Origin of the sequence: Salinicola aestuarinus (assembly GCF_003206645.1) — a bacterium.
Classification (GTDB): Bacteria; Pseudomonadota; Gammaproteobacteria; order Pseudomonadales; family Halomonadaceae; genus Salinicola; species Salinicola aestuarinus.
The window spans coordinates 286960-398934 of record NZ_PZJP01000001.1; the positions used below are offsets into that span (position 1 = coordinate 286960).

Annotated in this window: 121 protein-coding genes and 1 tRNA gene (2 of these 122 cut by a window edge); 43 read left to right on the top strand and 79 right to left on the bottom strand. The window is 63.7% G+C overall.

The window, feature by feature from the left end:
- Together DOM41_RS01255 and DOM41_RS01260 are read right to left on the bottom strand one after the other, a co-directional pair.
- A protein-coding gene (locus tag DOM41_RS01255) for an FAD-binding oxidoreductase (protein WP_110685026.1) crosses the window boundary here: on the bottom strand, nt 1-172 show its 5' portion. The gene continues 1244 nt to the left of window position 1, outside the view; the window shows 172 of its 1416 coding nt (coding positions 1-172); its start codon is at nt 170-172; its stop codon lies off the left edge, out of view.
- Nucleotides 173-472: 300 nt separating this feature from the next.
- Nucleotides 473-1582, bottom strand: coding sequence for a Gfo/Idh/MocA family protein (locus DOM41_RS01260; RefSeq protein WP_110685027.1), 1110 nt, complete (start codon nt 1580-1582; stop codon nt 473-475).
- A gap of 336 nt (nt 1583-1918) precedes the next feature.
- On the opposite strand from DOM41_RS01260, the gene DOM41_RS01265 reads away from it, so the two are divergent.
- From DOM41_RS01265 to DOM41_RS01280, 4 genes are read left to right on the top strand one after another with little or no spacing between them, the layout of a single operon-like run.
- Entirely contained in the window at nt 1919-3046 is a 1128-nt protein-coding gene (locus tag DOM41_RS01265) for an acyl-CoA/acyl-ACP dehydrogenase (RefSeq protein WP_110685028.1), read from the top strand.
- Nucleotides 3043-3801: a PIG-L deacetylase family protein gene (locus DOM41_RS01270; protein WP_110685029.1), complete on the top strand. Its 759-nt coding sequence runs from the start codon at nt 3043-3045 to the stop codon at nt 3799-3801. Before DOM41_RS01265 ends, DOM41_RS01270 begins: the two co-directional genes overlap by 4 nt.
- Nucleotides 3798-4433, top strand: a complete 636-nt coding sequence (locus DOM41_RS01275) for an SAM-dependent methyltransferase (RefSeq protein WP_110685030.1) — start codon at nt 3798-3800, stop codon at nt 4431-4433. Before DOM41_RS01270 ends, DOM41_RS01275 begins: the two co-directional genes overlap by 4 nt.
- Nucleotides 4403-5155, top strand: a complete 753-nt coding sequence (locus DOM41_RS01280) for a glycosyltransferase family 2 protein (protein ID WP_223160898.1) — start codon at nt 4403-4405, stop codon at nt 5153-5155. The genes DOM41_RS01275 and DOM41_RS01280 overlap by 31 nt, the downstream gene beginning before the upstream one ends.
- 39 nt (nt 5156-5194) lie before the next feature.
- On the opposite strand, the gene DOM41_RS01285 is transcribed toward DOM41_RS01280, so the two are convergent.
- Together DOM41_RS01285 and DOM41_RS01290 are read right to left on the bottom strand one after the other, a co-directional pair.
- The gene (locus DOM41_RS01285; RefSeq protein ID WP_110685031.1) at nt 5195-7018 is read right to left on the bottom strand and encodes a glycoside hydrolase family 15 protein; all 1824 of its coding nucleotides are present in this window, start codon (nt 7016-7018) and stop codon (nt 5195-5197) included.
- A 58-nt stretch (nt 7019-7076) separates the two neighbouring features.
- Complete coding sequence (locus DOM41_RS01290) at nt 7077-8900, bottom strand: glycoside hydrolase family 15 protein (protein ID WP_110685032.1); 1824 nt, start codon at nt 8898-8900, stop codon at nt 7077-7079.
- Between the two features lie 238 nt (nt 8901-9138).
- Between DOM41_RS01290 and DOM41_RS01295 the strand changes: the two genes are divergently transcribed.
- The 7 genes from DOM41_RS01295 (at nt 9139) to DOM41_RS01325 (ending at nt 24404) form a co-directional block, all read left to right on the top strand.
- On the top strand, nt 9139-10251 hold the full coding sequence (locus DOM41_RS01295) for a LacI family DNA-binding transcriptional regulator (RefSeq protein WP_110685033.1): 1113 nt from the start codon (nt 9139-9141) through the stop codon (nt 10249-10251).
- Nucleotides 10245-11300 (top strand): ABC transporter substrate-binding protein, encoded by a 1056-nt coding sequence (locus tag DOM41_RS01300; RefSeq protein WP_110685034.1) that lies wholly within the window; start codon nt 10245-10247, stop codon nt 11298-11300. Before DOM41_RS01295 ends, DOM41_RS01300 begins: the two co-directional genes overlap by 7 nt.
- A gap of 76 nt (nt 11301-11376) precedes the next feature.
- Nucleotides 11377-12240 (top strand): ABC transporter permease, encoded by an 864-nt coding sequence (locus DOM41_RS01305; RefSeq protein ID WP_245391692.1) that lies wholly within the window; start codon nt 11377-11379, stop codon nt 12238-12240.
- 21 nt (nt 12241-12261) lie between these two features.
- On the top strand, nt 12262-13077 hold the full coding sequence (locus DOM41_RS01310; RefSeq protein WP_110685035.1) for an ABC transporter permease: 816 nt from the start codon (nt 12262-12264) through the stop codon (nt 13075-13077).
- Nucleotides 13074-14096 carry an ABC transporter ATP-binding protein gene (locus tag DOM41_RS01315; RefSeq protein ID WP_110685036.1) on the top strand — a complete coding sequence of 341 codons (1023 nt, stop codon included), beginning with the start codon at nt 13074-13076 and terminating at the stop codon, nt 14094-14096. The genes DOM41_RS01310 and DOM41_RS01315 overlap by 4 nt, the downstream gene beginning before the upstream one ends.
- A complete protein-coding gene (locus tag DOM41_RS01320; RefSeq protein WP_110685037.1) occupies nt 14090-14905 on the top strand; it encodes a phosphodiesterase in 816 nt (271 codons plus the stop codon). Before DOM41_RS01315 ends, DOM41_RS01320 begins: the two co-directional genes overlap by 7 nt.
- A gap of 457 nt (nt 14906-15362) precedes the next feature.
- Complete coding sequence (locus tag DOM41_RS01325; protein ID WP_157956808.1) at nt 15363-24404, top strand: GH36-type glycosyl hydrolase domain-containing protein; 9042 nt, start codon at nt 15363-15365, stop codon at nt 24402-24404.
- A gap of 52 nt (nt 24405-24456) precedes the next feature.
- Here the strand turns inward: DOM41_RS01325 and DOM41_RS01330 are convergent, their stop codons facing one another.
- The 3 genes from DOM41_RS01330 to DOM41_RS01340 form a co-directional block, all read right to left on the bottom strand.
- Nucleotides 24457-25353 (bottom strand): DMT family transporter, encoded by an 897-nt coding sequence (locus DOM41_RS01330; protein WP_110685039.1) that lies wholly within the window; start codon nt 25351-25353, stop codon nt 24457-24459.
- 43 nt (nt 25354-25396) lie between these two features.
- The gene (locus DOM41_RS01335) at nt 25397-25936 is read right to left on the bottom strand and encodes a GNAT family N-acetyltransferase (protein WP_245391693.1); all 540 of its coding nucleotides are present in this window, start codon (nt 25934-25936) and stop codon (nt 25397-25399) included.
- A gap of 111 nt (nt 25937-26047) precedes the next feature.
- Nucleotides 26048-27214, bottom strand: coding sequence for a diguanylate cyclase (locus tag DOM41_RS01340; protein ID WP_110685041.1), 1167 nt, complete (start codon nt 27212-27214; stop codon nt 26048-26050).
- 301 nt (nt 27215-27515) lie between these two features.
- Between DOM41_RS01340 and bioB the strand changes: the two genes are divergently transcribed.
- Both bioB and DOM41_RS01350 read left to right on the top strand, forming a co-directional pair.
- On the top strand, nt 27516-28589 hold the full coding sequence (bioB, locus tag DOM41_RS01345; protein ID WP_110685042.1) for a biotin synthase BioB: 1074 nt from the start codon (nt 27516-27518) through the stop codon (nt 28587-28589).
- Between the two features lie 481 nt (nt 28590-29070).
- Entirely contained in the window at nt 29071-31206 is a 2136-nt protein-coding gene (locus DOM41_RS01350) for a TonB-dependent siderophore receptor (protein ID WP_110685043.1), read from the top strand.
- Nucleotides 31207-31312: 106 nt separating this feature from the next.
- Here DOM41_RS01350 and DOM41_RS01355 read toward each other — a convergent pair whose 3' ends face one another.
- Nucleotides 31313-32074 (bottom strand): IclR family transcriptional regulator, encoded by a 762-nt coding sequence (locus tag DOM41_RS01355; RefSeq protein WP_110685044.1) that lies wholly within the window; start codon nt 32072-32074, stop codon nt 31313-31315.
- Nucleotides 32075-32187: 113 nt separating this feature from the next.
- On the opposite strand from DOM41_RS01355, the gene DOM41_RS01360 reads away from it, so the two are divergent.
- A complete protein-coding gene (locus tag DOM41_RS01360) occupies nt 32188-33360 on the top strand; it encodes an MFS transporter (RefSeq protein ID WP_110685045.1) in 1173 nt (390 codons plus the stop codon).
- Nucleotides 33361-33415: 55 nt separating this feature from the next.
- Here the strand turns inward: DOM41_RS01360 and DOM41_RS01365 are convergent, their stop codons facing one another.
- From DOM41_RS01365 to DOM41_RS01375, 3 genes are all read right to left on the bottom strand, one after another.
- Nucleotides 33416-34432, bottom strand: coding sequence for an SIS domain-containing protein (locus DOM41_RS01365; protein WP_110685046.1), 1017 nt, complete (start codon nt 34430-34432; stop codon nt 33416-33418).
- Between the two features lie 85 nt (nt 34433-34517).
- Entirely contained in the window at nt 34518-35498 is a 981-nt protein-coding gene (locus DOM41_RS01370; RefSeq protein ID WP_110685047.1) for an ROK family protein, read from the bottom strand.
- Nucleotides 35499-35507: 9 nt separating this feature from the next.
- Entirely contained in the window at nt 35508-36935 is a 1428-nt protein-coding gene (locus tag DOM41_RS01375; RefSeq protein WP_110685048.1) for an APC family permease, read from the bottom strand.
- Nucleotides 36936-37139: 204 nt separating this feature from the next.
- On the opposite strand from DOM41_RS01375, the gene DOM41_RS01380 reads away from it, so the two are divergent.
- Nucleotides 37140-38315 carry an ROK family transcriptional regulator gene (locus DOM41_RS01380; RefSeq protein WP_110685049.1) on the top strand — a complete coding sequence of 392 codons (1176 nt, stop codon included), beginning with the start codon at nt 37140-37142 and terminating at the stop codon, nt 38313-38315.
- Nucleotides 38316-38406: 91 nt separating this feature from the next.
- On the opposite strand, the gene DOM41_RS01385 is transcribed toward DOM41_RS01380, so the two are convergent.
- From DOM41_RS01385 to DOM41_RS01395, 3 genes are all read right to left on the bottom strand, one after another.
- Entirely contained in the window at nt 38407-39669 is a 1263-nt protein-coding gene (locus tag DOM41_RS01385; protein ID WP_110685050.1) for a D-mannose isomerase, read from the bottom strand.
- A 137-nt stretch (nt 39670-39806) separates the two neighbouring features.
- On the bottom strand, nt 39807-40670 hold the full coding sequence (locus DOM41_RS01390) for an SDR family oxidoreductase (RefSeq protein WP_110685051.1): 864 nt from the start codon (nt 40668-40670) through the stop codon (nt 39807-39809).
- 206 nt (nt 40671-40876) lie between these two features.
- Nucleotides 40877-41560 carry a CvfB family protein gene (locus DOM41_RS01395; RefSeq protein ID WP_110685052.1) on the bottom strand — a complete coding sequence of 228 codons (684 nt, stop codon included), beginning with the start codon at nt 41558-41560 and terminating at the stop codon, nt 40877-40879.
- A 378-nt stretch (nt 41561-41938) separates the two neighbouring features.
- Here DOM41_RS01395 and DOM41_RS01400 point away from each other — a divergent pair, with 378 nt between their 5' ends.
- The 3 genes from DOM41_RS01400 to DOM41_RS01410 all read left to right on the top strand — a co-directional run bounded on the left by DOM41_RS01400 (nt 41939) and on the right by DOM41_RS01410 (nt 45098).
- Nucleotides 41939-42298 (top strand): hypothetical protein, encoded by a 360-nt coding sequence (locus DOM41_RS01400; RefSeq protein ID WP_110685053.1) that lies wholly within the window; start codon nt 41939-41941, stop codon nt 42296-42298.
- 1240 nt (nt 42299-43538) lie between these two features.
- Nucleotides 43539-44354 carry a glutamate racemase gene (locus DOM41_RS01405; RefSeq protein ID WP_110685054.1) on the top strand — a complete coding sequence of 272 codons (816 nt, stop codon included), beginning with the start codon at nt 43539-43541 and terminating at the stop codon, nt 44352-44354.
- Nucleotides 44355-44453: 99 nt separating this feature from the next.
- Nucleotides 44454-45098 (top strand): hypothetical protein, encoded by a 645-nt coding sequence (locus tag DOM41_RS01410; protein WP_110685055.1) that lies wholly within the window; start codon nt 44454-44456, stop codon nt 45096-45098.
- A gap of 44 nt (nt 45099-45142) precedes the next feature.
- Here the strand turns inward: DOM41_RS01410 and DOM41_RS01415 are convergent, their stop codons facing one another.
- Both DOM41_RS01415 and DOM41_RS01420 read right to left on the bottom strand, forming a co-directional pair.
- On the bottom strand, nt 45143-46420 hold the full coding sequence (locus DOM41_RS01415; protein WP_110685056.1) for a Y-family DNA polymerase: 1278 nt from the start codon (nt 46418-46420) through the stop codon (nt 45143-45145).
- Entirely contained in the window at nt 46417-46860 is a 444-nt protein-coding gene (locus DOM41_RS01420) for a LexA family protein (RefSeq protein WP_110685057.1), read from the bottom strand. Before DOM41_RS01420 ends, DOM41_RS01415 begins: the two co-directional genes overlap by 4 nt.
- Before the next feature lie 1173 nt (nt 46861-48033).
- On the opposite strand from DOM41_RS01420, the gene DOM41_RS01425 reads away from it, so the two are divergent.
- Nucleotides 48034-48324: a hypothetical protein gene (locus DOM41_RS01425; protein ID WP_110685058.1), complete on the top strand. Its 291-nt coding sequence runs from the start codon at nt 48034-48036 to the stop codon at nt 48322-48324.
- Between the two features lie 228 nt (nt 48325-48552).
- Here DOM41_RS01425 and DOM41_RS01430 read toward each other — a convergent pair whose 3' ends face one another.
- Nucleotides 48553-49044, bottom strand: coding sequence for a 2-thiouracil desulfurase family protein (locus DOM41_RS01430; RefSeq protein ID WP_425353261.1), 492 nt, complete (start codon nt 49042-49044; stop codon nt 48553-48555).
- Between the two features lie 495 nt (nt 49045-49539).
- Here DOM41_RS01430 and DOM41_RS01440 point away from each other — a divergent pair, with 495 nt between their 5' ends.
- The 3 genes from DOM41_RS01440 to DOM41_RS01450 are packed head-to-tail and all read left to right on the top strand — an operon-like array spanning nt 49540 to nt 50271.
- A complete protein-coding gene (locus DOM41_RS01440) occupies nt 49540-49785 on the top strand; it encodes a DUF1654 domain-containing protein (protein WP_110685059.1) in 246 nt (81 codons plus the stop codon).
- Nucleotides 49782-49973, top strand: a complete 192-nt coding sequence (locus DOM41_RS01445; RefSeq protein ID WP_110685060.1) for a hypothetical protein — start codon at nt 49782-49784, stop codon at nt 49971-49973. The genes DOM41_RS01440 and DOM41_RS01445 overlap by 4 nt, the downstream gene beginning before the upstream one ends.
- Complete coding sequence (locus DOM41_RS01450) at nt 49957-50271, top strand: hypothetical protein (RefSeq protein ID WP_110685061.1); 315 nt, start codon at nt 49957-49959, stop codon at nt 50269-50271. Before DOM41_RS01445 ends, DOM41_RS01450 begins: the two co-directional genes overlap by 17 nt.
- A 127-nt stretch (nt 50272-50398) precedes the next feature.
- Here the strand turns inward: DOM41_RS01450 and DOM41_RS01455 are convergent, their stop codons facing one another.
- The 45 genes from DOM41_RS01455 to DOM41_RS17930 all read right to left on the bottom strand — a co-directional run bounded on the left by DOM41_RS01455 (nt 50399) and on the right by DOM41_RS17930 (nt 80512).
- Nucleotides 50399-51172: a DNA adenine methylase gene (locus DOM41_RS01455; protein ID WP_110685062.1), complete on the bottom strand. Its 774-nt coding sequence runs from the start codon at nt 51170-51172 to the stop codon at nt 50399-50401.
- Nucleotides 51123-51317, bottom strand: coding sequence for a Com family DNA-binding transcriptional regulator (locus tag DOM41_RS17920; protein WP_223160900.1), 195 nt, complete (start codon nt 51315-51317; stop codon nt 51123-51125). Before DOM41_RS17920 ends, DOM41_RS01455 begins: the two co-directional genes overlap by 50 nt.
- A 151-nt stretch (nt 51318-51468) precedes the next feature.
- Complete coding sequence (locus DOM41_RS01465; RefSeq protein ID WP_110685063.1) at nt 51469-51915, bottom strand: hypothetical protein; 447 nt, start codon at nt 51913-51915, stop codon at nt 51469-51471.
- Nucleotides 51915-52247, bottom strand: a complete 333-nt coding sequence (locus DOM41_RS01470) for a hypothetical protein (RefSeq protein WP_110685064.1) — start codon at nt 52245-52247, stop codon at nt 51915-51917. The genes DOM41_RS01465 and DOM41_RS01470 overlap by 1 nt, the downstream gene beginning before the upstream one ends.
- Nucleotides 52247-53095 (bottom strand): hypothetical protein, encoded by an 849-nt coding sequence (locus DOM41_RS01475; protein ID WP_110685065.1) that lies wholly within the window; start codon nt 53093-53095, stop codon nt 52247-52249. The genes DOM41_RS01470 and DOM41_RS01475 overlap by 1 nt, the downstream gene beginning before the upstream one ends.
- Before the next feature lie 56 nt (nt 53096-53151).
- The gene (locus tag DOM41_RS01480) at nt 53152-56415 is read right to left on the bottom strand and encodes a phage tail tip protein J-related protein (RefSeq protein WP_110685066.1); all 3264 of its coding nucleotides are present in this window, start codon (nt 56413-56415) and stop codon (nt 53152-53154) included.
- Between the two features lie 3 nt (nt 56416-56418).
- Complete coding sequence (locus DOM41_RS01485; protein WP_110685067.1) at nt 56419-56844, bottom strand: DUF6950 family protein; 426 nt, start codon at nt 56842-56844, stop codon at nt 56419-56421.
- A gap of 7 nt (nt 56845-56851) precedes the next feature.
- Entirely contained in the window at nt 56852-57139 is a 288-nt protein-coding gene (locus DOM41_RS01490) for a hypothetical protein (RefSeq protein ID WP_110685068.1), read from the bottom strand.
- Between the two features lie 23 nt (nt 57140-57162).
- A complete protein-coding gene (locus DOM41_RS01495) occupies nt 57163-57774 on the bottom strand; it encodes a hypothetical protein (RefSeq protein WP_223160901.1) in 612 nt (203 codons plus the stop codon).
- A complete protein-coding gene (locus DOM41_RS01500; protein ID WP_110685069.1) occupies nt 57774-58355 on the bottom strand; it encodes a hypothetical protein in 582 nt (193 codons plus the stop codon). Before DOM41_RS01500 ends, DOM41_RS01495 begins: the two co-directional genes overlap by 1 nt.
- Before the next feature lie 10 nt (nt 58356-58365).
- Nucleotides 58366-58560, bottom strand: a complete 195-nt coding sequence (locus DOM41_RS01505) for a hypothetical protein (protein WP_110685070.1) — start codon at nt 58558-58560, stop codon at nt 58366-58368.
- Between the two features lie 2 nt (nt 58561-58562).
- Nucleotides 58563-61106, bottom strand: coding sequence for a coiled-coil domain-containing protein (locus DOM41_RS01510; RefSeq protein ID WP_157956809.1), 2544 nt, complete (start codon nt 61104-61106; stop codon nt 58563-58565).
- Nucleotides 61107-61169: 63 nt separating this feature from the next.
- A complete protein-coding gene (locus tag DOM41_RS17340; protein WP_157956810.1) occupies nt 61170-61754 on the bottom strand; it encodes a hypothetical protein in 585 nt (194 codons plus the stop codon).
- A 62-nt stretch (nt 61755-61816) separates the two neighbouring features.
- Nucleotides 61817-62302 (bottom strand): HIRAN domain-containing protein, encoded by a 486-nt coding sequence (locus DOM41_RS01515; RefSeq protein WP_110685072.1) that lies wholly within the window; start codon nt 62300-62302, stop codon nt 61817-61819.
- Nucleotides 62303-62366: 64 nt separating this feature from the next.
- On the bottom strand, nt 62367-62657 hold the full coding sequence (locus DOM41_RS01520) for a hypothetical protein (protein WP_110685073.1): 291 nt from the start codon (nt 62655-62657) through the stop codon (nt 62367-62369).
- An 11-nt stretch (nt 62658-62668) separates the two neighbouring features.
- Nucleotides 62669-63757 (bottom strand): antA/AntB antirepressor family protein, encoded by a 1089-nt coding sequence (locus DOM41_RS01525; protein WP_110685074.1) that lies wholly within the window; start codon nt 63755-63757, stop codon nt 62669-62671.
- A 327-nt stretch (nt 63758-64084) separates the two neighbouring features.
- Nucleotides 64085-64324, bottom strand: a complete 240-nt coding sequence (locus tag DOM41_RS17925; RefSeq protein ID WP_425353264.1) for a phage tail assembly protein T — start codon at nt 64322-64324, stop codon at nt 64085-64087.
- Entirely contained in the window at nt 64228-64734 is a 507-nt protein-coding gene (locus tag DOM41_RS01530; protein WP_110685075.1) for a phage tail assembly chaperone family protein, TAC, read from the bottom strand. The genes DOM41_RS17925 and DOM41_RS01530 overlap by 97 nt, the downstream gene beginning before the upstream one ends.
- A gap of 6 nt (nt 64735-64740) precedes the next feature.
- Nucleotides 64741-65250 (bottom strand): phage tail tube protein, encoded by a 510-nt coding sequence (locus DOM41_RS01535; RefSeq protein WP_110685076.1) that lies wholly within the window; start codon nt 65248-65250, stop codon nt 64741-64743.
- Nucleotides 65251-65328: 78 nt separating this feature from the next.
- A complete protein-coding gene (locus tag DOM41_RS01540; protein ID WP_110685077.1) occupies nt 65329-65697 on the bottom strand; it encodes a DUF3168 domain-containing protein in 369 nt (122 codons plus the stop codon).
- Nucleotides 65697-66167, bottom strand: coding sequence for an HK97-gp10 family putative phage morphogenesis protein (locus DOM41_RS01545; RefSeq protein ID WP_223160902.1), 471 nt, complete (start codon nt 66165-66167; stop codon nt 65697-65699). The genes DOM41_RS01540 and DOM41_RS01545 overlap by 1 nt, the downstream gene beginning before the upstream one ends.
- 4 nt (nt 66168-66171) lie before the next feature.
- Nucleotides 66172-66504: a phage head closure protein gene (locus DOM41_RS01550; protein WP_110685079.1), complete on the bottom strand. Its 333-nt coding sequence runs from the start codon at nt 66502-66504 to the stop codon at nt 66172-66174.
- Nucleotides 66505-66513: 9 nt separating this feature from the next.
- Complete coding sequence (locus tag DOM41_RS01555) at nt 66514-66702, bottom strand: hypothetical protein (protein ID WP_110685080.1); 189 nt, start codon at nt 66700-66702, stop codon at nt 66514-66516.
- 7 nt (nt 66703-66709) lie between these two features.
- Nucleotides 66710-67036 (bottom strand): head-tail connector protein, encoded by a 327-nt coding sequence (locus DOM41_RS01560; RefSeq protein ID WP_110685081.1) that lies wholly within the window; start codon nt 67034-67036, stop codon nt 66710-66712.
- A 75-nt stretch (nt 67037-67111) separates the two neighbouring features.
- Nucleotides 67112-68350: a phage major capsid protein gene (locus tag DOM41_RS01565; RefSeq protein WP_110685082.1), complete on the bottom strand. Its 1239-nt coding sequence runs from the start codon at nt 68348-68350 to the stop codon at nt 67112-67114.
- A 1-nt stretch (nt 68351) separates the two neighbouring features.
- Nucleotides 68352-68957 (bottom strand): HK97 family phage prohead protease, encoded by a 606-nt coding sequence (locus tag DOM41_RS01570; RefSeq protein WP_110685083.1) that lies wholly within the window; start codon nt 68955-68957, stop codon nt 68352-68354.
- A complete protein-coding gene (locus DOM41_RS01575; RefSeq protein ID WP_110685084.1) occupies nt 68954-70174 on the bottom strand; it encodes a phage portal protein in 1221 nt (406 codons plus the stop codon). Before DOM41_RS01575 ends, DOM41_RS01570 begins: the two co-directional genes overlap by 4 nt.
- Nucleotides 70171-70341, bottom strand: a complete 171-nt coding sequence (locus DOM41_RS17625) for a hypothetical protein (RefSeq protein ID WP_188112344.1) — start codon at nt 70339-70341, stop codon at nt 70171-70173. The genes DOM41_RS01575 and DOM41_RS17625 overlap by 4 nt, the downstream gene beginning before the upstream one ends.
- On the bottom strand, nt 70342-72060 hold the full coding sequence (locus DOM41_RS01580; RefSeq protein ID WP_110685085.1) for a terminase large subunit: 1719 nt from the start codon (nt 72058-72060) through the stop codon (nt 70342-70344).
- A gap of 2 nt (nt 72061-72062) precedes the next feature.
- Entirely contained in the window at nt 72063-72509 is a 447-nt protein-coding gene (locus DOM41_RS01585; protein ID WP_110685086.1) for a phage terminase small subunit P27 family, read from the bottom strand.
- Between the two features lie 124 nt (nt 72510-72633).
- Nucleotides 72634-73005: an HNH endonuclease gene (locus DOM41_RS01590; RefSeq protein ID WP_110685087.1), complete on the bottom strand. Its 372-nt coding sequence runs from the start codon at nt 73003-73005 to the stop codon at nt 72634-72636.
- Entirely contained in the window at nt 72995-73456 is a 462-nt protein-coding gene (locus DOM41_RS01595) for a 3TM-type holin (protein ID WP_110685088.1), read from the bottom strand. Before DOM41_RS01595 ends, DOM41_RS01590 begins: the two co-directional genes overlap by 11 nt.
- Complete coding sequence (locus tag DOM41_RS01600) at nt 73453-73815, bottom strand: hypothetical protein (protein ID WP_110685089.1); 363 nt, start codon at nt 73813-73815, stop codon at nt 73453-73455. Before DOM41_RS01600 ends, DOM41_RS01595 begins: the two co-directional genes overlap by 4 nt.
- A complete protein-coding gene (locus DOM41_RS01605) occupies nt 73812-74144 on the bottom strand; it encodes a phage holin family protein (protein WP_110685090.1) in 333 nt (110 codons plus the stop codon). Before DOM41_RS01605 ends, DOM41_RS01600 begins: the two co-directional genes overlap by 4 nt.
- A 25-nt stretch (nt 74145-74169) precedes the next feature.
- Complete coding sequence (locus tag DOM41_RS01610) at nt 74170-74445, bottom strand: hypothetical protein (RefSeq protein ID WP_110685091.1); 276 nt, start codon at nt 74443-74445, stop codon at nt 74170-74172.
- Nucleotides 74442-75038 carry a lytic transglycosylase gene (locus tag DOM41_RS01615; RefSeq protein WP_110685092.1) on the bottom strand — a complete coding sequence of 199 codons (597 nt, stop codon included), beginning with the start codon at nt 75036-75038 and terminating at the stop codon, nt 74442-74444. Before DOM41_RS01615 ends, DOM41_RS01610 begins: the two co-directional genes overlap by 4 nt.
- A 240-nt stretch (nt 75039-75278) precedes the next feature.
- Nucleotides 75279-75884 carry a hypothetical protein gene (locus tag DOM41_RS01620; RefSeq protein WP_157956811.1) on the bottom strand — a complete coding sequence of 202 codons (606 nt, stop codon included), beginning with the start codon at nt 75882-75884 and terminating at the stop codon, nt 75279-75281.
- 123 nt (nt 75885-76007) lie between these two features.
- A complete protein-coding gene (locus DOM41_RS01625) occupies nt 76008-76487 on the bottom strand; it encodes a VRR-NUC domain-containing protein (RefSeq protein WP_110685094.1) in 480 nt (159 codons plus the stop codon).
- 133 nt (nt 76488-76620) lie between these two features.
- Nucleotides 76621-76956 (bottom strand): DNA N-6-adenine-methyltransferase, encoded by a 336-nt coding sequence (locus tag DOM41_RS01630; protein ID WP_223160903.1) that lies wholly within the window; start codon nt 76954-76956, stop codon nt 76621-76623.
- Between the two features lie 32 nt (nt 76957-76988).
- Complete coding sequence (locus DOM41_RS01635) at nt 76989-77264, bottom strand: hypothetical protein (RefSeq protein WP_110685095.1); 276 nt, start codon at nt 77262-77264, stop codon at nt 76989-76991.
- A 318-nt stretch (nt 77265-77582) separates the two neighbouring features.
- Nucleotides 77583-78365: a Rha family transcriptional regulator gene (locus tag DOM41_RS01640; RefSeq protein ID WP_110685096.1), complete on the bottom strand. Its 783-nt coding sequence runs from the start codon at nt 78363-78365 to the stop codon at nt 77583-77585.
- 1 nt (nt 78366) lies between these two features.
- Nucleotides 78367-79002: a replication protein P gene (locus DOM41_RS01645; RefSeq protein ID WP_110685097.1), complete on the bottom strand. Its 636-nt coding sequence runs from the start codon at nt 79000-79002 to the stop codon at nt 78367-78369.
- Nucleotides 79003-79009: 7 nt separating this feature from the next.
- Nucleotides 79010-79903 (bottom strand): helix-turn-helix domain-containing protein, encoded by an 894-nt coding sequence (locus DOM41_RS01650; RefSeq protein WP_110685098.1) that lies wholly within the window; start codon nt 79901-79903, stop codon nt 79010-79012.
- Nucleotides 79900-80229, bottom strand: coding sequence for a hypothetical protein (locus tag DOM41_RS01655; RefSeq protein ID WP_110685099.1), 330 nt, complete (start codon nt 80227-80229; stop codon nt 79900-79902). The genes DOM41_RS01650 and DOM41_RS01655 overlap by 4 nt, the downstream gene beginning before the upstream one ends.
- A gap of 37 nt (nt 80230-80266) precedes the next feature.
- Nucleotides 80267-80512, bottom strand: coding sequence for a transcriptional regulator (locus DOM41_RS17930; RefSeq protein WP_110685100.1), 246 nt, complete (start codon nt 80510-80512; stop codon nt 80267-80269).
- Between the two features lie 106 nt (nt 80513-80618).
- Here DOM41_RS17930 and DOM41_RS01665 point away from each other — a divergent pair, with 106 nt between their 5' ends.
- The 13 genes from DOM41_RS01665 (at nt 80619) to DOM41_RS01720 (ending at nt 89871) form a co-directional block, all read left to right on the top strand.
- The gene (locus DOM41_RS01665; RefSeq protein WP_223160904.1) at nt 80619-81386 is read left to right on the top strand and encodes an XRE family transcriptional regulator; all 768 of its coding nucleotides are present in this window, start codon (nt 80619-80621) and stop codon (nt 81384-81386) included.
- Between the two features lie 40 nt (nt 81387-81426).
- Nucleotides 81427-82287 (top strand): DUF7946 domain-containing protein, encoded by an 861-nt coding sequence (locus tag DOM41_RS01670; RefSeq protein WP_157956812.1) that lies wholly within the window; start codon nt 81427-81429, stop codon nt 82285-82287.
- Between the two features lie 123 nt (nt 82288-82410).
- Nucleotides 82411-82836, top strand: coding sequence for a helix-turn-helix domain-containing protein (locus DOM41_RS01675; protein ID WP_157956813.1), 426 nt, complete (start codon nt 82411-82413; stop codon nt 82834-82836).
- Nucleotides 82833-83150, top strand: a complete 318-nt coding sequence (locus DOM41_RS01680) for a hypothetical protein (RefSeq protein WP_110685104.1) — start codon at nt 82833-82835, stop codon at nt 83148-83150. The genes DOM41_RS01675 and DOM41_RS01680 overlap by 4 nt, the downstream gene beginning before the upstream one ends.
- Nucleotides 83141-83422, top strand: a complete 282-nt coding sequence (locus DOM41_RS01685; protein WP_110685105.1) for a hypothetical protein — start codon at nt 83141-83143, stop codon at nt 83420-83422. Before DOM41_RS01680 ends, DOM41_RS01685 begins: the two co-directional genes overlap by 10 nt.
- A 433-nt stretch (nt 83423-83855) precedes the next feature.
- Nucleotides 83856-84605 carry a DUF2786 domain-containing protein gene (locus DOM41_RS01690; RefSeq protein WP_110685106.1) on the top strand — a complete coding sequence of 250 codons (750 nt, stop codon included), beginning with the start codon at nt 83856-83858 and terminating at the stop codon, nt 84603-84605.
- A 2-nt stretch (nt 84606-84607) separates the two neighbouring features.
- Nucleotides 84608-85534 carry a recombination-associated protein RdgC gene (locus DOM41_RS01695; protein ID WP_110685107.1) on the top strand — a complete coding sequence of 309 codons (927 nt, stop codon included), beginning with the start codon at nt 84608-84610 and terminating at the stop codon, nt 85532-85534.
- Nucleotides 85535-85813: 279 nt separating this feature from the next.
- Nucleotides 85814-86083, top strand: a complete 270-nt coding sequence (locus tag DOM41_RS01700) for a hypothetical protein (protein WP_110685108.1) — start codon at nt 85814-85816, stop codon at nt 86081-86083.
- 299 nt (nt 86084-86382) lie between these two features.
- Nucleotides 86383-87207: a DNA cytosine methyltransferase gene (locus DOM41_RS17710; protein WP_245391694.1), complete on the top strand. Its 825-nt coding sequence runs from the start codon at nt 86383-86385 to the stop codon at nt 87205-87207.
- Between the two features lie 85 nt (nt 87208-87292).
- Nucleotides 87293-87799, top strand: a complete 507-nt coding sequence (locus tag DOM41_RS17715; protein WP_245391695.1) for a DNA cytosine methyltransferase — start codon at nt 87293-87295, stop codon at nt 87797-87799.
- A gap of 10 nt (nt 87800-87809) precedes the next feature.
- Complete coding sequence (locus DOM41_RS01710; RefSeq protein ID WP_110685109.1) at nt 87810-88154, top strand: hypothetical protein; 345 nt, start codon at nt 87810-87812, stop codon at nt 88152-88154.
- Nucleotides 88147-88497, top strand: a complete 351-nt coding sequence (locus tag DOM41_RS01715) for a hypothetical protein (protein WP_110685110.1) — start codon at nt 88147-88149, stop codon at nt 88495-88497. Before DOM41_RS01710 ends, DOM41_RS01715 begins: the two co-directional genes overlap by 8 nt.
- 231 nt (nt 88498-88728) lie before the next feature.
- Nucleotides 88729-89871, top strand: coding sequence for a tyrosine-type recombinase/integrase (locus DOM41_RS01720; RefSeq protein ID WP_110685111.1), 1143 nt, complete (start codon nt 88729-88731; stop codon nt 89869-89871).
- A gap of 5 nt (nt 89872-89876) precedes the next feature.
- Here DOM41_RS01720 and DOM41_RS01725 read toward each other — a convergent pair.
- The 3 genes from DOM41_RS01725 to rep form a co-directional block, all read right to left on the bottom strand.
- Nucleotides 89877-89953, bottom strand: a tRNA-Arg gene (locus tag DOM41_RS01725).
- Between the two features lie 129 nt (nt 89954-90082).
- Nucleotides 90083-90952, bottom strand: coding sequence for a serine O-acetyltransferase (cysE, locus tag DOM41_RS01730; protein WP_110685112.1), 870 nt, complete (start codon nt 90950-90952; stop codon nt 90083-90085).
- A gap of 66 nt (nt 90953-91018) precedes the next feature.
- Nucleotides 91019-93082 (bottom strand): DNA helicase Rep, encoded by a 2064-nt coding sequence (rep, locus tag DOM41_RS01735; protein WP_110685113.1) that lies wholly within the window; start codon nt 93080-93082, stop codon nt 91019-91021.
- A 207-nt stretch (nt 93083-93289) separates the two neighbouring features.
- Here rep and DOM41_RS01740 point away from each other — a divergent pair, with 207 nt between their 5' ends.
- Nucleotides 93290-93745, top strand: coding sequence for a GNAT family N-acetyltransferase (locus DOM41_RS01740; protein WP_110685114.1), 456 nt, complete (start codon nt 93290-93292; stop codon nt 93743-93745).
- Between the two features lie 3 nt (nt 93746-93748).
- On the opposite strand, the gene trmL is transcribed toward DOM41_RS01740, so the two are convergent.
- The 3 genes from trmL to pyrE all read right to left on the bottom strand — a co-directional run bounded on the left by trmL (nt 93749) and on the right by pyrE (nt 95742).
- Complete coding sequence (trmL, locus tag DOM41_RS01745) at nt 93749-94219, bottom strand: tRNA (uridine(34)/cytosine(34)/5-carboxymethylaminomethyluridine(34)-2'-O)-methyltransferase TrmL (RefSeq protein WP_110685115.1); 471 nt, start codon at nt 94217-94219, stop codon at nt 93749-93751.
- Between the two features lie 152 nt (nt 94220-94371).
- Nucleotides 94372-94926: a YfaZ family outer membrane protein gene (locus tag DOM41_RS01750; protein WP_110685116.1), complete on the bottom strand. Its 555-nt coding sequence runs from the start codon at nt 94924-94926 to the stop codon at nt 94372-94374.
- Nucleotides 94927-95040: 114 nt separating this feature from the next.
- The gene (pyrE, locus tag DOM41_RS01755; protein ID WP_110685117.1) at nt 95041-95742 is read right to left on the bottom strand and encodes an orotate phosphoribosyltransferase; all 702 of its coding nucleotides are present in this window, start codon (nt 95740-95742) and stop codon (nt 95041-95043) included.
- Between the two features lie 139 nt (nt 95743-95881).
- Between pyrE and DOM41_RS01760 the strand changes: the two genes are divergently transcribed.
- Complete coding sequence (locus DOM41_RS01760) at nt 95882-96649, top strand: exodeoxyribonuclease III (protein WP_110685118.1); 768 nt, start codon at nt 95882-95884, stop codon at nt 96647-96649.
- A gap of 91 nt (nt 96650-96740) precedes the next feature.
- On the opposite strand, the gene rph is transcribed toward DOM41_RS01760, so the two are convergent.
- Nucleotides 96741-97463 carry a ribonuclease PH gene (gene rph, locus DOM41_RS01765; RefSeq protein WP_110685119.1) on the bottom strand — a complete coding sequence of 241 codons (723 nt, stop codon included), beginning with the start codon at nt 97461-97463 and terminating at the stop codon, nt 96741-96743.
- Between the two features lie 145 nt (nt 97464-97608).
- Between rph and DOM41_RS01770 the strand changes: the two genes are divergently transcribed.
- The gene (locus DOM41_RS01770; RefSeq protein WP_245391696.1) at nt 97609-98472 is read left to right on the top strand and encodes a YicC/YloC family endoribonuclease; all 864 of its coding nucleotides are present in this window, start codon (nt 97609-97611) and stop codon (nt 98470-98472) included.
- A gap of 269 nt (nt 98473-98741) precedes the next feature.
- On the opposite strand, the gene DOM41_RS01775 is transcribed toward DOM41_RS01770, so the two are convergent.
- From DOM41_RS01775 to DOM41_RS01790, 4 genes are all read right to left on the bottom strand, one after another.
- Nucleotides 98742-99944, bottom strand: coding sequence for a hypothetical protein (locus DOM41_RS01775; protein ID WP_223160905.1), 1203 nt, complete (start codon nt 99942-99944; stop codon nt 98742-98744).
- A gap of 350 nt (nt 99945-100294) precedes the next feature.
- Complete coding sequence (locus tag DOM41_RS01780; RefSeq protein ID WP_110685121.1) at nt 100295-101959, bottom strand: methyl-accepting chemotaxis protein; 1665 nt, start codon at nt 101957-101959, stop codon at nt 100295-100297.
- A 146-nt stretch (nt 101960-102105) separates the two neighbouring features.
- A complete protein-coding gene (locus DOM41_RS01785; RefSeq protein ID WP_110685122.1) occupies nt 102106-102294 on the bottom strand; it encodes a hypothetical protein in 189 nt (62 codons plus the stop codon).
- 582 nt (nt 102295-102876) lie between these two features.
- Nucleotides 102877-103554: an SOS response-associated peptidase gene (locus DOM41_RS01790; protein ID WP_245391697.1), complete on the bottom strand. Its 678-nt coding sequence runs from the start codon at nt 103552-103554 to the stop codon at nt 102877-102879.
- A gap of 314 nt (nt 103555-103868) precedes the next feature.
- On the opposite strand from DOM41_RS01790, the gene DOM41_RS01795 reads away from it, so the two are divergent.
- Complete coding sequence (locus DOM41_RS01795) at nt 103869-104264, top strand: hypothetical protein (protein WP_157956814.1); 396 nt, start codon at nt 103869-103871, stop codon at nt 104262-104264.
- Here DOM41_RS01795 and DOM41_RS01800 read toward each other — a convergent pair.
- From DOM41_RS01800 to DOM41_RS01820, 6 genes are all read right to left on the bottom strand, one after another.
- Entirely contained in the window at nt 104261-104545 is a 285-nt protein-coding gene (locus DOM41_RS01800) for an SOS response-associated peptidase family protein (protein WP_110685125.1), read from the bottom strand. The two genes, DOM41_RS01795 and DOM41_RS01800, sit on opposite strands and share 4 nt — an antisense overlap.
- A 13-nt stretch (nt 104546-104558) precedes the next feature.
- On the bottom strand, nt 104559-105410 hold the full coding sequence (locus tag DOM41_RS17345; protein ID WP_157956815.1) for a hypothetical protein: 852 nt from the start codon (nt 105408-105410) through the stop codon (nt 104559-104561).
- 98 nt (nt 105411-105508) lie between these two features.
- Entirely contained in the window at nt 105509-106474 is a 966-nt protein-coding gene (locus DOM41_RS01805) for a DGQHR domain-containing protein (protein WP_223160906.1), read from the bottom strand.
- A 119-nt stretch (nt 106475-106593) separates the two neighbouring features.
- Nucleotides 106594-106752 carry a S24/S26 family peptidase gene (locus DOM41_RS01810; protein ID WP_157956816.1) on the bottom strand — a complete coding sequence of 53 codons (159 nt, stop codon included), beginning with the start codon at nt 106750-106752 and terminating at the stop codon, nt 106594-106596.
- A 151-nt stretch (nt 106753-106903) separates the two neighbouring features.
- Complete coding sequence (locus DOM41_RS01815) at nt 106904-107797, bottom strand: MBL fold metallo-hydrolase (protein ID WP_110685128.1); 894 nt, start codon at nt 107795-107797, stop codon at nt 106904-106906.
- A gap of 107 nt (nt 107798-107904) precedes the next feature.
- Nucleotides 107905-108225, bottom strand: a complete 321-nt coding sequence (locus DOM41_RS01820; protein ID WP_110685129.1) for a hypothetical protein — start codon at nt 108223-108225, stop codon at nt 107905-107907.
- Nucleotides 108226-108513: 288 nt separating this feature from the next.
- Between DOM41_RS01820 and DOM41_RS01825 the strand changes: the two genes are divergently transcribed.
- From DOM41_RS01825 to DOM41_RS01840, 4 genes are all read left to right on the top strand, one after another.
- The gene (locus DOM41_RS01825) at nt 108514-109431 is read left to right on the top strand and encodes an aldo/keto reductase (RefSeq protein ID WP_110685130.1); all 918 of its coding nucleotides are present in this window, start codon (nt 108514-108516) and stop codon (nt 109429-109431) included.
- Nucleotides 109432-109440: 9 nt separating this feature from the next.
- Nucleotides 109441-110088 (top strand): hypothetical protein, encoded by a 648-nt coding sequence (locus DOM41_RS01830; RefSeq protein ID WP_110685131.1) that lies wholly within the window; start codon nt 109441-109443, stop codon nt 110086-110088.
- Nucleotides 110089-110168: 80 nt separating this feature from the next.
- Nucleotides 110169-110603, top strand: a complete 435-nt coding sequence (locus tag DOM41_RS01835; protein WP_110685132.1) for a MarR family winged helix-turn-helix transcriptional regulator — start codon at nt 110169-110171, stop codon at nt 110601-110603.
- 151 nt (nt 110604-110754) lie between these two features.
- Nucleotides 110755-111975 carry the 5' portion of an MFS transporter gene (locus DOM41_RS01840; protein ID WP_110685133.1) on the top strand. Its footprint extends 324 nt past the window's final position, so the window shows 1221 of its 1545 coding nt (coding positions 1-1221); its start codon is at nt 110755-110757; its stop codon lies beyond the right edge, outside the window.

Here is a 111975-nt window from a genome sequence, read left to right on the forward strand (position 1 = left end):
CCGGCGCAGCCGGGTGGTGCCAGGACTCATCGTGGCCGTGTGCCTCGCGGATGCCCGTCGCTGTGGTGATGCGCTCGCCGAGTACCGGCTCGAGTGCCGCGATCAGCGCCTCGATGGTGGCGGGGGATGGACGCGGCAAGAGATCGGCGGGACACGCGGCAGCGGATGACATGACAACACCTCGGGAAAGCGAAATGAAAGAACGACAGCGTATTCAATGAGCACGCTATCGATCCGCCAGCATACGCGTCTCGAGGCGACAGAGAACAGGAAATAGGGAACCTTGCATGGCGTGACGGGCATTCGCGCGTGGCCCGCACGCCCTCTGCAAGAGGTCTCGAGTCTCACGAGCGAGGTACGAGGATCGAAAGGATCGAAAGGATCGAAAGGAGAGTGAAGCGAATGAGAGGCGCGAGAGACAGCAGACAGCGACCGACACCCTCGCCGCCGTCGGCGTGGGTGTCATTCGGGATCAGGCCGATTGCGTGATGACACCCACCAGCTGATCTTCCGAAGGCATCGCAGCCGGCGTGAGTGTCTGCGTCTGCTCGGACGTGACGTAGCGGTCGCGGCTTCTAGGTTCGAGCTCGATGGTTCGGCCGGTATCGAGCGCCTGCTCGATGGCAGCCAGTACGCGCACGTCCATCAACCCCTCCTCGCCATCGGGCTCGGGCTGGCGATCGTTTAAGATGCAGTCGGAGAAGTACTGAACTTCGCCGCCGAACTGATCGACCGGCTCGAAACGGTACGTCTGACGCGCCTCACCCGTGTCGACGACGTAGGTCAGTTCGAGCTCGGGGCCAAAACCGAAACACGGCGAGGCGTGCACGGTGGCCTGCGTCCCAATGAGCGAAAAGGTCTCGATCGCGGCCGTTGCATAACTCACGGTGAATTGCGCGGTGCGGTTTTCCGGGAACAGCAGCGTGACGGCGACGGTGTCGTGAAAGTCGAATCCACGCGTCGGATCCTGGGTACCGATGGCCTGGACGGCAATGGGCTCGGCGGCGAAGAGCTGACGCGCTTCGTTGAGCGGGTAGGCGCCCATGTCCGGCACCGGGCCACCCCAGTAGCCGTTGTGCCCGCGCGAATTTCGCTCGTCGACGTTCTGGGAAAAGCTCGCGCTGAAGGCGCGCAGCGTGCCGAAATCCCCGCGGCGCGCCCGCGTGAAGAGATCGACGGAGCCCGGTTCGCAATGCAAGCGATAGGCCGTCATCAACTTGGCGTTACTGCTGCGCTGCGCCTCGATCATCTTCTCGCACTCTTCCACCGAGGTGGCGAGCGGCTTCTCGCACAGCACGTGGATGCCCGCGTCGAGCGCCGCCATGACGAAGGAGGTGTGCCGAAAGTTCGGCGTTGCCACGTAAACGGCGTCGATGTCGCCGGACCGCAGGAGCGTCTCGTAATCGTCGTAGGTATGCGCCTGAATACCGCACTGGTCAGCCAGCGCGTCGGCCTTCTTGGCATCGCCCGTTATCAGGGCGACGAGTTCGGCATTGTCGGCCTGGCCGATGCCCGGCATGAAAGCCTGCTGCGAAATCTGACCGCCACCGATGACGGCGTAGCGGATTTTTTGACGACTCATGTCCATTCCTTTAGCCATGACGATAAAACGTTAGGAGGGAAATCATCCCGCGATCAGCATGGCACTCCACGCGTGAATTTCCACGATCCGAGGGATTTTTGATTGATCGATCATGGAGTTGCCTACCACACCCTCGTTTGATCGCCGCGTGACGCCCCCCTGTCTGCCGCCGTCGTTGGTCTCGGATCGCCGCACGAGCGGCTACCAGGACATGACGTTCCTCGCGACTATCGACGGGCCTGGATTACCGATTGCCGCCAATCGGCGTATTGTCGCGCTTACAGTGGCGTTCGCCACGGTGCCAGGGCCGGCGCGCGGCGTCGCAAGGAAGCGTGGATGCGTTGTCCGGAGAGCGACGACCCCGTCGCCAGGCTCTGTGCCGAGTGGAAGACCCCGGCAGCAGAGGCCGAGACACTCGCCGCGCGGTTTGGCGAACTCTGTCATCGGGGGTGCGATCGGCTGCCGCTGCCGGGCGGGGGTGACACGCTTTCGCGCTGGCACGCACTGGCCAGCGTGGCGGGATCCGACCTCGCCCTGGTCAAACTCTTCGAGAGCCATACCGACGCCCTGGCGATTCTCGCCGAGATCAGCGACCTCTCACGTCACCCGTCGGCGGCAACCTGGGCCGTGTGGGCCTCGGAGCCGCCGTTCGCGCGACTCGAGGTCCTGCCCGCCCGAGACCCGACGTCGCTCACTCTCGATTCGAAACCGCTAGCGGGTCATCAGCGCATTCGGCTGCGCGGCACCAAGGCGTGGTGCTCGGGGGCGGCGACCGTCACCCACGCGCTCGTCACTGCCTGGCACGACGACACGCCCTACCTTGCCGCCGTCGCCCTCGACACCCCCGGTATCCAGATTACCCGGAGCGGCTGGCACGCCGTGGGCATGGCCGTTACCCAGAGCGTCGATGTCGTCTTCCGGGACGTCGAAGCGACGATTGTCGGCACCGCCGCAAGCTATCTCGAGCGGCCCGGCTTCTGGTACGGCGGCATCGGCGTGGCGGCGTGCTGGTGGGGCGCGGCGGTACGGCTCGGCGACACGCTTCGTGCTAGCGCCGGCCGGCACGGCGAGCCCCACGCCCTCGCGCATCTCGGTGCGGTCGACGTTGCACTCCACCATGGCCGATTGCGTCTCAAGGATGCCGCGGCGGAGATCGATCAGTCTGCGCGTTCGGACACCGACTCGCGGCCGCGTGACGAATCGCTACAAGCGGCGCGCTACCTCGCGTTGTCGGTGCGTGCCGCCATCGATCACGTCGTCGCCGAAGTACTCCATCACGTCGGGCGCGGCGCCGGTGCCGGCCCCTACTGCCGTGACCCGGCGTTCGCGCGATTGATCGCGGATCTACCGGTATTCGTCCGCCAGTGTCACGCCGAGCGGGACCTGGAAGCGATCGGCGCCTATCGCGCCGAGCAGGACACCACCGCCTGGACGTTACGCCACCACGGGAAACGACAGCCATGAACGAGGAACGCCCCCACTTCGGTGGCAGCGGCACGCCGCTCGAACGCTGGCGCGATGACCCGGAGCTGGCTGACCTGCCCTCGCTGAATCTCGCGGCCATCTTCGAAGAGAGCCGGCGGGTGGTGGTGATCGCCCCGCACCCGGACGACGAGATCCTGGGCTGCGGGGGGCTGCTGATGCAGCTTCACGCCCTCGGCCGGGAACTGCTGCTGGTCTCGGTGACCGATGGCACCGGCAGTCATCCTGGCTCCTCCCTGTGGCCCGCCGCCCGGCTGGCCGCCACACGCCCGCAAGAGAGCCGACGCGCCCTCGCTCGTCTCGGGCTCGCGTCCCTGGAGACGATGAGGCTTAGGCTGACGGACACCCAGGTCGCCGGCGAGGCGAGGACGCTGGCCTATCGTCTGCACCGTCTGCTGCACGATGACGACATCCTGCTCACCACCTGGCGCGGCGACGGCCACGCCGATCACGAGGCGACCGGTGAGGTCTGCGCCGCGCTGGTCGACGGCAGCAGTCGCACGGTGGTCGAAATGCCGATCTGGATGTGGCACTGGGCCGAGCCGGGTGACGCCCGCGTGCCCTGGCACCGCGCGCACCGGCTTCCTCTCGACGAGTCGGCGCGTGCCGCCAAGCGCCACGCGATGGTCGAACACGGCAGCCAGTGTCAGCCAGACCGTTCCACCGGTGCGCCGCCGATACTGTCAGCGCTGGCACTGGAGCGACTGACGCAGCCCCACGAGGTGTTCCTGCTATGAGCGATGCGTCATCACTGCGAGCCGAATCCGCCGCAAGACACGCTCTCCACGCCCACTTCGAGACGCTGCACGCCGGCTCCCCGGACCCGTGGCGCTACGCCGACGCCTGGTACGAGGTACGAAAGCGTGCGCTGACGCTCGCGATGCTGAGCCAGCCGCGTTATCGACGCGTCTTCGAGCCGGGCTGTTCCATCGGCGTTTTCAGCGCGGCACTGGCCGAACGCTGCGACTCCCTGCTCTGCTGGGACGTCAGCGACAGTGCCCTGGAACACGCCCGCCGACGGCTCACCGAGCATCGCCACGTCACGCTGGAAGCTCGCGAACTCGGCAGCGACCTGCCGCCGAGCGGCGTCGATCTGATCGTGTTTAGCGAACTCGGCTACTACCTCAGCCCCGCCACGCTCGCCGCGACAGTCCGCGGCCTCGAGGCGGCGCTGAGCGACGATGGCGAGTTGGTCGCCTGTCACTGGCGTCATCCGATTCCCGATGCACCCGGTCACGGCGACAACGTTCACGACACCCTGCGGGCGACACTGACACGGCCCCACGTGAGCAGCCTGATCGAAGCGGACTTTCGGCTGGACCTGTGGTCGGCGGCACCGTGCGCGCCCACGCTGGCGACGCGCGGGTGATCGGCGTGGTGGTGCCGGCCCATAACGAGGAGGGGCTGCTCGGTGCCTGCCTGGCGTCGATACTCGCCGCCGCCGGCCACCCCGGCCTTGCCGGTGAAGGGGTGAGCGTGGTGGTGGTGCTGGATGCCTGCAGCGACGGGTCGGCGGCCATCGTCGAGCGGTTGGCGAACGAGCGCCTCACGACCGGGGAGACGCCGACGAGGCTCATGGGCGTGAGCGTGGGATTCAGCAATGTCGGCATGGCCCGCCATGCCGGCGCACTTCACATGCTGGGCGAGGGGGCGCGCTGGCTCGCCTTCACCGACGCCGATACCGTCGTTCGCCCGGACTGGCTGGTACGCCAATGTGCCAGTCGCGCCGATGTGGTCTGCGGCGGTGTACGTCTCGCCGACTGGCACACCCTGCCACAGCGGCTGCGTCACCAGTATCTGGCGCTGCGGCGAGAGTGTCCGGACGGCCGCCACGTTCACGGCGCCAATCTAGGTGTCGATGCCGACGCCTACCGCGCCGTCGGCGGCTTTCCGCCACTGCCCGCCCACGAGGATGTCCAGCTCGTCGCCAGTCTCCAGCACCACGGCTTTCGCGTCGCCTGGCTCGACGAGTTGCGGGTGATCACCAGTGGGCGCTGCAACGCCCGCGCGCCCGAAGGGCTGGGCGCAAGATTGAGCGTACTGCAGGAGACCACCTTGCCGGAGCGCCTCGAGTCGCGGCCGATGGGTTGATCGCCTGACGTCCGGCTCGTCGACACGCGCGGTCGCGTCTCAGTCGTTACCGCTCTCCCACGGCCGGCTGGAAAGCGCCTTGGCGGCGCCGATCTGCGCCAGATGGCTCAGGCCCTGCGGCGCGTTGCCGAGGAAGGCACCCGTGGCCGGGTCGAGCATCTCGGTCATCAGGCCCAGGTTGATGTCGGTCAGCTCCAGCATCTGATCCATCAGTTGTTCGGCCGCCTCGCCTTCGCCGAGCGCGACGAGCGCCTCCACCAGCCAGTAGCTGCAGGCGATGAACGTCCCCTCCGTCTCGGCGGCGCCGGAGAACCGATAGAGCTGCGGGCCGCGCCCCAGCTCTTCGCGGATGACGCGATAGGTCGAGCGCATGCGCTCACGATCGACCTCGTTGCCGTAGCGATGCATCAGCGCTATCGAGGCGTCCAGATCCTCGGCCTCGGTGTGCATCAGGTAGGCGCCACGGGCCTCGGACCAGCCGTGGGTCTCGATCCACTCGCTGATGCGCGCGCGCTCTCGCTGCCAGCGCGCCTTCCAGGTCGCCTCGAGATAGCCGGCCTCGGCGAGCTGGACCGCGTGGGTCAGCGCCTGCCAGCACGCCATCTTCGACTGCACGTAGTGGCGCTGGGCGGCGCGTTCCCAGATGCCGGCGTCGCGCAGCCGCCAGCGATCCGCGCACTGATTGGCGAGATCGCAGAGCAGCCGCGCGGTTTCCCTGTCGATCACGTGGCCGGCCTCGATGAACTGCGACGCGGTCGAGAGCATGTCACCGTACATCCCGAGCTGGCGCTGATAACGGACGTCGTTACCGATACGCACCGGGCGCGAATCCCGATAGCCGGGGAGATCGGGGTGGGTCTCGGGAGCAATCATCTCGCCATCGAGCCGATAGCAGACGTGGGGATCGGGGCCGTGACGGCGGATGACGCCTGCCAGCCAGGAAAACGCGGCCTGCGACTCTTCCAGCGCGCCGACCTGAAGGAACGACTTGATGGTCAGACAGGCGTCGCGCACCCAGGCAAAGCGGTAGTCGTAGTTATCGGTGCCGCCAATCCCCTCGGGTAGCGAGGTGGTAGCGGCGGCGGCGATCGCGCCGCTGGGCGAATACCACAGGAACTTTAGCGCCAGCGCCGAGCGCATCACGGTGTCGTGGTAGCGACCGGTATAGGTCAGCTTGTCGACCCAGTCGCGCCAGGCAAAGTCGCTCACCTCGATGCGCTCGTCGAGCTTGTCGATCGCCGGCACGGTCAGCGGCTGGCTCTCCGACGCCAGCAGCGCGACCATCGAGCGGGAGTCGGCTCGCGTCGTCAGCCGGGCCTCGACGCCACGGTCCTCGCAGCGCTCGATCGTCACGTCGTCGGAGCTGCGAAACATCGCCATCACGCCGTCGATATTGTGGACACTGCCCTGCGCCGTGCGCTGTATCCAAGGGCTGAAACGGCCATTCTGCGTGCCGGGGCGAAAGCGGATGGCGAATTCGACCTCTCCTTCCAGCCCCTCGACGCGCCGGGCGAGTTCGCACCAGGGTTGGCGCCCCGCCGTCGAACTGTTGATCGATTCGGTCACGCGCGCCCGCCCGCTGGCGGTAACGAACTCGGTCTCCAGCACGTTGCTGTCGTCGCGGTATCGCCGCGCGACGCGAAACGCATCACTGGGGGTCAGGGCGAAATGGCTGCCCGCTTCGGGGTCGAGCAGGCGGTCGAACAGCGGCGGTGAATCCATCGACGGCACGCACCACCAGTCGATCGAGCCATCCAGCGCCACCATCGCTACCGAGCGGCCCTCGCCGATGGCCGCGTAGTCCTCCAGCGGCGCGTTGCCGTCCACGCGCGTCGGGTTGGTTTTCTGTCTACACCGAGTCATCGCTTGCCTTGAGTTTGTGAGTTTTCGCTACCCCGGGGCTCGAGCCCCGTCGCCGGGCTCAGTAGTCCTCGCTCTCCAGCGGCCGGCCGGAGAGGGCATTGGCGGCACAGATCTGTGCCAGATGGCTCAGCCCCTGCGGGACGTTGCCGAGGTAGTCACCGCTGCCGGGATCGACCATTTCGGTCATCAGGCCGAGGTTGCCATCCGTCGCCTCCAGCGCCTCGTTCATCAGCGCTTCCGCCTCGTCGCATTCACCCAGGGCGGCCAGCGCCTCCACCATCCAGTAGGAGCAGGCAACGAAGGCGCCCTCCTCTTCGCTGGCCCCGGAGTAGCGATAGAACAGCGCGCCGCGGCCAAGCTCTTCACGGATGGCACGGTAGGTGGCCAGCATGCGCTCGGGGTTGACCTCAGCGCCGTAGCGGTGGGTCAGACACATGGCCGCGTCGAGCCCCTCGGTGCCCTCGTGAAAGACATATGCACCGCGGGCCGCCGACCAGCCGTGCGTCTCGATCCATTCGCTGATCCGTTCGCGCTCACGGGCCCAGCGTTGCTTCCAGGTCGGTTCGATGTGCCCCGCCTCGGCCAGCTTCACCGCATGGGTCAGCGCCAGCCAGCAGGCCATCTTGGAGTGGATGTAGTGGTTCTGCTCCGGTAGCTCCCAGATGCCGGCATCGCGGATACGCCAGCGGTCGGCGCACTGATTGGCGAGATCGCCCAACAGCCGGGCGGTGTCGATGTCGATCACGTGGCCCGCCTCAATGAACAGCGTCGCCGTCGCCAGCATGTCGCCGTACATGCTCAGCTGCACCTGATCGCGAGCGTTATTGCCCACCCGCACCGGCTGCGAGTGCCGGTAGCCGGTCACCGGCGGGTAGCTCTCCGCCGGGATCAGATCGCCCTGCAGCCGGTAGCAGGCGCGCATGTCCGGGCCGTGACGGCGAATGGTGTGGGTGATCCAGGAAAACGCCGCCTGCGACTCCTCGACGGCGCCCGCCTGAATCAACGACTTGATGATCAGGCAGGCGTCACGCACCCAGGCGTAGCGGTAGTCGTAATTCTTCTCGCCGCCGATGCGCTCCGGCAGCGAGGTGGTAGCCGCGGCGGCGATCGCCCCGCTGGGGGAGTAGAGCAGAAACTTGAGCGACAGCGCCGAGCGCGTCACCCACTCGGCGTAGCGGCCGTCGAAGTCGAGCTTGTCGACCCAGTCCTGCCAGGCGAAGTGGCTGACATCGATACGCTCGTCGATCTTGTCGATCGGCGGCACCGCCAGCGGCACGCCCTCGACCGCCAGCAGCGCGATCAGCGAGCGTGAGCCGGCGTACGTCTCGAGGTGCGCGAACACCCCGCGGTCGCCGTACTCGTCGATGACGACGTCGTCGGAGCCGCGGAACATCGCCATGACGTTGCCAATGTTGTGAACGTTGCCCTGCGGTGTCTCCTGCAGCCACGGACTGACGTTCTCGTTCTGGGTACCGGCCCGAAAGCCGATATCGAACGTCACCTCGCCCTCGATCCCTTCGATCCGCCGAGCCAGTTCGCACCAGGGTTGGCGCCCGGCGGTGGTGCTGTTGATCGACTCGGTCACCCGTGCCCGCCCGGTCTCGGTGATGAAGTCGGTCTGCAGCACATTGCTGTTCTCCCGATAGCGCCGTTCCACCCGGTAGTCGCCACGCGGGGTGAGCGCGAAGTAACCGCCCACATCGGGCTCCAGCAGGCGGTCGAACAGCGGCGGGGAGTCCATCGACGGGACGCACCACCAGTCGATCGAACCATCCAGCGCCACCATCGCCACCGAGCGCCCCTCGCCGATTGCCGCATAGTCCTTGAGCGGCGCAAAGCCGTCGATCCGCTCGGGGTTTTCCTTCGTTCTCAGACTGGCCATTCGTCGTCCCTGTTCTGTTCCGTTCCGTCGGTTGGTGCGGCCGTGACCTCAAGGGGCGTCTACACCCAAAGTCCTATGTTCTCTCCCTCCAGCGTAGTCGCTTCGCGCTAGACGCAAGCGCCGGCCTCGACGCGCGCGGCGATGACGAATTCATCTACATGACACGACACCGTCACGGGATCGTCATGCGGCGGCGGCAGGATGCCCTGCAAACGTTTTCATCACCGCAGGCGCTGCCTTGACCCTCTCGTCACGTCCCTCTCTGATTCAGATCGCCGAGCAGGCCGGTGTCTCGCCGGCCACGGTCTCGCGGGCGTTCAACCGCCCGGAACTGCTCAGCGAGGCGACCCGCACGCGCATTCTGGAGACCGCCAACCGGCTCGGCTTTCGGCCCAACCGGGTCGGCGCCAGCCTGCGCTCCGGCAGCACCAAGACGTTGGGCTTGCTGCTGCCGACGCTGGCCAACCCGGTGTTCGCGGCGTGCTTCGAGGGGGCGGAAGCGGCAGCGCGCGGGGCCGGCTACAGCGTGATGCTGGCGACCACCGGCTACGACCGCCAGCGCGAGCAGGCGGCGGCCCGCCACCTGCTGGAGCATCAGGTCGAGGGACTGATGCTCACCGTCGCCGACCCGGCGGCGAACGCCACTTTGAATGAACTCGAGGCGGACGGCGTGCCCTTCGTGCTGGCCTACAACGAGTCCACGACTCACCCCTTCGTCAGCGTCGACAACCACGCCGCCGCCGGGGACATGCTCGAGCAGCTGGTCGGGCTCGGTCACCGCCGCGTCGCCTTCGTCAGCGGCCCCCTCGCCGACTCCGACCGCGCGGCGCGCCGGCTCGAGGGCGTACTCACGCGCGCCGCCGATCTAAGAATCCCCACGCCGGTGCACCTGTCGCTGGCAACGCACACTGCGGCCGAGCGCACGCGGCTGCAGAGTCTGCTGTCGATGCCGCACCCGCCGAGCGTGCTGTTCTGCTCCAACGATCTGCTCGCCGCCGCCGTCATCGCCGAACTCGCCACCGTGGGGATTCGCGTACCGCGGGACCTCGCCGTCTGCGGCTTCGATGGCGTGGCCTTCGGCGCGCTGATGGTGCCGTCGCTCGCCAGCGTCTATCAGCCAAGCGGGGAGATCGGTCACGCCGCCTGCCGCCTGCTGCTCGACGCGCTGGCCGGCCAGCCCGGCACGTCACGCCAGTTGCCCCACCGGCTATGGCTCGGCGGCTCCGTCACCGCGCCGCACGACTCGCTGACCGAGCCCGCCTTGACGCCCGACACAACCACCACCCACCCGACCACCGCCCCGCTGCCGGCCCCCGAGCCAGCGCTCATCAGGAGATTCACCCCATGCTGAAACGCACGTTACGCCACGCCACCCAGGCCCTCGGTGTCACCGCCACGCTGGGCCTCGCCGCCACGGCCGGCGCCGGCCTCACGGCATTGACCAGCACCACCGCTCAGGCCGCCGACACCGCCATCTGCTACAACTGCCCGCCGGAGTGGGCGGACTGGGGTACCCAGCTCGAGGCGATCGAGGCCGATACCGGCATTCGCGTACCGCAGGACAACAAGAACTCCGGTCAGTCGCTGGCCTCGATCACCGCCGAGCAGAACAACCCGGTCGCCGATGTCGTCTACTACGGCGTGACCTTCGGCATCCAGGCCGCCGAGCAGGGCCTGGTGCAGCCCTACAAGCCGGCGCACTTCGATGACATTCCCGACGGCCTGAAAGACCCCGACGGCAAGTGGTTCGCCATCCACTCCGGCACGCTCGGCTTCATGGTCAACGTCGACGCCCTGGGTGACACGCCGGTGCCGCAGTCGTGGGCGGATCTGCAAAAGCCCGAGTATCGCGGTCTGATCGGCTACCTCGACCCCTCGTCTGCCTTCGTCGGCTACGTCGGTGCGGTCGCCGTCAACGGGGCGCTCGGCGGTTCGCTCGACGACTTCACGCCGGCGATCGACTTCTTCGAACAGCTCGCCGATAACGACCCCATCGTCCCCAAGCAGACCGCCTATGCCCGAGTGCTCTCCGGCGAGATTCCGATCCTGCTCGACTACGACTTCAACGCCTACCGCGCCCGCTATGACGACGGCGCCAATGTGGAGTTCGTGATTCCCGAGGAGGGCAGCGTGACCGTGCCCTACGTGATGAGCCTGGTCGCCAACGACCCCAACCCGGAAGCCGGCAAGCGCGTGCTCGACTACGTGCTCTCCGACAAGGGTCAGTCGATCTGGGCCGACGCCTACCTGCGTCCGGTGCGCCCCGATGCCGCCTCCGAAGAAGCCCAGGCGAAGTTCCTGCCGGCCAGCGACTACGCCCGCGCCGAGCCGGTCGACTATGCCCGCATGGCGGCGGCGCAGCGCGACTTCGCCAACCGCTACGCCCGTGAAGTGAACTGACCACCAACGCGCCTCGCGCCGGGCGCTGCGTCGCCCGGCATTCACGCCTTTAGAGACACGATCTGGAGTTCGGCGAATGTCACTCTCACACGCCACCCCGATGCTAGCCCGGGGCGGCCGGCACACAGCGCTCTCCGGTCGACGTGCCTGGCTGATCATCGCCGCGCCGGCGGTCGCGCTGTTTCTCGCCTTCTGGCTGCTGCCGATGGTCAAACTCGCCGGGCTTGGCGCCACGGCGCCGACCGGCGAGACCGCCAACGCCTACTGGCTGGTGGTAAGCGAGCCCCGCTACTGGAAGAGTCTGTTCAATACCGTGGGTCTGTCGCTGGCGGCCACCCTGGCGACACTGATCATCGCCCTACCGGTGGGGCGCTTTCTCGCCCGCCACCCGAGCTTTCCGGGGCGACGCGTGCTGATGTCGCTGCTGATCTTTCCGCTCGCCTTTCCCGGCGTGGTGGTGGGTTTTCTGGTGATTCTCACCACCGGCCGTCAGGGCGTGCTCAATACGCTCTCGCAGCTGCTCACCGGTGAGCCGACGGTTCTCGCCTACGCCATGCCGGGGCTGTTCATCGGCTACGTCTACTTTCTGCTGCCGCGCACCATCGGCCTGCTCACGGCAGCGGTGGAAGGCATCGACAAGCAGTGGCTGGAGGCGGCGCAGACGCTCGGCGCCAGCACCTGGCGGCGTTTCGTCGATATCGAGCTGCCGGCCCTCACCGGCGCTCTCACCGCCGCCGGCGCGATGTGCTTCGCCACCGCCATGGGCGCCTTCGGCACCGTCTTCACCCTGGGCACGCGGATCGACGTGCTGCCGATCACGATCTACGACGAATTCACCAACTACGCCAACCTCCCGGTCGCCGCCGCCCTCTCCGTGGTGCTGGGCCTTTCGACCTGGGCGGTGCTCTACGCCGCCAACTCGCTCGCCGCGTCGCGCTGAGCCAAACGCCGAGACAGACTCATGACACACTCTCGCTTCGATACCCGCCTGGGGCTCGGCATCACCCTGGCGGTCACCGCCTTCCTCATCGGCCCGGTACTGCTATCGGTCACCGCCGGGCTGACCCAGAACTACTTCGTCGGCCTCAAGAGCGGGCTGACCTTTCAGTGGGTGGTTCAGGTGTGGGATCTCTACGCCGACACTATCTGGCGTTCCTATGGCGTGGCACTGGCGACGCTGGCCGTTACCACCGTCATCGGCGTCCCGGCGGCGTGGGTACTCACGCTCTTTCCGGGCCGGCTGTCGCGGCTGCTGGAGGAGCTGCTGACACTGCCGGTCGCCGTGCCGGGACTCGCCACCGCGCTGGCGCTGATCGTCTCCTGGGGCAGCACGGGCTGGCTGCGCAGCAGCGTGGCGTTCATTGTCGTCGGTCACGTGCTCTTCACCTTGCCCTTCATGATCCGTGCGGTGCGCGCCAGCATGCAGGGTGCCGAACTGGTGGTCCTCGACGAGGCCGCCGCCACCCTCGGCGCCAGCCGCCGCCAGCGCTTTTTCGACATCATCGTGCCCGCCGCGAAGAGCGGTATCGTCACCGGGGCGCTCACCGTGGTCACGCTCTCCATCGGCGAATTCAACCTCACCTGGCTGCTGCACACGCCGCTGACCAAGACCCTGCCGGTGGGGCTCGCCAACAGCTACGCCTCGATGCGACTCGAAGTCGCCTCCGCCTACACCCTCGTCTTTCTGCTGATGCTGCTGCCGCTGATGGTGGGCCTGCAGTGGCTCGCCACGCGCACCCATCGCACGGGCTCGCTCGCCCTCGGAGCTTCCTCATGACTGCACCTCTCGCTACCGATCCGCTCTCGATCACCCTGACCCACTGCGCCAAGACCTGGCCGGATGGCACCCGCGCACTGGCGCCACTCGACCTCGAGGTGCGCCCCGGTGAGACACTGGCCCTGCTCGGCCCCTCCGGCTGCGGCAAGACCACTCTGCTGCGCCTGATCTGCGGGCTGGAGCGCGCCGACGCCGGCGCCACGATCCACTTCGGCGAGCAGGCGGTCACCGACGTCGCCCCGGAATCCCGCGGGGTCGGTGTGGTCTTTCAGGGCTACGCCCTCTTTCCCAACATGAGCGTTGCCGAGAACGTCGGCTACGGCCTGAAGATCCGTGGCGTGGCGGCTGCCGCCCGGCGCGACCGGGTGCGCGAGATGCTCGCGCTGGTGGAGCTCGAGGCGCTGGCGGACCGACGTATCGATCAGCTCTCCGGTGGCCAGCGTCAGCGGGTGGCGCTGGCCCGTGCCATCGCCATCCAGCCGCGGGTGCTGCTGCTCGACGAGCCGCTCACGGCGCTGGATGCCCGCCTGCGCCAGCAGCTACGGGTCGATCTTGCCAAACTGCTGCGGCGTCTCGGCATCACCTGCGTGATCGTCACCCACGACCAGGAGGAGGCGATGATGCTGGGCGACCGCGTCGCGGTGATGTCCGCCGGCCGGCTCGAACAGCTCGGGGAGCCGGAGACGCTCTACCGCGCGCCGGCATCGCCGTTCGTCGCCGACTTCCTGGGCACCCTCTGTCGGCTCGAGGGGGCCGTGGTTCGGCGCCACCTGGGCGTCGACACGCTGGCCTTCCGGCCGCACGAGATCGCCATCGTCGCGCCCGGCGAGGGTCTACCGGCCACCGTGCAGGCGCGCTTCTTCCTCGGCAGTCAGGTCCGCCTGGAGCTCGCGCTGGAGGATGGCCAGCGCTTTACCGCGCTGGTCGCCTCAAACGCGCCCTGGCAGCCCGACGCCCGCGTTGGCGTGCGAATGGCCGATGCCGCGCCCGCCGCGCTCGAGGAGGTCGCCTCATGCTGATCGCCCAACTCACCGACCCGCACCTCCGCCAGCCGGGACAGAAGGCATACCGCGTGGTCGAGACCGACCGTTATCTGACGCCGGCGGTGGCCGCGCTCAACGCCCTCGAACCGCGCCCCGACGTGGTTCTGATCACCGGCGATGTCACCGACTTCGGCCGCCCGGCGGAGTACGCCGCCCTGGCCGAGCGGCTGGCCCCGCTGGAGATCCCCTGGTACCTGATCCCCGGCAACCATGACGACCGCGCCGCCATGCGCGAGGCGTTCAGCGATCACACCTATCTCGGCGAGACGGGCTTTCTGCACTACGTCATCGAGCGCTTTCCGCTTCGCCTGATCGGACTCGACACGCTGGTACCCGGCGAGGGGCGCGGCGAACTCTGCCAGGCGCGCCTCGATTGGCTCGCCGCCCGGCTTGCCGAGCAGCCCGAACGACCGACACTGATCTTCATGCACCACCCGCCATTCGCCACCGGTATCGCGCACATGGACGCCCAGGGGCTCACCGGCGCCCAGGCGCTGGAGACGCTGATACGCGGCTACCCCAACGTCGAACGCATCCTCTGCGGCCACGTTCACCGCACGATCTTTCGCCGCTTCGGCGGCACCATCGCCAGCTGCTGTCCCAGCAACGCCCACCAGGTCGCTCTCGACCTGCGCGAAGGCGGCCCCTCCGCCTTCGTCATGGAGCCCCCCGGCTACCAGCTGCATCTCTGGCGGGACGGCGAGCTCATCACCCATCACGCCGTCATCGGCGACTACCCCGGACCGTATCCGTTTCATGAAGCGGGCGGGCTGATCGACGAGTGACGACAGCCGCCAGGGGCTTTGCCCACGCCGGCAAGCGACGGATCTCGCACAAGCCACCTCGCCAAGCGTCGCGGGGCGATCCATACTGCAGTCGACGACCTGCCCGGTGCCCCGTCAGTCGCGTGTCTCGCCCCGCCGCTTCTCCCTTGCGGCCCACGCTGTTTCGCTGATCCGGCGCCCCTCACTTCGTTCGCCATGCCGCCACGTTGCGCCGCTGCCGATAACGGCAAGCGGCCTGCAGTGCCATGGCGTCGCCCTGGCCGACCCGACGCCCGAAAATCCCTTCCCGCGCGGGCTTCGACCGTACTCTCGCTCGACGTTCCGTGCCGATGATTCGGCACCGTCCGCCGTCGGCGAGAAGGAGAACGACGATGGACCGGTGTTTTCCTGACCTTATCTTGCAGGATGCGCGCCTCGGCGCCGACCGTGTTATTGCCCCCGCGATGGCGGTGAATCAGTGAGCCTCTGGACGCGCTTTAGCCGCCCCTCTACCGCGGATAGGCCATTCTGGGATACCTCCCACCCCGTCAGAGAGGCGCTCTTCGGCCCGGAACGGCTCGAGCAGCACGCCGAGAGCTTGGCGAGAGCGCAGCCGATCACCGCTCAGCCGCCACGCGTCGAGCCGCTGAACCAACGGCTGGGCGTCAACATCAAGGCCCTGGGAGCGATCTATCACCGCCTGAGCGTCGACGCGGCTCACCGGCGCGATACCGTGCCCGCCGCCGAGTGGCTGCTCGATCACTACCATCACGTCGAAAAACACGCCGGCGACATCCGCCGAGACCTGCCGCCGGGCTACTACCGCCAGCTACCCAAGCTCGCCGACGGCCCGTTCACGGGGTATCCGCGCGTCTTCGGGCTGACCTGGGCCTTCGTGGCGCACACCGATAGCCGCTTCGACGCCGTCACGCTGATCCGCTTTCTCGATGCCTATCAGCGCGTCCAGCCGCTGACCATCGGTGAGCTGTGGGCGGTGGCGATCTCACTGCGTCTGGTGCTGGTGGAGAACGTCCGGCGCCTGGGCGAGCAGATCGTCGAGGCACGGAATGCCCGCAATGCCGCCGACGCCCTCTGCGAGCGGCTGCTCGCGCCGGACGCCGACAGCAGCCGGGTACTCGCCGAGACCGACCCGGACAGCCTGGGTAGCGCCGCCGACCACTTTTTCGCCCAGCTCGCCAAGCGTCTGCGCGACCAGGATCCCGGGCGGTCGCCGGCGCTGGCCTGGCTGGAGCGGCAGATGGCGCGCCGGGAAACCACGTCCACGGTGGTCGTGCAGCGTGCGCTCCAGCGCCAGGGGGCTTCGAATGTCAGCGTGCGCAACGCCATTACGAGTCTGCGCCACATTGCCGACTTCGACTGGGCGACGCTGGTCGAGCGGGTCAGCCTGGTCGATCGCCGCCTGCGTGCACGCAGCCGCTTCGGGGAGATGGATTTCGCCACGCGTGATCGCTACCGCAATGCCGTCGAGCAGCTCGCCCGCGGCACCGATCACGACGAGCTGGGGATCGCCGAGCGAGCACTCGATGCCGCCGCCGTCGCACCGCCGCCAATGACGCCGCCCGCCCAGGCCACACGCCTTGCCGACCCGGGCTACTACCTGATCGCCGAGGGCCGGACCGACTTCGAGCGCGAGCTCGACTTTCGCACCCCGCCCGCGCTGCGCCTTCGCCGGCTGGTGCTGGACATGGGCCTTGCCGGCTACGCCGGTGCCTGCTGGTTTCTGACGTTCGCGCTGCTGGGGCTGGCGTACTGGGGGCTCGATGCCGCCGGGCTGATCTCGGCCTGGGCCTGGGTGTGGCTCACACTGATGGTGCTGCCGGCCAACGATATCGCAATGTCGCTGGTCAATCGTATGCTGGGCATGGGCGTCGGCGGCGAGGCGCTGCCGGGACTCGCGCTCGCCCGAGGGGTACCGGCGTCATTGAGAACGCTGGTGGCAATTCCGGCGATGCTCGGTGACGCCGAGGAACTGCACGAACTCGCGGAGCGCCTGGAGGTGCACTATCTCTCCGGCAGGAATGGCGACGTGAGCTTTGCCCTGCTGCTCGACGATGTCGATGCCGCCAGCGAAACGCGCCCGGATGACGCCGAGCGCCTGCACACTGCCCGCGACGCCGTGGCCGCACTCAACCGCCGCCACGGCCCCGGCCCGGCCGGCACGCGCTTTCTACTGCTGTATCGTCGGCGCCAGTTCAACGCCGGCGAGGGTCATTTCATGGCCTGGGAACGCAAGCGCGGCAAGCTCGCCGAGCTCAACCGGCTGCTGCGCGGGGCCACCGACACGTCATTCGTCGCCATCGACGGGGAGACCCCATGGGTGCCCACCGACGTCCGCTACGTGGTCACCCTCGACAGCGACACCCGCCTGCCGCGGGACACCGTCGCCCGGCTGGTGGGCAAGATGGCCCACCCGCTCAGTCAGCCGGTGCTCGATGCCGAGGGCCGTGTCACCCACGGCTACGCCATTCTGCAACCCCGCGTCACGCCGTCCCTGCCCATTGGCCGTCAGGGCTCCCGCTACCAGCGGCTCTTCTCCGCGCCGGGCGGGCTCGACGTCTACAGCGCCGCAGTGTCGGATCTCTACCAAGATCTCTTCGGTGAAGGGTCTTTCGCGGGCAAGGGCATCTATGCCGTCGACGCCTTCGAGATGGCGCTGGCCGGACGGGTGCCGGAGAACAGCCTGCTCAGTCACGACCTGCTCGAGGGGATCTTCGCCCGCGCCGGACTCGCCTCCGACGTCGAGGTGGTCGAAGCGGAGCCGGAGCGCTACGACGTCGCCGCACGCCGCCAGCATCGCTGGGCCCGCGGCGACTGGCAGCTACTACCGTGGCTGGTAGGCAAGGGGGCCGACCGGCGCGCGCTGGGGGCGGTCGGCTGCTGGAAGGTCGCCGACAACCTTCGGAGAACACTGCTCGCACCCAGCCTGTTCGCGGCCTTCGCCGTCTGCGCCGCGTTCCAGGCACCGGTCGCCGGGGTCGCGGTACTGCTGACCCTCGCCGCGCTGATCATCCCGGCGCTGCTGCCGATCAGCTTCGCGCTCAAACCACGCCACCGCGACGGAGACTGGCGCCATCACCGGCGAACGGTCTTGCGTGACCTGAAGCTGGAGACCGGTCGCTGCCTGCTGAGCGTCGCGCTGCTGGCCAACCAGACCTGGCAGATGCTGGACGCCATCGGTCGCACGCTCTACCGCGTCTATGTCTCACGTCGGCATCTGCTCGAGTGGACCACCGCCGCTGCGCTGGCCAAGGACCGCACCCTCAGCGTCGCGAGCTTTGCCCGGGCCATGGCCGGCGGCGCGCTGCTCGCGCTCATTGTGGTGCTGATCCTCGCGCTGTTCGAAACGCCGGGCTGGCCCCTGCTGCTGCCGCTGCTCGCGGCCTGGCTCGCCGCGCCGCTGATCGCCCTCTGGACCAGCCGCGCGCCTGCCGACACCACCGACAATCTCAAGCTCGATACGACTCAGGCGCGGGCGCTGCGCGACATCGGCCGGCGCACCTGGCAGTTCTTCGAAACGTTCGTCACGCCGGCTTCCCGCGCGCTGCCGCCGGATAACTTCCAGTTCGACCCCAAACCGAAGATCGCCGAGCGCACCTCGCCCACCAATATCGGGCTCTACCTGCTCGCCTGCGTCGCCGCGCGCGACTTCGCCTGGATCGGCACCCGCGGCGCCGTCGAGCGACTGGAGGCGACGTTCGCCACGCTGGATTCGCTGGAGCGCTGCCGTGGCCATCTCTACAACTGGTACGACACCGCCAGCGGAGAGCCGCTGGAGCCACGATATGTCTCGGCGGTGGACAGCGGCAATCTCGCCGGCCACCTGATCGCGCTGGCCAACGCCTGCGAAGCCTGGGTCAAGACGCCCCGGGTGCCCGACTACCGCGAGGGGCTGATCGACACGCTGCACCTGCTCCATGAGGACGCGGGGCAGGACGAGTCGCTTACCCAGGCGACGCGCGCTGACCTGCTCGACGAGATCACGGCGCTGATCGCCCGTCTCGAAAGCGATGTCGATGATCATGCCCAGGCAGAGAGTGCGGCCACCGACGTGCGTCAGTGTCTGACGGCATGGCGCGAGCGGCTGGCCACCGACGCCACCCAGGAAGCCCAGCGGGAGGCCGACGCCCGTCACGCCGCCAGCGATGACGCCGGCGGGGTCAAACTGGCATCGGAGGCGCCTGCCGACGAGGCCGACGACACGACGCGTCGCGCGCCGATCGCCTACTGGCTGGGACGGCTGGAGCACTGCCTGGACGAGCATGCGGCCGATGCCGTCGCCGAACCGGCGGGCCAGCCGTCGCTGACAGCGCGACTGCTGGCCCTTGCCGAACGCGCCCGTACGCTAACCCGGGAGATGGATTTCGCGTTCATGCTGGTGCCCGAGCGCAAGCTCATGGCGATCGGCTATACCCCGCGGGAGGATCGACTGGATGACGGCTGCTACGACCTGCTCGCCTCCGAAGCGCGACTGGCGAGTCTGGTCGGCATCGCCAAGGGCGATCTGCCCACTCGCCACTGGTTCCGCCTGGGCCGGGCGGTGAGCCCGCAGCGTGACGGCGTGGCGCTGATGTCCTGGTCAGGCTCGATGTTCGAGTATCTGATGCCGTCGCTGGTCATGCGCGCACCCCGAGACAGTCTGCTCGAGCAGACCAATCGGCTGGTGGTGGCATGCCAGCAGCGCTACGCCAACGGCAAGGGCGAACCCTGGGGCATCTCGGAGTCCGCCTACAATGCCCGCGATCTCGACTTCAACTATCAGTACTCCAACTTCGGCGTGCCGTCGCTGGGACTCAAGCGGGGGCTGGCCGACAATTTCGTGCTCGCCCCCTACGCGACGGCGCTGGCGGCAATGGTCGCCCCGCAGGCCGCGCTGGAGAACTTCGCGCGGCTACGCGAACTCGGCGCCGAAGGACGCTACGGCTTTTTCGATGCCATCGACTTCACCCCAACCCGACTACCGATGGATCGTCGTTTCGAGGTGGTCCGCAACGTCATGGCCCACCACCAGGGCATGACGATCGTGGCGATCGCCAATGCCCTGCTCGACGGCCGGCTGCGCACGCACTTTCACGCCGAACCTATGATCCAGGCCAGTGAGCTGCTGCTCCACGAGCGGCTCCCCCGCGAAGTGGCGACACTCCCCTCGCCCAACGACGCCGAGCCGGTGGTCGTGGCCGAACCCGCCACCGCTGAAGCCGCGGTTCGCAGCCTGACCGGCGTGCCGCTGGCGCAGCCGCTGACCCACCTGCTCTCCAACGGCCGCTACTCGGTGATGCTGACAGCGGACGGGACTGGCTTCAGCCGCTGGGGCACGCTTGCCATTACTCGCTGGCGCGAGGACCCGGCGACCTCCGACTGGGGGAGCACCATCGGTCTGTATCACCGCGAGAGCGGCCAGCGCTGGGCCGCGGGCGGACGACGTCTGCCGACGCCGGGGGAAGTCGACGATGCCACCTACAGCGTCGATTTCGCCGAGGATCATGCGCGTTATGTGCGCAACACCCCGGCGTTCACCACGGCGCTCGACGTGCTGGTCTCCGGCGAAGAGGACGGCGAAGTGCGCCGGGTGACGATCACCAACAACACCGACCAGCCGGCCACGATCGAGCTGACTTCCTACGCCGAGCTGGTGCTGACCACGCCGCCGGCAGACGACGCTCACCCGGCCTTCGCCAAGATGTTCGTCGAGACCGATACCCTCGAGGCGTATCAGGCGCTGACGGCGACACGACGCCATCGCGACCCCACCGAGACACCCATCTGGGTGGGACATTTCGCGCTGATCGACGCGGGCACCGAGCGCGTCGATGAACGCGAGGAGCGCGACGCCGAGGGCACATCGACGATCCCGTCATCGTCCGGCGCGGCGGCATCGACGCGCCGCGACTTTCAGTTCGAGACCGATCGCGCACGTTTCCTGGGTCGTGGCCGCAATCTTCAGAATGCCGTCGCGCTCATGCCGGCTGGCGAGAACCAGGGCATGCCACCGCTGTCACGCCGCGTCGGCGCGGTGCTCGATCCGGTCTTTGCGCTGCGCTACGTGGTGCGGATTGCGCCCAACCATGCCGCCCACGTCGATTTCTGGACCGTCGCCGCCGACAGCCGCGACAACCTGCTGGCACTGATCGACCGCCATCAGGATGCCGGCGCCTTCGAGCGCGCCAGGACGTTGGCCTGGACCCAGGCCCAGGTGCAACTTCGCCATCTCGACATCACCCTCGACGAGGCCTCGGACTTCCAGCGCCTCGCCGCCCCGATCCTCTATCACGACGCACGGTTTCGCGCCGGCGAAGAGACGCTGGCGCGCGGTCTGTCGATGCAGTCCGACCTCTGGCCAATGGGGATCTCCGGCGATCTGCCGCTGGTGGTCCTGCGCATCGCCGATACCGAGGAGGTCGGCTGGGTGAACACGCTGCTGCGCGCTCAGGAGTACTGGCGAGCGAAGGGGCTGGGCGTCGATCTGGTCATTCTCAATGAGCGTTCGCACTCCTATCTCCAGGAGCTGCAGGATGCGATCGACACCGCCGTGCGCACCAATCTCTCGCCGCCGCAGCCGAGCAGCCAGCCGCCGCAGGGCTCGGTGATCGTCCTGCGCGGGCACCAGTTGAGTCCCGCCGCCCATGCGCTGGTACTGTCAGTGGCGCGTGTGGTGCTCAAGGCGCACAAGGGCCCGCTGCATCGACAGCTCACCGCGCTGCTCGATGTCGACGGCGAACCGCCCATGGAGAGTCGCCGCGACGCTCGCCCGCTGGCACCTCTGGATCACAAGGGCCGCCGGACGCCCGACGGCAGGACGGGAGCCCTGACGAACGGAAAGAACGGCATCAAGATCGGGGCCCGGCTGGGCATCAAGACGAGCGCGAAAGAGGACGCCAAAGAGAGCCCCCGAGCGAACCCCAGGAGCGATGGTCGCCCAGAGACGACGTCGCCAGCCGACGCCGGGGGCAGGCCCCTTGCGGGGGCCTCGGACCCGCACGCCTCGAATCCACGAGACGCGGCTCGACAGGCACCGGCCCAGCACGCGCCCCAAGAGACCGCTCTCAGCGACGCAGCGATCGATGGTCCCCCGGTGGAAGACCTCGAGTTCTTCAACGGTATCGGCGGCTTTGCCCGTGACGGGCGAGAGTACGTCTGCGTGCTCGATGACGGCGCCACCACGCCGCAGCCGTGGATCAACGTCATCGCCAACCCGGGCTTCGGCTTCCAGGTCTCCGCCGAGGGCAGCGGCTACGTGTGGGCGGACAACAGCCGCGACAACCAGCTCACGCCCTGGTCCAACGACCCGGTGAGCGACCCGGCGGGCGAGGTGATCTACGTCCAGGATGCCGATAGCGGCGCCATCACCACCGCCACCGCGGCGCCGTGCCGGACGCCGGGCGAGCGCGGTCGCTATGTCGCGCGTCACGGCTTCGGCTACAGTCGCTTCGACCACGATACGGCGACGCTGTCGCTCTCGCTGCTGCAGTTCGTGCCCAGGGAGGACCCGATCAAAGTCTCCCGGCTCACGCTGACCAACCGCAGTGACGCGCCACGACACCTGATCGTCACTTACTACGCCAACTGGGTCATGGGGAACTCAAGGGCCAAGACCGCCCTCTATCTGACACCGGCGCACGACGCCGATACCGGCGCGCTGCTGATGCGCAATCCGTGGAACATGGCGTTCCCCAATCGGGTCGGCTTCGTCGACCTTGGCGGTCGGGCCCAGCAGTGGACTACGGATCGCCGCGAGTTCCTGGGGACGGGCTCACTCGCCGCCCCGGAGGCGTTGACCCGCCGTCGGCCGCTCAGCGGATGGGCCGGCATCGGCCGCGACCCGGCCACCGTTCTGCAGTGCACGCTGACGCTTGCGCCCAACGAATCGGTGACACTCGACGCCTTTCTGGGTCAGGCAAGCGACGCCGAGACGGCGCGGGCGCTCATCCAGCGCTACCGCGAGGCGGATCTGGCCGCCGAACTCGAGAGCGTCGAGCACTACTGGCGCGAGCTGCATGCCTCGCTGCAGGTGCGTACCCCGGACCGAGCCATGGACGTGATGCTCAACGGCTGGCTCACCTATCAGACGCTTGCCTGCCGGGTCACGGCCCGCTCGGCGTTCTATCAGGCAAGCGGCGCCTACGGCTTTCGCGATCAGCTCCAGGACGGCATGGCGCTGACCTTTGCCCTGCCGGAGCTCACCCGCCACCATCTGCTGCGCGCCGCCGGCCGCCAGTTCGTCGAGGGCGACGTGCAGCACTGGTGGCTGCCGCACTCCGGACAGGGCGTGCGTACGCGCATCGCCGACGACCGGGTATGGCTCGCCTTCGCCGCTGCCACCTACGTCCAGGCCGCCGACGACGAAGCGGTGCTCGACGAGCCGGTGGGCTTTCTGGAAGCGCCGAAACTCGCCGCCGGCGCCCACGACGAGTTCTCCCAGCCCTCACCGGCGGACGAGACCGCGCCGCTGTTAGAGCACTGCGTGCGCGCCCTGGATCAGGCGCTCGAGCAGTTCGGCGAACACGGCCTGCCGCTGATCGGCACCGGCGACTGGAACGATGGCTTCAACCGGGTGGGCGAAGGCGGGCAGGGCGAGAGCGTCTGGCTGGGCTGGATGCTACTGCGCACGCTGACGCTGTTCGACCCGCTGATCAGCCAGCGCGACCCGGCACGCGCAGACCGCTGGCGAGACCGCGCCGAGGCGTTACGAGACGCGCTCGAGACCCACGCCTGGGATGGCGACTGGTATCGCCGCGCCACCTTCGACAACGGCGACTGGATGGGCTCGAAGGCAAGCGTTGAGTGCCGCATCGATGCCATCGCCCAGTCGTGGTCGGTGCTCTCCGAGCGCGCCGACCCCGAGCGCGCCGCCCGCGCCATGGACTCAGTCGCCGAGCATCTGATCCGCGAAGAGGATGGTCTGGCGCTGCTGTTCACGCCGCCCTTCGACAAAAGCGAGCAGGAGCCCGGCTACATCAAGGGCTACCCGCCGGGACTGCGCGAGAACGGCGGGCAGTACACCCACGCCGCCACCTGGACGATTCTTGCGCTGGCCAAGCTGGGCCAGGCCGAGCGGGCGCACGCGCTCTTCGCGATGGTCAACCCGGTCAATCATGCCCTCACGCCTGAGGCAGTCGAGCGCTACCGCGTCGAACCCTACGTGATCGCCGCCGACGTCTACTCCGAACCGCCCAACGTCGGCCACGGCGGCTGGACCTGGTACACCGGTTCCGGCGGCTGGTTCTACCAGGCCGGTGTGCGCGGCATCCTGGGGATTCGCCGCGAAGGTCGGGAGCTCATCGTCGCCCCCGTCATCCCCGATGACTGGCCGGGCTATGCCGCCACCGTCGAGCTGGAGGGCGGCCGCGTGGAGATCCGCATCGAACGGGCCGAAGCCGGCGAGCCTTCAGGCGTCACACTGGATGGCCAGACGCTTGAGAACACCGGCGAGGCACGCGTCGCGCTAGATGGCCAGGCGCACAAGCTGGTGATGCGACTGCAGAATACGGAAGGGGTGTCGTGACGTGCCTGACCCGGCTGGACGATCATCAGGGAGCCTACACGTAGTCACTCTCTTATCGCGTCACCACCAGCAATCCAGCCAGCAGCAGCGCCCCACCCACGAGAAAGCTGGCCGTGATCGGCTCGCCCAGTACCATCGCCCCGAACAGCACGCCAAATACCGGCGACAGAAACGAGAAGATGCCCAGTTGAGAAGCGAAGTAGCGTCGCAGCAGCGCAAACCAGAGCAGTAGCGCCGCGAAAGAGATGACCAGCGTCTGAAAGGCAAGACTGGCGATCGCGACGCCGGTGATCTGGGCACGCCCGAGATCGCCCAGCAGGGCGCTGGCGGGCAGCAGCAGCAGGCCGGCAACGCAGAGCTGATAGCAGAGCGTCTGCACAGGCGGCGCGTCGGACAGCGACGAACGGCGTATCACCAGCGTGGTCGCGGCCCAGGAGAGACCGGCCAGAAGTCCCAGACAATCGCCGATCAGAAGGTCGCCGGCGTTATCGACGTCAGTCGACGGGGCCATCGCGAATGCCATGCCGCCGAAGGCCAGGGCAACACCGAGCCACTGGCGCCGCGAGAGTTGCTCTCCCGGCACCTGAAAGTGCAGCCCCAGGGCGGCGAAGATCGGCGCCGTATAGAGAAATACTGACATGTGCGAGGCCAGCGTATAGTCGAGCCCGCGCGCCACGAAGACGAACTCTGCCACGAACCCCAGCCCCACCAGAACGCCGGGGCGGACATGTGCCCGCATGTCGTCCCACCGAATGCCCTGCCGGTGGGCAAGCATCACGACCAGTAGCGCGGCGACAGAGGAACGGAGCGCAACCTGCACCAGCGGGGACATATCCGCGGCAACGGCTTTCATGGCGACCTGCTGAAAACCGAATGCCAGGCAGAACAGGACCATCAGCGCCCCGGCCTGCAGATCCAGGCGCCGGCGCACCGCCCCGCGCTGCGTCATTGGCGTCGTTTCACTCGGCGGCCCCGTCCTTGGCATAACGCCGCTACCACTCTTCTGCGGTGAGGGCGTAACGGTCGTGGTCGCGCCAGTCGCCGGCGATCTTCAAATAGCGCGGGGAGTGGCCCTCGAGCCGGAAGCCGACCGAACGCACCAGTCCCGCCGAGGCGCGGTTGTCGGGCTGGATATTGGCCTCCAGCCGATGCAGACCGTGTAGACCGAACGCCCTGTCGATCACCCGCGCCATTGCCTGTTTCATCAGGCCCTGGCCGCTATGCGGTGTGAAAGCGTAGTACCCCAGAGAGGCCGACTGAGAAGCCCCGCGGACGATATCGTTGAGGTTGATACAGCCGATGAGCTGATCGCGCTCATTGCGGGCGAGGTAGCTGAAACGGTTATCCGCCGCGTATCTCACCAGGTGCGCGGCGAAGCGCTGCGGACTGTCCGGCGGGTCGACCCAGTCGCGGAACAGCGCTCGACTGCGTAGGACGGCGTCGAGAAACGTTGTCTCGTCGCTGGGTCGGACCTGAGAAACGGTGAGCGTCATGTTGGGGCTTTTCCACCACATCGACAGGGAGACAGACATCTTTTGCCTGCCGTCGGCGATCGTCAATCATGGCCGAATCGTCATCACGCCACCGACGCCATGACGTCGGCCTCTCCTTTGCGACCGGGCAGTGCCCACATCCGCGCCAGATCAGGACTCACTGCCATCGGCAGGGCGCGAGTCGCCGTAGCCGAAGTAGACCGTACGATTCCGCCCATTCGCTTTTGCCCGATATAGCGCCTGATCGGCGCATTTGAGTAACCGTTCGATGCCGTAGGTGCCGAAATCGGGGAACACAGTGTCAATGCTCGACACGCCGACGCTAACCGTGACATAGGCGCCCTCGCCAACGGCTTCATTGGGAATTCGCAACCGCTCGATCGCTTCACGCAGCCGCTCTCCCAACAGCCTGGCCCCCGCCTCGGTCGTACTGGGCAACACCAGCGCGAACTCTTCCCCGCCATAGCGCACCGCCAGATCGGCGGGCCGGCTGAGCACACTCTTCAATGCCTGCGTGATCTTCTGCAGACAGCGGTCACCGCCATCATGGCCATAGCGATCGTTGAACCGCTTGAAATGGTCGACGTCACACATGACCACGGCCAGTCCACCGGACACCCGCGAGAGGCGCGACCATTCGCGCTCCAGTGCCGCATCCAGCGCCCGGCGATTGGCCAGCCCGGTCAGCGCGTCGGTATTGCTTAGCGTCTCGAGATACTGATTGCTCAGCGTCAGCTCGTCTTCGGCGTGGTCGATCTGCTGGCGAAAAAGATAAAGCATGAACCCTGACAGCATCATGACGCCGACCACACTACCCGCGTACATGATGTCGACCCACGGCGAGGGCACCGGAGCGATCACGACATCCCGGGTGAAGAGATAATGCGAGCCGATATACTGGCCGCCAAACAGCGCCATGATGAGTGCATAGACGCGCCCGCGCAGGTGCTGGTAAAGGAAAACCAGCACGGAAGCCAGCGCAAAATAGAACAGATTCACGCCAGCCTCGGTGCCGATCAAGGCGGTGACCACGAAAAGCTGGCTCCCCCCCACCGCGAGCAGCACGTTGCTGGCCGCGCTGTGCCGTCGTCGATGATTGAACAACAGCACCGACAAGTAGCCCGTCATGAAGCCGATATTGGCCAGAAAAACGCCGCCATACACGGAAAAGTCGTAAAAAAAATAGAACAACTGATAGGGAATCGTGGCGACGGCGCCGAAGAGCCCCACCTGATTAGAAAGCGCGATCTGGCGACGCAATCGGAACGGATTTCCCTTCATACCCGGCGACCATAATTTCTTGATCTTCTCGATCATGGGACCGCCTGCCTGGCATTGAGAAAGAGGGATCGCACGCGACTGCTCGGTGGAGTGATGGTCATCATTCTATCGGCAGTGGTTTAATTTTCATTAGGCTCCCACCGTCTGGCTAACAATTTAGCGTAGCTCTCACTCAGCGAACTGCCATATCGTCACCGCGAAAGGCCCACCCCTTCGATGAAAACTGGTGTCGGTGTCGATACCGATCCAACTGTCAACCTAATAAGATTTTTGAAGTTGACCATAAACACTGGCAGAGTCACTGTTATCTTTTTCGACACCATGGAGTTAACAGTTAATGACCGGCTTTCGATACGACGTCGCCACTCAGGAGCCGTTACGTCACGACTGGCAGCGCCACGAGATCGAGGCACTACTGACATTGCCGCTCAACGAGTTGCTGTTTCGGGCGCAGAGCGTGCACCGCCAACACTTCGATCCCAACGCTGTCCAGATCTCCACACTGCTATCGATCAAGACCGGCGCCTGCCCCGAAGACTGCAAGTACTGCCCGCAGTCCGGCCACTACAACACTGGGCTTAGGCGCGAAAAACTAATGCAGGTGGAGGCAGTGCTGGAAGAGGCGCGCCGCGCGAAGACGGTGGGGGCCAGCCGTTTCTGTATGGGCGCGGCCTGGAAGAACCCGCGGGCGAAGGACATGCCGTACGTGCTGGAGATGGTACGCGGCGTGCGCGCCATGGGACTCGAGACCTGCATGACGCTGGGCATGCTGACCCGCGATCAGGCCGAAGCGCTGGAGGCGGCCGGGCTGGATTACTACAACCACAATCTGGACACCTCACCGGAATACTACGGCGAGATCATCACCACCCGCACCTACGCCGACCGGCTCGAGACGCTGGATCACGTCCGCCAGTCCGGCATGAAGATCTGCTCCGGCGGCATTCTGGGCATGGGCGAGAGTATCAACGACCGCGCCGGCCTTCTGCAGCAGCTCGCCAACCTGCCCACCCATCCCGAGAGCGTGCCGATCAACATGTTGATCCGCGTTCAGGGCACGCCGCTCGAGAACGTCGAGGATCTCGACCCGATCGATTTCATTCGAACGATCGCCACTGCCCGCATTCTGATGCCCGCCTCTCACGTGCGCATGGCGGCCGGCCGCGAGCTGATGAGCGATGAGACCCAGGCCATGGCCTTCTTCGCCGGCGCCAACTCGATCTTTTACGGAGAGCGGCTGTTGACCGCGCAGAATCCTCAGGCTGCTCACGACAAGCGTTTATTCGAGCGCCTGGGGCTCTATCCCGAGCAACGACACGATGTCGATGACGCCACCCACGAGGCCGTGCTCAACGACCGGATCCGCCAGGCGCAGGTCGCGGCCATGACCACCGATGCGACCGCGCGCTGAGAACAAGGTCTGATAGCCGGGAGGCACGCGGGGATAGGCGGCAGACAGGATTGTCGCCTGACGCTGAAGTCGAATGCGGCAGCGAAGGGCAATGATCAGCAAGTTGTTCCATAAATTCAGGCAAGAGAAGAAGCCTGGGAAGCCACTGCCGGCAACACGGGGAGAGCGTCGAGCAGTACGAGGTTTTCAGTCCCTCGGGTTATATCTCTGGTCATGACTCACGTCATTTTCGCGCGACAAATCGGCGTCTCCGGCCCCCATTGGCGTAAGCGATTTGACGTCTTTCGTCGTTTCAACACGCGCTGGCGTCGATAAACCCATCGCTCGACCGGCCCGCGTCAATCTGGCTACAAATGCGAATGCAACTGAGAAAAATTATCATTATTGACTGACCACTCCCCCCTGCGGATAATCCCTGCGCCCGCCCACAACAAACCGCGGGTTAGATGACAAGGGATCAATCACTTTGGGGAACATCATGATGAGCGGTCGCAATCGCCCGATCATGAGTCGCGAGAATTCGACCGGGTGGCACCACACCACGACGGCGATTCTCGTTGGCTCAGCACTATTCACCCTTCCCGCTACCAGTCATGCCCAGCAGACGGAGAGCGATGACGGCAAATACCGTCTATCCCCGGTCATCGTCAACGCTCAGGCACCCGCCGATAACGATGCTGATACCGTTGTGGCACGTGAACTGTCGGTCGGTGGGAAAGTCGCCACGAGCCTTCAGGACACCCCCGCCTCCGTCTCGGTGATTACCCAGAAAGAGATCGAACAGCGCGCCGCCCAGACGACCGAGGAAGTGCTGCAGTACACACCCGGCGTTGTCTCCGGCTACTACGGCTCCGATGACCGCAATGACTACTTTCAGATTCGCGGCTTCGATGCGACCACGTATCGCGATGGCATGACGCTCGGCTCCATGCGTGGCGTGCGCGAAGATCCCTATGCCTACGAGCGTGTCGAGGTGCTGCGTGGGTCGAACTCCACGCTGTTCGGCCCTGCCGATCCCGGCGGCTCGGTCAACTTCGTCAGCAAACGTCCGCGGTTCGAACGATTCGGCAACGGCTTCCTCTCCTACGGCTCGTTCGATCATAAGGAAGCCGGCCTCGACGTCGGTGACGTCGTGGACTCGGGCCAGACGCTCGCCTATCGCTTGACCGGCAAGATTCAGGACAGCGACCGCGAGTACGATCGCTCGAAGGACAACAGCGGGCTGCTGATGGGGGGACTGACCTGGGAGCCCACGGATCAGACCACGGCGACGCTGATCGTGGATTATCTCAGTCGAGACAACACGCCCAACAGCGGCGGCTATCCGCTCGACAAAGAGTACGACCGCGACGACTTCTTCGGAGAGCCCGGTTTCAACGACCAGGATGTCGACCGCACCAGCGTCACCGGCCAGCTTCGCCACGACTTCGACAACGGCCTGACGCTGCGCGCCAACCTGCGCTACAGCGATCTGGAAGACAACTTCCAGTACGTCTATATCAACGATGTTGCTGCGCGCACCGGCACGGTCGTGAACCGCGACTACTTCGGTACCGATACCGAGGCTCACGAGTTCATCGGCAATACGATCCTTCAGTACGACAACAGCGTCGGCGAGATCGACAGCAGCACCCTGGGCGGTGTCGAGTACCGCGACGCATCGACCGATACGCAGTCGATCTACGGGAATGCGACGCCGATCGACATCGCTAACCCCACCTATACCGGCGGTCCCGACGAGCTGACGATCTACCGGTACGAGCATCAGGATTTCAAAACCCGTTCGGTGTTCCTGACCCAGAACCTCTCCTTCTATGATCGCTTCGTGCTGAGCGCCGGGGTGCGCAATGACGCGATGGACCTCTCCAGCGAGGGAGCATCCTACGGTGACCGGTTCGATGACAGCGACGATTTCTCGGAAACCACCTTCCGCGGTGCCCTGACCTATATCGTCAACGACGAACTCTCCACCTACGTCAGCTACGTCGAGTCGGTCGCACCGCCGGAAGTCGGTGTCACGCCAGAACGCGGAGAGCAGCAGGAGATTGGCGTGAAGTACTCGCCCGACGGGATGAACGCCCAGTTCTCGGCGGCGGTGTACAACCTCGAAAGAGACGATGTGACGATTGCCGTCGTCCAGGACAACGGCGCCATCGATCAGCAGACTGTCGGCGAATCGCGCGCGCGCGGTCTCGACCTGGAGGCCAAGGCGGAGCTGACCGACAACCTGAGCCTCGTCGGTGGCTACTCCTATCTGGATGCGGAAGTCGAAAAGGGGACGCTCCGGGATGGCACCTCGATCAAGGGCAACGCGCTCCAGACGGCCCCTAAACACACCGCCAAGCTGTGGGGCTATTACACGCTACCCGGTGAGGACATGAGCATCGGCCTTGGCGCTCGCTACACCGATGGCTACTACTACGACGCCGCTAACACCTCGAAAAGTGACTCGGCCACGCTGTTCGATGCGGCCTTCGATTACCGGATCGTTCAGAACACCGATTTCACGGTCAATGTCAGCAACATCTTCGATGAACAGCACGTCGTCGGCACGGGCACAGCCAACTACTACAACCCGGGCCGCGAGGTTCGCGCGAAAGTCAGCTACAACTGGTAACGCCGACTTTCCCGTCGGCAATCGCCCCCAGCGGCCTCGTCCGTTGGGGGCGATTGTCTCTCCCCTTCTGCTGGCTTGCAGGCCGATTGGCGTTGACGCCCCCTCTTTAAACGCCCCCCACCCTGGCTTCGATCTCGGCCTGGCACTGACGCAGAGCCGCTTCCAGGGTCGTGCGCTGGCGGTCGAAGCGTTGTGCTGGCACGGCCAGTGAGAGCGCATAACGCGCTCCCGCGCCGGTGCGTAATGTCACGCCCAGTCCACACACGCCCTCGGCATGCTCCTCCCGATCGGCGGCGATGCCTGCGATGCGAGCACTTTCCAGGTCCTTGTCGAGCGTCTCACGCGCGGTCAGCGTCTGACCGGTTCGCGCGTCCAGCCTGGCATCCGCGAGCAGTGGCTCGAGCTCCTCAGGGGGGAGCGAGGCCAGCAGTGCCTTGCCATGGGCGGTACAGTGAATCGGGAAGGCCGTACCAATCGGCGAGACGACCCGCAGCTCCTGATCCGACGGATACTGATCCACCGAGACCGCATGGAGACCGCGATAGACGCTGAGGTCCACGGTCTCGCGGGTGCGCCGCCCCAATGCCTCGACGAACGGCCTCGCGATCTGCGCGATATCGACATGCGCCGCCGCCGCCAACCGGGCCAGCGCGGGTCCCAGCCTGACCCCCTCGGCAGAACTCAATACCAGCTGCTGCGCCTCGAGCGAGACGACCAGCCGATGCACGGTGGTTCGCGGCAATCCTGTCACCTTCGCGATCCCCCCCAGACTCATGCCCTGCGGTTGCCCTTCCAGGGCATTGAGAATCGCAGCGGCACGCGCCACCACCTGCTTGCCCCCGCCGTCACTTACCCTCGCCTCGGTCATGCCCTCTCCCCGCCGATTTCTGCGTTATCGCCAGCCCCAGCCGGGCTTCAGCTTGACAGGATATCGGTTGCCGACCAGCCTGACACCATTCCTACTGGTGGAACAGCGTACCGATGAGCGGACAATCTGACATTTCTCGCCTGGGCAATTTCACACTGCTGCTGGTGGCCTGCCTGACCATCATGGTCGGTTGCGTCATCGTGCCGGGGCTACCGGACATCGCCCGCCGACTCGGCGTTCCGCACGCCGCCAGCTGGCTGGTGACCCTTCCGTCGCTGGGTGTAGTGATCTTCGGTACACTGGCCGGCAAGCTGATCCAGCGCAAGGGGCTATACCGCGCGCTCTGCATCGGCCTGTTTCTCTATGGGCTGCTGGGCGCGGCGGGCGCTTTTCTGCACGGTGTGGTGATGGTCTTTACCGACCGCTTGCTGCTCGGTGGTGCCACGGCGATCGTCATGGCGGCGGGAACGGGGCTGATCTCGTCATTCCATGACGGCGATGCCCGGCTGAAGATGATTGCCAAACAAGGCATGAGCATCGAGCTGGGCGGCGTGGTTTTCCTGAGCCTGGGTGGCGTTCTCGCCGGGTTGGCGTGGTTCTGGCCCTTTGCGCTCTATCTCTTCGCCTGGCTGATGCTGGTGTTGGTGTGGCTGTATGTGCCGGTGCCCCCCACTCGGAAAGACCCGGACGACGATGAAGAAACCCGGCGTCCGCCCAGCAACGCCATCAGGCGCATCTATGCCGCCGCTTGCGGCTCGATGATCGTGTTCTTCACCGCGGTCATCGTCTTGCCCTATCAACTCCACGCGTTGGGCCTCGGAGAGTCCGAGACCGGTTACTTTCTCTCCTTCGTCTCGCTGGTAGCGGTTGGCGCCGCCGCGATCATGCCTCGCGTCATCCGAAGGCTGGGGGAGTACAACACCCTGTTGATGGCGTTCACCGCTTACGGTGTGGCCCACGGGTTGTTTTCGATCGCCGCCAATCTGCCGCTGATGGTCGCCGGCGCCATCCTCATGGGGAGCGGATTCGGCCTCTCGGTGCCGCTGGTCAATCACATGACCGTGGAACAGAGCCATGCCGCCGTGCGCGGGCGCAATCTGGCCTATCTATCGATGGCCCTGTTCACCGGCCAGTTTCTCTCCGCCTTCACCGAATTCATTCCCGGCTCACGCAGTCTGGTGTTTCTGGTCGCCGCGACCGTGGCCGGGGTCATGGGGGTCGTGCTGTGGGTCAGTCATCGGTCACATCGGCGCCAGACCAGCGCGGTCACCTCCCCTTTCCGGTGAGGCGACCGCGCGGCATGGCCCTGGCGACGCGTCCTGTGATCGCGCTTTCAGTGCGTCACAGCGTCTGAGTGACTTTGCTCAGATAGATCGGCGTATCGGGGCTCCGGCCCAGTTGGCGTGCCAGGGCCTCGATCATGACGTAGGCCGACTGAATCACGGAGAGTGGCTGAAGGCAGGCATGGCCGGTGTCGACACATGGCAGATCGGCGGCGGGGTGACCCTCGGGGGCCACGACCAGCACTCGGGCGCCCCGGGCGCGCATCTCCTCGGCAAACGACAGCGAGCCGGCCTGCTCGGCCCCCTCGGGTGCCAGCACCAGTACGGGATAGTCGGGCACGATCAGCTCCATGGGGCCATGACGCACCTCGGCGCTGGAGAACGCCTCGGCCTGGATGCCACAGGTCTCCTTGAGCTTGAGCGCCATTTCCTGGGCGATGGCAAGCGAGGGCCCTCGCGCCACGATCAGCAGCCGTTCGACACCGCTTAGTGTCTCGACGCCGAGCTGCCACTCCTGCGTCAGGGCTTCCCTCATCCGTTCGGGCAGCGCGTTGAGCGATTGTCTCAGCTCGCCGGCGTCGGCAGTGTGATCCAGCTCGCTCACCAACTGAAGGCCAGCCATCAGCATCGCCACATAGCTTTTGGTCGCCGCCACGCTGCGCTCCTCGCCAGCGGCCAGCAGCAGCTCTCGATCGGCGACGGCCGCCAGCGGCGAACCGGCGGTATTGACCACGGCCGCCGCCGAGCCGCCGCAGCGGGAGAGGTATCGGGCGGCGGTGACAAGATCAGGACTTCGACCTGACTGGGAGAACGCCAGCAGTGCGGTCGGCGGGAGTGTCAGTGGCGAGGCATAAACCCCGCTCTGTGACAGCGGCATCGCCATGCTCGGCAACCCCAGTCGTCGCATCAGCAAATGGGAGACGTAATCGGCGGCATGCGCAGAGCTTCCCCGCGCCAGCGTCATGACCAGCGCCGGTGCCGTCTGACGCCAGTGCTCGGCCAGTTCTCGCACCTGACGGGGGTCGCTGAGCATATGCTCCAGCACACCGGGGATCGCCCGGGTTTCCTCTTGCATCAGAGACACGATGTTCTCTCCTGGTTAGCGTGAATGATCGTCTCGACTGGCCGAGATGTCTTCGGGTTGGCCCCGCACCACCGGGTCACTGGCGCACGCCCACTCGGTCGAGCTGGCGGTTCAAATCCTCCAGCGTGGCCCCCGTCAGACCCGCTGAAGTCGACGCCATGACCAGGGCGCCGCGCAGTGGCGCATCGTCGGCGAACCGGGCCATCACGACCGCCGGTGGAAACGGCACAAACCGGGTCAGCACGGTATTCAATACCTGTGCTAACCGCTCGAAATGGCGGGTCATGCCCCCGGCCATGGCGATCTGCTTAACGTCCAGAGCCACGGCAAGATTCGTCACCTGCGCGGCCCAGGCCAGGATTCGACGGTCCAGCGCCTCGCTGATGCCGGGATCCTGACTGACGAACAGGTCCTGCGCGCAGGCCTGCTCACCGCAGACCTCTCGCGCCCAGGCATCCAACGCCCCGCCGGAAAAGATCGACTCCAGCGGGGCGACCCCCGGTAACTGACGCGAGCCGTCGAGCAGCGCATCGGGCGTGAGAAACGGCGACAGCATGTAGCCGATCTCCATGGCCGCCCCCCGGTCACCCTGCATGACGCGACCGTCGACGATGGACGCCGCCGACAGGCCGGTGCCCAGATTGAGATAGAGCGCATGCCGCGTCCCCGCGAGCGCGCCGTATTGTGATTCGGCGAGTGCGCCCGCCTTGACGTCGTTATCCAGCAGCACCGGTAGCTCGCTGCCCCCGGGCGTCAGGCTTTCGCGGATGAGCGGCGCCAGCGCCAGTCCATTCAAGGCTGGCGTGTTCGGCGACAGCGTCAGCTCGCCGTCACGCACGACGCCAGGAAAGACCGCTGCAGCGGCGGCAATTTCTCGACCTGAAGGCGTCAACTCTCGGGCTGCCGAGCACAATCGCTCCAGCGTCTGACGACCGTTCTCGCCAGGCAGGTGTGTCGGCAGCCGCATCGAATGGACTTCTCCGGTCGCGATGTCGGCGCACGCCACGAGACTCTTGGTGCCACCGACATCGATGGCGATGAGCGCTTGATGTTGCAACGGATGTCCTCACTCGGATGGGCTAAGCGATGCCTGCGCGCGGAACGGCCACAACCGATGCGAACGCGCCCACAGCAGAAAGCAGATGGTTCCCAGCGCGCCCCACACCAGCGACCACTCGATCGGATGGATGCCCGGCGCATTGCTGTCGGCCAGCAGATAGATGTAGACCCAGCCGACCAGGGCAATGACAGCGGGTATCGGATAGAGCCACATGCGGTAGGGCCGAGGAAGCTCCTTGCGCTGGCGCCGCAGGACGAATAGCGCCGCGATCTGCGCAACGGACTGCACCAGGATCATGACCGTCGTCAGCAGTTGAATGACGGTCGACAGATCCGTGAATCGGCCCAGCATGAAGCCGAGTGATGTCAGTAGCCCCATGCTCAAGAGGCCGGCAACCGGAAAGCCGTGTCGACGATGCAGTTGGCCAAAGGCATTGAAGAAGACCCCGTCCTGTGCCGCCTCATAGGGGATTCGCGAGCCACCGAGAAGGCCAGCGAAGACCGAGGCTACGGCGGTGACGAGGATCAGTATCGTGACGATGTTGGCAGCCGTTCCCCCCCAGGTTTCGTTGAGAACCACGGAGGCTACCGAGTTGAAGGCCGGCGACGCGGGATCGAGCATCCGGTGCCAGTCGACCACGCCGAGCACACCCATCTGCATCGTCATGTAGATGACCAACATGCCGAGGATCGCGAAGATGATCGATTTGGGAATCACGCGCCCCGGCTGCTCCACTTCACCCGCCAGATAGGCCGATGTGTTGTATCCCAGGTAGTCGTAGATGCCGATCGTCAGGCCGCCAGCCATCCCGAACCAGAACTGGCGGCTGGTGAGATCGAAGGCACCCTCGGGAAAACTGAACGCCTGCTGGACATTGAAGTGCCCGAACGATGCTGCGATCAGGCAGCCGATACTCACCAGCATCACGATCCAGAGCACGATCCCCAAGCGCGCGATCGACTCGATTCGCCGCCATAGCAGTCCAATGATTGCCCAGATCACGGCCAACCCAATGAGATCACCGGTCAAACGGCTCATGTCGGGCCAGAACCAGTCCAGGTACTGAACGAAGCCGATAATGCCGGTCGACATGATCAGCGGCACGAACAGCATCGCCGTCCAGACGAAGAGAAAGGGCAGCAGTTTCCCGGTGCGTTTACCAAACGCCTCGCGCAGGTAGACGTAGGTCCCGCCAGCGCCGGGAATCGAGGCCCCAAGTTCGGCCCATACCAGTCCATCACACAGCGCGAGTAGCGCCCCCAGCAGCCACCCCAGGTAGGCCTGCGGGCCGCCCATCACGACGATCATCGCGGGAATGGTGATGAACGGGCCGACGCCGCACATCTGGCTCATGTTCAGTGCGGTGGCAGGGAGAAGACCGAGTTTCTTTTTCAGACCGGTTGGTCGTGCCTCAGGGGTAACAGGGTCAGACATGTCAATTTGTCCTTGTTATTGCTGCTTTTTGACACTGTGTCTCAGGGCCACGCTGCGGCGCACTGCCTCCACTGTGTCGTTAGCTCGTCCGCCCCCACCAGGGCGAGCGATCCGGCTATCAAAGCATGAGGCCAGTTATTAATTCAACTTGATTGAATTAAATCGGGACGCAAGACTCGATCCTCTTTCTCGTGGCGATACCCCATGACCACTGGCACCAACGCCGAGTACACCCGACGGCACAATCGTCGCGTCATTACCGACGCGCTGCGACAAGCCGGGCGCTTGACGCGAGCCGAGCTCACGCGGCGCACGGCGCTCACCGCCCAGACCGTATCCAACATCATGGTCGAGCTCGTCGCGGAGGGGTGGGTCAAGGAACACCCGCCCGAGAAAGCCGGGCGCGGTCAGCCTCCGACGCCCTACTCGCTCAATCCCGCCGGCGGCGCTGCCATCGGTTTCCACATCGAGCAGCATCAGATCATCGCCGTGGTCATCGACATTGCCGGCGAGCCGCTCGATCGCGCCCACCAGGCTGTGCACTACCCGACACTCGACGATGCGCTGCCGCGGATGCTCGAGATGATTCGACGATTTCGTCTCAGAGCCGACCTCCCGCCGCTGCTGGGCGTGGGCATCGCCCTGCCCGGCCCCTTCGGCGTCGAGGGCATGACGGCGGCAGGGCCGACCGGACTGGCCGGCTGGGGAACGCGAGAGGCAATCGAACGCGTCCGCACCGCGACCGGCCTACCCGTGTTGATCGAGAACGATGCTGCCGCTGCCTGCATGGGAGAACGCCTGTTCGGCGTGGCCGGTGAACTGCATCACTTCGTTCACCTGCTGATCGGTAGCGGTCTGGGGGCCGGGATTCATCTCGACAATCATCTGTATACGGGGCACCGGAACAACGCCGGCGAGATCGGCCATATGGTCGTGGTTCCCGATGGCAAGCCCTGTCATTGCGGCAACAGGGGCTGCCTCGAGCGTCACGTCTCGATCTCTGCATTGCTGGAATACATGGGGCTGTCCGCCGACCACATACTGACCGAAGAGGATTTTCGGTCACCCGCGGGCGAACGGGGGGCGCGGCAGTGGCTGGAGGAGGCGATGCCGGCCATGCGGCAGGCCATCAGCATTCTGGAATCGTTGTTCGATCCCCAGAGCATCGTGATCAGCGGGCTGCTGCCCGAGCGGCTGCTCGGTGAGCTACTGGAAGGCCTGGCGCCGTTGCATCACTCCATCAGTCAACGTGCCGAACGCGCACTACCGCGGGTGCAGGCGGGTACTGCCGGACTGGACAGCGTGGCCCTCGGGGCGGGGGCCCTGGTGGTGCTGTCGCAGATCACGCCGCAGTACAGCACCCTGCTGAAAGCCGACTGACGCACCAAGCCCGGCACCTGACGGTGCCGGGCCGGTTGATCGATTGCGGCAAGCGCGGTTCGGGCAGCGCTGCCACCCCGCTACATGCCGGCTACAGCGCCCCTTCGGCGATGGCGCGCGCCAGGGTGGGGGAAATCGGCAGACGCGGGAGCAGCGTCGCCTGGTAGGCATGGTAGAGATCCGGCTTGCCGGACCACACCTCGCTCGAGGGCCGGTTGTGGCGGTCGAGCTCCTGCCACCAGCTACCCCGCTCGCGGTCGATCATGAAGCGGTCGATGTAGTCCCACAGCCGGCGATACCAGACCTCGTACGCCGCATCGCCGGTGCGCTTCAACAGCAGCGCGGCGGTGCCGGCGGCCTCGGCCAGCGTCCAGTGCATGCGTTCGTGCACCACGGGCTTATTGTCCCAGTCATGGGTGTAGATGAGCCCGGGCTCCCCGTCGACGTTCCAGGCAAGCTCGATGGCGCAATGGAACAGGCCGCGAGCATCCTCCAGTAGCCAGCCGGGCACGGTTTCACCGTGACGCAGCAGCCCGCCCTCGAGGTGCAGCATCAGACGCGCCCACTCGAAGGCGTGCCCCGGCGTGGCACCGAAGGGCCGGAACGGGTCCTTCGGGGTGTCACGGTTGTACTCGCGCCACTCGTTCCACTCGCTGTCGAAGTGCTCGACCACGCGGTAGCCGTTGGGCTCGGCGTGGTCGTGAATGATCTTTTCGACGATGGAGAGCGCGCGCGCGCGCCATCGGGGCTCCTCCAACACGTCGGAGAGCTGCAGGAAGGCTTCGGTGGCGTGCATGTTGCTGTTGCCGCCGCGATACGCCTCGTCCTCGCGCCAGTCGCGGGAGAACCCTTCGCGCAGACGGCCTTCTTCCTCGTCCCAGAAGCGGGTCTCGATGATCTCGACGATCTCGTCGAGCAGCGGCTCGGCCTCTTCCTCCCCTGCCTGCCAGGCGCTGGCCGCGGCGAGCGCGACGAAGGCGTGAATATACGCCTGCTTGGTGGTCGAGGTTTCCGGGCCGGGCCGGGTGCCGTACCAGCCACCGTGGGTGGCGTCGCGAAGCTCGCCCTTCAACGCCGCCACACCGTGGCTCACCAGCGGCATCGCGCCGGGCTCACCGCGCATCGCCGCCAGCGCAAAGCAGTGGGTCATGCGCGCGGTGATCATGGTGTCGGGCACGGCGTTCTCGGGTAGCCGGCCATCATCGTCCAGCGCCGCGAAACCGCATTCGGGATGACGCGACGCACGGTAGAAGGCCAGCAGGCGCTGGCCTTCGCTTTCGAGCCAGTGATGATGCCCCGGACGGTCGAGCCAGCTATCGACACGCGGGGGAAGATTAGAGGTCGTACCGAACATAGATTCAGGGCCTCCTTAGCCCCGCGCAGTCAGCATTCAGCCACTATTGATGATGCTTGGACGCAGAATGTCCATTCCACCTTGGCCCACCGGGCGGTGTCGCGCGGCGGGCCAGGGCGAAAGTTCGATGCTCTCGACTAGCCGTTGACCACGGTCCCGCCGTTGGGATGCAACGTCTGACCGCTGATGAACGACGAGTCGAGCGAGGCCAGAAAGACGTAACAGGGGCCGAGCTCGGAGGGCTGGGCGGCACGGCCCATCGGCGTGCCGGCGCCGAAATCCTCGAGCATCTGCGGATCGTAGGCGCCGAGCGTTGCCGGCTGCAGCGGTGTCCAGACCGGCCCCGGGGCGACGGCGTTGACGCGCACACCGCGACCGACGACCTGATTCGACAGGGCCCGCGTAAAGCTGACGATCGCGCCCTTGGTCGCGCTGTAATCGATCAGGAACTCGGGGCCGATGTAGGCGTTGATCGAGGTGGTGTTGATGATGATGTCGTCTTCACCTAGGTAGGCGAGTGCCGCCTTGGAGAGGTAGAACATGCCGTGCATGTTGGTGGCGAAGGTCTCTTCCCACTGGGCGTCGCTCAGCTCGGTCATGTCCTTGCTGACCGCCTGGGTGCCCGCATTGTTGACCAGAATATTGAGCTTGCCGAACGTCTCGATGACCTGCTCGAGCGCCTGACGGCAGAAGTCGGCGTTGCGAATGTCGCCGGCGATCAGCGTGCAGCGCCGTCCCTCGGCTTCGACTAAACGCTTCGTCTCCTCGGCGTCCTCGTCTTCGCTCAGGTACATCACCGCCACGTCGGCGCCCTCGCGGGCGAAATGGATCGCCGCCGACCGGCCGATGCCGCTGTCGGCCCCGGTGATCAGTGCGACCTTGTCCTTGAGCTTGTCACTGCCACGGTAACCCGGTCGGATGAACTCCGCCGGCGGCTGCATCTTGCCTTCCGTCCCCGGCCACGCTTGCTGCTGCGGATGGATCGTCGTCTTCTCGACCATGAGATGCGCTCCTTCGCTTGTGATAAGGCGGGCTGAATCGAATCAGCGCCGCGCCCGCTATCACTCATAGTCGACACATCGTTTGGCATCAAACGCGATCGCCCGGCACTGCTCCATCAAATCGATGACAGCTCGTCGTCGACCCGGCCTTCCTTCACGCCACGACCTTCATCAGCGGCGAAGGGGTGCGCCGTCGCGTTGACCGCTCAGTCGTCAGCCAGGCGAATCCCCTCCTCGGCGATGACGATTCGACGCTGCTTGTAGAGCCGGCCGATCGCCTGCTTGAAGGCGTTCTTGCTGACGCCAAGCCGCGCCTTGATCTCGGGAGCGGGGCTCTTGTCCCCCAGCGGCAGGAAGCCCTCATTGGCGGTGAGCGCCGCCAGCACCTTCTCACCGACGACATCCAGCCGCGACTCGCCCGGCGGCAACAGGGAGACGTCGAGCCGACCATCCTCGCGCAGGCGTTTAACGTAGCCTTCGGTGCGGTCGCCTCGGCGCAGCGGCCGGCTGATGTCGTCCTGGTAGAGCAGCCCCCAGAAGCGGTGATTGACGATGACCTTGGCGCCGAGATCGGTGAGATCGGCAACGGTCAGATCGACGCGATCCCCGCTCTTCAGCCCCTGAGCCTCGTCTTTCAAAAAGCGATCCAGACGCATGCTGGCGACCGGCCTCATCTGATCGTCGACATAGATCATGACCAGCACGCGCTTTCCCGCATCGGGGCGAAAACGCTGCTCACCGAACGGCAACAGCAGATCCTTGGGCCGCCCCCATTTGAGAAACGCGCCGATGTCGGTCACGCGATCCACGCGGAGATAGGCGACTTCACCCACTCCGGCTAGCGACTCGGTCTCGGTCGTGGATTGAGATTCCCGGGGCGGATTGGACATGGTGGCACTCTCGGTCGGTTGGGCAGGACGGCATTATGCGGACGTATCGATACGGTTCAACAGCCCGACCTCGCCCTACGCTGACGAAGCCGGCAGTCATCATTCGGAAAGCAAGACTCACTAGGTGCCAGAGGGGCCTCACACCGGGTAAAGGTGGCAGCTCGTCGAGTCGCAGTGAGCAGAAATGCGACACTCGGTGTCGCAACGACAAATCTTCCGGTAGCTTCAAGGCATAATAACCATTAGATCTTCGTATCAATCCTATCGATAGTCGAATTCACTGCTTCTGATTAGCAGCCTAACGGAACACCTCTCATAATGTGCGCACAGGTTGAGGCCATGAGGCCACTGCAACAACGACATTATTGGAGGTCACCCATGAAAATTCGCACTCTCGCCGCTATCGCCATTGCCGCCGCCCTGCCGGCCGTCGCTCAGGCCAACAGCGCCGTCAACGAGCGCCTGTTCGCGCTGCACAGTGAATCGCTCAACGTTGAGCAGACCGCCGAGTACCAGGCACTGCCGACGCAGTACTCAGTCGACACCGTTCGCGGCGGACACTCCGTTGCCACTGATGAAGCGCTTGGCAACGTCGCTCATTCGACGCAGCAGCAGACGCACATCCAGAGCGGCAATACCGAACTCGTCGGCCAGGGCCACTCGGTGGCAGCCTCGCAGGCACTCGAGAACGTCGATCAGGCCGGCACGCGTGGCGACGTCAACTTCGCAACCCTGTAACGCGAAGACGCCGACGCCGAATCGCTCGGCAGAACGAAGAACCGGAAGCCTCAGGGCTTCCGGTTTTTTTCGTTCCGACTTCCCGCGCCCAGACCTGCCGGGGTCGTTCGGGTCGAAGGCCGAGCAAAGGCGTCGTGAAGCGCGCTCGAACGTCAGGCGTGATACAGGCAAGTCGGATGACGACGCGTCATGGCAGGAACGAAGCGCAATCGTCACAAGTGGCATTGACAGCGAAGATCGAGAAGATCGCCATTGAGGCGGTTCTGGCTGGGGGAAACGAGCGGCATCAGCGCAGGGAAGCTGATACCAGAGATGGGAGAGGGCCGTGACGTTAACGGCATGACCCTCGATCAGCACTTGCCGACAGGTGCTGACTGTCACGGCCCTCGCAAACCGTATTTCCGTGGCAGGAAAAACTCCGTTTTCCGTTCCTTGCGAGTATCCACTCCTTGGATGGCGCCACCCTAACCGCCAGACCCGATTAGCGATATCGATTTATGCGATTTAAGAAAACTTAATTGTATCCCCATGTAACACCGCTATAAAATCAGCGGCTTGGCGACGGTCGTCCCCCTCGCACGATCGCCATCGGCAAGCGCGAGCTGACCGATCCGACGTCATAACCGGCAACGACGCCGCCTCCCAAAAGTTGTACAAGATCGACGGCTGCCACTGCCTGACTCCTCGCGTCGCCTTCTTCAGTTCACGCGGATCATGCCGGGTAGCCGGCACCGGCTCGACGGCTCGACTCAAAATCTTTCGATTCCTTGTCTTTCAACTATTTAAGATAACAATCGACCGCATTGCGTGCCGCACAGAGGCATGCCCGACAGGGCTCGATCAGCGCCCCCACCCTGGCCGAAAGATCCAACGTAAAAACCGATACCGAATTATAACTTGTACAACTTTTTCCGACGTGTCATTCTCCTTACATCGCTGACACGGACCGACAGCGGTATCGAGACGGAAGTTTCAGTCCTAGGCATGGATTGCCTTTACAGCGCGGCGGCTCAAGACTCGCGAGTCGTCGTATCAGGGGCGGAAGGCGCTCGGCGCCAAGCGATAGACCGGGCTCCCCCGCCGCCTGATGACATTCGATCCTTTCTCGCCGCGCCCTGCGCGGCTTTTTTATGCCCTTGCCTTAGACATTCGCGACCTCCCCTGCGTGCGCCACACTGGCTCGAGCGATTAGTCTGTCGACTCGCGACATTGCCCCGTCGCCCGCCGACCTGGAGCCACCATGCCTGCCCATCGCCTTCACCGCCCCATTGCCGTCTTCGACGCCGGTATTGGCAGCTACGCCATCGTGGCCGAAATTCAGCGTCAGCGCCCTCGGCAGGACATCGTTTATTTCGCGGATCGCGCCAGCTTCCCCTACGGCGCGAAGTCGCCGGAGGCGCTCACGGCGATCATGGCAAGCACTCTTCACTACCTGGAGCGCTTCGACCCCAGCGCCATCGTCATGGCGTCCAACGCGCCTTCCATCACCGTGCTCGAGACTGTCCGCTCCCTGACAACGGTCCCGCTCTACGGCGTTTTTCCCCCGCTTGCGGAAGCGATCGCCTGCTCCTGCAGCCGAGAGGTGGGCATCATGGGCGTGACCTCGCTGATCGACAGCGACGGGCTACAGCGCTTCATCGCCGCCAACCGCCCACCGGAAGCGACCGTGACCGCCATCGACGCTTCCTCCATGGTCGAGCTGGTGGAGAGCGGCGCCTTCTTGTTCGACCCGACGGGTACGCAGGCACACGTCGACGCCTTCATCGACGCGCTCTTTCAGCGCGCGCCAGCAATCGACGTGCTCACGCTCTCCAGCACCCACCTGCCGTGGCTCAAACCGTTCTTCGAGCGTGCCCGCCCTGGCTGTCGTTTTCTCGATCCCGCCGAACGTATCGTCGCCGAACTGGGGGAGAGCGAGGAGGGAAAAGGCCGTGTGAGGACACTCGTGACCGAGGATGCCCGCTACGCCGTCACTGATTTCCGCCGAATGCTCGAACGGCTGGGAGTGGAACTCGAGCTCGAGGTCGTGGACAGCATGACGCAGACGGCGAACTGAACGCGACGGCATCCCGCTGCCGATCCCGGCGCCGTGCGCGTTCGAGTGCTAGCTTTAATGCCATCTCACACCACGACGCAAGAACGCTAACGAGCTCTTATGTGGCAATGGATTTCCAACAACAGCAGCGCCCTCTCGGTGATCTCGAGCTTTTTGACGTTCGTCCTGTGGCTGGTCTACCTGCAGATGCTCTATCAGGGCTTCAAACGCCAACGCCAGCCCAAGATCATCGTCAACCGGGGCGGCGGCAGTGACCTGAATGCCCGCTGCGTGATCAGCAACATGAGTTCGGAATCGATCTTCATCGAGCATCTGGTTGCCGCGCTGCATACCGATAAAGGCGTACTGATCAAGGATCTGACCGATCTCGGCCCCTCCCGCGACGATGACAATCTCGACAACTGGGAAAACCTCAACGAAGTGACTCGCCAGGGCCCTATGCTTTCTGGCAGCTACAGCCACATCGGCTCCTTTGCCGACACCGTCAAAACGGTGCTGCAGGCTTACGACATTCCGGCCGATGGCCCGCAAGCGAATGACGGGCATCAGCTTCAGGCGATAGAGATCCGGGTCATTGCGGTTTACGGCAGTGAGGATCAGCCCGTCGGCGCCTCGAGAACCTTCAATGTGGTGGAGACCAACGAGGGTCAGGCGCTGCAGCCGGCCTCGATCGAGACGAAGCGCTACGCCACGCGCTGGAAGCGACGACAGGTGAACCAGTGGATTCGTGACCTGGAGCACTGACGGCGGGGGCCCGAGGGATTGGGCAGATGCTCTTCGTGCCCGGCCTAGGCACTCACCCTGGGCAGTTCATCCCACCGCGTCGTATACCGGTGGGAACGATGCCCGCAGCGCAGAAACCAAGCCGCCCCCGGGGTGGGCGTGCCGATCCTGACCGTGCCACGCCCCATCTGCTGATTCAGCGCATCCATTGCCCCCATCAGCCGCTCGCTACGCTGTCGCTGGCCCGGATCCGGCGGTGCCTCCAGCAGCGAGAGTTGCTCCGTCGTGCGCTCGCAGAGCTCCATCAGCATTACCCCGCCTTTCATGTAGAGCCGGTTGGGCACGTACAGACGCTCGAGCACCTGGGTGGCGGCGGCGGCAATCTCGCGGCTGTCATCGGTCGCGTGGTTCAGTTCGATGATCATGCTCGGGTTGTGCTGCGCCAGATCCTGCCGGTGCGGATTGGTGCGTAGAAAGACGAGTACGGCGCGGCAGAGTGACCCCTGCTTGCGCAGTTTCTCCGCGCTGCGCTGGGCGTGCTGGCGAATCGCCTCGCGTAACTGGCGCTTGTCGTCGGTGAGCCTGCCGAACGAGCGGCTGGTCATGATCCGCTCGCGGGCGAAATCCATTCCCATGGTCTCGATCGCTGGCGTCTCCTGAAGCTCCAGCACCGTGCGCTCCAGCGTGACGGAAAACCGCCGACGGATCGCCTTGGCACGCTGCTGACGCAGATCCCAGGCCGTCTCCAGCCCCATCTCGTTGAGGGTTTTCGTCAACCGGCGCCCAACGCCCCAGACATCGTCGAGCGCAAAGCGCTGCAGCAGTCCCTGCGTCTGCGCGCTGTTCGGATAGAGCACGCAGACGTTGGCGTAGCCGGCAACCTTCTTGGCAGCGCGGTTGGCGACCTTGGCCAGCGTGCGCGTCGGCGCCACACCGACCGATACCGGAATGCCCGTGTACTGCTTCACCTGGCGGCGCAGCTCGCGCGCGTGCGCTTCCAGCTGGCCCGGCGCGAAGCCGGAGAAATCCACCCAGCACTCGTCGATGCTGTAGGGCTCGATACCGGCGCTGAAAGCCTCGAGCACCGCCTGCACCCGGGCACTGATGTCACCGTAGAGTTCGTAGTTACTCGAGAAGAGCGTGATATCGCCACGCCGGACCCAGTCACGCAGATGATGGGCCGGCGTTCCCATTGTCACGCCCAGCGCCTTGAGCTCGTGGGATAGCGCAATGACACAGCCGTCGTTGTTACTCATCACCCCTACCGGGCAGCCCTCGAGTTCAGGGCGGAACAGCCGCTCGCAGCTCACGTAGAAGGTATTGCAGTCGACGATGCCGATCATATCGGGAACTCGATGTGGCCCGAGCGCACCACGCCCCAGATCTGGGTCTCGACATCGTTCATGGGAATGGGCGGGTAGCGGTCGTCACCGGAGCAGAGCAGGTGCCAGCGCCCGCGCTGAAGCCACTTCTTCACCGTCAGCTCACCCTCGACCAGCGCCACGACAATATGCCCGGGGCGCGGCGTGATGGCCCGGTCAACGAGCAGGTAGTCTCCCTCGTGGATGCGGTAGGCCTCCATCGAGTCACCGGTCACGCCGAATACGAAGGTCGCCGCCGGATGTTTGATGTAGCGCTCGTTCAGGTCCAGCGAGCGGCCGGCGTAATCCTCCGCCGGACTGGCAAAGCCGGCGATACCGGCGCGCACCGGAACATCGGCACAGGGGATGGCGCGTCGCGGGGGTTCAGACGAGGCAGCGCCGATGAACGTGATCGATGACATGGGGCATTGGCCCTCCCAATACTGTATTTGAATACAGTATTTAGCGAGAGCGCGCGTTCGGCAACCGTCAATCGGCATCGATGCTGATGCTCAGGGCTGCCGAGCCCGGCGACACGGGCGCGGTGGGCAACATGAAAAATTCACATGACGGCGTGTCAGGCCGAGTCATGCGATTCTTCAGACCTGAAACGAGAAAACCCGGCCACTGGGGCCGGGTTGATAGCGCTGCGTTTCCTTGCATACTTGCCATGGCTTCCTGCCATGCGTCCTTGTGGAGCTGTCGCGTCCCGCGATTCCATCCTTGGCTTAGCATCTTCCTGACGCTGTAGGCACACGATACGCTGTCTCCAAATCGCCATTGTTTATCCAGATCAAGTATTGGCGATAGATATGTGTCGAGATGTAATGTTATCGGTCGTTCGTGTCAACGTCGTGCCAAATCGCCCCCGCCTGCACCCCGAGAGTGCAAAGTATTAGCGTCAGCACGCCGAGCGGAACGCCGCTATCTCGTCGCGAAGGGCCAATGCTCCCTCGCGGTAATGGCGCATCGACAGGCAGCACGCGTCGCATTGACCGGTGTCTCACCGCCGCCGCCACGGGATTGCCCCTAATCGCCAATGAGGACACACCTCCCTCGGAAAAGCGGCTGTCGCGAGGGCGACTATTCGGAAAAACCCCGTCATCCAGCGCTTCTCGATGTTTGTCACAAAGCACTGGAAAAAGTATGAGCTTATGCCGTTTAGCGATCGTCATTGCCAGCGCCGTGTCGACAATATCTGTCTATCACTTGAAAGTGCCATCGCCGGCTAAGGTGGCTTATAACCCCTTATCGGGTCACCGCCTGACGCTCATCCATCGCTAATTATCGTTGGCGACTTTCGCGAAAAAACCCTGAAATCTAATTTTAATTTGCAACCATCCGCGGATGTCAGACGTAACACTTGTGAAGTCTGCTTCGGATTTCCCTCGTCGATAGTGAATCGCCTTGACGGCAGCAGCGCGGAGACAGACGGTAATAGTCTCCGACGCCCTCAAGAACGAGAGCGGTACCGTGACGAGACGGTGGGAAGTGCATAAAGCGGCTTCTCGCGACATGACAGCGGGGCTTGCGTCATTGTCCGGGTGGCTGCAGATGACACGATCCAGAACGAAAGGACTGTAGAGAGATACGCTATGCCCATGACATTAGTCGAAGCCTTCGAGCCCTGGTTCAAGGCGGATTCCTGGCTTTCACATAGCCCAGAAGACGACAAACGCTTTCATCAGTGCTGCTATGACTTCCTGCAGATTCGGGGACGCCAGGTGAGCACGGAAGATTTTGCCGACCGGCTGCGCGACGCGATTCGTCGGCAAAAAGGGGGCGAATGGCTGGAGAAGCACGAAGACGCACTAACGTTCTATACCCTGCGCTTCGATGCCATCGTGGCCTATCTTGGCGACACCGACCAACTCCCCGGCGGGTAGGTCGACGTTTTCGGCCCCGTACGAATAAAACCGCGCCTCGAGCGCGGTTTTTGTATTGGGCTCTCGCACCAATGCCGGTCGGCTCGCTCCACGGTATCCACGAAAACCTCGGCACGGTAATCCCCGGCCTGCCAGCGAGCGGAAGCCCGTGTTCCACTACCCTCGTCAAGGCGGCGACACGCTCAACGTCTCGATGAGGGCTCAGCGTCGTCTATTCGAGCAAGCCCGCTACGCACCCGCCGCGAGAATGGCGTCGTTTGCCTCGACAATCTGATGCTGACTGAAGACGCGCACGCCGTGCCGGCTCAGTAGCGCGGCCGTAACGCCCCTACCGGGAATCGTTTCACCGGAAAAGCTGCCATCGTAGATCGATATCGTTCCGCAGGACGGGCTCGATTCCGCCAGCACGGCGAGGTCGATGTCGAATCGCTGGCAAAGATCCAGCGCGATCCGAGCGCCTTCGATAAAAGCGGCGGTGACATCGTCGCCCTCCTTCTCGATGACAGCGGCTTCTCCCTCGAGGACGGCATCTCCGGTGCCGCTCACGATCTCTGCCGGCTTTCTCGGGATACTCATGCCTGCTTGAACCTCGGGGCAAACCGAGACGATGCGACCCTCCGATCGCCACCTCGCGACAATCCGGTCGTCCAGGGTGAGATCGCCCCCATCATATCGAACGCGCTTTCCGAGCAGGCAGGCGCTCATCAAGACCTTTTTCACATCGTTCTCCGCCGCTGACCGCTGACTGGAACTCTCGACCCCGCATCGACGGCGTGGTTTTCCACACCCGCTACCCGCGCCAAGCTATCCACAGCCGGTTGGCAGTGCCGTGACGTCGGAAAGGTCGCCGAGGGCGGCACGTATCCATAAAAAAGCCGCCACCTGAATGATCAGATGGCGGCTCTCGCAATGTTCTTGGCGCGCCCAGAAGGATTCGAACCTTCGACCCCTGCCTTCGGAGGGCGGGTATCTTAGAGCCGCGCCTAGCAATATCAATCACTTAGGTCATTTGGCCCCGTGACTATGCGACGGAATACGACTAGATACACCCGCGAGACGACGAGATAGCGCACGAAATAGTCACGCCGGGCGTTACCGATCGATAGGCCCACAAATGCATACCCACCCCGTATAGACGAATTCATCTATTTGCCTACCGACCCGCCCTTGTAAATACTGTACGCGCATACAGTATCAGCATAGGGAGAACCACTCATGGCGAAGCAAAAACGCCCGTCCGGCTACGACCGTCTCGCGACTCGCATCCAGCAGCAGGTCGCGAAAGCGCGGGAGCGCGATCAATACACGATCACTCTCTACCGATTCGATGAAGACGACCCGGCGGCGTGGGATCAGATACTCGACGAGTTCAGCGAGCTCGATTACGTCAGCGTCGAACGCGAGGGAGATGCCGAGGCGCGCATCGAGTGGAACCCGGAAGAAGCCGAGGCGGTGTCGTGATCACGATCACCACCTGCCGCGAGCGCGTCGACTTCGAGTGTGGGGCGTGCGGTGCAGTCGAGAGTGACGCGAATCTAGAGGCGATCACCGGGCTCGCGGTGATGCCTGACGGCACGGGGCATTGCCTGTGGTGCGGGGAGTTCGCCGAGGTGCAGCGTGAGAGCGGCGACGATGTCGGGGCGGGATAGCAACGCCCTGGCGCTGCCGGACTACGTTCGCGAATGGCGGGACAGACTGCTCACGCGGGGCTGGCGACTGCGGGATCAGTACGGGCCGCCGTGCGATCGCATGATCGAATATCACGCCCTCTACCGGGGCGAGCTGTACAGCGGGCGCGTGACGATCTCGAGAACGCCCGAGACCGTCCGCTGGGGTGATCTGACGAATGAGCGGGTACTGCTCTGCAACGAACCCGGCGCGGTGCAGGTCTGGCGATTCGCCGAGCCCGGCGCCCCGGCAGCCGGCCCGATCAAAAGGCAGCTCTAAAACGCAAAAACCCGGCCCCAGTGGGGCCGGGCAGTGCTTCCGCCGCTGATACCATGAAGAGGCGCTCTATTATTCCTCGGCAGGTTCCGGCGGCAGCCGGGCCGATCAAACGACCGGCCCGAGGCGTCTAGGCGTCTACCGCCCAGTTGCAGATGATCACCTCCTTGGCCGCCTTGCCGTTGCCGGAGCCGACGGTATAGCGAATGTCGGCGCTCTCGATATGAAACCCGGCGAAGATCCGGCGCACCTCGGGGTGGTCGTTGAGACTGACAATCGCCCGCCCCTGCATCTGCCCGATCGTCTCCGCCATCTGCTTGTACTGCTCGAGCCCGAACTCGACGCCGTAGCCCGCCGTCTCGAGATAGGGCGGGTCCATGTAGAACAGCGTATGAGGCCGGTCATAGCGCTTCACGCAATCCTGCCAGCTCAGATGCTCGATGAACGTCTGCGATAGCCGCAGATGCGCCGCTGACAGCGTCTCCTCGAGACGCAGCAGATTGAGCCCAGGCGGCGCCGTGGTGGCGGTGCCAAAAGCCTGCCCTGTAGGTCTCGCGCCGAATGCCAGGCGTTGCAGGTAGTAGAACCGCGCCGCGCGCTGGATATCGGTCAGCGTCTCCGGCCGGGTCATTTTCTGCCACTCGAAAATCTGCCGGCTACTCAACGCCCATTTGAACTGCCGGACGAACTCCTCGAGATGGTTCTGCACGACGCGGTAGAGATTGACCAGGTCGCCGTTGACGTCGTTGATGACCTCAACGGGTGCGGGGTCATCGCGCAGGAAGAACACCGCCGCGCCGCCGGCGAACGGCTCGCAGTAGCATTTATGGGGCGGCATGAGACGGGTGATGCGTTTAGCGAGGCGGCGCTTGCCGCCCATCCAGGGGATGATGGGTTGAGCCACGAGATACTCTCCGGGGGTTGGGGCTCGTGGCCCTCTCGGTGTGAATGCGCCCGCAGCACGGGCATTTGATTTCGAGCAGCTGGAACCCGCCAGCACGGGCCAGCAAGCGGCTACAGCCGCTGCATCGAATGTCGGTGATTGCCATGTCAAGCCTGTTGTCGCGTGGACCATTGGCCTAGACTCGCCCTGCCTCGCGCGAGGCGGGGAGCCCTGGCCGGCTTGCAGGCGTGCTCTGCTTGTCGGGTCCGGCGTGAGTGTTGCACCACCCACGCCGGTCGCTCCTCTCTCTGCCCGGCTCAGCCGGCGGCGGTTTTCTGCAAACTCTCCCACGTCACCGCGCGGGCGGCGTCGATTGTCTCGGCGTTTTCAATCATGCGTTCGCCGCGGTGGCGAATGCCGGTCATTTCCTGCCACTCGAGGAACCGATCCGCGCGGCGTAGTACAGCGTCGACGAGATCCGCCAGCGTCTCGCTACCATCCGGGCCGTTGCGGCCGCGCAGGATGCTCTCGAGCGTCGGCGTTGCCGGTGGCTCGCCCTCGCCGGCATCTCGCCACTGCTGATACGCCTGCGCCTCATTGAGCTGGCGATCCCAGCTCAGGCGCTCGGTTTGCGGGTAGTCCCGCACCAGCGGCGCGGCGTCTGCCTCGTAGTCGTCATTAAGCGCGGCGAGCGCTCTAGATTTTTCGCGCTCGAGTTTCTCAGCGGCAGTCGGCGTGTGGGTTTGTCTCACAATGCGACCCATTAGACGATCTCCTCGTATTGTTCCTGCCGGCGCTGCCACTCAGCCCGCCGTTCGGCGTAATCCTGATCGCTCTCGTCGTCCTCTCGGATTAGACGCTCGGGGTATGGATTGAGTAGCCAGATCGTCAGCTCGCCGGATTCAGTTCGCTCGGCGCCGCGGAAAACATCACGCGGCAGGCTAGTTTCAATCTCACCCGCACGACACCGGCCTGCTGTGAGCGAAGAGAAATCGACGCTGTCGGAAGCGCCGCCAATCGACGCTGTAATAGTCTCGTTTTTGAACGAGTAGTCGACAGTAAACTCAGCGAGTTGAGGTGTATAAACGATCTTCATCAATAGACTCCGATAGCAACGGCACGGCAATCCGGGTAAGTGTCGTCTGTTTCAAAAGTCTCCCCGTACCCAGACCATGCGGCGATACGAGTGCCTGATCCTGCTTGAGAGGTGTCACCTCTCAGTGTCGCTCTGTACATGCGAGCAGAAGACGCAATAGCCCCCCAGTCGGCAGCAGGGAGGACCACAAAACATTTTTCAAACTCTGCTGGTAGTGTCCAGTCTGTCCCTAGCCTGTTGCTGTTATCGAAGGTCAAAGTGAGGAGAAAACTAATGCAAACCTGGATGCGGTTGGGGAACCTCAAAATCCAGCCATTAGCGTTTTTATAAACTTTTGGCGGCGAAAATAGCTTCCACTCCGACCAGTCCCCGTTTACAAAACTCCTGTTCCACGCACGCGGGTCGTCATCGTCGTTTTCCAGGTAAAGTAGGTTGGCCACACCGGAGTTATAGCCACTAATATACAATGTGCCGGATACCCCACCCGGTCTACCTGCTATATTTGACGTGGCCCGGTAGCCGCCCGCAGAAATATCAGTAGGGTCATCATCCATGCTGTTTTTCGGCCAAGTTGGCTGAGCGCCCTTGTTACCGAGGCCGAACTTTACGATCTCCGAAAGAGTCGCGTTGCTGAACCCAATGCCGTCTCTTACTGCCGCCGGACTGCCCAACTGCCCCGCATTGATCGCGGCCTCGATTGTCGAATAGAGCGACAAATCGCCGAGCGTACGGTCGTCTGCGACCTGCGCGGCTGACAAGATTTTAGAGACCATTTGGCTGACGGTCTGATAGGCCTCGTTGATCGTCTCTTGCAACTGCTGCTGGTCGACTGTGCCGTCGTTCGCCATGTTTCCTCCGGGCATAAAAAAGCCGCCCGAAGGCGGCTATGGATATTTGGTTCGACCTACACGCGGGTTGAGTCGAGATCAAAGTAGATTTCCTCTACCCAAGCGCTGCCCCTACTTAAATTCCCTTGCAAATTAAAAGACGTCGACGCTTCTAGGCGAACTGTTCTTGAGCCATTCCAACCACTAAACTTGATCGGCAAATTCAAGTGGCCGCTCCCCTCAACCCTCGGGTTGCTGCGGTCCTCCTTTCTTAGATCAAGCAGCCTGTCGTGTGCCCTGTCCCACTGGTAGGCAGGGCTACCGTTCACAGAAATCCTCAACAACATGCTGGCTCGAGCATAATCTTTTCCATCGCCGTCTGATTTTGCAAGCAAATACCAGACGAAGGCAGCAGTCGCCTTTACATCGTTACCCTGGGGGTTAAAGTCCAATTCAGCAATCGTCCTCCAATCGTGGTCCCCATCGCTACTCGGGAGGGTTACCCGGCCGCTGTTAATTGTCGAATCACTGATTGTGACTGCGCCCCCCTTAATCTGTAGCGTGTCGATTGTACCGTTTCTAATTTTTGCGCCATCAATTTCAGCGTCGTCGATCATCGCTGATTTAATTTTTACATTCTTGATGTTCGCCCAGTCGACCTCGAGGCTATCAGCGTCGATAAACTGGGTCTTTATGTACCCACCTTCCACCAGCGTCTCGCCGGTATCTGTCACCAGCTTATTGACATTCAGCTTACCGATCAGCGCTTCTGGCATGACGACGCGGCCGTCTTCTACGACAAACGCCGTCACCATCTCGCCCGACACTTCGTTATAGACGTAGAACTGATCGGCGATGGCGCCTATCGCTGCCGTCTGACCGTCAGACTGCATACCAAGGATGGCTTTACGACCGCCGACGTCGACGGTTCGGATCGCTGTCGACGTGAACGACTCAGTTTCCGGGTCCCATAGCGTGTAGAGATTATCCTCGACCGAGGCTTGCGCGGTCTGCAGCTGAGTCAGCAGCTGCGACATTGACCCCTGCGAATTTTCCGCAGTAGTCAGTCGCTGAGTCAGACTCGATTGCCCGGTTTCCAGCGTCGTTACTTGCTGCGCGAGATCCGCGCGAACGATCTGCTCGACGCGTAACGTCGACGCCGATGCCTCCCCGCCAGCCTTGAGCAAGAGCAGTTTGAGCGCGGTCTCTTGGTCTGCGTGCTGTAGCTCCCCGATCGAATCCGTGTTCGCGTCGAGCTCGTCACGAAACGGCGCCACGGCCTGCTCAGCGGCCTCGCCGATTTGCCCGCCGACCTCGTCGATTACGCCCGGTGAAACGCCGTTCACGATCGTGTCGTAGAGAGTCCCTTCGCCCTCGATGTTTTGCTGAATGGCGCCGAAAATTTCATTGAAATCACTGGTCGTTGCCACCTCCTTGAATAGCAGGTCGCTATGGCCGTAGGCGTTGACGCTCTCGACCCAGTAGTAATAGGTCGTGCCAAAGCTGCGGCCGGTGTGCACCAGCGTCGCGCCGGTGCTGAGCAGCTGGGCGCTACCGCGCACGGCGTTGAGCTCGAGCGGCGACGGCGAGTAGTAGAAGCGGAACGATACCGGCGTGCCGCGCCAGTCGAGACGCGGGATCAGCGTGATATCGGTATTGGTGGCCTGCACCAGCACGCTATCGGGCATCGGTGGCGCGTTGACGCTGAACGTGACCGTCGCGGCGCCTGACTGGCCGAACGAGCCGCGGGTGCGCACCTCGGCGACGTACTGTCCCGCTGGCAGGCCACCGATGGTGCAGGTGGTCGAGTTCGGCGGCACTTCGATAGCCTGCACTGATTCACCATTGGCGCGCAGGACGACGCTGTAGCTCTGCGCGCCACTGACGGCTGACCAGTCGAGTCGGCCCTGCACGGTCTCGCCGATCGCCTCCAGCGTGTAGGTCAGCCCCGCCGGCGCGGCAATGCCGCCGGTGGGCAGCGAGATAAACCCTAGCGGGTTATAGGGCTCGCCGACGGCGTCGTCGTAGATCTCCGGGTCCTCAGCGGCGAGCGTGACTTTGCAGCCGCTGTCGCCGTGAAAATCCCAGTCCTCGACGCGAAACTCGCCGTCGATGTTGAGCGACGGCAGTCGCACGCGGACGACGCGACCGGGCCGACAGGCGTAGCCGCGGAAGTTGAGCGGCAGGGTCAGCATCCCGCCCGCCCGCTTCCGGCGCAGCGCGATGTTGGCGAGGCGCTGCGACTGGTAGGGGGAGAAAACGAACGGCAGGTCGAGCGTGTCTTCGATCTCGCCGCCGTCCTGCTCGACCCACTCATCGACGCGCACGGCCGGATAGTCGGTCTCCGTCCAGCGCTGGTCGGGGTCGATGAATTTGCCGCGCATGACGTTGACGGCGTCGGCCTGGGACGTCTCGGTCTGGCCGCTGACGGTGCCGACCACCATCGACTCGTCGATGGTCAACTCGTAGGGGCCGTAGTAGGCGCCGACAACGAGGCCGAATCGCCCGCCGATCCGGACGACTTTGCCGGCGCACGCGGCCTCCATGTCGGCCAGCACGCGGTCCTTGCGGGCGTCGGCCTTGAACCCGCCGCCGATGGTGTAGCGGCGCTCGGTGTCGCCGCTGGGCGTCTCGATGACCTCGTCACTGACGTTGGCGCTGGAAACGAACATCTCCCAGATGATCTCATCATCCGGCACGCGCAGCCGGGTACGCAGATACCAGAGGATGACGAGCGCGGCGTTCTCGCTGTAGCCAGTGGACTCATCGCGAGGGTCATAGATCTCGCGATTGCCGCGCAGCACGAACAGCGGCGTCGGGATGCCGGAGGCGAAATAGTCGCGGTCGTAGCGCAGCGAGACGCGGGCATAACTCAGCCCGTGCCCGACCTGGTTGTCGCGCCAGTCGGGCGAGTTCTCGAGGAGGTACGGGTCGGCGCTGCTCGGGTTGCGAATCAGCGCCCACGTTGCGCGATCGCCGGCATCGGCGATTGGCTCCTGGTTGAGATAGAGCTCGTCGATCGACTCGATCTCCCCCTCGCTCAGCACGTAGACGAGATAGAGCCATTCCCGCTTGGTCTGGTCGCCCTCCTCCTCTTGCGCCCAAGCGAGCAGGCCGCCGACGGCGCAGCGGCCGAACTGGTAGTGCGCGGGCTCCTTACTGGAGCGGATGACCTGTTTGAGCTCGGTCTGTGAGCTGACGCCCTGATCCACCTCCGGCGTGAGCGAGCCAGCCGCGAACATCGCGCCGCCGGCCATTACACCCAGGTAGGGATTCCCGGTAGCGAACCCGACGGCAACGCCGACGGCGACCGACGCAACCGCTTTGACTGCCTTACCCATCGGTTACTCCTCGTTCTGCTCGTCGCGGGCTTCGACACGCCAGGCAATCAGCGGCGCGGCGTTGGCTCGCGTCGCGCCCTCTTCGGTCACACACCAGATGCCGCCGGACCAGACGACCCCGATGCAGCGCCCCAGTGGGGCATCGAACAGCACGACGTCGCCACGCATCGCCTGAGTGACAGGCACGCGCTCGAAACAGGCATCCCATGCCGCCTCGAGGCTGCCGTGGGTATTGGCGAGCACACGCTTGGCACCGACCGCCGTGCGATAGCGGCCGCGGTACGCCTCCGCCGGGTCGACGCCGCAGACCGCCCGGCAGCAGTCGGCGGCGAACAGGCAGCAGTCGTTTTCGCCCCAAAAAAAAGCCGCCTCGCGGGCGGCTTGTAGGGTCTGCTGTAGCTGGCGTGGCCAGTTGGGGTGTCGGTTCATGCGAGCTCTAGACTCCGTTTTCTTTCTCGTAGTCGATTCCGTCACGTGCAAACCCCGTGACGCACTCCAGTGGGATCGGGACTCCATTGATATCGCCGGGGATGGACGGTTTCCCATTCACCACTGGCGAAGACATCACCATCGTTCCTCGAATAATAAGATGGTCATCATCAAGCTGCTGTAACTCACCAAGGTAAGAGGCATCTTTCACTGTTACGAAAACCTCATCACCAACCGAACACTTCCTCAGCTCCTCAAGGAATTCGGTTTCAGGTAAGTGCTTCGTGTCTTCCATAGTCGGCTCCTGAGTTAAAGGACCTACTTAGGATACGTGAAGCTCGGGGCGTCTTTCTTGGCGCCCCAGTAGATCGGCCAGTCGGCGAGCTGCGCCACGGCGAAGAAGAACCGATCACCGGAATGGCGCGAGCGGTGGTTCTCGTCGGTCCAGCGCTCGGTGCCTTTCCGCTGCCAGTCGGCCATTCGGTCGGTGATCTCGACGCTGATGGCGTTGTCGGTACCGCCCTCCCCGCCATCGCTACCGGCAAACGAGAATTGCGCGGCGTCCATTTTGCCGCTGAACAGAATGTCTGCCGCATAGCTGCCGTCATCGTCGATCGCGACGAGCAGCAGCCGCCCGAATCGCCCCCGACAGCGCTCTACCTGGGTGCCGGCGATCAGCTGCTCGTCGAGCCCGGAGAGTGTCAGAGAGACGCTGGAGGGTGACCCACTATCTAGCCGCTCTTTCGTCGTCGAGATGTCGCCGAACGTGCCGACGCCGTAGAACGTCTGGCCGTCGATGATCAGCGGCCCGGTACCGGTGTGTGCCCGCACCATGCCGGACTGGAAATCGAGTTCGCAGGCGTAACACAGGCGCACCGTGGGTCGGCTGAGCAGCTCGACCATCGAGTCGGAAAACGGGAACGCAGACATCAGAACGCCTCCCGGCAGTCGATCGACCCGCCGGCGATCAGCGACTCGACCGACATGTCGTGCTCGTCGCTCGTCAGCCGCATGACCGCGTAGGGCCGCGTGTAGTTGATCTCGGCGCCGTCGGCGGGCGGCGTGCGCAGCCACGGCGCGACCTGAATCGTGGCGTTGCCCTGGGTGTTGCTTTTCACGTCGGCGACCACCTCGAGCAGCTGGTCGTTGATCGTGATGTAGTCGCCGGCGTGTAGCACTGTCGTGCTCGCCCGCCATCCTCGGCTCGGCACCGTGCCGGCGGCATTGCCATTACCGTTGACCCGGGCGGTGCCGGCAGCCGTTGCCCGCGCCCGGCGCCACGGGTAGAGCTTGAACGTACCGGCCATGCCCTGGAGCTGGCCGACGAACGACGTCAGGCGGCGCTCCTCGTCCTCGAACAGGTTGCGAAACTGGAGCGAGCAGCGCCAGTAGGCGCCCGGGTACGTGCGGATCTGCTGCGAGTTGTTGAACGGCGAGGTGAACGCACGGTTGTTGAACACGCGCCCCCAGTCCATCCGGTAGGGCTCGAGCCCTTCGGGCCACTCGATCATGGGTGTCTCCTCATCGCCGGCGCTTCATCTCGCGAAGCGCTTCGTCGACGACCTTCTCCGACATCTGCATTCGCACTACCGTGTCGAGCGCACCGCCCAGCATGTGGGCCACCTCCTCGATCGTTGCCGGCTTCTGGAGATCAAGGCCCGCGTCTTCGAGCTGCTGGAGCAGGGCGTCGGTGAAGGGGCTTCTCTGTTCGCTCATCGTCATACCCTCAGTAGTCTGCGAAGTCGGCCATTGGTGGCGAAGTCTTTACCCACCCTGGCGATTGTCTCCTCGATCCCCTGCTGCACTTGGCGGCGAACAGCGGCGGGGTCGGTGGCGCCGCGAGCGTCCACGGTCACGTTCAGCCCGCCGGCGGGTCCGCCCGCCGCCGACTCACCCGGCTCGACCATCCGCGACTGCACGTCGTCCAGCGTGCGATCCAGCTTGGCACTGGTGTCGGAAGTCGTGACGCGCTCGCCCTGCTGCAACAGCCAGGTTCCCGTTTCGGGTACCGAGTCGATACCGTCGTGGGCCATGCCCGCCAGGGCAAAGCTACTAACCGCTGCGGCCATCGGCTGTGTAGCTGCTACGGCTGTGGCGGCGGCTGCGGGTGCTGCTGCGGGGCCGATGACGGGAATGGCTGCAGTCGAGGTGAAGGCGTTCAACCCGGCCATGGCGCTCTGCGCCTGAGCCGTGGCAACCATTGAAGCCGCCGCTGTTGATTGGGTCGTTTTACCCACGACAAGCTGAACGGCCTGATACGCCAACCACTGCGCCGCCATCTGACCAAGCGCATTGACGACGGACCGAGCCATGCCGTCGGCAACGCCCTGAGCGGCATCGCCGAGGTTCTCGTAGTCGAAGATGACCCCCTCGATGGCATCACCGAAACGGCTCGTGAAGCTCTCGGCTACCTGGCGATTGAGATTGTCGAAATCGGTGAAGGCGTTCTCGGCGCTCTCCAGCCAACCGCTCCATGCATCGTTATCCCCGCCCAGGTCCACGTCGCTGGCATCGGCGATGCGCTCGAGCATGTCGGCGCGCTCGCGTTCCGAGACGTTGACCGCGTCGAGGATTTCGAGGCGCTCCCGCAGCGTGTCGTTGAGCTGCTCTTCCGGCGTGCGCATCTCCGCGACTAGACGCTGGTAGGTGTCGAGCTTCTCTTGCTGCTCTTCATACGCCGCGACCGTCTCGAGCGCGGCGCGGGCCTGCGCCAGCTGAGCGCTCGTCGCCCCTTCGGTGGCGAGCTTGTGGAGGGTCTGCTGGTCGGCAGAGAAGCCGACCGTTTCCGCCTGTAGCTTGAGCGCGGCGATCTGGTCGCGAATCGTCTCAGCCTGCTTTTCGGCATCCGATGTGGCGCTGGACGCGGAGGTGCCCATCGATTGAAAAGACCGTTCGACCGGATCGATGCCGGTTTGCGCCAGCACATTGAGCTGATCACGCAGCTTTTGCGCCGCTTCCTCATTGGCCGCCAGCCCCTCCTCGGCTTCTCTCAGCGACTCGTAATATTGGCGCCGCTCCGCTGCGTCTACCCCCAGGACCGTGGAGTTACGGAACGGGCCCGGGTCTGTCGACGTTTCCGCCAGCTCATCCAGTGATCGACGGGCTTCCTGTGCCTGCTGTTCGAGCTCCAGCATTTGACCGGTCAGGTTGACCAGCTGCCCTTTGATGGCGGCTTCGTTGTTGAGGTCGATCGCGTTGGTCAGTTCGTCGACTCGGTTGGCCGTCCTCTCGGCGGCGCTGGCCGTTAGCCCCAGCTCCTCGCGGTAGGTGAAAAGCGCCCCAACAGCTGTCCCCAGCACGACGACCAGCGCCCCGATTGGGTTGGAAACGGTCGCGGCGTAGAACGCACCCTGAGCGATGGTCGCTGCCATCACCGCGGCTCGGTAAGTCCCATAGGCGCCCGCAGCGACGGTCGCCGTCGTCGCGAGATCCGCCAGTAGCTGAATCTGATCGTCGTATTCACCCCGCTGAAAAGCCTCGGCAACGGCTAGCCCCTTGTCGGCAAGCTCGGACATCGCGGGCGCCAGCTCGGCGGCGGCTACTTGCGCACCGGCTGACATGACGTTTTTCAGCTGGTCGACATCATTGGCAAAGTCGACCAGTGCGTCCGTCTGGGTGTCTGACAGAACGATTCCCAGATCCTCGGCTTCCTGGCCAATCTCCGCGAACGCCCGCCCCCCATCGCGAAGCAGCGGAATCAGCGCCGTCGTATCACTGGCCATCGCCTCCAGATAGAACGTCATGTCCTGCTGGTTGAGGTTCGCTTTCTGCAGGCTGTCGAAGTAGAGCTGCAGCGCCTGCGGCCCCGAGAGCTTGCGAAACTGGTCAGCAGTGACGCCCACCTTGGGCGCGATGTTATCGAAGAAGTCCGCCATCGGGCCGCCGCCGGTGGCGATGAAGTCACCGACGCGGTCGTTCACGTCCTTGAGGATGTCTGCCAACTTGTCCTGCTCGATGCCAACGCTCGTGCTGGCATATCCCCACTTCTGCAACTCCTGCGTCGAGGTGTTGGCCAGCTGAGCCTGATTGGCCAGCTCGCGAGCGCTGGTCGCAGCATGAGATGTAAACGCCAGCATGCCGGCGCCGGCAGCAGCGGTTGCTGTTCCCATCCTCACGAAGGCGGCAGCTGACTCCTTGGCGTTGCGCTGAATTTGCTGCATCCGCTGGCGACTGTGCCGCTCCGCCTTATCGAGTGGATCAGTGAAGCCGCCAATCCGGGCCACCAGATCGAGCGTCAGTTGACCGAGTGAGCGAGTAGACATCTTTCCTCCGGGCATAAAAAAACCCGCCGGAGCGGGTTTGAATTTAAATGTGGCGTAGGATTTCTACGCAGACCTGATGCTCAAAGAGGCCCCTCGTGAGCTCATAAAGCTACGCTCAAGATGCTCCCCACTACTATCAATAAACGCTACGTTGTTTTCTCCATCGACCAGACAGCTTGCCGCCTGCCTCACTCCAACCACCTCAGCACCATTGATTTTTAAAAGAATATTTCCTGCGGAGACGGTGCCATGCAGAGGGGATGTCTCATTGATATATCTCACGATAATACCTTTCCCGTCCGCTGCGGAAACTGCTCTTTCATTGAAGCTCGAAGTGGCTGCGGAGGAGGCTTTATCCGGCTCATTAGCTATTAAAAAAGCCGAGCCACAAGTGTTCTGATAGATGCTTTTCAAGATGGAGAAGGCCGTGGCTACGATAATCATAAAAACAGCCTGAGATATTCCGGAAGCCCACACTGCAATGTTGTACCGTGTTTCCGATGAACCGCCATACAAGCCTGACGAAGGAGTTTCGTAAGTGCCATAGCTCGCTATTAGAGCCGCCCCCGCAACAACACTCAATACCGCTAAGAGCCAAATGGTACCAACTACACCATTCCAACGATTTTTATTAACCCCTTCGCTCATGCCAACCTCCAATCTTCTGGTGCCTGATATTATTCACGATCTCGCCGGATCTGAGCGACAGCCTACCAGTCCGTGACGATTATCAGCGAGACGCGAGGGTGATCCAGAGCCAGATAGAGGCTGCTGATCTTCGCCGAGATGATTTCGCCACCGGCATCCATACGCTTGCTCAGCGTCGCTGCGAAACGCGCCTTGAGGTAACCGATCTGGATTTCTACGGGCCTAAAAAGCGTGTACCAGCGGGCTACGGTGATGTATACGGCAATGGCATTCGCGTCGTGAGGATTACTGGGTTCGCGCTTGAGAACGGCCGGCATTCCTGCCTTAGCGTAGGCTCTGATGCGAGCAGCGCGGCCTTCGAAACCTGTCCCGGCGACTATGGCCGAGTACTTCTTACCCGTTCGCTTGCCGCGTTGGTTTACCTCGACCTCCTCGCCGCATCCTTCGCAAAGCGCCCAAACGGTTTCGCCCGGCTTGCATAGGCGAGCCAGGTCTCTGTGGTCGCGCCCGTGAATCCTCAGCGAGCACTGTCGGCAGTAGTCGGTCATGCTTCCCTCGGTCAGTCGTTCCTATTCAGAGAATCGGCTGACCGAGGGTTAGGCTTGAATGAACTCACTCTCTCGGCGGATTGAACCTGACGGGTCGTTCCCCGGCGTCCGCAGCGTAGTGATTGAAGTCGTCGACCTTCTCACGCAGATCCTGAGTCAGCCTCTCGATCTGCTCGAGGCTGGCATGAGCCTTCGCCGCGTCAAAATCATAGTGGGGCTCGCCGCGCACTCCGTGCGTTTTGCGCAGTTGCTCGCGCAGCTCGTTGATGGCGCGATTGCGCTCGACCGATGCTGATTCGATTTCCTTCGCCAGCACCTTGCAGCGCCCGATCGCTTCGTAATTGAGTTCCGTCATGATGACCTCTTTCAGTTCAGTGCCAGTGTGCCGATAGGGCCGCGACCGCGACTGGTGGTCAGGTAGCGCGAAAGCACGCCGATGTGTTCGCGCCAGTTTCCATAGAGCCTAGAGTCGAGCAGCTTGAGCGCCGGCCCCACTCGTTCCACGAAGTCCCGCTCCAGTGCGTTGGCTCTACCCGCCAACCCTTCGAGATTGCGCAAAATGGTACTGATTTCGCCGGTCTCGGCGATGCGGCTGGGATCTTTCGCCAGCTCGATGCAATCTTCCAGGCAGTTGTCGATGCGGTGCTGATACCGTTCTCGCTGATCCTGCGTCAGCGCTTCGCCGGGCAACGTTCGAGAGATCCTGTCGAGGTAGTGTTGTAGCGCGATCAGGCTGTAGTAGAGCGTCTGAGATTTGCGTGCCTCCGCAGCCGGCGGACGAGCGCACTCTAGGTACTCACCCTCGATGGCCCACTGGGCGACGAAGTTGGCCGCGGCGTCCATGTCATTGGCGGCGATCATCTCGGCCTTGGGCACGTTGAAGCGGGTGTGAAGCAGATTCCAGAGACGGTGCTGAGCGCTGTTGCGAGCGCTCGACGGCAGTACGCGAACCTTCTTGCCGATCAGCTCGCGCAGGATCTTGAGGCCGTCGGTACCGATGGTGTCGTCGGCGATGCGGTGGGCGACCTCCGGGGCGATGGCATGCAGCTGCTTCTCGCACTCGATGAAGTAGCGCCGGGCCTGCTTGCCCTTCTCGTTGCGCTCGACCATCGACAGCTCTTTAGCCATGTCGAGGGTGAGGTGGTATTCAGTCCTGGGCCGGCCACCAAGAGGTTTTTTCCCGTTTTGGAAAATACCCTCCGCTCCCCCATTTTGGGGAGTGGTGTTTGATGCCCAATTTTGGGCAACGGTCTTTGCTTCCCCGCTTTGGGAAGCAATCAGAAAGTCTTGGTTTTCTTCGAACCCGTACTGCTTGATCCGCTCCTTGATCCACGCTCCAAAAACCTTACCTACCTCAAGGAATCGATGCAGCGTGCGTGCGTCGACGAGATGCGCGGTTTCATGATCGATGGTGCCGGTGAAGACGGGGATGATGCTTGCGGCCTGCGTAGCCATATCGGTGACTCCTCGTTCGTTTTAGGAGTCCGCCTCGTCACTTGCACTTGATTGGGGGCGGACCGTACGCAGGTGTGCAAGACCGGGGAACGTAGGCAACCCGGCAGGCCGAAGCCTCCCGCGCACGGCCCGCCATAACAGGCAGGCACAAAAAAAGCGCCAATGGGCGCTGTGCGCCATACGTTCTGTTCGGGCTTGCACACCCGGCCGCTGATTTTGCAGCGGCAAGGAGATAGTGGCCCAGGTAGGCGCAGGCGTCAATACGCCGGGCAATGATGCCACCCGCCAGCGCGGCGCGCACTGCGCGTGATGGGGGTGGATGGATTATCACCCCCACGTCGCCATTGCCTGCTCGAGCGAATCCGCCGGACGCTGACCGTGCGGCAGGAAGTCGTAGATCGTCAGCGGCTCGGCGTCTTTCTTGCGATGCGAGTTGGCGTAGAGCGCGGATAGCTGGGCCATCGCGCGCTCTACTCGCTGGCCGGCGTCGAGCCTGCCGTGCTTGTTGCGGTACGCCGCCCACTGCCGGACTTCCGCGTAGCTGAGGCGCTGCCGCGCTTCTTCGATCGTGCGCCCGCCGACGCCGTTGAGGACGAGCTCGTGGAAGAGCTCGTCTTCTCCGTCGAGCTCGCGCTGCTCTTTCCCAGGCCGGTCACCTCGCCGATGACGCGCAGCAGCTCCATCGTCAGGGCGCCGTCGAGGGCGCCCCGCTCCGGGTCTGCTTCGCCGGTGATGTCGGCGACGCTAAAAACGGCTTTGCCTTCGGCATCACAGATGCAGGCCGCGATGCGACTGGCGACAATGTCGCCGCCACCGCGCACGGCGGTGATGTCGCTCACTGCCGAGTGGTACGACATCGGGCGGACGTAGGTCGTGGCGCTGAGCGTCTCGCCGCCCTGCTGCCACTCGATGGTTTTCTCGACAGGGACGCCGGTGAAGGCGCCCGCCGTCTTGAGGTTGTCGATGCTGAGCTGCATTGTCGATTACTCCCCGCTGCCGGCCGCGGGCTTCTTCGGCGTCCACTTCCCCGAGCCGCTGCGCTGGATCGATACCTGGGAGCTGACAAGGGCATTGGCCGAGAAGTCCATCGGGAAGTCGCTCACGTAGCCGTTGAAGCTGTACCAGGTGCGCGTCGTCGGGAGCGTAACGGTGCCGCCAGAGACCTCGGGAAATGCCGTCGGCTTGCCTTCGGCGTCAACGGGACCGTCACTCCAACCGACGTACCAGTCGACGCGCTCCTCGCTGCCATCGTTCGCCATGTCGTGCAGCTCAACGTGCGCAGGCTCGCTAGGGTCGGCGTTCACCGTCAGCGACGCCGCACCCGGGGTGCCGAGGCCTTTCTTGTAGCGCCGGGACTGGGTTTCTTCCAGCGGCGTATCGTCGAGCTGGTCGCGCGGGTTGCCGGCGGGGTTGAACGCAGTGGCGCCGGGAATACGCGTCACCTTGCCGTTGCGAACCATGAACACCTGAGTGCCCTGGGCCAGAATGGACATCGTGCTATCTCCTGCCCCAGTGGGGCGCTATGGCATGAAAAAGCCCGGCGATCGCCGGGCGTGTGGGTTGGGGTGGCGTCAGCGACGGACGATCCAGTCGACGTCGAACGAGCGGTGGCGCAGCCCCGTATCGGGGTCGCGATCTTCCTCGCCCCAGCGGGCAATCCGCGCGCGGGTCTCGATGGCATCGCGCATAGCCACTACGGCGGCGCGAACGCTGCTGCCCGTCTCGGCGTAGACATCGACCTGCAGCGTGACGCTGTCGACGTCGGGACGATCCGCCAGATAGTTCTCGGGAATACCGGTGATGAGCTGATAGGTGGCGTAGGGGGTTGCGACGTTCGCTGGCGCCTGGTCGAACGGGTAGATGCGAGTCGGCTCGCTGCCGAGCACCGCGGTAACGCCGGGGTTTGCCGCGCAAACAGCAAAGAGCGGGGCCAGATCCATCAGTTGCCTCCTGCCTTGGCGGCGCGCTTGATCGCGCGATCGACCGATTTACCGTACTGGGTGACGAATTCCTGCGTCGCCGCGTCGATGCTGCTGGCCAGCGCAGTACGCATGAACCCTTTGGCGGGGATGGTCGACGTACCGAACTCGAGGAATCGCCAGTAGTAGGTGTCGCCGCCCGGGTTGGCTGCATTCTTGTCCCGCGACTTGGCGCCACCGCGCACGCCGACGGCCATTTTGAGATCGCCGGTCAGCTTGTAGTGCTTAGTGTCGGCGCGAACGACGATGTTGTCGGCGATGCTGTTCGCGGTGGTCGGGTCATCCAGGCGGCGGGCGCTTTCCTTGGCGCGATCGCGCACGACGTTGGCCGCTTTGCGCAGCGCGAACCGCCCGCCCTTGCCTTTGATGTCAGCGCTCACGCCCTCGAGTTTGTCGGCCAGCGCCGCGAGCCCCTCGACCTCGAACGACACGGCGTCAGCCATCGTTGACGCCCTCGACGCAGGGCAGCGTCAGATACTCGCGCCCGGATCGCGGATCCGGCTGAACGCCCTGGATGTTGTAGATTCGGTCGCGGTGGACGATCCGCATCTGCGCGGTAACGCCAGCGCGGTACCGAATGACGATGCGTGTGGTGACCGCGGCGCGCTCGGCGCCGGCGGCGATGAACTCGCGCACGCTGAGCGGCTCGACCGACGCCCAGACGGTGGCGGTTGTCTGCCAGTCGTCGAGCATCTCGCCGCTGTAGGGGTCCTGGCGCTGGTCTTTCTTCTGCAGCTGAACGCGGTGGCGCAGTTTGCCTGCCTGCATGTGGCCTCCTCAGCGGATGGGCGTGCCGTCGAGCTCGCGCGGCGGCTCTTCGATGCGGCCCTCTTCCTCCGCCTCGGCGAGCAGCATGTCGACCACGGCGTTGTTCGACTCGACCATCTCGCGATTCGACGCCGTAAGCTCCTGCATCGCCGCGGTCTGGCGATCGAGCGCCGCGACCAGTTTATCGATGTCGGTCATGGCGGCCTCAGAAATGGAAGAATCGATAGGGTTCGATCAATGACGCGACCGCCATTGGCATCTCGGTAACACTGACGCCGACGGCAACGCTTTCGCGGTTGGCGTACCAGTGGCCGATGATCAGCAGCATGGCGGTGGTGATGTCGTCGTCGAGCAAGAGCGCGTTATCTTTGCCCGACTTGTCCGCCTCGGCTTGAGAGGCGAACAGGGACCGCCCGGTCTGGTTCTCGACCATCCGGCGGGCGGCATTGGAATAAGTGTCGAGGAGCGTGTCGTCATCCTCGAAGTCCGGCTCGAGCCGGACGTGTTGCTTGATGATGTCCAGTTCGAGCACGGGGTGTCTCCGTCTCATGCGTGAGACAAATAGCCGGTACTACTGCGACCGCCCGGAGGCGGCCGCAGCCCGGGTTTAGCTGCTGGTGCCGGGCTTGCCGACCAGCGCCTTGATGGCGGCGCCGTCCTGCAGCACGCAGCCGAAGCGGGAGAAGGCGAGGAAGCCGGTCTGGTCGAAATCGGCGTAACGCTCGATCAGACGGCGCAGGATCATGTAGCGGACGCGGCGCAGCACCAGCTGCTTGAAGTCGCCACCAAACATGAACTTGTTCCCCGCGCCGATATCGGCGATGCCGGAGTCGATCACGTACTCACGATTCAGGAACGTAGCCGGTGCCGTGCCGATCACACCCGGCAGCCAGAGTGGGCGACCGTTGGCGTCGACGAACTCCTCGATCGCTTTGAGCGTGTTGTCGTTGAACGCGAGACGGTAGCCAGCGGTGCGGCGGTACGCGGGGTCGACGGCGTGGATGAGGCTATTGATCTCCTGCCACGTGACCTTGGCCGCTGCCGCGGTATTGACCGTTTTGGTAACCGACGCCTCGAGCCCCTTGGGCTGTTGCGGTGTGCCGGTGCCAGTGCCTTTAACCAGGTAGTGAGCCTCGGCACGGGCGAGGCGGTTACCGATGCGCCCACCCAAATAGCGCTCCATGTCGATGCCGCTGTCCTGCAGCAGCTCGTTGGAGACGCGAATGACCTTCGAACTCAGCTTGTGAGCACCCAGCGAGTTCATGCCGAACTCGACATCCTCCTCGCCCGTCTGCTGGTTCTCGCCCAGCAGCTCGCCCATATCACCGGTGCCGTCGCTGGTCGGCCACTCGATGGGGTTGCCGGATTCAGTGGTCAGGATCTGGGCAACGCTAGCGATACCGCCGAAGTCCTGCATCGTTTCCTGAACGCGAGCGAGGAAGGTCGTCGGTACGGTATAACCGCCCTTCTCGTTCGGCGTGGTGCCTTGGGCGCGCATCTCCTTGAGCAGCTGACGCTCCTCGGTGCTCATATCCTGCAGTCCGTGGCGCAGGAACGAGTCGAACGCCTGTGCCTGGCGCTGCTCTTGGGAGGCTTCGCCGCCGCGCTCACCGTCTTCGCTGCGCTGGCGCTGCTCTTCTTCGCCCTCTTCGACGAAGCGCTGATCGGCATCTCGCAGCTGCTCTTCGCGCTCGATCTTGTCGCGCAGGCCGTCGAGGTCGCCTTTCATGGCTTGCCACTTGCTGCGCTGCTCGTCGGACCAGGCGTCATCGCCGATCTCTTCGTTCAGCGACCGCATGTCTTTGGCGATGTCGCTGTACTTTTTCTTCAACTCGTGGAGTTTCATTTCAGGCTCCGATGGTTTCGAGGAAGCGCTCGCGGGCGCGGCGCTGATTGACGGCGCGATGAGCGAGACCCTTGATCTCGGCACATCGCGCCTCGAGTGAGCGCGCAGAGGCGCCCGCGTCGGGATAGGCCGGGTAGGTGACCGGCGAGACGTCCAGCAGACGGCTGAAACTGTGGATGGTGCGGACGATCAGGCCGCCATCCTCTTCGCGCCATTCGTCACCATCAGGGGCGACTCGGAAGGCGAACGACGAGCCGGTGATGTCGCCGCGGCGAAGCGGCGCCAGAACCAGGTCTCGAACGGTCTGCGTGTCCGGCGGCGTGATCTCGTAGCGCAGCCCCTCGGCATCGACCGAGATCGACAGCGTGCGACTGGTCGTGCGACCCAAAACGAAGTTGCGGTCGTGATTGAACAGCGCCCGGACGTCATCGCCGAGCACGTTGTCGAACGCGCCCGGGGCGATCTCTTCGCGGAACATGCCGAGGATCATTTCGCTACGGCTGTTGAATACGGCGCCGTGGCCGATGATCCGGGCGGCCTGGCCCTCTGCTTCGGGCTCTTCGGCGCGCACCTCGCAGGAGATCGCGCGCTTCTCGACATCGCTCATGGGGTTTCCTCGGAGGGTGGGTTCTTGCCGAGCTGGCTCTGCGGCGTGGCGTTGACGCTGATCAGCATCTCGTCGAGGCCATCGCGGGGGTTCATGTCCTCGAGCGCGCGGACCTCGTTGCGATCCATCCAGCCGTCGGTGATGGCGTAGTGGTAGAACTCGGCACGCTCTTTCGCGGTACCGCGCAGCAGCCCGCCGAGGTTGAACTTCACGTAGTAGCCGGCAATGCGCTCGGCGCGGGTAAAGACGCGGCGGTTGATCTCCTCTTCCCAGTTGCGAATCCACGGCATCATGGTGTGCCGCACGAACTGGATGGCCTGCTCGCTGATGTTTGAGAACGTGGCTTTATCGAGGTCGTTGATCATGTGCGACGGCACGTTGAAGAGGCCGGCGACTTCGGAGCGGTTGAGCTTTCGCGTCTCGAGGAACTGGGCGTCTTCGGGGGCGATGGTGATCGACTTGTATTCGAGATCCGCCGGCAGCATCAGCGTCTTGTTGTCGGACTGACGCAGCTTGGCCATCGCCGCGCCCCAGACGCTCTTGAGTCGCTCCCAGCTCTGTTCGTTGAGCGCGCCCTTGGTGGTGACGAGCCCCGTCGGGCGACCGCCACCGTCGAAGAAATCCTTGCCGTAGCGCTGCGCCGCCAAGCCAAGGCCGATCGTCTCGGCGTGCTGGCGAATGGGGCTGATGCCGGTCTTGCCGTCGGAGCCGAGCGCGCGGACGTGGATCATGTCCTCGGGCGCGATCGCCAGCGCCCGCCCTTCGTCGGTGATCGCCGAGTAGACCCAGCGGCGGCCGTTCTTGATCAGCTCACATGCCCACGGCTTGTGCATGACCAGCTCGCGCAGTTCGCCGCGGTTGCTGCGGATCGTCTGCGTGTAGCCGTTACCCCAGCCCAGCACGTGCGCCTGTTTCGTCTCGCGCCACTTGTAGCTGGTCTGCCAGTCGTTGGGCTCGTCGTGCAGTAGCCAGTACGCCGGGTGGTCGGTAGCGGCCTCGATCGAATTGCCCTGCTTTCGCATGACGTGCAGCGGCAGCTGGGCCAAAGACGACGACAGCACGTTGATGCAGGAGTAGACGGCGCCGAGGGTCATGGCGTTGGCGTTGTTCACCGTGATGCCGTTGTCGGGGTGCAGATACTCCTGGAGGTTCTGCCCGGTCATGGGGGTGTCCGGATTCTCGATAGAGCGCTCGCCGAAGAGTTGATCGAGGATCATCGCGAGCCCCCGTAACGCTTGGCCGCTCTAGAGGCGGCAAGCGCGACCACCAGCAGCATGCCGCCGCCGGCGATCAGCGCATCCGCCAGCCCGAACCGCAGATACAGGCCATAGGTCAGCGCCCCGAAGCCGGTCAGCCCCAGGATGTCGAATAGGTAGTGGCGCATTCACATCACCAGGAAGTCGTCGTCGGAAAGGGTTTCGAGAAGGCTCGTTTCACGCTGATCGGCCAGCATTGCGCGTCCGATCGCCATGATCAGCGCGACGGCGCCGTCGATTTTGTTGTGGTCGCCCTGTTTGATAGGACGCACCACGTCGTCGTTGCCGGGGAGGTGTTTGCCGATCACGTTGCTGATGCACCAGGTCATAATCGGGTTGCCGTCGTGATGGAACCGGCCGGCGATAATCGCCGCCTCGAGTTCCTTCATCGGGTCCGACATGTTGGTGTAGTTCTGGGTGATGCTGATCGGGCTCAGCCCCTCGTCCTCGAGCTGGTGCGAGAGGTTCGCTGCGCCGTGGGGGTCGATCGGCGACTCAAGCGCGGGCGTGGCTTCGTGCACGTCCTTGGCTGTCTCGAGGATCTCGCGGTAGTCGACCTCGCTGCCGTCGGTCGCGGTCATATGCTGGCTCTCGATCCAGCCCTGGTAACGCTGCGACATGCGCTGATCGTCGGTATCGAATGCCGTGTCTTCCGGCACCCAGAACCGCGGCGAAACGCAGTAGTAGTGGCGCTTGCCGTCGATCGTCTTCACGAAGAGGCGCGCCATGCTGTTCATGTCGAGTTTTCGCGCCAGGTCGAACCCGAGATAGCAGCCCCAGCCGGCGAACTGCTCGGGCGTTAGCGTCGGGTCGGCGCAGCGCTTCCACTCTTCCAGGTTGAAGAACGCCTCTTTCGAGGTGACCCACAGGTTGAGGTGCTTGACCTTGAACTTGTTGGTCTGTCGCGCGCGGGCGATGGCCTGCGCCTGCATTGACTTGAGGAATTCGAGCGAGACCGACACGCCGATATTGGGATTGGCCTTGTAGAGTGCGGCCTCGCTCGTCCAGTCATCGTCGGCGTCGATGGTGTAAATGATGCCGAACAGCTCATCGTCCTGGGTGGTGCCTTCCAGCATCTCGATGACGCGCTCTCGCATCTCGTAGCACGGTCCGGCGATGTCGTAACCCGCGGTGGTGATGACCCACATCAACGGCTGAGAGCGCGCGCCCATGCCCGTCAGCATCGTGTCGTACAACCCGGAGTCTTGATGTTCGTGGTATTCATCTACGATCGAAAACGATGGGCTAGAACCATCGCCAGGATCACCGATCACCGGCTCAAACTTGCTGCCGTCAAATCGCTCGAGCTTCTTGGCCCAAGGCACGATGCCGAAGTGCTTGCGTAGGTTCGGAAGCTTTTGAACCATTTTTAGAGCAGGCCGAAAAACCTCCCACGCCTGCTTTTCGGTCGTGGCGCCGCAGTAGACCTCGGCGCCGTATTCGTTATCAGCGCATAAGGCATAGAGCCCCGCCCCAGCCACCTTGATCGACTTGCCGTTCTTTCGCGGCTCCTCTTCGTAAACCTCACGGAAACGCCGAAGGCCGTCCCTCTTTCGGACCCAGCCGTACACAGCGGCGAAAATGAAAAGCTGCCAGGGCTGCAACGTTATCCGTTGATTTCCGCGAGCCCATTCACCCTTCGTGTGAGGAAGCAACTGTACGAAGCGACAGACTCGCTCAGCCTTGTCACGATCAAATCGATAGGGATATGACTTGGCCTTCGACGCGCGGACGTCGTCGAGGTGACGAGCGCAGGCGGCGCGGACGTAGCTGCAGGCCGGGATTTTGCCGCCGACAACATCGCGGGCGTATTTCTGGGCCGCGTTCACGTTCGGGTAGGCGGCCATAATCAGAACCCTTCGAATTCGTTCTTCCCCTGCTCGCCGTCGCCGCCAGATCCGGCACCGAGCATTCGCATTCGAGTGAGTGGGTCGAGGCCGAGCAGAGAGCCGAGGCGGGATAGCTGCTGAACTGACTTGTCGCGGACATTGACGACCGGGTGCATCTTCTCGCTGCCGTCAGCGGTTGGGATCGTCATGCCCTCTTTTGCGATGCGCACCTCGGCGTCGAGCATCATCTGCCACGCGTTGCAGTACGCCTGCAGCAGGGGGGCGTCCTCGATCTCGAACGAGCCGCGGTCGATGAGAACTTTCGACTGCTGCTTCCAGATGCGCCGGGCCGCGTCGCCCATCAGTTCGTCGGGGGGATTGATGCGAGTGATCGAGCTTTTCTTCTGGCTGTTCGTCTTTGGCTTTCGACCTCCACCGGAGGCCCGAACCGGTGCTGAGTTCGACATGGGCCACTCCGGAAAAAAGTTCGTTATTTCTCACGCATAAAAAAGTGACTGAGGCGGCGGTGTCCGGCGGCGAAAGCTGTAGAGATTTGACCCGCCCCTCCCCCTGGCGCGGTCTCTCGCACCATCACGGCGCATCGGGCAGGCCGCGTCCGCTCTGCGACTCCCGTGCAGTCTTCGCCTTATGACAGGGCGAGCAGATGGCCTCGAGATTGGTCATCCCGTCGGTACCGCCTGACTCACGGTTAACTATGTGGTCGACCTCGCTTGCTGGCCTCACCACACCCTGGCGTTTGCACGGCTGGCACAGGTAGCGGTCACGCTGCAGCACCGCGTCACGTTTGCGGCGCCAGGGCCGGCCGCCGCGGCCACTGCGCCCCTTGCGTCGCTGCGTCCAGCCGGTGCCCATGTACGCATGGTCGTCGCAGTAACCGTGGCGTTCGGTCGTTGTGTGGCGGCAGCCAGGGGCGCGGCATGGGCGTCGGGCTTTACCGGGCATCGATCTCTCCAGCCAGTCGCCCCGTTCGCGCCTGCTCTTTCGCTACCTGCCCCTGCTGCCAGGTGGCAAGGCCACGCTCTGCCGTCTGTCCGGCTATGTAGCCGCCAACGCCCAACGTCATGAGATCCCAAAGCGCCTGCGGCAGTGGCAGCGTCAGGCCGACGCCGAACATCGCGCCCAGATAGGGCGCGACGAGATAGTTGTTCGCCACGATCGCGACGATCACCAGCATCAGTAGCGGCCGCCAGTTGCGTTGCAGCCAGCTCTCGCCGTTGGCCTCGGCCATTACGACCTGCATGCGAGCGTCGAGCGTCTTGGAGCGCTCGGTGATCAGCTGTCGAGTCAGCTCGGCCTTGATCTGCGCCGCCTGGTCCTTATCCGTCACCGCCTTGTCGACGATATCGAGGATCGGCGAGACCACGGCGCCCAGCGCTTTATCGATGATGCTCATCGCGTCCGCTCCATTCTGAGATCGACCTGACCAGTCCAGCCGTCATCGGTCGCCATCTGCGTTGTCGCATCGCATGCGGCCAGCTGCGCATCCGCCACGCCGAGCCGGTAGTTCTTCGCCGAGAGCTCGGCGCGCGCCGCGTCTCGTGAACCCTCGAACCGCCCGGCCTTGGCTTGCTCCTGCACCAGGGCGTACCAGAGCCCGTAGCCCACCGCTTGCTGACTTGCCTGCGATGCATCCAGCCGCTTGGCGGCATCGCTCGCCTGCACCTGCGAGAACACGGCCCAGGCAACGGCCACGCCGGCCACCAATAGATGCGAGCGGCTGTCCGTGCTGAGTCTGCGAATCCATCCCATCATTTGCGCCTCAGTTCCGACGCAACGTCGGCGATGTTGTCGAGCAGTCGGTCGACGCGCTGCTCGAAACCGTGCACGCCGATATAGCCCAGGAACGCAGCGAAGAAGCGGCCGGTCTCGGCCTCGAATCCCCAGTGCTGAATGAACGGCAGCGAGGTCCAGGCGAGAAACCCGACCATCAGCGTCTCGATCCAGCGCTTGGGTTTGCGCATTCCGCCAGACGTCAGCACACGCAGCGCCGACATGAACACAGCACAAAGTGCGGCGGACTGTGCCGGCTCCCGCGCGAACGTCAGGACCGCCAGCCAGAGCTCGTTGATTTGATCCGGCATCTCGATCCCCGGTGTTGTCGCGCGACTACCCTCGCCGGTGCGATGCGCGGTGGATCAGGATCCATGCAGGGATCATCGAGAGATTGAGCAGAAACCGACCGATGGCTGTCCGGTCACCCAGCGCGATGTCGACCGCCACGTCAGCACCGCGGAACGCCAGCAGACCGGCAGCGGTGGCGATCACCAGATGGATCGCGAACCGCTCCCAGCCGTCATCGATGCGGTTGAGCGCGATCAGGCATTGAATGATGAGGCCAGCGGCGATCAGTAGGTTCGCCACCGCCATGACGTTTCCAATCATGCAGCCAGCTCCTCTTGCCAGACGTCACGCGAATTCGCCGGGCGCTGCCCTTCCAGCAACAACGCCTGCACCCGCTGCGACGCCTCGTCTTTCGTGATGCGCCCGTCGGTGTTGGCGTCGAGACCAGCGTTCTGTCGATACGCCGTCGTACCGTCGGTGAACATGACCGAGCCGCCGGGGCGACCCACGTAGGCAGGCATCAGGATCGCGAGGTACATGTCCGGCAGCGTCGTGATGCGGTGGTGATAGGGGCGGAAATACTGCTCGACATAATCGAGCTGCTCGACGGCGGTCATTGCCGCCAGCGCGTCGGTCGTCGTGCCCAGTCCGCGCGCCGTGGCTGCCATGAACTGGATCAGCCCGGTCGCGCTCGAGCCAGCCAGGTTGCGCTGAGCCGGGTCGAACGTGCGCCCGGTCTCGAACGCCATGCACGCCATCAGCCAACTTACGTGGTCGAGCGTCCAGCCGAACCGGTCGGCCATGACGAACAGCCGGTCGATGAACTCGTCGGTGACGTGCGCACCCCACGCGAGCCTGACGCGCACGGGATAGCGCCCGCTGCCGACCAGGTCGACGTCGCGCAGGAATCGCATTGGGGAACTCCGAAGAAAAAGCCGCCAGCGAGGGCGGCAAAGCGCTGTGATCGAACAGCAAAAAGAGTTGCCGCTCACGCTATGGCGAAGCGTGGGGGGAGCACGCGGGGAGCGAGCGAGAGCGGCGAACACGGGGATCAGATACGACAACGCCCCGGCCGGTGGAACCGATCAGGGCGCAGTGAAGACAAGCATAGCTGAAAACTACCCGCTTACCCCCTCGATGTCAACATGTAGTAGTTAAGCGGCTATTTTCGATTGCTCGCCTACCATATACAGTAGTGCGGCGCGAGCTTTCTCGGCTGATCGCTCCAGCGCTTTTCGCGTCTTGAACACCTGGCGCCCGTATTGCGGCAGCATCGCGAACCGACGTCGCTGCCGCGCACCACTGAACACTGGTGCGAGCGACCACCGGGCTGCCCTCAGATCAGGCTGAGGCACATTCCAGCCGGCGAACGCCGACCAGCCCAGCCGCAGCAGGATGAGCTGCTGGGCATCGCATACCTGCCCCAGTGTCAGCCCCCTATGCCCCTGTTTGATCGCCTCGATGCGTTGTCGATCGTCGTCCAGTGCCAGCGCCCAGCGCTGTTCGGGGATCGCGTAAGCCGCCAGCAATAGCGCCATCCGCTGCCGCTCTGTGACGTGCGCCAGCAGCGCCCGGGCCATATGCCGATGACGGCAGGCATACCGGTAGTGCTCCGCCGCCTCGCCCACGTGGTCGACCTGCCCGGTCATCTCGCCCCGACCCTCGCCGAGCCCCGAGATAGTGCTGCCCTTGTGAAAGCCCAGGTTGAGGTGGCGGTAGTCGATCCGCCATTCGATCTCGACCTCGAGCAGTTCGTCCAAGCACCGCTTCACCGCCCGCTCACGCAGCGGACTACCTTCCGGCTCTCTCCGGATCAGTGCCTGTAGCTCGCTGATCCCCATCAATTCCAATCGCCGCATTGCTCCCCCTGCTCCCCTGATTCGTTACCACCGGCTGCCGTGCGGCATTGCCTCCCGGTGCTCGATGATCGTCGGCGCCCACGACGCGTACTCGCGCAGCACCGCCTTAGCTTCTTCCAGCCCGCGGGCCAGCACCGCGCAATAGCCGCGCCGGTCAGCTTTCTCCAGCCACTCCCGCTGGCTCGCAGCCGTGGCGGCGTGATTCGGCGGTGTGGCCTTGAACTCGATATAGAGTCCGAGCCAGCCGCCGCGCCCCTCCATCACCACCAGGTCAGAGACACCGCTTTTCACGCCTTGGCGCTTGAGGTCCGCCGCTGTCTTCTTGTTGCGCTGGCCACCGTTGGGTACGTGATAGATGACGTCATAGAACGCCCCGACCGGCTCGCCCCGCTGCTGCTCGCCGTAGAGCCAACGGATCAGCACCGCCTGCTCCGTGCCCTCGTGATCGACGCGAGGGGCGCGGGGCTTCGAGGCTGGACGGCGGCGGGCTGCTGGTGCAGGCATTACGCGACCTCCGTCGGATCGATCCGAACCAGGTGGCCCGCTAGCCCCGAGTCAACGAGCGCATCAACATTGCGATGCCCAAACGCCACCAGCACCGAGGGCGCACCGCTATTCGCAGCCGCAGGCTCGCCAGTCACATGGTGGAAATGCAGACGTCCGCGCAAAAACAGCACAGCATCGGCTTTCGCCCACACCTGGCCGAAAACATCTCCGTTTCAGTCCGAGCGAAAACGAGTGCAATCCCGTCACCGTGCTCGGCCAGCTTTTCGAGCCATAGCCCTGTCTCTCTGCCATACGGCGGATTGAGCCAGACCCGCCCGCGCCACGCAGCGGATAAGCCGTCATCGTGCAGAGTCAGGTGCTCACTAGCCGTATCCCACGGACGCTCTACCGGTGAGCACGGATCAAGGTCGAAGGAGCCGAGTGCCTCGAGGATCGAGGGCGGCGTCAGCCACTCGTCCTTCTGCATACACGCCGCATGGTGCGATCCCATCCCGGCCATCAGCTGCCCCTCCTCTGCCGGCGCTCCCAGCGCTGGTAATCCGCGACGATGCGGTCGAGCATCTGGCGCGCCTCATCATTCGTGTCCAGCTCGCGGCGGCTGGTAACACCGCATGCCTCACGAATCGCATCGGCGGCGTCGGCCTCGTCGTGCGTACCGTCCGGCAACTGCTCGAGCGTCAGTCCCTGCCGGTGGCGGCGACGGTGATCGAGATAGAGCCGGAATCGTGCGTTGCCGCCGAGCATCGCGGCCCGGCGGGCCTGGGCGTGGCTCATCGATTGGCCTCCCGTTTCTCGCGGGCGCTCATGCAGTGCACGCAGTACGGCGCGTCGAGGGCAAAACACATCGCGCCACGCTTCTGACCGCACAGCCCGCAATAGCGGCGAGCAGGTTGGCGCCGCGAGCGGCTGAATCGTTGCGATCGCCTCATGCCATGTACCTCCGGCCCCGGTAGTGCGGGCGGTTCGGGGCGAGCTGGCAATCGACACATGCCGCCAGCACAACGCCTTGGCGCTTCATCTTGCTCAGCGTCTTGAACTCACGGCACGCCGGACACTGGATGCGATCTCGCGGCTTTCGCAATGCTGGCTGACTCACGCTGCCTCCTCGCCGAGAACCTTCGCTATGCTCTCCGCCCACTTGATCTGCTGCACTGCCGTGCCGTCGCTGTGCTTCTTGCTCGTGTCGTAGAGCCGTCCGCCAGCCTCTCGGCCCCGGCCAGTCAGCCGCCAAACGGTCTTGCCTTTGGCGTCCCGGTCCTGCCATTGGTAGCCGAGATCCCGCAGCAACCGATTGACCGACACCGCGCTCATGTCGAACTCACGCCCCAGCTCGGTCGGTGTCAGATAGCGCTCGTTGGCCGGGCTGAGCAGATGCGTCGCGCCGAGCTCGGCAAGCAGGTCGATACCCGTCCGGCGGTGGGTCTGCTGGTTGACGCTCAGACGCCGCATGTTGTCGTCCAGACCCAGTGCCCGGGCCGCAGCATCCAGCGCCCCAGCGATGGCGGATGCCCGCGAGATCGCCGCCACGTCATCCATTGGGGCCGGGGCTGGCTCGGCACGCAGTTGGTCGCGCATCTCGTAGAACGTGCGAACCAACCGCTTCTTGAAAGCCCGGACGATGTCGGTGTTGCGCATGTACGTGAGCAGCAGCGTCGCCTGGGGCTCGTTGAGGCTCGCGACCTCGCGGCGCTGCGTCCCGCCGCTCGTCTCAAAGGGTTGGATTTCAAATCCGACCCTTCCGAACTCCTCGAGGTCGTCCCGGTGCTCGCGCACCAGGCGCACCACCGAGGCGTGGTCACGGTCGATGCCCTCGGCGATCGCCGTCGTGGTTGTGATCAGCTCGCCGGCGTCTCCGGCAATGACGATGTCTGTCATCTCAGGCCCTCCCGTTGGCGGTTGCGGCACGCAGCATCGCGAGCCCCTGGTCGGCGTTCATTCGATCCGGCAGGCCAGCGGCCTCGGCGCGGTGTTGGGCGGCCTCACGGCTGGCACGCTCCGCCAGCTCCGCCCGGTTGCGTTGGGTATCGGTCTCGAGCAGTCCCTGGGCGGCGAGCGGCTGCCCAGCCATCACTCGATTGACGAGCGCCCCGTACTCCCGCTCGAACCGCTTTTCGAGCCGGGCGCGGACGCTCTGCGCGGTCGTGCTGTGGATCTCCCGCCAGCCCACCGTTTGCCCCGCCAGCCGCACCGCCTCATGGCTCCAGCGGCAATCGTTCGGCGCGTGGCAATGGGCGCACGCCTCACGCCAAGCTGCGTCGAGTGTCGGCAGACCCATATCCTCGGGGCGCGGCTCGCACATCGCGGCGAACGCCACCGGCTGCGGTGGCCATGCCGTGTCGCTGCTTTTGGCGGCATCGCGAACGGCTTGCCGTAGACGACGCACACCCAGTTCGAGGTGGCGGGTGGTCAGGTGGCTCAACTCCGCCAGCCAGGTGCCGTCGTCGTAGTCGCCCCACTGGCTCGAGAACTTGGCGGCGTAGAGCGAGCGCATCGCGTCGAACAGGTAGTCCATGCTGCGCTCAGTGACCGGATGTCCATTCGCCGTCGAAGCACTGTCCTGCGCGCCCTCCGGCTGGCTGCTCTCGCTGCTGGCGATCCCGCTCCCGTGCCTCGGCAGCTGAGAGACGGCGCGATTGAGTGCGTGGGCGGCCGGTTGCATGGGCACCTCCGGTGGCTTGGTTCGGTTGGGGATGGGAGAACAGGTCACGTCGAACCCAGTCGACGAGCTTGGCGGTCCACGCCATCGCCCCGTGGCGGCGATTCGGCTGATCGGCGTGGTGGGCGGTGAACTTCGCCAGCTGCGCCGCCGTGGGCTTGGCGTCAGAGCGCAGCCCGGCCCGTAGGCACGCCGCGGCGAACTGCTCGGGGTCGGGTTGCCAGTCGAGCGACATCGGGAACTGACGAGCCCCAGCGGTCAGCGGCTGGCCGTCGTCGGATTGCTGACGAGCGGTCTCGAACAGCCCGCCAGCGTCCGCGCCGTGAGTGTTGGGGTTGGTGGTAGATTCATTGGTAGGTTCAAGGGGTGACACCGGTGACACCCTCCCCCTGTCAGGGCTGTCACCCCGGGGTGTCAGGTTGTCACCCTCCCCCGGCTCGCTCGACGTAGTAGGGGTGTCAGATTGACACCCTCCACCCACGGCCAACCGGTAGCGGTTCGATTGCTGCCGACCGTGCCGATCAGACCGGCTTTCGACCGCCAGCAGGCCACGCCCCTCAAGCAGATCGATAGCCCGCTGGACGCTACGCACCGAGCAACCCATCTCCTCGGACATCGCCCGGATCGACGGCCAGCAGACGTGTTCCTCGTTCGCATAGTCCGCCAGCAGCATAAGCGCGAGGCGCGACGGCGTTTTGACGTCGCTGGGTAGCGTCTTGAGCGACTGACGCGCCCAGCTCATGGCCAGGAGGCTCATGGCGCCACCGCCTGCGAGCCAGGGCCGTACTGCATCAGCCGCTCGGTACCCAGCGCGATTTTGATGTACCGCGCACGCTCGTCGTAGTGCCAGGTCTTGGTCGCCTCAAGCCGTGCAGCCGCGCCAGCATCGAACGGCCGCGTCAGCTCGAGCAGTGCGGCGTAGGCCGAGTGATATTGCGCATCGATCGCCGCCAGCTTCGCTTTCAGGCGGTCGTCGAACGCGATGGCATTCTTGAGCACCTCGGCGCGACGGGTCGCGATTTTCAGTGTCTCGTCGAGCAGGTCAGTACGTGCCCAGGTCGAGTAATTCGGAATCGGTTTCATTGCGTGCTCCCCACACCTGTATGGATTACCACCCCCGTCATGCGGGAGCCGAGTCGTCGCCGGTCGCGGTATGCTTTGAAATAGAACGAGGCGTGAAGACGTCGGGCAGCAACTCAGCGGCCTTGACCGACCCATGGGTCACGTCTTCGATAAGAACCGCGTAGCGGGGTGGGAGTGGGCGTTTCCCCGTGCAGACCTGCGAGAGGAACTGCGGAGACATCCCGATCGCGGAGCAAAGCGCCGCTCGAGAATCGCCGAAGTAAGCGATCGCCTTACTGATCATCTCGTACACCTAAAGCATGGCTTTATTTGATAGTAAAGCATAGCTTGCTTTACCTGCCATGCAAAGCCCCTTGAGAATTAAAGCAATGCTTAACGAGGGAAGCCGAGTGCAGGATCCAGAGGCCTTCAAGGCACGAATCAGAGAGGCGCTAAAAATCGCCAAGTCTCGCGGCGTCACTCAGGCGTCTATCGCCGAGCGCGCGGGCGTTTCGGCGCAGGCGGTTGGGCAATGGTCGCGGTCAGGGAAAATATCGAATCAGCGGCTTGCAGTGCTGGCTCAGGTGAGCGGCAAAACGCTCGACTGGTTCTATGCCGAACAGGAAAAAGAAGCTTTACCTGATGCTGTCAGAGAGCCGTCGGCGAGCTACGGCCACCCCGCCAGCGAGAACGAGCTGACCTTCACCGATGCCGCCGATCCCTGGGATCACTCCAAGCCGGTGGGTGAAGACGAGGTGGAAATTCCTCTCTTCCGCGAGGTGTCTCTGTCGGGCGGGGGCGGGCGAACGCAGGTCATCGAGAACAACGGGGCGTCATTGCGCTTCAAGCGCAGCACGCTCAGGAGTGCGGGCGTGGGGAAGGATTCAGCAGCATGCGCATTCGTGGACGGCGAGAGCATGGAGCCCATCTTGCCGGACGGGGCTACGGTAGGCGTCGACACAGCCGATAAGCAGGTCAAGGACGGCAAGATGTACGCGATCGACCACGATGGCCTGCTTCGTGTGAAGTTTCTCTATCGCCTGCCCGGCGGCGGGCTTCGCATTCGTAGCGCGAACCCCGACAAGGTCGAGCATCCGGATGAGGATCTTGGCGAGGACTGGCCGGAGGCGGTGCGCATCATCGGGAAGGTTTTTTGGTACAGCGTTCTTCTTCACTGAAGGAAACAACAACTTATAAGCGGAACCGTGGGAGGCTGTGTTGCAACGAGATGCACTGGCTGAAGAGTTTGAAGACTACCCTTTTGAGGTTCGGTACGAGGGCGGAGATGCAGTCAGTCACCGCATCGAGATGTCGTCGTTGGCTGAATCACTCGACGGGTTCAGTAGGATCTACGCCATGGTGGGGCATTTCGTCTCAACAGGGCGATATGCCAAGCAAAGCCAAGCACTTAACGTAAAAACCTACGCTCAGGCAACTGAAGCAAAATGCTTTAGCTTGCAAGGCGCAGTGGACTTCATGGCAACCGGCCAGGTCTTTTCAGGCTTTGCCGGCGCTGTATTGACGGGCGTTGTGGCGGTAGTATTGGGACGTTCTCGAAACTCGAAGGAAGAGATGAAGCATCTACGGGAGCTTTTTGAGCGCCAAATGCAATACAGCAAGGATCAGACCGACCGAGTTATGGATACGGTTGATCGCCTTGCGGACTCTCTGCGCCCATCGGTTAAAAAAGCCGTATCTCCTGTAGGCAAAACATGCCGCTCCATCGACATCTACGAAAACGGACGTATCCACCACACCATCGACCAGTCAACTAAAGATTCCATTGAGTCGGATGAAGATGTCGAGATCACCCCTCTTCAGGAGTATTGGGTAGTTCTGACGGCCTTTGATCGCGTCTCTCGGACATGCAAGGTTCACTTTGTTGATGGAGACGCTGAGGACCAAGAGGAAGACGGAACACCCCGCCGGATTCCATCAGACATCAACGATCCGTCCATGATGCTGGATAACAACCCATACCTTCGGGCTCTCGGCTCAGGTAAGCCTGTGCAAGTCATGGCAAAAGCAATGATGAAGGATGGAATGGTTAGCAAGCTATACATCTCCGATTTACTTTAGCTTTGGCAAAGCGTCTAACCCGCCCACCGAGGCGGGTTTTTCTTGGCCCAAAGAAAAATATAAAGCCATGCTTGACTAGAAAGGAAAGCGTTGCTTTACTTTATCCCACGACAACGAGACATCGTGGGTAACGAAATGAACCAGGTCACGCAGGACCACCAAACAATCGAGGCATTCGGCTACCGCTGCCGAGTCGGCAAGCGCGCCGACAACCTCCCCACCGTTAAGCAGGCATTCGTGATAGCCGGCATCGCCGCCGGGATGACCCAGAAAGAGATCGCCCGAGCTCGCGGCGTCTCGCCCGCCACGATCAAGAGCACCGCCGAGTCGGTCTATTTCTGGCTGCACGCCCAGCGCGCGACTGACGCCGTCGCCAAGGCCATGCGCCTGACGTGGATCGCCCCGCTACTGCTGGCTCTCACCGTCAGCGCCATCTCTCCGGACGTCCAAATGCAGCGCACCCGCTCGGGTGGCGGTCGCCAGACCGTGAGCATCACCAAACTGTCGCGACGCCAGGACGAGATGGACCTCGGAGGGCTCGCGGCATGACCCCCGACACCAAGACATTCGTCACTCCGTGGCACCAGCTCGGCGCGCACTACGACATGCACGTCGTCGACGCCAGCGGGCAGCCCGACACCTGCACCCGATATATCGCCCGCCAGCGCGAACACGGCGAGCCGGGTGGCGGTTATCGCCCCGCCCTGTACGTGCCGAGCGTCGACCGCCTCATCGTCGTTATCGACCGATCGTTTCGAGACGCCGGCCACGCCCGGGCCTATATCGCGAATCGCGTCCGGATGATTACCCAAACCCGCCGCCAACAGCAGATGCCAACAACGGAGGACGACGTATGCGCCTGATCGCCCACCCCGCTACCTGGTTTGCCGGCCTCGTTGCCGCCGCCGCAACGCTCACGGTAGTCGCCGCCAAGCTGCCTGGCCCGAGCGCTCAAGAGATCGAGCTGATGCAGCGGGACCAGTACTGCCAGAACGTCGCCCAGTGGAACGCCGAGGCCGCGCGAGGTGTTGCCCCGGCTCACCGGTACGGCCATCCCGACTACGACGGCATCGCCGACGACGAATGCAGTCTCGTTCTCTCGCCCGTCGACGGCACCGCCTACGCCAGCAACTGATCGCAGCCGCCAGCCCGGCGGCCTGTATCCGAAAGCGTCTGCGGACGCGGGCGCTTCGGGATGCAGTAGCTCTTTAACAACTCGGACCCCACGCAGTGCCAGCGGTGCGTTATCCGTTGGCCATCGGAGAGCGGTTTGGCGCGACAGGACGCGAAACGCTGTAGGGAATTTCAAAGAGAAAGTGGCTCAAGTGATCGAGGCCGTTCGTGCGAATGCCAAGGTAATGAACACTAGGCCCGCTGGAATATCGAAGCCCGCCACTCATTCCAGACCGCTCTCCGATGCGGTTGCATCACCTGCGTATTCGCCCGGCCCCGTGCCGGGCGCTTTTTACGCCAACCCGTAAGAAATCCTTACCAGTTCACCCGCCAGCACAGCGGCGAGCGTCTCACCGGGCGCTGGCCGCTGTGTTGCCCAACGCCTGGAGGTCCATATGGACGCCAAGACCAAAGAGCGCCTACGCCGCCTGAAAGCGATGGCGGACGACGCCACCAGCGAAAACGAAGCAATGATCGCTGCCCGACGTCTTCACGCCCTGCTCGCCAAGCACGGCATGGACGAGTCCGAGCTCGACGACGGTGAAGGGATCACCACGAGTGATAAAGGAACGCTGCTGGTCCGCGGGGAATGGTGCCAGGAGGTCATGTTCGCGATTGCCCGGCTCTACTTCTGTAAGGGGCTTACCCACGGGCAGCCCCGTTTTCGGCATGAGGGGCAAGGCGCCGGTAAGCGCTTTTCGCTGATCGGGAGAGAGCTCCATCGCGAGACGGCGATGCGTGTCATCCAGTCAGTCGTCCGGTCGGTCTACGCAGAAGCGAAACGCAGCAGCAAATCGCTTCGCCCGCGACACGTTCACCCCATGTCGTGGATCACCAGCTTTTGCGAGGGCGCGTCTTTCCGTATCCGCGTCCGTGTCAACGAGCTTATCGAGGCAGGCCGCAAAGGCGCGCTGGAGGACGAGGACGGCGACAAGTTGCCAGTACTGGCCCCCATGTACGACGCCGCGCAGGCGGACATCGACGCCTTCCTCGCGGACTGGAAGGTCAACGTCTGGAAACCCAAAGGCGAGATCCGATCAGCCGAGGCCTACGGCAATGGTGAGGCGTTCGGTGACGGCGTCGCGCTGGGTCATGAGATCGCGCAGCACGCCCCCAACACCCTGACGCACGCCAAGGAGGCCTAACCATGTGGTTCAAACACCTTCACCAGTACCGCTACCACGACGTCGAAGCGATCGCGCTCGGCGATCTCGAAGCTGCCCTAGCCGCTTGCGCTTTCCGCCCCGTCAGTGATCGAGAGATGCGCCGCGTTGGCTGGACGCCACCCGCCGGCCGTCAAGGCGAGCGCTACGCCCACGAGATCCAGGGCCATCGACTGTTCGCGATGCTCCGCCAGGAGCGACTGCTCCCCGCCGCCGTGGTGAACGAAGAGGTCAACGAGCGCCGGGAGGCCCGCGAGCTGCACGAAGGCCAGCCGCTCAATCGCCGCGAGCGCCAGCTGCTCAAGGAACAGGTGATAGAGGAACTGCTGCCGCAGGCATTCACCCGCACGCAGCGCATCGAGGTGTGGTGGGACACCCGCCGCCGGCTGATCGGCATCAACGCCGCCAGCCGCAAGCGCGCCGAGGAGGTGCTCGACCTGCTCCGCCAGACGCTCGGGTCGCTCAAGGTCACGCCGCTGGCCACCAAGACACCGCCCGCCCGTGGCATGACGGCGTGGCTCACCGACGCCGGTAGCCGACCCGCCAGCCTGCTGCTGGGTGATCGCGTCGAGCTACGCGCCGCCGAAGACGACGGCATCGTCGGCGCACGCTCGGTCGACCTCGATAGCGACGAGATCCAGAGCCTGCTCGATAACGGCCGCCAGGCCAGCAAGATGAGCCTCGGCAGCGAAGGGCTGCTGCGCGCCGTGCTTCACGACGATCTCGCGCTCAAGTCGCTGCAGTTCGACGACGCCCTGCTCGACGAAGCCAGCCAGAGCGAGGACGGCGACGACCCAGCGGTGAGGCTCGAAACCGACTTCGCCCTGATGAGCGACGCCCTCGGCAAATTCACCGACCAGCTCATCGACTGGCTCGGCGGCGAGGCGGATCCGAGCACGCCGACACCGTAACGAAAGCCGCCGGGTCCGCCAGCCCGGCGACGAACGATCCATAGGGGGAGCTATGCGAGACGATCCACTGAATCGCCTGCGAGTGCGCCGTGGTTCGCAACTGCCATGGGCGAAGCTCAACGAGGAAAAAGTCGCGGAGATAAACGCCCTCATCGAGCGCCGTGAGGAGCTGAAACGAGAGCTGCGCGATATGACAAACGCAAAGATCGCGGCGCGGTACGGGGTGCATCAACGCACTATTGATCGCGTCACTGCCGGAGAAAACTGGGGGCACGTGCCATGCCATACGTAACCGTCGAAGCAGAAGTAGAACTCGATGATTTTGAAACCGACGACCTCGTGCGCGAGCTGAAACGACGGAATCAGAAGGTCAGTGAGCCAGGGGAATCGCAGTCCACGCTGCTCGAAACAAGCTGGGATCCCATCGAAGGCAAGAGCTTCGATCAGCTGCTAGAGGCAGTCTACGAAGCGCGCATTCTAGGCAAAGACGAACGCGCCATGGAGTTGATCGACCGCCTGATCTACTCCGCCAGCGGCCGGATCGTATGAGGTGAATGCATGACAAAGCCTCTCATCATCGACCACCCCATCACCGGCGAGCCCGTCACGTTCGCCGCACTCGCCGCCGAGACCGGCATCCGCAAAGACACGCTGCGCTACCGCTAATCCCACCTCGGCTATCGAGGGGATCAACTGATCACGCCCATCCGCCCCGGCTATGAAAGCCGCCGAGGCAAAAAGCCCCGGCGGGCGGGCAACGATCAGAACCGCGCCGACACGCCGGAATGGCGACGCTCGAGCGCTGGCCGACTCTCCACCCGCCTGCTCAGAGACTACGCGAGGCCTGCATGACCAATCTCAATCTAGGATTCGGCCACGAGCTGGTGGTCGACAACTTCGCCGGCGGCGGCGGCGCCTCGGAGGGCATCGAGCAGGCGCTGGGGCGCCCGGTCGATCTCGCGATCAATCACGACGCAGCGGCGATCGCCACGCATACCGCCAACCATCCCGGAACCGAGCACGCCGTCGCCGACGTGTGGGACGTGAACCCCGACGAGGCGACCAACGGCCAGCCGGTGGGGCTGGCCTGGTTCTCGCCGGACTGCCGGCACCACTCCAAGGCCAAGGGCGGTCGCCCGGTGTCGAAATCGGTTCGCGGACTCGCTTGGGTCTCCGCGCGCTGGGCGGCGCTGGTAAAGCCCCGGGTCATCAAACTGGAGAACGTCGAGGAATTCCTCGACTGGGGGCCGCTGGTCAAGAACGCCAAAGGCCAACTGGTGCCAGACCCGGCTCGCAAAGGGCAGACGTTCCGAGGATTCGTCCGCGCGCTCAAGCGGCACGGCTATGCCGTCGACTGGCGCATCTTGCGAGCGTGCGACTACGGCACACCGACGATCCGCAAGCGCCTGTTTCTGATCGCTCGTCGCGACGGTCTACCAATCACCTGGCCGAAGCCGACCCACGGCGACCCGAAGTCGCCAGCGGTTCAGCGCGGGACGCTGCAGGCTTACCGCACCGCCGCCGAGTGCATCGACTGGTCACTACCTTGCCCATCGATATTCGGACGCAAGCGGGAATTGGTAGAGAACACGATGAAGCGCATTGCCAAAGGCGTCATGCGCTACGTGATCGATTCGGAATCCCCTTTTATCGCCCCGCCGGGGGGGCGCTGAAAACAATGCTGACAGATCCACCATGGTCTCAGCATTCCTCGCCAAGCACTTCACCGGCGTCGTTGGCGACAGCCTGACCAATCCTATGCCGACGATTACTGCCACCGATCACAACGCCTTGGTGGCCGTCAGCCTGGTCAACCTCAAAGGCCGCGAACGTGGCGGGCGCAATATTTGCGAACCAATGCCGACCATCTACGCCGGCGGCACCCACGCAGCGGTCGTGGCGGCATTCCTCGCGCCCTACTACGGCAGCGGCTCGGGCGAGACCGGGCGCGATCTCAACGCCCCGGCGCCGACGATCACGACGAAAGACCGCTTCCAACTGGTGACCGTCACGATAGACAGCGAGCTGTACGTCATCACCGACATCGGTATGCGCATGCTCCAGCCGCACGAACTCGCCGCCGCCCAGGGATTCCCCGACGGCTATCGGTTCGGCGACGTCAATGGGCGCCCGGTGCCCAAACACACCCAGGTGCGACTGATCGGCAACAGCGTCTGCCCGCCGCTCGCCCGCGCCCTGGTCGAAGCCAACTTCCAACACGAACGCCAATTCATGCCCGCGCCGGCCGAGATCGCCGCGGCGTAAGGAGAGCTCCATGATTCAGCGAGAAGAACTTCAGCGGAACAGTGACGGCATGTGGACCCACTCTGAGTGGGCCGCTTTCTGCGATCAGCGCGAATACGTACACCGTGACGAGGTGAACGAGTGGCTTGATAAGCACGGGCTCGAGTTCTCAATCGTCGAACTTGAGAGCGAGCCCGAGGACCACCCCGCCTACATCTCCTATTTCGATGAAATGGACCCCGACCTCGAGCTTTGGGAGCCGAATCCACCCGCCGGTGATGGCTGGATTCTACTGTCACTGCACGACACCGAAGACGGGGCAGTGCAGATATGGGTGAGAGAGAAATCACCAGCCATCGAAGCCGCTGATGGCTAAGTCTCGCGCCCTCCACTGGCAGGAGCCGGAGACCATCAACTGCTCACAGTGCGACGGCTCCGGCGAGTTTCGCGGCATGTTCTCGAGCGGCCCGTGCGCAATGTGTGACGGCACCGGACTGGTCGGCGAGGACGGCGAGCCACTACCGCGAGAGGATCTGCTCGCGATGATGCGCCGCCAGCGCGATCGGCTCGCCGAGCAGCTCGATGGCGCCCGCCAGCACTATCAACGGCTACTGCATACCCCTGGGGTCCGAGACGCGCTTGCCGCCGAAAGAGCCAGACAGCTCGAACAGCAGCAGCGCGACGACATGGCGCTACGGAAGCGCCTCAGAGGAGGTTGACGTGGAAAAGCTGCTTTGGACCCCAGCGGAGATCGCCGACGCGGCGATCATCCCCTGTTCCGAGGAACACATCCGCCGGCTGGTGCGAAAGGGCGACATCGCAACGAGCCAGAATCGTGGCCATCGGGTGCTGATTCATATCCGAGACCTCGAGGTCTATGCCTCGCGGTTCCAGTCGAGCCATACTGCCCCGGTCGCGGGGCCACGTGCGTCAGATGGGGAGATCGACGTATGCCGCGGAAAGCGAAAGAAGGTATCTACACGAGGAAAGACTCGCCGTTCTGGTGGGCGTCGTTCGTCGACGGACGCGGCGAGCGAGTTAGGAAATCTACTGGGGTTCGCAAAGACCCGGTGAATCAGCAGGAAGCCGAAGCGCTGCTGGCCAAGTGGAAAATGGAGGCCCACCAGCAACGCATGTGGGGCAAGAAAGAGCCGGCGCCGGAAGAGACGATCACGTTCGACGAGGTGGTGCTCGCCTACATGAAAGGCCACCAAACTCGGGGGAGAGAGGATAGGCGGGTGTACTCGCTGAAACGGCTATACCCATTTTTCAGCGGTCGGAAAATGGCCGAGATCACTGATATGGACGTCAAGGAATACATCCGACAGCGCTCGATCGACGTGAAGCCAGCGACTATCAATCGCGAGGTCGGCGTGTTCTCCGCAGCGTGCAACCACTGTCGGCTCGAGCTGGGATGGAAGATCGGCAACCCGTGCGAGGGACGCAAGCTCAAGGAGCCCGAGGGCGTTGTCCGATGGTTGGGGCAAGATGAGGCCGAGAGGCTGATCGAGGCGGCGGAAGAGCGCGAGAAGGCGCCCTGGCTAGCCGACTACGTCCGCGTTTGTCTCTACACCGGCATGCGTAAGAGCGAGGTCACCGGCCTAACCTGGGATCGCGTCAACCTCGAACGCCGGATACTGATCCTTGAGACGGGCACGACGAAAAGCGGTAAGCGCCGGTCGGTACCGCTGCATGAAGTCGCTGCCGCCGCGCTCGAAAGCCGCCTGCGCTGGCGCAATCGGCATTGCCCGAGCTCACCATGGGTGTTCTGTAACGGCAAAGGCGGCCAGGTGCGAGACATGAAGAAGAGCTTCGCCTCGGCGCTGAAATCGGCCGGCATCGAGAACTTCCGCCAGCACGATCAGCGGCACACTCTGGCGAGCTGGATGGTGATGTCGGGAACGGATCTGATGCGGGTTCGAGACATGCTCGGTCACGCGTCTGTAGAGCAGACTCAGCGCTATGCGCACCTGCATCCGGACATGCTCATCGAGGCGGTCAACAGCCTGACACCCGCACGAAATAGTCACGCCAATTTCGTGACGCAAAAGGCAGCAGAGGCAGAGAAGGGAAAAAACGAGCTAATTCACTAGCTTAGTGGCGCGCCCAGAAGGATTCGAACCTTCGACCCCTGCCTTCGGAGGGCAGTACTCTATCCAGCTGAGCTATGGGCGCGTACGACGTGTGTCGTGCCGGTTTGCGTCGGTGACCGAGGATGGCCCGCAAGCGGCGCGGCCATCCTACTCGCTCGGCTATTGGCTGTCCAGACATGCGCACCCGGCCCGGGTCGCGCTCGGCCTAGGCCTAGGCGTTGTCGGATGCAGGCCCGCAGCAGAGCGTGTGGCTTTGCGCTTCGGCTGACGCGTCGGACGGCGAGGGAGCGGGAGCCTGATCGCGCTTGTCGTAGCAGTGCTGCATGTCTCGCGAGGGAGCAGCGCAGCCGGCATCGCCAATGATCCGCGCCGGCACGCCAACGGCGGTCGTGTGCGCGGGCACCGGCTTGAGCACCACCGAGCCGGCGCCGACGCGCGCGCCCTCGCCAATCTCGATATTGCCCAGCACCGTGGCACCGGCACCGATCAACACGCCGCGCCGGATCTTGGGGTGACGGTCGCCCGTTTCCTTGCCGGTACCGCCGAGCGTAACGCCTTGCAGCAGGGAGACGTCGTCGTCGATTACGCTCGTCTCGCCGATCACTACGCCGGTGGCGTGGTCGATAAAGACGCCATGCCCGATCCGCGCCGCCGGGTGGATATCGGTCTGGAAGACTTCGGAGCTGCGGCTCTGCAGATAGCGCGCCATCTGCCGCCGTCCGCGCTGCCACAGTGCATGGGCAAAGCGATGCACCGCCAGCGCATGAAACCCCTTGAGGTAGAGCACGACCTCGGTGACCTGACGGATCGCCGGGTCGCGCTCGAGCACTGCGGTCAGATCATGGGCGATGTCGCGCTCGAGCGAGGGATGCTCGACCAGCAGGTCATCGAACAGCGCGCTCAACTGATTGGCGGCGAGATCCAGGTGCGACAGACGGTGGCCCAGACGGTATGCAAGGCCGGCGCCGAGCGTTGCGCGGTTCAGCACCGCCCCCAGCATCAGCGGCGTCAGCGAGGGCTCCTGACGCGAGATCGTCATCGCCTCGTCGCGCGCCTGCTGCCATAGCTCGGTGGTACTCATCGTGCTCTCCTTGAAGCGGTCGGCGGCTTCGCAGCACGGCGAGCCGCGCCGATATCGTGACGCTCGCTACCCCAGCAGCGAACGAAGTCCGGCAATCGCGCTCTGGCCGCGCTCCTGTTTCTTCTCGGGGTTCTCCTTGTCGGCGCGACCCTCCCACTCGAGATCGTCCGCGGGGAGCTCGTCGAGGAAACGGCTCGGCGTGCAGTCGAGCAGTTCGCCGTAGGTCTTGCGCTGACGCGCCAGCGTCAGTGTCAACGTGCGCCGGGCGCGGGTGATGCCGACGTAGGCCAGGCGTCGCTCCTCCTCGATGGTGCCGGATTCGATGGCGTTGCGGTGCGGCAGCAGCTCCTCCTCCAGGCCCATGAGATAGACGTGAGGAAACTCGAGGCCCTTGGAGGCATGCATGGTGAGTAGCTGAACGCGGTCGGAGTCATCCTCCTCGGCCTGCTGCTCGAGAATGTCCCGCAACACCAGCCGCGAGATCGCCGACTGCACGTCGTCGGTCTCCTCGGAGGCCTCGCCGTCCTCGTCATTGCGATGCATCGATTTCTCGAGCTGGTCGATCAGCGTCCAGACGTTGGCCATGCGCCGCTCGGCAATGGTCGGGGCACTGGCATTCTGATAGAGCCAGGCCTCGTAATCCATGTCGCGCAGCATCTCGCGGATCGCCGCAATGGCGTCGCCCTGATCCATGCGCTTGCGAACGCCGTCGATAAAGTGGGCGAATCGTCCGAGACGTTCGACGGCGCGGCTCGGCAGCACCTGCTCCAGTCCGATCTCGCCACAGGCGGCGAACATCGAGCCCTGACTGTTGCCCGAGCGGCGCTCGCTGGCGTAGTTCGCCAGTTTTTCCAGCGTGCCGGGGCCGATCTCTCGGCGCGGCACGTTGACGATCCGCAGGAAGGCGTTGTCGTCGTCCGGGTTGATCAACAGCCGCAGATAGGCCATCGCGTCCTTGATCTCGTTGCGCGAGAAGAACGAAGTGCCGCCGGAGAGTTTGTAGGGAATCTGATGGTGCTGGAGCTTGAGTTCCAGCAGCCGTGCCTGAAAGTTACCGCGGTAGAGCACGGCGAAGTCGCGCCACTCGGCACGTTCCTTGATCCGACGGGTGAGGATCTCACCGGCGACGCGCTCCGCCTCGGCCTCCTCGTGGCGATTGACGATCACGCGGATCGGATCACCCTGCCCCATGTCCGACCACAGCGTCTTCTCGTAGACGTGGGGGTTGTTCGCGATCAGCGTGTTGGCGGCGCGCAGGATGGTGCCGGTGGAGCGGTAGTTCTGCTCGAGCTTGATCACGTTCAGCCGCGGGAAGTCCTCACCGAGGGTCACCAGGTTTTCCGGCCGTGCCCCGCGCCAGGCATAGATCGACTGGTCATCGTCGCCGACCACGGTAAAGGTGGCGCGCTCGGCCATCAGCATCTTCACCAGCTCGTACTGGCTGACGTTGGTGTCCTGATACTCGTCCACCAGCATGTAGTGGATCCGCTTGCGCCAGCGGGCCAAAGCGTCCGGATCGGTCTTCAACAGCACCACCGGCAGCATGATCAGGTCGTCGAAATCGACCGCGTTATAGGCCTTGAGGTGGCGGTTGTACGCCTCGTAGATACGCGCGGCGTACTGCTGGTCCTCGTCCTCGGCGTGGGAGAGTGCCGGCCCCGGCAGCACCAGATCGTTCTTCCACTGGGAGATCTGGTTCTGCACCGCATTGATCTGCTCGGCGTCGGTGTCGGCTTCCTTCTGCATCAGATCCCGCAACAGCGCCTTGGCATCTTCCGGGTCGAACAGCGAAAAACCGGGGCGAAAGCCCAGCGCCTTCAGCTCGCGGCGGATGATGTTGAGCCCCAGATTGTGGAAGGTCGAGACCGTCAGACCGTGCCCCTCGCGCCCCTGGAGCATCTGGCCGACGCGCTCCTTCATCTCGCGCGCCGCCTTGTTGGTAAAGGTGACGGCGGCGATCTTGCGCGCGCTCATCCCGCACTCCTGTACCAGATACGCGATCTTGGTAGTGATCACGCTGGTCTTGCCGGAGCCGGCGCCCGCCAGCACCAGACAGGAGCCGTCGATGTAGCGCACCGCCTCCTGCTGGCGCGGATTGAGCTTGGCGAGACGTTGACGTATATCGGACATGGGGAACCTGAAGAGAGGCACGGTGAGCCCGCGCTATGATACATGCTGAGCCCGGTGAAGATCAGGCTACCCGATCCTGACACGACGACGTCCTTGGCCCGTCCCGAGACGAATCGAGCCACCCGAAGAGAACGTCACAAGACAGCGGTGACGGACAAGACAACAGCAAAGAACAAGACAACACGCAGAGACGAGAGACAGCCCGACATGCAGATCATTCGAGACGATCTTCGCGGTCCCGACATCGCCGCGCTGCTGCAGGCGCACCTGGACGACTTCGCGCCACACTCACCGCCGGAGAGCCGCCACGCGCTGGACCTCGAGGAGCTTCGCCAGCCGGACGTGTACTTCTATACCGTGTGGGAAGACGACGACCTGCTCGGCTGCGGGGCGTTCAAGCGGCTGGACGCGACACACGCCGAACTCAAGTCGATGCGAACCGATCCGCGCCATCTGCGCCGCGGCGTGGCCCGCGGCCTGCTTACCCACCTGATCGAATCGGCGAAGGCGGAAGGCTTGACGCGCTTGAGCCTGGAGACCGGCTCGCCGGCGCACTTCGCCCCGGCACGCAAGCTCTACGCCACGTTCGGTTTCGAGATCTGCGGCCCGTTCGGTGACTACGTCGAAGACCCGTACAGCGTCTTCATGACGCGCTCGCTGTGACAATCAAACATCCACTGCCCCGGCAAAATCGAGCTGGCGCCACGCCTCGTAAACGATCAGCGCACAGGCGTTGGAAAGGTTGAGACTGCGGCTGTCGGCGAGCATCGGAATGCGCAGTCGCTGGCCAACGGGCAGCGCCTCGAGCATCGATTGCGGCAAGCCGCGGGTCTCCGGGCCGAAGACGAGCGCATCGCCCTCGCGATAGTGCACGTGGCTGTAGCCGTGGCGACCGCGGGTGGAGACGGCGAAGACGCGCTCGGGGCCGACGGTTTCGAGAAACGCCGCCCAGTTGGCGTGGACCTCTACCCGCGCCCACTCGTGATAGTCCAGCCCGGCCCGCCGCAGACGCTTGTCGTCGAGCTCGAAGGCCATGGGTTCGATGATGTGCAGCCGAAAACCGGTGTTGGCACAGAGCCGGATGATATTGCCGGTATTGGGCGGGATCTCGGGCTCAAAGAGGACGACGTCGAGCATGGTGGCCGCTCTCGCGTGGGGGAGGTTCTATGCATCATACGAAATCGGCGCCACTCTCTACAGCGCCGTGAAGTTGGCTCGCTGCAAGAGTGACGCCGATCTGACTGCCTATGGCGCCTGGGGAGAACGCCTGGCTCGCCGTTCAGCGGGGTTTAGAAACCGACGCTGACGCCCAGCACCGGACCGCTGTCGAGCGTATGGCTGTCTTCGCCTTCGAAGTCGGAGCGCATGTAGCGGTAGCCGACGTAGGCGTAGGTCTGGGAGATCAGGTTCACGCGGGCCTGCGCGCCGTACTCGTAGCTCTTCTCGAGATCGCCGTTGCTCAAGCCTTCCGGCGTGTAGAAGCCGTAGCCGCCGATCGAGGTGAGCGGGATCGGCGTGTCGACGAAGGCCGATCCGCCGAGGCCAAGGCCACCGCCGTTGCCGTAGTGGGTGTCCTGGTACTGGTAGCGGCCACCGACGGAGACATCAAGACCCGGCAGGTAGGGCGAGAACATCAGCGAGCCGGAGTACGCCTTGGCGTTGTGGCCGCTGTCATCGGTGTTCAGATAACCGACACCGGCGCGGAAACCGGGGAAGATCGTCTGGCTGGCTTCAGCGCCAAAGGAGTCTTCACCGCCGTTGGCCGAGACGCTGAGCGCCATCGCCTGCTGACTGGCGAAAAGGCAAGTGGCGGTGGCGAGCGCGAAACCCCAATGCTTGATCATGAACTGTCTCCTCAAAAAATCGCACCGAAGCGCGTTGGACTTCGTGCTTAAGGATGCCATAATCACCGGCTTTATCAAACAGCGTTTCCAAATTATTGTTAACGCTGTGTTCGATCATGTTGCCTGACGTACACCGTAGCGGTCCCGGTAGGCTCTGATCGCCTCCGCGTAGCGCGAGAAGTCGTCAGGATCATCGGCCCGAGCCGGACGCGATTCAAGATAGGTGAGCATCTGATCGAGATTGACGATGCTGATCACCGGCATCGCATAGCGCGCTTCCACGGCCTGGATCGCACTGTGGGGCTCGAGACCGTCACCTTTCGGGGCCCGCTCCTGACGATCCAGCGCGATCACCACGCCGGCGGCGCTGGCACCGGCTTGCTCGATGATCTGCATCACCTCGTTGATGGCGGTGCCGGCGGTAATGACATCGTCGATGATCAGGACCTGGCCCGCGAGATTGGCGCCGACGATGTTGCCGCCCTCACCGTGGGTCTTGGCTTCCTTGCGGTTAAACGCAAAGGGAATGTCGCGGTCATGGTGGTCCGCCAGCGCAATGGCTGCGCTCGCGGCAAGGGAGATACCCTTGTAAGCTGGACCGAACAGGACATCGGTCTCGATCCCGCTGGCAGCAATGGCACGGGCATAGAAGCGGCCCAGTCGAGCCAGGGCGCGGCCGGAACGAAAGAGTCCGGCATTGAAGAAGTAGGGGCTGACCCGGCCGGATTTGAGCGTGAATTCACCGAAGCGCAGCGCGCCCTCGGCCATCGCGAATTCGATGAACTCCTGCTGATAGGGCTGGATTTCCGCGCTCACTCGACTCCCCTCTTTGCCTCGGCGCCTGTAGCGCCGGCCATTGTTTCGACCCAAAAACGCCCCCACTTAGGGGCGTTCTCTTTTACCTAAATCGTCAAAGCTCGGGTATCATACACGCGCGACAAAGAAGGAACACGGTATGAAAATCGCCAGCATCAACGTCAACGGGATACGTGACGCCGTCGAGCGAGGCTTCCTCGACTGGCTGGCCGAACAGGATGCTGACGTCGTTTGCGTGCAGAACCTGAAGGCCAAGAGCTTCGAGCTAGACGACAGCATCCTCTATCCGGAAGGCTATGAAGGCTACTTCCTGGATGCCGAGCAGGACGATTTCTCCGGCGTCGGTCTTTACTGTCGCAAGATTCCCAAGGCGATCATGTACGGGCTCGGGTTCGAGCAGTGCGATCACGAAGGGCGCTTTCTCCAGGCCGATTACGACCGCTTCAGCATCGCCACCTTCCTGATGCCTGACGGCGACGACCCCGAAGCCAAGCAGACGTTCATGACCCAGTATCTGGAGTACTTGAACAAGATGTCGCGCAAGCGTCGCGAGTACATCATCTGCGGTACCTGGCACGTCGCCCACAAGACGCTGGATCTGGCCAACTGGACCGACAATCAGGCAACGCCCGGCTTCAAGCCCGAAGAACGCGCCTGGATGGATCAGGTCTTCGGCCCCATCGGCTTCATCGACACCTTCCGCGAGATCGACCGCGACGCCGGCCAGTACACCTGGTGGCCGAAGCTCGACCAGGAAGTGCCGCGGGCTCGTCAGGAAGGCTGGCGCCTCGATTACCAGGTGGTCGGCCCCAACTTCCGTCGCAACGTGAAGAATGCCTGGATCGACACCGACGCCAACTTCAGCGAGTTCGCCCCGCTGATCGTCGAGTACGACCTCGAACTCTGAGCGCTCCCGGCGCGACCCCGCGACCGTTGCACAGCAAAACGCCCCGCTCAGCGGGGCGTTTTCGTTGGGGCAGCCGGCACCCGCAAATGGGTCAGCGGCGCACACCCAGTGTCTCGCGCTGCTTGTCGAACAGCGCATTGCAGCCCGTCTCCGCCAGATCCAGCATCACGTTGAGCTCGGCGCGGGAGAACGCCTCGGCTTCCGCCGTGCCCTGAATCTCGATCAGCTTGCCGTCCTCGGTCATCACCACGTTCATGTCGGTGTCGGCGGCGCTGTCTTCCGGGTAGTCCAGATCCAGCACCGGTGTTCCCTTGTAGACGCCCACCGACACCGAGCTGACCAGCTGCCGGAAGGGGTCGGACTTGATCATCTTCTTGCGCTGCATGGTCTGCAGCGCCTCGATCAGCGCCACGCAGGCCCCGGTGATCGACGCCGTGCGGGTGCCGCCGTCGGCCTGGATCACGTCGCAGTCGACGGTGATGGTGTACTCGCCGAGCTTCTTGAGGTCCACCGCCGCCCGCAGGCTGCGTCCGATCAAGCGCTGAATCTCCAGCGTCCGCCCGCTCTGCTTGCCGCGCGTCGCTTCACGCCCGCCACGGGTATGCGTCGCGCGCGGCAGCATGCCGTACTCCGCCGTGATCCAGCCCTGATTCTTGCCCCGCAGCCAGCGCGGCACGCCAGCCTCGACGCTGGCGTTACACAGCACCTGGGTGTCGCCGAAAGTCACCAGCACCGAGCCCTCGGCATGGCGGGTGAAACCGCGGGTCAGTGTGACCTCACGGGGCTGGTCGGGATTTCGTCCACTCGGGCGCATGAGAGCCTCTCACAACAGATGACGGTTGATAGCGAGCCGCCATTCTACCGATCTCGCGACCGAATTCACGGTTCAGCGCCGCCGCCCGTCATTTCAACGATGCGCTACACTCGCGCCATTGGAATGTCGAACGCGAGGATCTCCCGTGCCCTACAGCATGACCGCCTTCTCCCGTCAGACGCAGGATGCCGACTGGGGCAGCCTGCAGCTCGAGCTGCGCTCGGTGAATCAGCGCTATCTGGAGCCGCACTTCCGTCTGCCCGACGCCCTGCGCGACCTCGAGCCCGTCTTCCGTGAAGCGCTGCGCAAGCGTTTCTCTCGCGGCAAGATCGAGTGCGCCCTGCGCTTCGAGCCCGCCGAGGCCAGCAGCGCCCCGGCGATCAACGACGCCCGACTCGATGCGCTTTCTCAGGCGCTTGGCCGAGTGCGGGCGACCCTCCCCGACGCCGCCATGCCCAACGCCCTCGAACTGCTCGCCCACCCCGGCGTGATGGCCACCGAGCGGCTGGACATGGAGCGCGTCAAAGCCGCCGCCCGCGAGCTCTTCGACACCGCCCTCATCGATCTTGAGAGCGGCCGCGCACGCGAGGGGGAACGACTCGCCGCCTTGATCCGAGAACGGCTCGCCGGCATTCGGGAGCAGGTCGCCATCGTCCGCGATCACCTGCCGACGATCCTCGAGCGGCAGCGCGACCAGCTACTCGAGCGACTGGAAAACGCCCGCGCCGAACTCGACCCGCAGCGCCTGGAAGCGGAAATGGTGCTGCTGGCGCACAAGGCCGACGTTGCCGAAGAGCTCGACCGTCTCGAGACCCACGTCACCGAGGTCGAGCGTCAGCTCTCGCAGAAGGGCCCCATCGGCCGACGCCTCGACTTTCTGATGCAGGAGCTCAACCGCGAGGCCAACACGCTCTCTTCCAAGGCGATCGTCGCCGACACCACGCGCTGCGCGGTGGAGCTCAAGGTGCTAATCGAGCAAATGCGCGAGCAGATTCAGAATATCGAGTAGCGTCGCGACTCCGTTTCCCGAGTCCCAGGCACCTGGCTGGCTCCAACGCCTCTAACGCGTTTCGTGGGTCGTTAAACGGTGTTGATGCAGGCCTTTGATGGCGCGATCCCCGTACGGGCCACGAGGCACGCAGGCAGTGATGTATCGCGAATAACGACAGGCAATCCCGGCCCCGAAACATGCCTTAGCCACCGCTCTGCCTCGCCCGCTGGCGAGGCGATCCCCATCTCATACGGGTCAAAGGCGCGAACGACATCGCGCCCTCTGCGCTACTGCCCGCGCTCTATCCTGCCGGTGAGCTTGCGGAACTCCTCTCGAATCTCCGCATTCTGGAACTCGACCGTATCTGGCATCTGTAGATTGGAGAGGGCTTCAAAGGTGTCGAGACCGTCATTGATCAGTGATGACACGGCGCTGCTCAACGACACGGTGCGATAGTTCACGATGGCTTCTTTCTCTTCATGCCGACTGAGCCGAAGCGCGTCCTGAACCTTGTCTCGCTGACTGGTAACGATGCGCTCGTACAGATCGATAGTCCGAACGGTCAACCGATTGGCCTCGATACTCTGCTCAAGCCCTGCAGGATTCCTCGAGCTTTTCATCAACTGCCGGGCGTCGGCAATGATGGTGTCAGCCTCATCTCGAAACTCGCTCAACTGAGGCAGTACGCTATTGTTGACTCGGTCGACGAAGGTTTCCTGCATGTGCACGATCAGCTTGTGCAGAATGACGACCATCCCGTAATAACGCTTGGCAAACTCCAGGTTCTCGCCACTCTCGGACGTGAGCTCCGCAAGGTCCTCGGTCACGTCGCGAATACTGTTGAATACCACCCTCATTGTGATGACGTCGTCACCAATGGCGGAGGTCATCCAGAGCTCGAGCTGATCGGCTGACATGTCACTTCCAAGCTCTGCGAGCTTCGCCGACATCGTGTCTCGAAGCGCTTCGAGGGATTGCTGATAGCTCTCGACATTGCCCTGGTGGGCTTCGATCAGGATGTCGTAGTCGCCTCGGGTCGATGCGGTGAAATTCTTCAGCGTCGTGGTAGGCGTCCAGCGTGTCAGCGCACCGGCATCTTCCTCAGGGGCTAGCAGGCGCTTCTCCTTGAGCTCCGACACCTGATCGTTCTCCTCTCGGATTCGCTGCTCTATGGACCGGTAATCATTGCGATACTCGGTGAGCTCCGGAATCTCCAGTACCTGGATCGCTTCTTCAATCAGCTTGTTGATATCGTCGTTGGCGCTTTCCTGGTCGCGTCCAATCCAGGTGCTTTCGGGCAGTTGCGCCAATTCATCGAAGTAACCGGCAGCATCTCTGAGCAAGTGTATTGCAGAGGATTTATCGACTTGCGGCGCTTCGACGGCCTCGCGTTCATCCGGCGGAGATTCCTCTTCACTCATCGCATAACCCGGTGCGAGACAAGCGACAATCATTGCAAAGACAAGAGCACTGCGAACTATTGACGGCACGAAAACCTCATTCTGACGACTTCATCTCATGAAAAATCGATGACAACGTCTGGCGATATCAAAGATGCGTGAATGGAGTTATCGGCAAATAAGCGTCAGAAATACAGTCATCGATCCGACCGAACTGTCCGATACTTCCTGCAGGGAACGCTGTAGCGCCGGGCGCCAGCCGGTACGGCAGCCTCACGGGGTGTCCGGGGGGCGCCTCGTCGCCTACGAGGAACAGCAACATCACGCTCTGATAGGGCCAATGACAGCGCGATGCGGGGCAAAGAATGCCGACATCGCCGGCAAAAAAAAGCCCCGCGAGCGCGGGGCAAAGAAGAATGTAACAAGGCATGCGAGGTGGGTCAGAAGGTCGACCACTCATCATCGGATGCCACAACGGGCTGGGGGGTCGGCGGACGCTGGCTCGTCACCGGCTTCGCTGCCACCTCGGGCGCCGGGGCTTGAGCGTTGGACTCGGAGGCCACCCGGAACGTCGAGACCAGCTCCGAAAGGTGCTTGGCCTGACTCTCGAGCGACGCCGAGGCCGAACTGGTCTGCTGCACGAGAGAGGCGTTCTGCTGGGTCACGCTATCCATCTCCGTGACCGCCGTGTTCACCTGACCGATGGCGGTGTGCTGCTCTCGCGTCGCGGAGGCAATCTCGCCCATCAACGTCGCTACCGTACCCACCGACTCGACGATTTCTCTCATCGTATGGCCACTGCGCTCCGCCTGTGTCGCCCCGCTGGTGATGTGATCCGTCGTCCGCGACACCGTCTCCCTGACGCGTTTGGCAGCTTCTGCACTGCGGCTCGCCAGCGATCGAACTTCTGTTGCCACGACGGCGAAACCGCGTCCCGACTCGCCGGCTCGCGCCGCTTCGACGGACGCATTCAACGCCAGGATATTTGTCTGAAACGCGATGGAATCGATGACATCGACCAGCTCGTTGATCTCTTTCGAGCTTTCCGAGATCGTCCGCATCGATTGGATCGTCAGTTCGACGTCCTGATTGCCGCCCGTCGCCCGTTGCGCAGCCTCGGTCGATAGCCGCTGCGCCTCTTCGGAAGACTCCGCGTTCTGGCGCACCGTCGAGGTGATCTCTTCCATGCTGGCCGCCGTCTCCTGGAGTGCAGCCGCCTGCTCTTCGGTACGCGCGGAAAGATCCTGACTCCCCGCAGCGATCTCGTTGGCGCCGGTGTAGACGCTCGTACTGCTGGCACGAAGCGAGCTGACCAACTGGCTCAGACTGTCCTGCATCGCCTTCAACGTCGCCATCAGCGTGGCCACTTCGTCGCGACCCTTCGGCTCGATGTGAGACGTCAGATCACCTTCGGCGACACGCTGCGCCACCCGTACCGCATCCGCCAGCGGGCGAGCAATGCTGCGGGTGATGAGCACCGCGAGCACGACGGCAAGCGCCAACGCCGTCGCTGCGGAGACGAGCAGCCCGACGAGGGAGGCATCATATTGCTGATCCACGGTGACAACCGACTCTTCCACCCGCTCCGACACGGCGTCATCGATACCCTGGGCCGCCGTCTCGAGCCGATAGATGGCCGGCTTGAACTCGTCGAACGCCTCGTCCGCGCCACTCGTGGTCGTGATTTGTCCGTTGAGAATCCGCTGATAGACCGTTGAGAAACCTGCCTCGTAACCTTGCAGCGCCTGGCTCGCTTCCTGATAGCGCGCGTCGATTTCAGGCGTGCGGGCGAGCTGCTCACCCGCTGCCAGTGTCGCCGTCAGCGCCTGCTGGGTCTCCTCCCAGCGGCTCCTGTACGAGATCACGGCCTCACGATCGCCAATGTTGATGAAGGCATCTTTTTCATAGCGTCGAAGCTCGAGTCCCTGGCGCTGAATCTCTGCCGCGTTGAAGCCGAGAGCAACATCTTCCTCCAGTGCTACATGCGCCGTGTACTGGATCGCGTTGAGCCCGATGACGCCGGCCGCAAGCGTGCCCAGCAGCAGTAGAGAGACAATGGCGAACGCGCACGCAAGGCGCGTCCCAATTTTCAGTCGAGTCAGCATGTTATGCACCGGTTGGAGGGAGTTGACTGCTTTATCGGCGCACGCTGAAAGAACTTAAGTAGAGTTAGGATAAGAAATCGGCGGACGGCCAACCGGTCGGCACGCATCACCCGCCACAGGCCAGTGCAAACATGCCGGGTCCGGTCTCAACCGAAAGCCAGGTAGAGCATGCCCAGGGTCAGCGTACCGGCCGCCCCCAGGGCGCCCCCGTAGACAACGCCCAGACAGAGACTGGGCAATACGCTTCGCCCTACCGCCAGGTGGTAAGCCACCGCGCGAAACACGAACAAGAGTGAAGAGAGCGCCATTACGACGATCGCTGTCTGCCAAACCATGTATCCGTCCCTGATTGTTGTGTCGTCGGGGCCCCGTCCAGGGGCTCCCACTTCGTTGTACGGCGGCCACGCGATTGCCGATTCACTGCCATCCCGCTTGCCGGTGATGAACGTCGCCGCGATGTCCCACCCTCCACGAAAAACCCCCTAATTAAAATGTCGACATCAATATCGAATGGCTCGCGCAAGCGAGCCAGGTTGGGTAGCGGTGGCAAGCCGGGGGATAGCTGGTAGCAGGTGCGGCACCGAGTGGCGGCGCGTGTTGCTATCGGCGCCAGCGTGCGAAAAACGGATGAGAACGAAGGACAGGCGGAACGCAGAGACAGGGCACGGCGCCGCCAAGGCGGAGCTAACGACGCCGGCGTCGGCAAGATTACGGAGTGGCGCGCCTCGCTCGGAACGGGGTACGACGTCGGAGGAGGATGTCCGGGGAAGCACCTAGGCTCTGTCTCAAAAGTCGACGAGCGAAGCCCAGACAAGGCAAAAAATTGGCGAAAGAGCGGAGTTTACGGGGTGTAAATGAGCATCTTGAGCCAATTTTTAACGCCGTATGGGCGAGCGCAGCCACTTTTCAGACGAAGCCTAGGCCGGATTCAATAGCGCTTCGTCATCCCCCACGCCGGGCTTGTTGACGCGGGTCGAGACGGCCCAGTGCGATATCGCATCATGAGGGATATGCCGCACGCAGCGGCGCAGCGTCTCGCGGTCGGTCAGGGCCGGGTCGAGCCAGGGTTCCAGACTCTCGTCGGTCAGTATCAGCGGCATGCGGTCGTGGATTTCCGCCGCCGAGCCGCGGCCGGGTTCGGTGAGAATCGCCACGCCCGGCTTGCCATCGGCGCGCTCGATCCAGATGCCCGCGAAGAACAACGGCTCGCGATCCGCCCGGCAGAGAAAGTGCGGCTGCTTGTGGCTCGAACCGGGTAGCCACTCGAACCAGCCGTCGGCGGGAATCAGACAGCGATGGCGCTGGAACGCCGCCTGATAGAACCTGGAGGTGGCAACAGTCTCCACGCGGGCGTTGATCGGCGTCGGCGCCGTCTCCCCCGCCCACTGTGGCTGGTAGCACCACCACACGCTGTCGAACGTCAACTGCGGATCGTCCACCCGCCGACGAATCGCCCCGATCCACGTCCCCGGCGCCACGTTGTAGCGCGGCGCCGGCGGGTCGTCCTCGCGAAGCTCACCGATGCGGTGTGCGAAGCGGGGGTAGGTGCTGTAGAGGGAGAAGCGAGAGCACATGATGATGAATGGCCAATTCATTGCCTAAGTGGAGGCTAGGCAACGACTGTAAGCATAGCCACGTGAACGCGAGAGCAGCTAGCTAAAATTTTTAACCCTAAGCTAAGTTCGTCGGACGCACGGGCGGCGGCGCTATGGGTACTTTCGCCGGGACAACGACAGGCGCTCGCATCTGTATGCTGGGCGTGGGTTTGAGCCCCGGCGGCAAACTCGTTTGCACCGCCCTGTTTAGTGGAAGCGGGGGGTACGCGGGCATGAAAGCCGGCGACGCGCATGGGCGAAGGGCAGGCCTGACTCTATTCGATGTCGTTTATGGGACAGATGAGGACCGTTAGATGGGAGGAGCTTCACTACCTGAAGCACTTGCAGCATTAGCATGTGGCTTCTTTTTACTTTGGACCTTTGTCATATCGATTGTGGGGATGATAGCCGCCCCAATTATTATCGACCGGATGGACCGGATACTGGGCGGCATGTACCCGAAGGATGAAATCTTATTCAAGGGATACCCACTCTCGTTCGCGCGGCTGGGGACGTATGGTCGCGTCATCCTGTTTCGCAACACACGCCGATATCAGCGCACGGTCTTCGAGGGACGGCCTGACCTTGTGGAAGCCGTGGAAACGATGCCTCGCGGGTTAAGGCTCTGGCTTATTTGGGTTCACGCCCCTCTGCTCTTCACGGGTGCCCTGTTTTTCCTATTTGGCTGGCTTTTGATGTACCTCGACTAGCGATGGCGCTGAAACGCCGCCCGATAGAACTTCGACGTCGCCACAGTCTCCACGCGGGCGTTGATCGGCGTCGGCGCTTTTTCGCCCGCCCAGCTCGGCTTGAAGCCCCACCAAACGCTATCGAACATCAGCTGTGGATCGTCCGTCCGCCGACGAATCGCCCCGATCCACGTCCCCGGCGCCACGTTGTAGCGTGGCGCCGGCGGGTCGTCTTCGCGAAGCTCACCGATGCGGTGCGCGAAGCGCGGGTAGGTGCTGTAGAGGGAGAAGCGAGAGCACATGTGGAATTAAAAATTATATTGCTTTTTTCAACATTTGCGAAGGCACCAAACTAAAGCAGTTGTTTTTTAGCTTTGAAAAAGCTTCAATATCGCAAACAATAAGATAGCAAAGATTAATAATGCTTACACAGCCTTTAAAAAATAATTCAATACCAGAATTGCAATAAACGGAACTAATCAAAGAACGATCCCGCACATCCCACAACGACAGTATTCGCTTGAATTTTTCTACGTCATGCTGACCATTTGAATATGGATACCACAGTCCATCAGAGTGCTGATAGTTAATGTTGTTACGAAAATGCGACAACCAAGAACCACCGCCTCGATAACCCGACTTTGTTAGCAGCGAGTAAATACTTGAAAATTCATCAATTAATTCTTGTTTTAGATAGCCTAACCCTTGGACATTCAAAATTCTATCTCTGAAACTGTCAACAAACCCCACGAACGCTTGCCAAAAATCCTCATGTGATGAACCGGCTTTTTTTAGCTCGATGCTGCTATTTTGATTAACACTGACTCCAATAAAACTACCCGCCGAGCGGCCAATAAACCAAGGCATATTCAAAATATCTGCAACTCCTTCGACTATTTTTAAATGCCCACCAGCCAAGTAACTAAAAACATTACCGAAAATACGAAAGATAGAATGGGCCGCAAAAAAGGCGGAATAATACACTTCCACGGCTACCCAACCTAGCGACCTTGGAAGATTATTTGGAAAGCTGAGAATCTTGAGAGTTTCGAAAGATGCAGAAGAAAATCTACTTGCATCATGTGCAAGCATTTCCGAAAAAGCTTGCCGATCGCTTATATCTAAGACAAAACCATTCTGGGTCGTGCGGGCAAGCTGATATTTCATAGAACCAATCCATGATTTGAGATCAGAGAACCCCGATTTAGACAGCGGCACCTCAGATATACCCGGAGCATAAAGTGACCTAAAGTATTCGACCCTCATCAAAACACCAAGGCAGTGCGTAGAGACTTGTCAATGTGATCGGTAACATTCTTATAGGCTGTCCCGGGGTTGCTAAATTTGTTATGCGCCGTAGAGCTTGAAAAAACGGGCTCGAGCACTTCATAAAAATGATCGACGCTAAAATCAGAACCGTATCGGTCTTTAACCTTACCGGCAACAATCGGAAAAGCTTGCATTACACCTCTAAAAACCACCGAGCTGCCAAGACCCTTTCCAGCATCGATTTTTATCAACCCTTCAGAGACGCCGGTCAAATAAGCATTTAGCATCTGATAAACATCATCGTGATTGCGCGACGAAAAATACTTCAAGATAGGCGACACGGCGAGTTTAAAAGTAACTCTAGATATCTTAGTTTGCGACTTTTTCGCGGCTGACAGGCGGCCATACAACGCACTTGAAGGCTCTCTATCAAACATATCAAACAATTCTCTTAGAAGAACCTCTTCATCACTTTCGTATTCAGCCAACCTCTTTATATCCAAAAGCAGCTCGTTCGACACTCCTTTCTGTTTTGAGTTGATGTCAATAAAGAGGCGAGTTTCATCTGCGCGCGACAACCCGTTGTAAATAACTACCGGCACACGCATGTACCCTTCGGCTAGAGAAAACCCATAGACCCGGTGCTGTCCATCAAGAATTAGAAACGCCTTCTGATGCTCAAGAAAGGAGACCGTTTTACCTTTACCAATAATTTTCAGCTGAGCATCATCTTGCGCCGACAGAATAATAGAAGTAGGGATTGTACCCATGCCTTCGTCAACAAATTTTGCAATTTCACCCGCTCTTTTTTTATCAAGAACGCGCTGAAACCCCTCGACGGGATCATCTTCTCTATTAGTTACAAAGCAGCATTTTGCCAAAACATCAGAAGGAATAGTGCAAGTATAGAAACGATGTTTGTTCTGAGTAACAGTACTGATCGAAAAACGATGTTCTTCCACAGATCCCTCACACATATCAGTTATTCAAAAAAACCTTCCCACCATGCGCCAACATTGCCCAATGATCTCCAAGTCCTGCAGCTGCACCATTTCCCGCTCGTAAGCCGGGTTATCGCGGATCAATAGCCAAGCACGCGCTGGACGCGCTTCAGGCGCAGTTCGTTGTCCACGCGCAGCAGGAACACGCCGTCCGGCGTGCGCTGGGCGCGGTTCACCAACACCTGCTCGCGGTCGCTGATAGCGACACTGCCAACCTGCGCCAAGTCCAAAACTCTCACGTAAACGAGTGTATCCAGGTTTTCGCAGATATTGGGCCGCCTGTCCAATCTGCCGACTCCTACAAAAGTCGTTGGTGAAGATGGCGCGGCGCTGTCACTTCTGCCGTCAGTCGGCGAGCGCTCCTCCGTACCGCTCCATTCCTGCCCCCCGTTAAAGCGCATCCAGTGGAATCTTCAGATACCGGGTGCCGTTGGCTTCGGGTTCGGGCAGGCGCCCGCCGAGGATGTTGACCTGCAGGGCGTGGAGGATGAGCTTGGGCATCGGCAGTTCACGGTCGCGGCGGTTGCGCATTTCGACGTAGTCCGCCTCGTCGAGCTCGCCGATTTGATGCTTGTTGCTCTCGCGCTGCTCGCGCACGCTGCTTTGCCACTGCGGTTCGCGGTCGCCGGGGCGGTAGTCGTGGCCGGTGAACAGCCGGGTGTCGTCAGGCAGGGCGAGAATCGCCTGAATCGAGTGCCAGAGCTGGCTGGCGCTGCCACCGGGAAAGTCGGCGCGGGCGGTGCCGAAGTCGGGCTGAAAGAGAGTGTCGTGGACAAAGGCGGCGTCACCGACCACGTAGGTGATCGAGGCCAGCGTATGCCCGGGGGAGTGCATCACGCGCACCTCGAGCTCGCCGAGTTTGAAGGTCTCGCCGTCGTCGAAAAGGTGATCCCACTGGCTGCCGTCGTCTTGCAGTTCCGGCCAGTGGTAGATCGTCTTCCACAGCGCCTGCACCTGGGTGATCGGCCGGCCGATGGCGGTGGGTGCGCCGGTCTTTTCCTGCAGATAGCGCGCGGCGGACAGGTGATCGGCGTGGGGGTGGGTGTCCAGAATCCACGCGATCTCGAGCGACTCGCGTTCCACGTAGGCCAGCAGCGCATCGGCCTGATGTGTGGCGGTGGCGCCGGCTTTCTCGTCGAAATCCAGCACCGGGTCGATGATCGCGCACCGGCGCGTGGCGGGATCGATGACCACGTACTGCACGCTGAAGGTATCGGGGTCGTAGAACCCGGCGACGTCGGGGCGGCTCGGGCCGTTGCCGGGCGAGAAGGCAAAGGTGTTCATGAAGGCTCTCCAGCAGTCGAGCCTTCAGCGTAGTGGTCGTGAGAGGGGAATGCCGGTGTCGCCCCGTGCGGCGCCCATCGATTCGACGGACTCTCGCCGGGAAAAGCTCAGTGGCCGGTGTGTTCGCTCGCGTCGGGCGACTCGTCCTCGATGTCGGCGTCTTCGTCCTCGCTGCCGTCGTTGACCACGTCCGGCGCCTCGTCGTCGCGCAGAGTGCCTTCGCCCACCGTCGCCTCGTTGTTGACGTCATCGGACGGAGTGCGCACGCCGGGCATCTTCGGCGAATCCTCGAGATCGCTCCGGGTCTCGGCTGCGGCATCGTCGCCGCGCTCCACTTCGCCGGTCGCCTGCGCCATCGCCTGGGTCGCGAGCATGCCGGTGCTCAACCCCAGCACTGCCGCCATCATTGCCATTCGCTTGCTGTTCATCGTGATCGACTCCTGTCGGTTCGCCTTCCTGGGCAACATCGTCGGGTCGCGCCGCATCACGGCACGCCTCCCGCCCCTTCAATGTGGCTGGCAGCCGCGGGAATGCCAAGGTCGCACCGCGCAAGACGGTGCCTTGTGACTTGCCCCCAGTGGGATCCGCGCAGCGGGAATCGCCTCATGAGTCGATAAAGCCGCCAGGCTCGGGGCATAAAGCGTCTAGGCTCGGAGAGAGTGCAGGCCCGGGCGTGATGCGTGTCGTCACGGCCGAGACGCCCCGGAGACGTAACGATGCCACCGATCGATCGCCGAGACTTCCTCGCCGGGCTGTTCGCCGTCGGCGCGATGAGCCGAATACCGGCGCTGTTCGCCGCCGAACGCGACGCGCCCATCACCCGCGCCATCCCCGCCAGCGGCGAGACGCTGCCGGTCATCGGCATGGGCACGTGGCGCACGTTCAACGTCGGCAGCGACCCGATGCTGCTCGATCAGCGCCAGCGCGTGCTCGAGACCTTCTTCGCCCGGGGTGGGCGGATGATCGATGCCTCGCCCATGTACGGCTCAGCGGAGGCCGTGGTCGGCGAGCTGCTCGAGCGGCTGTCGCCGGACGCGCGTTTCGCCGCCTCCAAGGTGTGGACCGGCGACGAGAGCGCCACCCGCGAGAGCGTGGCGAACTCGCAGGCGCTCTGGCGGATACCCCGCTTCGACCTGATGCAGGTGCACAATCTGGTCGACTGGGAGGGGCACCTGGAGACGCTGAAGGCGATGAAGGCGGCGGGCGAGATACGCTACATCGGCATCACCACCTCTCACGGCCGCCGCCACGCGGATGTCGAGCGCCTTCTTGCCCGCGAGCCGCTGGATTTCGTGCAGCTCACCTATAACATTCTCGACCGCGAGGCCGAGGCGCGGCTGCTGCCGCTGGCGCAGGCACGCGGTATCGCCGTGATTGCCAACCGCCCCTATCAGGGCGGACGGCTGTTCGGCCGCTTTCAGTCCCGGCCGCTGCCGGACTGGGCCGAAGAAGTCGGGGCGACCAACTGGGCGGAGTACTTTCTCAAGTTCATCGTCTCGCACCCGGCGCTGACCTGTGCCATCCCGGCGACAACAGACGTTGAGCACATGCGCGAGAACATGGGCGCGCTCTACGGCCGGCTGCCCGACGCCGATCAGCGTCAGCGCATGGCGGCGTACCTCCAGGACCGCTGAGGCGTCCCCATGGACTACGCGCTCGGCGATTTCCTGATGTTCACCCCCGAGGTCTATCTGCGGCTTTTCGTGCGCGCCAATCAAGCGCTGGGGCTCTGGCTGGCCGCGGTCGTCGCCGCCATCGCCGCGGTCGCGCTGCTGCTGCGCCAGGCCCGCCCCGCCGCTCGTCAGGCGGCACTGCTGCTCGTCGCCGCCGGCTGGGGGCTGAGTGCAGCGGTGTTCCTGGCCAAGCTCTATGCGCCGATCAACTGGCCGGTCACGGGGTTCGCCTGGGCCTTTGCGCTCGAGGGCCTGCTGCTGGCTGCCGTCGCGCTGCGCAGCACCCCCGCGCCCGTACGCGCTTCCTCGCTGGTGGTGGCGCTGATGGCACTTTCGCTCCTCGCCTCGCTGACGGCGCTGGCCGCCGGCACGGTAACGGCGTTGGCACTACCCGGCGTGACCCCGGACATGACCGCCGTGGCTACCGTTTCACTCCTCGCACTGCTCCCCCGGGTCTGGCGCTGGCCGCTGCTGATCGTGCCCATCCTCTGGTGTCTTTTCAGCGCGCTGACGCATCAGGCGCTGGCGCTCTGGCTGCCCATGGTGGTGCCGGTGGTCGGGTTGATGCTGGGTGGGATCGTCGCGTGCTGGACATCGCGCAAGTCGCGTTCCGCCTAACATCTGTCTCGCATAGCGGCCGGGGATTTGATGATAATAGGCGGGAAACGACGGCACTTTAATCCGCGCAGCGAGGGCACATGGAACGTCAACCCATCGTCAAACTGGCCGAACTCAGTTCCAGGAGCCGTGCGCGGCTGAACGAACTGGCTCAGCGAGAAGGCATCTCGCTACCGCGGTTTCAGCGTCTGGTGCTGTCGATCGTGCAACGCTTTCCCGATCAGCATCAGCAGGTGATCCTGCACCGCGACGGCTGGGACAAGGGCCAGGTGGCGCGGGCGTTTCGCGAGCTCGAGCAGCAGGGCCTGATCCGCCGTTGCGGCAGTTCGACGACCAAGCGCATCACGCAGGTGGCACTGACACCGGAGGGAGAAGCCCTCGCCGAGCGACTGGCGGCGATCCGTACCGAACTGGCGGCAACGTTGCTGGCCGGCTGGACGCCAGAGGAGGTCGCGCGATTCGACGACCTGCTCGACCGCGCCCTAGACAACATGACCGAGCCCTCGACTGTCTAGACGGCGCCCTCGACGGCCACGGCGGCCCCTGACTGCCTAGGCAAATGGCATGGACGCAGAGGCGTTAATTCTCGGCCTAAGTTGACAAAGTCAACTTGGACCGATAGTTTGCGTGCACTCCTGTTAACTCCTCTCCGCGTCCAGAATCTCCATGTCCCTACGTCTCATCGTTGGCCTGCTCGGTATGCTGCTGGCCTGTATCGCCGCCGATATCAACCAAAAGGCGACCTCGCTGGCCCTGGCCGACATTCGGGGGGCCTTCGGCTTCAGCGCCGACCAGGGAAGCTGGCTGACCACGCTGTATGCCGCCGGCGTCGCCATGGGCATGCTGGTCGCCCCGTGGCTCGCGATGACCTACTCAATGCGGCGGTTCGCCACCGGCGCGGTACTCTCGCTGGGCGCGCTGGGCATCGTCTTCACGGCTATCGACTCCCGCGAGCTGATGCTGGCGCTGCGCTGGCTGCAGGGGCTGACCAACGGCTTTCTGATTCCGCTGCTGATGGCCATGGCGCTGCGCTTCCTGACCCCGCCGATCAAGCTCTTCGGTCTGGCGGCCTACGGGTTGACCGCCACTTTCGCTCCCAACATCGCAAGCCCGGTGGTGATCTGGGCAGACCAGGGGCTGGGCATCGACTTCGTCTTCTGGGCCGTGGTGCCACTGTGCCTGCTGTCGGCGGCAATGCTGCTCTATGGAGTGCCGCAGGACCCGCGACCGCCCGGTCGCTGGCGCCAGTTCGACTGGCTGGGCTGGGCGCTCGGCTGGGGCCTTTGCGTCAGCGTGGTGATCCTGTTCACGCAGGGAGAGCGGCTGGACTGGTTCGCCGCTCCTCTCGTCCGCTGGCTGGCGCTGGCCGTGGCGACGCTGGCGCCGCTTTTCGTCATCCGCAGCTGCGTGGCCCCGGTGCCACTCATCCGCCCGCAGCTCCTGACGCGGATCAACTTCGGCTTTGCCGTCTTCATGCTGGTGGGCGTGATCGCGCTGGGGGCCTCGGCGGTATCACTGCCGAGCGAGTTCTTGAGCCAAGTACAGGGCTATCGGCCGCTGCAGAGCCTGCCGGTCATGCTGTCGCTGGCACTGCCGTCACTGCTGATGCTGCCGCTGACGGCGTTCGTGCTCAACTTCGAGCGTGTCGACGCCCGCTGGATCATGGCGCTGGGGCTGATTCTGATGGCGGCCGCCAGCTGGCATAACAGCCATGTGACGCTGGCGTGGGCACGCGACCAGTTGTATCTCTCGCAGGTGATGGCCTCCACCGGGATGTCGATGGTCGTGGTGAGCCTTTTGATGACCGGCACGGCGGTCGTCGATCCCCAAGAAGGCCCCTTCGCCTCCGCCACGATCAACACCGCCCGGGCGCTTGCCGGCCCCATC

Coding starts and splice junctions, on each gene's coding strand:
- DOM41_RS01260 (WP_110685027.1), bottom strand. CDS start 1,582: ATGAGTCGTCAAAAAATCCGCTACGCCGTCATCGGTGGCGGTCAGATT.
- DOM41_RS01265 (WP_110685028.1), top strand. CDS start 1,919: ATGCGTTGTCCGGAGAGCGACGACCCCGTCGCCAGGCTCTGTGCCGAG.
- DOM41_RS01270 (WP_110685029.1), top strand. CDS start 3,043: ATGAACGAGGAACGCCCCCACTTCGGTGGCAGCGGCACGCCGCTCGAA.
- DOM41_RS01275 (WP_110685030.1), top strand. CDS start 3,798: ATGAGCGATGCGTCATCACTGCGAGCCGAATCCGCCGCAAGACACGCT.
- DOM41_RS01285 (WP_110685031.1), bottom strand. CDS start 7,018: ATGACTCGGTGTAGACAGAAAACCAACCCGACGCGCGTGGACGGCAAC.
- DOM41_RS01290 (WP_110685032.1), bottom strand. CDS start 8,900: ATGGCCAGTCTGAGAACGAAGGAAAACCCCGAGCGGATCGACGGCTTT.
- DOM41_RS01300 (WP_110685034.1), top strand. CDS start 10,245: ATGCTGAAACGCACGTTACGCCACGCCACCCAGGCCCTCGGTGTCACC.
- DOM41_RS01305 (WP_245391692.1), top strand. CDS start 11,377: ATGTCACTCTCACACGCCACCCCGATGCTAGCCCGGGGCGGCCGGCAC.
- DOM41_RS01310 (WP_110685035.1), top strand. CDS start 12,262: ATGACACACTCTCGCTTCGATACCCGCCTGGGGCTCGGCATCACCCTG.
- DOM41_RS01315 (WP_110685036.1), top strand. CDS start 13,074: ATGACTGCACCTCTCGCTACCGATCCGCTCTCGATCACCCTGACCCAC.
- DOM41_RS01320 (WP_110685037.1), top strand. CDS start 14,090: ATGCTGATCGCCCAACTCACCGACCCGCACCTCCGCCAGCCGGGACAG.
- DOM41_RS01330 (WP_110685039.1), bottom strand. CDS start 25,353: ATGACGCAGCGCGGGGCGGTGCGCCGGCGCCTGGATCTGCAGGCCGGG.
- DOM41_RS01335 (WP_245391693.1), bottom strand. CDS start 25,936: ATGTCTGTCTCCCTGTCGATGTGGTGGAAAAGCCCCAACATGACGCTC.
- DOM41_RS01340 (WP_110685041.1), bottom strand. CDS start 27,214: ATGATCGAGAAGATCAAGAAATTATGGTCGCCGGGTATGAAGGGAAAT.
- bioB (WP_110685042.1), top strand. CDS start 27,516: ATGACCGGCTTTCGATACGACGTCGCCACTCAGGAGCCGTTACGTCAC.
- DOM41_RS01350 (WP_110685043.1), top strand. CDS start 29,071: ATGAGCGGTCGCAATCGCCCGATCATGAGTCGCGAGAATTCGACCGGG.
- DOM41_RS01355 (WP_110685044.1), bottom strand. CDS start 32,074: ATGACCGAGGCGAGGGTAAGTGACGGCGGGGGCAAGCAGGTGGTGGCG.
- DOM41_RS01360 (WP_110685045.1), top strand. CDS start 32,188: ATGAGCGGACAATCTGACATTTCTCGCCTGGGCAATTTCACACTGCTG.
- DOM41_RS01365 (WP_110685046.1), bottom strand. CDS start 34,432: ATGCAAGAGGAAACCCGGGCGATCCCCGGTGTGCTGGAGCATATGCTC.
- DOM41_RS01375 (WP_110685048.1), bottom strand. CDS start 36,935: ATGTCTGACCCTGTTACCCCTGAGGCACGACCAACCGGTCTGAAAAAG.
- DOM41_RS01380 (WP_110685049.1), top strand. CDS start 37,140: ATGACCACTGGCACCAACGCCGAGTACACCCGACGGCACAATCGTCGC.
- DOM41_RS01385 (WP_110685050.1), bottom strand. CDS start 39,669: ATGTTCGGTACGACCTCTAATCTTCCCCCGCGTGTCGATAGCTGGCTC.
- DOM41_RS01390 (WP_110685051.1), bottom strand. CDS start 40,670: ATGGTCGAGAAGACGACGATCCATCCGCAGCAGCAAGCGTGGCCGGGG.
- DOM41_RS01395 (WP_110685052.1), bottom strand. CDS start 41,560: ATGTCCAATCCGCCCCGGGAATCTCAATCCACGACCGAGACCGAGTCG.
- DOM41_RS01400 (WP_110685053.1), top strand. CDS start 41,939: ATGAAAATTCGCACTCTCGCCGCTATCGCCATTGCCGCCGCCCTGCCG.
- DOM41_RS01405 (WP_110685054.1), top strand. CDS start 43,539: ATGCCTGCCCATCGCCTTCACCGCCCCATTGCCGTCTTCGACGCCGGT.
- DOM41_RS01410 (WP_110685055.1), top strand. CDS start 44,454: ATGTGGCAATGGATTTCCAACAACAGCAGCGCCCTCTCGGTGATCTCG.
- DOM41_RS01415 (WP_110685056.1), bottom strand. CDS start 46,420: ATGATCGGCATCGTCGACTGCAATACCTTCTACGTGAGCTGCGAGCGG.
- DOM41_RS01420 (WP_110685057.1), bottom strand. CDS start 46,860: ATGTCATCGATCACGTTCATCGGCGCTGCCTCGTCTGAACCCCCGCGA.
- DOM41_RS01425 (WP_110685058.1), top strand. CDS start 48,034: ATGCCCATGACATTAGTCGAAGCCTTCGAGCCCTGGTTCAAGGCGGAT.
- DOM41_RS01440 (WP_110685059.1), top strand. CDS start 49,540: ATGGCGAAGCAAAAACGCCCGTCCGGCTACGACCGTCTCGCGACTCGC.
- DOM41_RS01450 (WP_110685061.1), top strand. CDS start 49,957: ATGTCGGGGCGGGATAGCAACGCCCTGGCGCTGCCGGACTACGTTCGC.
- DOM41_RS17920 (WP_223160900.1), bottom strand. CDS start 51,317: ATGGCAATCACCGACATTCGATGCAGCGGCTGTAGCCGCTTGCTGGCC.
- DOM41_RS01465 (WP_110685063.1), bottom strand. CDS start 51,915: ATGGGTCGCATTGTGAGACAAACCCACACGCCGACTGCCGCTGAGAAA.
- DOM41_RS01470 (WP_110685064.1), bottom strand. CDS start 52,247: ATGAAGATCGTTTATACACCTCAACTCGCTGAGTTTACTGTCGACTAC.
- DOM41_RS01475 (WP_110685065.1), bottom strand. CDS start 53,095: ATGGCGAACGACGGCACAGTCGACCAGCAGCAGTTGCAAGAGACGATC.
- DOM41_RS01480 (WP_110685066.1), bottom strand. CDS start 56,415: ATGGGTAAGGCAGTCAAAGCGGTTGCGTCGGTCGCCGTCGGCGTTGCC.
- DOM41_RS01485 (WP_110685067.1), bottom strand. CDS start 56,844: ATGAACCGACACCCCAACTGGCCACGCCAGCTACAGCAGACCCTACAA.
- DOM41_RS01490 (WP_110685068.1), bottom strand. CDS start 57,139: ATGGAAGACACGAAGCACTTACCTGAAACCGAATTCCTTGAGGAGCTG.
- DOM41_RS01495 (WP_223160901.1), bottom strand. CDS start 57,774: ATGTCTGCGTTCCCGTTTTCCGACTCGATGGTCGAGCTGCTCAGCCGA.
- DOM41_RS01500 (WP_110685069.1), bottom strand. CDS start 58,355: ATGATCGAGTGGCCCGAAGGGCTCGAGCCCTACCGGATGGACTGGGGG.
- DOM41_RS01505 (WP_110685070.1), bottom strand. CDS start 58,560: ATGAGCGAACAGAGAAGCCCCTTCACCGACGCCCTGCTCCAGCAGCTC.
- DOM41_RS01510 (WP_157956809.1), bottom strand. CDS start 61,106: ATGTCTACTCGCTCACTCGGTCAACTGACGCTCGATCTGGTGGCCCGG.
- DOM41_RS17340 (WP_157956810.1), bottom strand. CDS start 61,754: ATGAGCGAAGGGGTTAATAAAAATCGTTGGAATGGTGTAGTTGGTACC.
- DOM41_RS01515 (WP_110685072.1), bottom strand. CDS start 62,302: ATGACCGACTACTGCCGACAGTGCTCGCTGAGGATTCACGGGCGCGAC.
- DOM41_RS01520 (WP_110685073.1), bottom strand. CDS start 62,657: ATGACGGAACTCAATTACGAAGCGATCGGGCGCTGCAAGGTGCTGGCG.
- DOM41_RS01525 (WP_110685074.1), bottom strand. CDS start 63,757: ATGGCTACGCAGGCCGCAAGCATCATCCCCGTCTTCACCGGCACCATC.
- DOM41_RS01530 (WP_110685075.1), bottom strand. CDS start 64,734: ATGCAGCTCAGCATCGACAACCTCAAGACGGCGGGCGCCTTCACCGGC.
- DOM41_RS01535 (WP_110685076.1), bottom strand. CDS start 65,250: ATGTCCATTCTGGCCCAGGGCACTCAGGTGTTCATGGTTCGCAACGGC.
- DOM41_RS01540 (WP_110685077.1), bottom strand. CDS start 65,697: ATGGATCTGGCCCCGCTCTTTGCTGTTTGCGCGGCAAACCCCGGCGTT.
- DOM41_RS01550 (WP_110685079.1), bottom strand. CDS start 66,504: ATGCAGGCAGGCAAACTGCGCCACCGCGTTCAGCTGCAGAAGAAAGAC.
- DOM41_RS01555 (WP_110685080.1), bottom strand. CDS start 66,702: ATGACCGACATCGATAAACTGGTCGCGGCGCTCGATCGCCAGACCGCG.
- DOM41_RS01565 (WP_110685082.1), bottom strand. CDS start 68,350: ATGAAACTCCACGAGTTGAAGAAAAAGTACAGCGACATCGCCAAAGAC.
- DOM41_RS01570 (WP_110685083.1), bottom strand. CDS start 68,957: ATGAGCGATGTCGAGAAGCGCGCGATCTCCTGCGAGGTGCGCGCCGAA.
- DOM41_RS01575 (WP_110685084.1), bottom strand. CDS start 70,174: ATGATCCTCGATCAACTCTTCGGCGAGCGCTCTATCGAGAATCCGGAC.
- DOM41_RS17625 (WP_188112344.1), bottom strand. CDS start 70,341: ATGCGCCACTACCTATTCGACATCCTGGGGCTGACCGGCTTCGGGGCG.
- DOM41_RS01580 (WP_110685085.1), bottom strand. CDS start 72,060: ATGGCCGCCTACCCGAACGTGAACGCGGCCCAGAAATACGCCCGCGAT.
- DOM41_RS01585 (WP_110685086.1), bottom strand. CDS start 72,509: ATGTCGAACTCAGCACCGGTTCGGGCCTCCGGTGGAGGTCGAAAGCCA.
- DOM41_RS01590 (WP_110685087.1), bottom strand. CDS start 73,005: ATGCCCGGTAAAGCCCGACGCCCATGCCGCGCCCCTGGCTGCCGCCAC.
- DOM41_RS01595 (WP_110685088.1), bottom strand. CDS start 73,456: ATGAGCATCATCGATAAAGCGCTGGGCGCCGTGGTCTCGCCGATCCTC.
- DOM41_RS01600 (WP_110685089.1), bottom strand. CDS start 73,815: ATGATGGGATGGATTCGCAGACTCAGCACGGACAGCCGCTCGCATCTA.
- DOM41_RS01605 (WP_110685090.1), bottom strand. CDS start 74,144: ATGCCGGATCAAATCAACGAGCTCTGGCTGGCGGTCCTGACGTTCGCG.
- DOM41_RS01610 (WP_110685091.1), bottom strand. CDS start 74,445: ATGATTGGAAACGTCATGGCGGTGGCGAACCTACTGATCGCCGCTGGC.
- DOM41_RS01615 (WP_110685092.1), bottom strand. CDS start 75,038: ATGCGATTCCTGCGCGACGTCGACCTGGTCGGCAGCGGGCGCTATCCC.
- DOM41_RS01625 (WP_110685094.1), bottom strand. CDS start 76,487: ATGCCTGCACCAGCAGCCCGCCGCCGTCCAGCCTCGAAGCCCCGCGCC.
- DOM41_RS01630 (WP_223160903.1), bottom strand. CDS start 76,956: ATGCAGAAGGACGAGTGGCTGACGCCGCCCTCGATCCTCGAGGCACTC.
- DOM41_RS01635 (WP_110685095.1), bottom strand. CDS start 77,264: ATGAGCCACGCCCAGGCCCGCCGGGCCGCGATGCTCGGCGGCAACGCA.
- DOM41_RS01640 (WP_110685096.1), bottom strand. CDS start 78,365: ATGACAGACATCGTCATTGCCGGAGACGCCGGCGAGCTGATCACAACC.
- DOM41_RS01645 (WP_110685097.1), bottom strand. CDS start 79,002: ATGGACTACCTGTTCGACGCGATGCGCTCGCTCTACGCCGCCAAGTTC.
- DOM41_RS01650 (WP_110685098.1), bottom strand. CDS start 79,903: ATGAGCCTCCTGGCCATGAGCTGGGCGCGTCAGTCGCTCAAGACGCTA.
- DOM41_RS01655 (WP_110685099.1), bottom strand. CDS start 80,229: ATGAAACCGATTCCGAATTACTCGACCTGGGCACGTACTGACCTGCTC.
- DOM41_RS17930 (WP_110685100.1), bottom strand. CDS start 80,512: ATGATCAGTAAGGCGATCGCTTACTTCGGCGATTCTCGAGCGGCGCTT.
- DOM41_RS01680 (WP_110685104.1), top strand. CDS start 82,833: ATGACCCCCGACACCAAGACATTCGTCACTCCGTGGCACCAGCTCGGC.
- DOM41_RS01685 (WP_110685105.1), top strand. CDS start 83,141: ATGCGCCTGATCGCCCACCCCGCTACCTGGTTTGCCGGCCTCGTTGCC.
- DOM41_RS01690 (WP_110685106.1), top strand. CDS start 83,856: ATGGACGCCAAGACCAAAGAGCGCCTACGCCGCCTGAAAGCGATGGCG.
- DOM41_RS01695 (WP_110685107.1), top strand. CDS start 84,608: ATGTGGTTCAAACACCTTCACCAGTACCGCTACCACGACGTCGAAGCG.
- DOM41_RS01700 (WP_110685108.1), top strand. CDS start 85,814: ATGCCATACGTAACCGTCGAAGCAGAAGTAGAACTCGATGATTTTGAA.
- DOM41_RS17710 (WP_245391694.1), top strand. CDS start 86,383: ATGACCAATCTCAATCTAGGATTCGGCCACGAGCTGGTGGTCGACAAC.
- DOM41_RS17715 (WP_245391695.1), top strand. CDS start 87,293: ATGCCGACGATTACTGCCACCGATCACAACGCCTTGGTGGCCGTCAGC.
- DOM41_RS01710 (WP_110685109.1), top strand. CDS start 87,810: ATGATTCAGCGAGAAGAACTTCAGCGGAACAGTGACGGCATGTGGACC.
- DOM41_RS01715 (WP_110685110.1), top strand. CDS start 88,147: ATGGCTAAGTCTCGCGCCCTCCACTGGCAGGAGCCGGAGACCATCAAC.
- DOM41_RS01720 (WP_110685111.1), top strand. CDS start 88,729: ATGCCGCGGAAAGCGAAAGAAGGTATCTACACGAGGAAAGACTCGCCG.
- cysE (WP_110685112.1), bottom strand. CDS start 90,952: ATGAGTACCACCGAGCTATGGCAGCAGGCGCGCGACGAGGCGATGACG.
- rep (WP_110685113.1), bottom strand. CDS start 93,082: ATGTCCGATATACGTCAACGTCTCGCCAAGCTCAATCCGCGCCAGCAG.
- DOM41_RS01740 (WP_110685114.1), top strand. CDS start 93,290: ATGCAGATCATTCGAGACGATCTTCGCGGTCCCGACATCGCCGCGCTG.
- trmL (WP_110685115.1), bottom strand. CDS start 94,219: ATGCTCGACGTCGTCCTCTTTGAGCCCGAGATCCCGCCCAATACCGGC.
- DOM41_RS01750 (WP_110685116.1), bottom strand. CDS start 94,926: ATGATCAAGCATTGGGGTTTCGCGCTCGCCACCGCCACTTGCCTTTTC.
- DOM41_RS01760 (WP_110685118.1), top strand. CDS start 95,882: ATGAAAATCGCCAGCATCAACGTCAACGGGATACGTGACGCCGTCGAG.
- rph (WP_110685119.1), bottom strand. CDS start 97,463: ATGCGCCCGAGTGGACGAAATCCCGACCAGCCCCGTGAGGTCACACTG.
- DOM41_RS01780 (WP_110685121.1), bottom strand. CDS start 101,959: ATGCTGACTCGACTGAAAATTGGGACGCGCCTTGCGTGCGCGTTCGCC.
- DOM41_RS01785 (WP_110685122.1), bottom strand. CDS start 102,294: ATGGTTTGGCAGACAGCGATCGTCGTAATGGCGCTCTCTTCACTCTTG.
- DOM41_RS01790 (WP_245391697.1), bottom strand. CDS start 103,554: ATGAATTGGCCATTCATCATCATGTGCTCTCGCTTCTCCCTCTACAGC.
- DOM41_RS01795 (WP_157956814.1), top strand. CDS start 103,869: ATGGGAGGAGCTTCACTACCTGAAGCACTTGCAGCATTAGCATGTGGC.
- DOM41_RS01800 (WP_110685125.1), bottom strand. CDS start 104,545: ATGTGCTCTCGCTTCTCCCTCTACAGCACCTACCCGCGCTTCGCGCAC.
- DOM41_RS17345 (WP_157956815.1), bottom strand. CDS start 105,410: ATGAAATATCAGCTTGCCCGCACGACCCAGAATGGTTTTGTCTTAGAT.
- DOM41_RS01815 (WP_110685128.1), bottom strand. CDS start 107,797: ATGAACACCTTTGCCTTCTCGCCCGGCAACGGCCCGAGCCGCCCCGAC.
- DOM41_RS01820 (WP_110685129.1), bottom strand. CDS start 108,225: ATGAACAGCAAGCGAATGGCAATGATGGCGGCAGTGCTGGGGTTGAGC.
- DOM41_RS01825 (WP_110685130.1), top strand. CDS start 108,514: ATGCCACCGATCGATCGCCGAGACTTCCTCGCCGGGCTGTTCGCCGTC.
- DOM41_RS01830 (WP_110685131.1), top strand. CDS start 109,441: ATGGACTACGCGCTCGGCGATTTCCTGATGTTCACCCCCGAGGTCTAT.
- DOM41_RS01835 (WP_110685132.1), top strand. CDS start 110,169: ATGGAACGTCAACCCATCGTCAAACTGGCCGAACTCAGTTCCAGGAGC.